General features: G+C 46.1%; 98 protein-coding genes and 4 tRNA genes (2 of these 102 only partly in view). 41 read left to right on the top strand and 61 right to left on the bottom strand.

Annotated elements, in window-relative coordinates; translation table 11 throughout:
• Nucleotides 1–481, top strand: partial view of a copper homeostasis protein CutC gene (locus F3I09_RS00765; protein WP_149693134.1) — the 3' portion only. It extends 281 nt beyond the left edge of the window; 481 of the gene's 762 nt are visible here — the last part of the coding sequence; the start codon falls outside the window, past its left edge; the stop codon is at nt 479–481.
• Between the two features lie 83 nt (nt 482–564).
• On the opposite strand, the gene F3I09_RS00770 is transcribed toward F3I09_RS00765, so the two are convergent.
• The 5 genes from F3I09_RS00770 to F3I09_RS00790 all read right to left on the bottom strand — a co-directional run bounded on the left by F3I09_RS00770 (nt 565) and on the right by F3I09_RS00790 (nt 8,045).
• On the bottom strand, nt 565–2,031 hold the full coding sequence (locus F3I09_RS00770; RefSeq protein WP_149693135.1) for a RagB/SusD family nutrient uptake outer membrane protein: 1,467 nt from the start codon (nt 2,029–2,031) through the stop codon (nt 565–567).
• An 11-nt stretch (nt 2,032–2,042) separates the two neighbouring features.
• Nucleotides 2,043–5,453 carry a SusC/RagA family TonB-linked outer membrane protein gene (locus F3I09_RS00775; protein WP_223233094.1) on the bottom strand — a complete coding sequence of 1,137 codons (3,411 nt, stop codon included), beginning with the start codon at nt 5,451–5,453 and terminating at the stop codon, nt 2,043–2,045.
• Nucleotides 5,454–5,718: 265 nt separating this feature from the next.
• Nucleotides 5,719–6,810: a FecR family protein gene (locus tag F3I09_RS00780; RefSeq protein ID WP_149693137.1), complete on the bottom strand. Its 1,092-nt coding sequence runs from the start codon at nt 6,808–6,810 to the stop codon at nt 5,719–5,721.
• An 89-nt stretch (nt 6,811–6,899) separates the two neighbouring features.
• On the bottom strand, nt 6,900–7,460 hold the full coding sequence (locus tag F3I09_RS00785) for an RNA polymerase sigma-70 factor (protein WP_223233095.1): 561 nt from the start codon (nt 7,458–7,460) through the stop codon (nt 6,900–6,902).
• Between the two features lie 168 nt (nt 7,461–7,628).
• Nucleotides 7,629–8,045 (bottom strand): hypothetical protein, encoded by a 417-nt coding sequence (locus F3I09_RS00790; RefSeq protein ID WP_149693139.1) that lies wholly within the window; start codon nt 8,043–8,045, stop codon nt 7,629–7,631.
• A gap of 330 nt (nt 8,046–8,375) precedes the next feature.
• Between F3I09_RS00790 and nagB the strand changes: the two genes are divergently transcribed.
• The 5 genes from nagB to F3I09_RS00815 all read left to right on the top strand — a co-directional run bounded on the left by nagB (nt 8,376) and on the right by F3I09_RS00815 (nt 13,935).
• Nucleotides 8,376–10,301, top strand: coding sequence for a glucosamine-6-phosphate deaminase (gene nagB / locus F3I09_RS00795; RefSeq protein ID WP_149693140.1), 1,926 nt, complete (start codon nt 8,376–8,378; stop codon nt 10,299–10,301).
• A gap of 161 nt (nt 10,302–10,462) precedes the next feature.
• Entirely contained in the window at nt 10,463–10,897 is a 435-nt protein-coding gene (locus tag F3I09_RS00800; RefSeq protein WP_149693141.1) for a phosphohydrolase, read from the top strand.
• Between the two features lie 116 nt (nt 10,898–11,013).
• Nucleotides 11,014–11,907, top strand: coding sequence for an SAM-dependent methyltransferase (locus F3I09_RS00805; protein ID WP_149693142.1), 894 nt, complete (start codon nt 11,014–11,016; stop codon nt 11,905–11,907).
• Nucleotides 11,908–12,243: 336 nt separating this feature from the next.
• Complete coding sequence (locus F3I09_RS00810) at nt 12,244–12,942, top strand: type 1 glutamine amidotransferase (RefSeq protein ID WP_149693143.1); 699 nt, start codon at nt 12,244–12,246, stop codon at nt 12,940–12,942.
• A gap of 21 nt (nt 12,943–12,963) precedes the next feature.
• Nucleotides 12,964–13,935: a YpdA family putative bacillithiol disulfide reductase gene (locus tag F3I09_RS00815; protein WP_149693144.1), complete on the top strand. Its 972-nt coding sequence runs from the start codon at nt 12,964–12,966 to the stop codon at nt 13,933–13,935.
• A gap of 207 nt (nt 13,936–14,142) precedes the next feature.
• Here F3I09_RS00815 and murB read toward each other — a convergent pair whose 3' ends face one another.
• The gene (gene murB, locus F3I09_RS00820) at nt 14,143–15,162 is read right to left on the bottom strand and encodes a UDP-N-acetylmuramate dehydrogenase (RefSeq protein ID WP_149693145.1); all 1,020 of its coding nucleotides are present in this window, start codon (nt 15,160–15,162) and stop codon (nt 14,143–14,145) included.
• A gap of 64 nt (nt 15,163–15,226) precedes the next feature.
• Between murB and F3I09_RS00825 the strand changes: the two genes are divergently transcribed.
• Nucleotides 15,227–15,895, top strand: a complete 669-nt coding sequence (locus F3I09_RS00825) for an NAD(P)H-binding protein (RefSeq protein ID WP_149693146.1) — start codon at nt 15,227–15,229, stop codon at nt 15,893–15,895.
• Nucleotides 15,896–15,914: 19 nt separating this feature from the next.
• Here the strand turns inward: F3I09_RS00825 and priA are convergent, their stop codons facing one another.
• The 3 genes from priA to F3I09_RS00840 all read right to left on the bottom strand — a co-directional run bounded on the left by priA (nt 15,915) and on the right by F3I09_RS00840 (nt 19,632).
• Nucleotides 15,915–18,362 carry a primosomal protein N' gene (gene priA / locus F3I09_RS00830; RefSeq protein WP_149693147.1) on the bottom strand — a complete coding sequence of 816 codons (2,448 nt, stop codon included), beginning with the start codon at nt 18,360–18,362 and terminating at the stop codon, nt 15,915–15,917.
• Between the two features lie 9 nt (nt 18,363–18,371).
• The gene (locus tag F3I09_RS00835; RefSeq protein ID WP_149693148.1) at nt 18,372–19,112 is read right to left on the bottom strand and encodes a 1-acyl-sn-glycerol-3-phosphate acyltransferase; all 741 of its coding nucleotides are present in this window, start codon (nt 19,110–19,112) and stop codon (nt 18,372–18,374) included.
• A gap of 64 nt (nt 19,113–19,176) precedes the next feature.
• The gene (locus F3I09_RS00840) at nt 19,177–19,632 is read right to left on the bottom strand and encodes a DUF4258 domain-containing protein (protein WP_149693149.1); all 456 of its coding nucleotides are present in this window, start codon (nt 19,630–19,632) and stop codon (nt 19,177–19,179) included.
• A 109-nt stretch (nt 19,633–19,741) separates the two neighbouring features.
• Between F3I09_RS00840 and mtaB the strand changes: the two genes are divergently transcribed.
• The 3 genes from mtaB to F3I09_RS00855 all read left to right on the top strand — a co-directional run bounded on the left by mtaB (nt 19,742) and on the right by F3I09_RS00855 (nt 21,382).
• Nucleotides 19,742–21,019 (top strand): tRNA (N(6)-L-threonylcarbamoyladenosine(37)-C(2))-methylthiotransferase MtaB, encoded by a 1,278-nt coding sequence (gene mtaB / locus F3I09_RS00845; RefSeq protein ID WP_149693150.1) that lies wholly within the window; start codon nt 19,742–19,744, stop codon nt 21,017–21,019.
• Between the two features lie 180 nt (nt 21,020–21,199).
• Nucleotides 21,200–21,274, top strand: a tRNA-Val gene (locus F3I09_RS00850).
• A gap of 33 nt (nt 21,275–21,307) precedes the next feature.
• Nucleotides 21,308–21,382: transfer RNA gene (locus F3I09_RS00855), tRNA-Val, on the top strand.
• 221 nt (nt 21,383–21,603) lie between these two features.
• Here the strand turns inward: F3I09_RS00855 and F3I09_RS00860 are convergent.
• From F3I09_RS00860 to F3I09_RS00880, 5 genes are all read right to left on the bottom strand, one after another.
• Nucleotides 21,604–22,620: an alpha/beta fold hydrolase gene (locus F3I09_RS00860; protein ID WP_223233096.1), complete on the bottom strand. Its 1,017-nt coding sequence runs from the start codon at nt 22,618–22,620 to the stop codon at nt 21,604–21,606.
• A gap of 92 nt (nt 22,621–22,712) precedes the next feature.
• Nucleotides 22,713–24,983, bottom strand: coding sequence for a histidine kinase dimerization/phosphoacceptor domain -containing protein (locus F3I09_RS00865; RefSeq protein ID WP_149693152.1), 2,271 nt, complete (start codon nt 24,981–24,983; stop codon nt 22,713–22,715).
• Between the two features lie 145 nt (nt 24,984–25,128).
• Nucleotides 25,129–26,112, bottom strand: a complete 984-nt coding sequence (locus F3I09_RS00870) for a VOC family protein (RefSeq protein WP_149693153.1) — start codon at nt 26,110–26,112, stop codon at nt 25,129–25,131.
• A gap of 39 nt (nt 26,113–26,151) precedes the next feature.
• A complete protein-coding gene (locus F3I09_RS00875; RefSeq protein ID WP_149693154.1) occupies nt 26,152–27,009 on the bottom strand; it encodes an SDR family oxidoreductase in 858 nt (285 codons plus the stop codon).
• 196 nt (nt 27,010–27,205) lie between these two features.
• Entirely contained in the window at nt 27,206–28,159 is a 954-nt protein-coding gene (locus F3I09_RS00880; protein WP_149693155.1) for a transporter, read from the bottom strand.
• 157 nt (nt 28,160–28,316) lie between these two features.
• Between F3I09_RS00880 and F3I09_RS00885 the strand changes: the two genes are divergently transcribed.
• The 4 genes from F3I09_RS00885 to F3I09_RS00900 all read left to right on the top strand — a co-directional run bounded on the left by F3I09_RS00885 (nt 28,317) and on the right by F3I09_RS00900 (nt 31,737).
• Nucleotides 28,317–28,673: a nuclear transport factor 2 family protein gene (locus F3I09_RS00885; protein ID WP_149693156.1), complete on the top strand. Its 357-nt coding sequence runs from the start codon at nt 28,317–28,319 to the stop codon at nt 28,671–28,673.
• A 32-nt stretch (nt 28,674–28,705) separates the two neighbouring features.
• A complete protein-coding gene (locus tag F3I09_RS34670; RefSeq protein ID WP_149693157.1) occupies nt 28,706–30,622 on the top strand; it encodes a sigma 54-interacting transcriptional regulator in 1,917 nt (638 codons plus the stop codon).
• Nucleotides 30,623–30,695: 73 nt separating this feature from the next.
• Complete coding sequence (locus F3I09_RS00895; protein ID WP_149693158.1) at nt 30,696–31,286, top strand: Crp/Fnr family transcriptional regulator; 591 nt, start codon at nt 30,696–30,698, stop codon at nt 31,284–31,286.
• 76 nt (nt 31,287–31,362) lie between these two features.
• Entirely contained in the window at nt 31,363–31,737 is a 375-nt protein-coding gene (locus F3I09_RS00900; protein ID WP_149693159.1) for a hypothetical protein, read from the top strand.
• Between the two features lie 9 nt (nt 31,738–31,746).
• Here F3I09_RS00900 and F3I09_RS00905 read toward each other — a convergent pair whose 3' ends face one another.
• On the bottom strand, nt 31,747–32,439 hold the full coding sequence (locus F3I09_RS00905) for a Crp/Fnr family transcriptional regulator (RefSeq protein ID WP_188133632.1): 693 nt from the start codon (nt 32,437–32,439) through the stop codon (nt 31,747–31,749).
• 314 nt (nt 32,440–32,753) lie between these two features.
• Here F3I09_RS00905 and F3I09_RS00910 point away from each other — a divergent pair, with 314 nt between their 5' ends.
• On the top strand, nt 32,754–33,794 hold the full coding sequence (locus F3I09_RS00910; protein WP_149693161.1) for a cellulase family glycosylhydrolase: 1,041 nt from the start codon (nt 32,754–32,756) through the stop codon (nt 33,792–33,794).
• Nucleotides 33,795–34,114: 320 nt separating this feature from the next.
• Here the strand turns inward: F3I09_RS00910 and F3I09_RS00915 are convergent, their stop codons facing one another.
• Both F3I09_RS00915 and F3I09_RS00920 read right to left on the bottom strand, forming a co-directional pair.
• A complete protein-coding gene (locus tag F3I09_RS00915) occupies nt 34,115–35,449 on the bottom strand; it encodes a glycosyltransferase (protein ID WP_149693162.1) in 1,335 nt (444 codons plus the stop codon).
• 297 nt (nt 35,450–35,746) lie between these two features.
• Entirely contained in the window at nt 35,747–37,903 is a 2,157-nt protein-coding gene (locus F3I09_RS00920; RefSeq protein ID WP_149693163.1) for a cation:proton antiporter, read from the bottom strand.
• Nucleotides 37,904–38,067: 164 nt separating this feature from the next.
• On the opposite strand from F3I09_RS00920, the gene F3I09_RS00925 reads away from it, so the two are divergent.
• Nucleotides 38,068–38,376, top strand: coding sequence for an ATP-dependent Clp protease adaptor ClpS (locus tag F3I09_RS00925; protein WP_106602012.1), 309 nt, complete (start codon nt 38,068–38,070; stop codon nt 38,374–38,376).
• Nucleotides 38,377–38,402: 26 nt separating this feature from the next.
• Nucleotides 38,403–39,020 (top strand): leucyl/phenylalanyl-tRNA--protein transferase, encoded by a 618-nt coding sequence (gene aat / locus F3I09_RS00930; RefSeq protein WP_223233097.1) that lies wholly within the window; start codon nt 38,403–38,405, stop codon nt 39,018–39,020.
• Nucleotides 39,021–39,075: 55 nt separating this feature from the next.
• On the opposite strand, the gene F3I09_RS00935 is transcribed toward aat, so the two are convergent.
• Nucleotides 39,076–39,996 carry a hypothetical protein gene (locus tag F3I09_RS00935; RefSeq protein ID WP_149693165.1) on the bottom strand — a complete coding sequence of 307 codons (921 nt, stop codon included), beginning with the start codon at nt 39,994–39,996 and terminating at the stop codon, nt 39,076–39,078.
• Between the two features lie 138 nt (nt 39,997–40,134).
• Here F3I09_RS00935 and F3I09_RS00940 point away from each other — a divergent pair, with 138 nt between their 5' ends.
• Nucleotides 40,135–40,797, top strand: coding sequence for a metal-dependent transcriptional regulator (locus F3I09_RS00940; RefSeq protein ID WP_223233098.1), 663 nt, complete (start codon nt 40,135–40,137; stop codon nt 40,795–40,797).
• 108 nt (nt 40,798–40,905) lie between these two features.
• Complete coding sequence (locus F3I09_RS00945; protein WP_149693167.1) at nt 40,906–42,783, top strand: Nramp family divalent metal transporter; 1,878 nt, start codon at nt 40,906–40,908, stop codon at nt 42,781–42,783.
• A gap of 59 nt (nt 42,784–42,842) precedes the next feature.
• On the opposite strand, the gene F3I09_RS00950 is transcribed toward F3I09_RS00945, so the two are convergent.
• The 5 genes from F3I09_RS00950 to F3I09_RS00970 form a co-directional block, all read right to left on the bottom strand.
• A complete protein-coding gene (locus F3I09_RS00950; protein WP_149693168.1) occupies nt 42,843–43,583 on the bottom strand; it encodes a LytTR family DNA-binding domain-containing protein in 741 nt (246 codons plus the stop codon).
• Nucleotides 43,561–44,619: a sensor histidine kinase gene (locus tag F3I09_RS00955; RefSeq protein ID WP_149693169.1), complete on the bottom strand. Its 1,059-nt coding sequence runs from the start codon at nt 44,617–44,619 to the stop codon at nt 43,561–43,563. The genes F3I09_RS00950 and F3I09_RS00955 overlap by 23 nt, the downstream gene beginning before the upstream one ends.
• A gap of 24 nt (nt 44,620–44,643) precedes the next feature.
• The gene (locus F3I09_RS00960; protein ID WP_149693170.1) at nt 44,644–44,997 is read right to left on the bottom strand and encodes a DUF4288 domain-containing protein; all 354 of its coding nucleotides are present in this window, start codon (nt 44,995–44,997) and stop codon (nt 44,644–44,646) included.
• 34 nt (nt 44,998–45,031) lie between these two features.
• The gene (locus F3I09_RS00965; protein ID WP_149693171.1) at nt 45,032–45,802 is read right to left on the bottom strand and encodes a LiaI-LiaF-like domain-containing protein; all 771 of its coding nucleotides are present in this window, start codon (nt 45,800–45,802) and stop codon (nt 45,032–45,034) included.
• Between the two features lie 116 nt (nt 45,803–45,918).
• A complete protein-coding gene (locus tag F3I09_RS00970) occupies nt 45,919–46,605 on the bottom strand; it encodes an SGNH/GDSL hydrolase family protein (protein ID WP_223233099.1) in 687 nt (228 codons plus the stop codon).
• A gap of 88 nt (nt 46,606–46,693) precedes the next feature.
• Between F3I09_RS00970 and icd the strand changes: the two genes are divergently transcribed.
• On the top strand, nt 46,694–47,959 hold the full coding sequence (gene icd, locus F3I09_RS00975) for an NADP-dependent isocitrate dehydrogenase (RefSeq protein ID WP_149693173.1): 1,266 nt from the start codon (nt 46,694–46,696) through the stop codon (nt 47,957–47,959).
• A gap of 193 nt (nt 47,960–48,152) precedes the next feature.
• Nucleotides 48,153–49,385, top strand: a complete 1,233-nt coding sequence (locus tag F3I09_RS00980; protein WP_089834935.1) for an NADP-dependent isocitrate dehydrogenase — start codon at nt 48,153–48,155, stop codon at nt 49,383–49,385.
• Nucleotides 49,386–49,581: 196 nt separating this feature from the next.
• Here F3I09_RS00980 and F3I09_RS00985 read toward each other — a convergent pair whose 3' ends face one another.
• The 9 genes from F3I09_RS00985 to F3I09_RS01025 form a co-directional block, all read right to left on the bottom strand.
• Entirely contained in the window at nt 49,582–50,589 is a 1,008-nt protein-coding gene (locus tag F3I09_RS00985) for an aldo/keto reductase (protein WP_149693174.1), read from the bottom strand.
• A gap of 138 nt (nt 50,590–50,727) precedes the next feature.
• The gene (locus F3I09_RS00990) at nt 50,728–51,621 is read right to left on the bottom strand and encodes an AraC family transcriptional regulator (protein WP_223233100.1); all 894 of its coding nucleotides are present in this window, start codon (nt 51,619–51,621) and stop codon (nt 50,728–50,730) included.
• A gap of 30 nt (nt 51,622–51,651) precedes the next feature.
• Entirely contained in the window at nt 51,652–53,313 is a 1,662-nt protein-coding gene (locus tag F3I09_RS00995; RefSeq protein ID WP_188133633.1) for a murein L,D-transpeptidase, read from the bottom strand.
• Nucleotides 53,314–53,560: 247 nt separating this feature from the next.
• Complete coding sequence (locus F3I09_RS01000) at nt 53,561–54,421, bottom strand: transporter (protein WP_149693176.1); 861 nt, start codon at nt 54,419–54,421, stop codon at nt 53,561–53,563.
• A gap of 33 nt (nt 54,422–54,454) precedes the next feature.
• The gene (locus F3I09_RS01005; protein ID WP_149693177.1) at nt 54,455–55,003 is read right to left on the bottom strand and encodes a heavy-metal-associated domain-containing protein; all 549 of its coding nucleotides are present in this window, start codon (nt 55,001–55,003) and stop codon (nt 54,455–54,457) included.
• 81 nt (nt 55,004–55,084) lie between these two features.
• Entirely contained in the window at nt 55,085–55,474 is a 390-nt protein-coding gene (locus F3I09_RS01010) for a hypothetical protein (protein ID WP_149693178.1), read from the bottom strand.
• Between the two features lie 39 nt (nt 55,475–55,513).
• A complete protein-coding gene (locus F3I09_RS01015; RefSeq protein WP_149693179.1) occupies nt 55,514–55,726 on the bottom strand; it encodes a hypothetical protein in 213 nt (70 codons plus the stop codon).
• 175 nt (nt 55,727–55,901) lie between these two features.
• Nucleotides 55,902–57,869 carry a putative porin gene (locus F3I09_RS01020; protein ID WP_149693180.1) on the bottom strand — a complete coding sequence of 656 codons (1,968 nt, stop codon included), beginning with the start codon at nt 57,867–57,869 and terminating at the stop codon, nt 55,902–55,904.
• Nucleotides 57,870–57,905: 36 nt separating this feature from the next.
• Entirely contained in the window at nt 57,906–58,727 is an 822-nt protein-coding gene (locus tag F3I09_RS01025) for a purine-nucleoside phosphorylase (protein WP_149693181.1), read from the bottom strand.
• Between the two features lie 109 nt (nt 58,728–58,836).
• Here F3I09_RS01025 and sucC point away from each other — a divergent pair, with 109 nt between their 5' ends.
• Nucleotides 58,837–60,051, top strand: a complete 1,215-nt coding sequence (sucC, locus tag F3I09_RS01030; protein ID WP_106601993.1) for an ADP-forming succinate--CoA ligase subunit beta — start codon at nt 58,837–58,839, stop codon at nt 60,049–60,051.
• Nucleotides 60,052–60,301: 250 nt separating this feature from the next.
• Nucleotides 60,302–61,315, top strand: a complete 1,014-nt coding sequence (locus F3I09_RS01035) for a DUF4407 domain-containing protein (RefSeq protein ID WP_149693182.1) — start codon at nt 60,302–60,304, stop codon at nt 61,313–61,315.
• A gap of 530 nt (nt 61,316–61,845) precedes the next feature.
• Here F3I09_RS01035 and F3I09_RS01040 read toward each other — a convergent pair.
• From F3I09_RS01040 to F3I09_RS01060, 5 genes are all read right to left on the bottom strand, one after another.
• A complete protein-coding gene (locus tag F3I09_RS01040; RefSeq protein ID WP_149693183.1) occupies nt 61,846–62,466 on the bottom strand; it encodes a SprT-like domain-containing protein in 621 nt (206 codons plus the stop codon).
• Between the two features lie 6 nt (nt 62,467–62,472).
• Complete coding sequence (locus tag F3I09_RS01045) at nt 62,473–62,859, bottom strand: hypothetical protein (protein ID WP_149693184.1); 387 nt, start codon at nt 62,857–62,859, stop codon at nt 62,473–62,475.
• Nucleotides 62,852–63,088, bottom strand: a complete 237-nt coding sequence (locus F3I09_RS34705) for an AtpZ/AtpI family protein (protein ID WP_149693185.1) — start codon at nt 63,086–63,088, stop codon at nt 62,852–62,854. Before F3I09_RS34705 ends, F3I09_RS01045 begins: the two co-directional genes overlap by 8 nt.
• On the bottom strand, nt 63,045–63,497 hold the full coding sequence (locus F3I09_RS01055; RefSeq protein WP_149693186.1) for a polymer-forming cytoskeletal protein: 453 nt from the start codon (nt 63,495–63,497) through the stop codon (nt 63,045–63,047). Before F3I09_RS01055 ends, F3I09_RS34705 begins: the two co-directional genes overlap by 44 nt.
• Before the next feature lie 193 nt (nt 63,498–63,690).
• Nucleotides 63,691–64,095 carry a hypothetical protein gene (locus F3I09_RS01060; RefSeq protein WP_149693187.1) on the bottom strand — a complete coding sequence of 135 codons (405 nt, stop codon included), beginning with the start codon at nt 64,093–64,095 and terminating at the stop codon, nt 63,691–63,693.
• Nucleotides 64,096–64,458: 363 nt separating this feature from the next.
• Here F3I09_RS01060 and F3I09_RS01065 point away from each other — a divergent pair, with 363 nt between their 5' ends.
• Together F3I09_RS01065 and F3I09_RS01070 are read left to right on the top strand one after the other, a co-directional pair.
• Nucleotides 64,459–67,389, top strand: coding sequence for a tetratricopeptide repeat protein (locus F3I09_RS01065; protein WP_188133634.1), 2,931 nt, complete (start codon nt 64,459–64,461; stop codon nt 67,387–67,389).
• 205 nt (nt 67,390–67,594) lie between these two features.
• Nucleotides 67,595–69,982 (top strand): penicillin-binding protein 1A, encoded by a 2,388-nt coding sequence (locus F3I09_RS01070; protein WP_149693189.1) that lies wholly within the window; start codon nt 67,595–67,597, stop codon nt 69,980–69,982.
• 78 nt (nt 69,983–70,060) lie between these two features.
• On the opposite strand, the gene F3I09_RS01075 is transcribed toward F3I09_RS01070, so the two are convergent.
• The 3 genes from F3I09_RS01075 to F3I09_RS01085 form a co-directional block, all read right to left on the bottom strand.
• Nucleotides 70,061–71,008: a M20/M25/M40 family metallo-hydrolase gene (locus F3I09_RS01075; protein WP_149693190.1), complete on the bottom strand. Its 948-nt coding sequence runs from the start codon at nt 71,006–71,008 to the stop codon at nt 70,061–70,063.
• Between the two features lie 92 nt (nt 71,009–71,100).
• Nucleotides 71,101–72,951, bottom strand: a complete 1,851-nt coding sequence (yidC, locus tag F3I09_RS01080) for a membrane protein insertase YidC (RefSeq protein ID WP_149693191.1) — start codon at nt 72,949–72,951, stop codon at nt 71,101–71,103.
• A gap of 117 nt (nt 72,952–73,068) precedes the next feature.
• Nucleotides 73,069–74,721 carry a CTP synthase gene (locus F3I09_RS01085; protein ID WP_149693192.1) on the bottom strand — a complete coding sequence of 551 codons (1,653 nt, stop codon included), beginning with the start codon at nt 74,719–74,721 and terminating at the stop codon, nt 73,069–73,071.
• Nucleotides 74,722–75,021: 300 nt separating this feature from the next.
• On the opposite strand from F3I09_RS01085, the gene F3I09_RS01090 reads away from it, so the two are divergent.
• Entirely contained in the window at nt 75,022–75,537 is a 516-nt protein-coding gene (locus F3I09_RS01090; RefSeq protein ID WP_149693193.1) for an acyl-CoA thioesterase, read from the top strand.
• A gap of 54 nt (nt 75,538–75,591) precedes the next feature.
• Here the strand turns inward: F3I09_RS01090 and F3I09_RS01095 are convergent, their stop codons facing one another.
• Nucleotides 75,592–76,260 carry an HD domain-containing protein gene (locus tag F3I09_RS01095; RefSeq protein WP_149693194.1) on the bottom strand — a complete coding sequence of 223 codons (669 nt, stop codon included), beginning with the start codon at nt 76,258–76,260 and terminating at the stop codon, nt 75,592–75,594.
• Here F3I09_RS01095 and F3I09_RS01100 point away from each other — a divergent pair.
• Nucleotides 76,252–76,638: a hypothetical protein gene (locus tag F3I09_RS01100; protein WP_149693195.1), complete on the top strand. Its 387-nt coding sequence runs from the start codon at nt 76,252–76,254 to the stop codon at nt 76,636–76,638. The genes F3I09_RS01095 and F3I09_RS01100 overlap by 9 nt on opposite strands.
• A 782-nt stretch (nt 76,639–77,420) precedes the next feature.
• On the opposite strand, the gene F3I09_RS01105 is transcribed toward F3I09_RS01100, so the two are convergent.
• From F3I09_RS01105 to F3I09_RS01115, 3 genes are all read right to left on the bottom strand, one after another.
• Complete coding sequence (locus F3I09_RS01105) at nt 77,421–78,002, bottom strand: bifunctional precorrin-2 dehydrogenase/sirohydrochlorin ferrochelatase (protein WP_149693196.1); 582 nt, start codon at nt 78,000–78,002, stop codon at nt 77,421–77,423.
• An 87-nt stretch (nt 78,003–78,089) separates the two neighbouring features.
• Nucleotides 78,090–78,866 carry a uroporphyrinogen-III C-methyltransferase gene (cobA, locus tag F3I09_RS01110; protein ID WP_149693197.1) on the bottom strand — a complete coding sequence of 259 codons (777 nt, stop codon included), beginning with the start codon at nt 78,864–78,866 and terminating at the stop codon, nt 78,090–78,092.
• A 36-nt stretch (nt 78,867–78,902) separates the two neighbouring features.
• Nucleotides 78,903–81,017, bottom strand: coding sequence for a nitrite reductase (locus F3I09_RS01115; protein ID WP_149693198.1), 2,115 nt, complete (start codon nt 81,015–81,017; stop codon nt 78,903–78,905).
• 511 nt (nt 81,018–81,528) lie between these two features.
• Between F3I09_RS01115 and hxpB the strand changes: the two genes are divergently transcribed.
• Nucleotides 81,529–82,188, top strand: a complete 660-nt coding sequence (gene hxpB / locus F3I09_RS01120; protein ID WP_149693199.1) for a hexitol phosphatase HxpB — start codon at nt 81,529–81,531, stop codon at nt 82,186–82,188.
• Nucleotides 82,189–82,569: 381 nt separating this feature from the next.
• Here the strand turns inward: hxpB and rpsA are convergent, their stop codons facing one another.
• Nucleotides 82,570–84,465, bottom strand: coding sequence for a 30S ribosomal protein S1 (gene rpsA, locus F3I09_RS01125; RefSeq protein WP_149693200.1), 1,896 nt, complete (start codon nt 84,463–84,465; stop codon nt 82,570–82,572).
• A 320-nt stretch (nt 84,466–84,785) separates the two neighbouring features.
• Between rpsA and F3I09_RS01130 the strand changes: the two genes are divergently transcribed.
• Both F3I09_RS01130 and F3I09_RS01135 read left to right on the top strand, forming a co-directional pair.
• Nucleotides 84,786–85,562 (top strand): rhomboid family intramembrane serine protease, encoded by a 777-nt coding sequence (locus F3I09_RS01130; protein ID WP_188133635.1) that lies wholly within the window; start codon nt 84,786–84,788, stop codon nt 85,560–85,562.
• A 47-nt stretch (nt 85,563–85,609) separates the two neighbouring features.
• A complete protein-coding gene (locus F3I09_RS01135) occupies nt 85,610–86,836 on the top strand; it encodes a 4-hydroxy-3-methylbut-2-enyl diphosphate reductase (RefSeq protein ID WP_149693202.1) in 1,227 nt (408 codons plus the stop codon).
• A gap of 224 nt (nt 86,837–87,060) precedes the next feature.
• On the opposite strand, the gene F3I09_RS01140 is transcribed toward F3I09_RS01135, so the two are convergent.
• The 6 genes from F3I09_RS01140 to F3I09_RS01165 form a co-directional block, all read right to left on the bottom strand.
• Nucleotides 87,061–87,822: a LytTR family DNA-binding domain-containing protein gene (locus F3I09_RS01140; RefSeq protein ID WP_089834908.1), complete on the bottom strand. Its 762-nt coding sequence runs from the start codon at nt 87,820–87,822 to the stop codon at nt 87,061–87,063.
• A gap of 18 nt (nt 87,823–87,840) precedes the next feature.
• Entirely contained in the window at nt 87,841–89,763 is a 1,923-nt protein-coding gene (locus tag F3I09_RS01145; protein ID WP_188133636.1) for a tetratricopeptide repeat protein, read from the bottom strand.
• Nucleotides 89,764–90,236: 473 nt separating this feature from the next.
• The gene (gene cmk / locus F3I09_RS01150; RefSeq protein WP_149693204.1) at nt 90,237–90,926 is read right to left on the bottom strand and encodes a (d)CMP kinase; all 690 of its coding nucleotides are present in this window, start codon (nt 90,924–90,926) and stop codon (nt 90,237–90,239) included.
• A gap of 81 nt (nt 90,927–91,007) precedes the next feature.
• The gene (locus tag F3I09_RS01155) at nt 91,008–92,690 is read right to left on the bottom strand and encodes a hypothetical protein (RefSeq protein ID WP_149693205.1); all 1,683 of its coding nucleotides are present in this window, start codon (nt 92,688–92,690) and stop codon (nt 91,008–91,010) included.
• 103 nt (nt 92,691–92,793) lie between these two features.
• A complete protein-coding gene (locus F3I09_RS01160) occupies nt 92,794–94,362 on the bottom strand; it encodes a T9SS type A sorting domain-containing protein (RefSeq protein WP_188133637.1) in 1,569 nt (522 codons plus the stop codon).
• A gap of 229 nt (nt 94,363–94,591) precedes the next feature.
• Nucleotides 94,592–96,412 (bottom strand): hypothetical protein, encoded by a 1,821-nt coding sequence (locus F3I09_RS01165; RefSeq protein ID WP_149693207.1) that lies wholly within the window; start codon nt 96,410–96,412, stop codon nt 94,592–94,594.
• Between the two features lie 446 nt (nt 96,413–96,858).
• Here F3I09_RS01165 and F3I09_RS01170 point away from each other — a divergent pair, with 446 nt between their 5' ends.
• Nucleotides 96,859–97,224: an FkbM family methyltransferase gene (locus F3I09_RS01170; protein WP_149693208.1), complete on the top strand. Its 366-nt coding sequence runs from the start codon at nt 96,859–96,861 to the stop codon at nt 97,222–97,224.
• Here F3I09_RS01170 and F3I09_RS01175 read toward each other — a convergent pair.
• Nucleotides 97,172–99,706 (bottom strand): ATP-dependent Clp protease ATP-binding subunit, encoded by a 2,535-nt coding sequence (locus F3I09_RS01175; protein ID WP_149693209.1) that lies wholly within the window; start codon nt 99,704–99,706, stop codon nt 97,172–97,174. The two genes, F3I09_RS01170 and F3I09_RS01175, sit on opposite strands and share 53 nt — an antisense overlap.
• A gap of 195 nt (nt 99,707–99,901) precedes the next feature.
• On the opposite strand from F3I09_RS01175, the gene F3I09_RS01180 reads away from it, so the two are divergent.
• On the top strand, nt 99,902–100,276 hold the full coding sequence (locus F3I09_RS01180) for an STAS domain-containing protein (protein WP_149693210.1): 375 nt from the start codon (nt 99,902–99,904) through the stop codon (nt 100,274–100,276).
• Between the two features lie 103 nt (nt 100,277–100,379).
• On the top strand, nt 100,380–101,288 hold the full coding sequence (locus tag F3I09_RS01185; protein WP_149693211.1) for a ribonuclease Z: 909 nt from the start codon (nt 100,380–100,382) through the stop codon (nt 101,286–101,288).
• 70 nt (nt 101,289–101,358) lie between these two features.
• On the opposite strand, the gene dapA is transcribed toward F3I09_RS01185, so the two are convergent.
• Complete coding sequence (gene dapA, locus F3I09_RS01190; protein WP_149693212.1) at nt 101,359–102,237, bottom strand: 4-hydroxy-tetrahydrodipicolinate synthase; 879 nt, start codon at nt 102,235–102,237, stop codon at nt 101,359–101,361.
• Nucleotides 102,238–102,337: 100 nt separating this feature from the next.
• A complete protein-coding gene (locus F3I09_RS01195; protein ID WP_149693213.1) occupies nt 102,338–103,291 on the bottom strand; it encodes an acetyl-CoA carboxylase carboxyltransferase subunit alpha in 954 nt (317 codons plus the stop codon).
• 118 nt (nt 103,292–103,409) lie between these two features.
• Here F3I09_RS01195 and F3I09_RS01200 point away from each other — a divergent pair.
• Nucleotides 103,410–103,483: transfer RNA gene (locus F3I09_RS01200), tRNA-Asp, on the top strand.
• A 130-nt stretch (nt 103,484–103,613) separates the two neighbouring features.
• On the opposite strand, the gene F3I09_RS01205 is transcribed toward F3I09_RS01200, so the two are convergent.
• Nucleotides 103,614–104,462: a HipA domain-containing protein gene (locus F3I09_RS01205; protein ID WP_149693214.1), complete on the bottom strand. Its 849-nt coding sequence runs from the start codon at nt 104,460–104,462 to the stop codon at nt 103,614–103,616.
• Between the two features lie 447 nt (nt 104,463–104,909).
• A complete protein-coding gene (locus tag F3I09_RS01210) occupies nt 104,910–105,185 on the bottom strand; it encodes a hypothetical protein (RefSeq protein WP_149693215.1) in 276 nt (91 codons plus the stop codon).
• Between the two features lie 315 nt (nt 105,186–105,500).
• On the opposite strand from F3I09_RS01210, the gene F3I09_RS01215 reads away from it, so the two are divergent.
• From F3I09_RS01215 to F3I09_RS01225, 3 genes are all read left to right on the top strand, one after another.
• Nucleotides 105,501–105,965, top strand: coding sequence for a response regulator (locus tag F3I09_RS01215; protein ID WP_149693216.1), 465 nt, complete (start codon nt 105,501–105,503; stop codon nt 105,963–105,965).
• 105 nt (nt 105,966–106,070) lie between these two features.
• Nucleotides 106,071–106,376 carry a hypothetical protein gene (locus tag F3I09_RS01220; protein WP_149693217.1) on the top strand — a complete coding sequence of 102 codons (306 nt, stop codon included), beginning with the start codon at nt 106,071–106,073 and terminating at the stop codon, nt 106,374–106,376.
• Nucleotides 106,377–106,387: 11 nt separating this feature from the next.
• On the top strand, nt 106,388–107,146 hold the full coding sequence (locus F3I09_RS01225) for a hypothetical protein (protein ID WP_149693218.1): 759 nt from the start codon (nt 106,388–106,390) through the stop codon (nt 107,144–107,146).
• Nucleotides 107,147–107,270: 124 nt separating this feature from the next.
• Here F3I09_RS01225 and F3I09_RS01230 read toward each other — a convergent pair whose 3' ends face one another.
• Complete coding sequence (locus F3I09_RS01230; protein WP_149693219.1) at nt 107,271–107,840, bottom strand: TIGR00730 family Rossman fold protein; 570 nt, start codon at nt 107,838–107,840, stop codon at nt 107,271–107,273.
• Between the two features lie 559 nt (nt 107,841–108,399).
• Between F3I09_RS01230 and F3I09_RS01235 the strand changes: the two genes are divergently transcribed.
• The 3 genes from F3I09_RS01235 (at nt 108,400) to F3I09_RS01240 (ending at nt 111,020) form a co-directional block, all read left to right on the top strand.
• Nucleotides 108,400–108,473 (top strand) — tRNA-Asp (locus F3I09_RS01235).
• A 432-nt stretch (nt 108,474–108,905) separates the two neighbouring features.
• A complete protein-coding gene (locus F3I09_RS33940; protein WP_188133638.1) occupies nt 108,906–109,064 on the top strand; it encodes a hypothetical protein in 159 nt (52 codons plus the stop codon).
• A 231-nt stretch (nt 109,065–109,295) separates the two neighbouring features.
• Nucleotides 109,296–111,020, top strand: coding sequence for a serine hydrolase (locus F3I09_RS01240; RefSeq protein ID WP_149693220.1), 1,725 nt, complete (start codon nt 109,296–109,298; stop codon nt 111,018–111,020).
• 273 nt (nt 111,021–111,293) lie between these two features.
• On the opposite strand, the gene F3I09_RS01245 is transcribed toward F3I09_RS01240, so the two are convergent.
• The 4 genes from F3I09_RS01245 to F3I09_RS01260 form a co-directional block, all read right to left on the bottom strand.
• Nucleotides 111,294–112,205 (bottom strand): hypothetical protein, encoded by a 912-nt coding sequence (locus F3I09_RS01245; protein ID WP_149693221.1) that lies wholly within the window; start codon nt 112,203–112,205, stop codon nt 111,294–111,296.
• A 250-nt stretch (nt 112,206–112,455) separates the two neighbouring features.
• Nucleotides 112,456–113,022: an alpha/beta fold hydrolase gene (locus F3I09_RS01250; protein WP_149693222.1), complete on the bottom strand. Its 567-nt coding sequence runs from the start codon at nt 113,020–113,022 to the stop codon at nt 112,456–112,458.
• 44 nt (nt 113,023–113,066) lie between these two features.
• Nucleotides 113,067–113,846 (bottom strand): alpha/beta hydrolase, encoded by a 780-nt coding sequence (locus tag F3I09_RS01255; protein WP_149693223.1) that lies wholly within the window; start codon nt 113,844–113,846, stop codon nt 113,067–113,069.
• Between the two features lie 53 nt (nt 113,847–113,899).
• Entirely contained in the window at nt 113,900–114,910 is a 1,011-nt protein-coding gene (locus F3I09_RS01260) for an alpha/beta fold hydrolase (RefSeq protein ID WP_149693224.1), read from the bottom strand.
• 222 nt (nt 114,911–115,132) lie between these two features.
• On the opposite strand from F3I09_RS01260, the gene F3I09_RS01265 reads away from it, so the two are divergent.
• Nucleotides 115,133–115,343, top strand: partial view of a phosphohydrolase gene (locus tag F3I09_RS01265; protein WP_149693225.1) — the beginning only. Its footprint extends 317 nt past the window's final position; the window shows 211 of its 528 coding nt (coding positions 1–211); its start codon is at nt 115,133–115,135; the stop codon falls past the right edge of the window.

A 115,343-nucleotide genomic window follows, 5' to 3' on the forward strand; every position in this document is an offset into this window, starting at 1 on the left:
GATCGGCCTGTTAACAGCAGATGGTAAAGTGGACATAGCCCGTACAAAAGAGCTGGTGAAACTGGCCTGGCCCATGGGTGTTACCTTCCACCGTGCCTTTGATATGACGGACGACCCACTGCAGGCACTGGAAGATATCATTGAAACCGGCTGTGAACGCATCCTGACCTCCGGCCAGCGGAATACCGCCACGGAAGGTATCCCTTTACTGAAAACACTGGTGGAAAAAGCTGCAGGACGTATTGCTATTATGGTAGGTTCCGGTGTACGCGCGCATAACATTGCGGAACTGGTAAAAGAGACCGGCGCTGCCGAATTTCATACTACCGCCAAAGCGTATGAGGAAAGCGGTATGCAATACCGCAACCCCAATGTGAGCATGGGTGGCATTCCGGGCGTACCTGAATATGGCATTTCCAAAACACAGGTAAGTGAAGTAAAGAAGATACTGGCACAAGCAAAAGAGGCGGCAGGTATTTAAACCGTAACAAAGCTTATTCATAGTAAAAAGGGCGTCCGCTAAAGCGAACGCCCTTTTTTTATCGGTTTAGATTTGCTGATTCATCATATCGGGTTCTGCTGAATGGCCTTGTTAGCATTGATCTCATCCTGCGGGAACAGGAACTCCCAACGGATATCATCAATAGGAACTTCCATCACGCCAGCGGTCAGCGCTGTAGTATGGTTGGCACCAGTTCTGTTCAGTGGCAGGTGCAGGCGTTTCAGATCATAAAAACGGAAGCCTTCCCCCCACAGTTCTACGCGGCGCTGTGTCAGAATTTCCTGCAATAACGCATCACCGGTAGCAGTGCTTTTGGTATACTGCGGATCGCGGTTCACCGCCAGTGTATACAGTGCATCCGCTGCCGCAGCATCCTGGTGCAGATGCGCATTTGCTTCAGCTTCTATCAGGTACATTTCAGCTGCACGCATCAAAGGAACGTCGCCGATGCTGGCTGCAGTAGCAACGAGGAATTTCTTACTGATGTAAGGATACTTCGCGCCATTTGGAGGTACGGGAACATTTTTCCCGTCAACGCTCCATATTTGCTTGCGTACGTCCGTATCGGTGATCTTCCCATACAGTACGGAATTGATCGCTTTAGGATTGGTCCTGATGTTGGTAGAGTTGTAATTTGCAGACATGAAGGCAAAGAAGGAGTAAAAATAAGTGGTCTGCTCAGAGATCTGGTGACTGCCCCATATCCACTCTTTATTACTGAAATCGTTGAACCCAGTCAGGTAGTCAGCATTGCTCATCAGCACCACACCTGCTCTTGCCTCTGCCGCATATTTCGCTGCATCTGCCCAGTTCTGCATAGTCAGTGCAATACGCGCTTTAATGCCTTTTGCTACATTGATGCTGATATGCGATTTCGGTTTGGATGTAAATCCTTCCAGGTTTACAATGGCATCATCTATATCCTTTACAATCTGTGCATATACCTGCGCCACAGTCGCTCTTGGCAAACCTGCGGTTGTGCTGGTCAGCACTAAAGGCACCCCGTTCTGTGAGTTGTCAGCTGTTGCATCATAACGTTTACCATACATCTGCACGAGGTTCCAGTAAGCCCAGGCACGGTATGCCTGCGCCTGTCCTTTGATCACTTTCCTATCTCCGTCATCACCTGTCGCCTTATCAATGTTATCAATGATCATATTTGCATTAGCAATGATCTTGTAATAAAACAGGTAAGTGAATTTCAAAAAAGTAGCTGAAACGTTACGGTGTGTCAGCCATTGATAATTTGCATTAAACCAGGTATTACCAGCTGCCGTCATGACCAGATCATCCCCCAGCATATCAGTATTGATCATAATGCTACCCTGACCACCCTGGTCCTGATAATCATATTGGATGTACAGTGAACGGTGAATACCATTGATGGCAGACCATGCATTGTCTACAGTTGTAAATACAGACTCTGATGGATAGGCATCTGTCGGGTTAGTATCCAGGTAATCCTTCTTACAGGAGCTGAAAATTAAAACAGGTATTGCTATGAGTATATATAATGATTTCTTCGTCATTTCTTTTGTTTTTAGAGTGTAACATTGATGCCGAGGGTTACTACACGGGCTGGCACATATACGTTTGAAGTAACGCCAGTGAAAGCCTGTGTCACGTTCATACCTTTACGTGCGGTTTTCATGAAAAGGTTCTCCCCACTAGCAAAAATGCTGGCACTTGACAGGTGTAATAAAGAAGTATATGCTTTAGGCAGACTATATCCCAGGCTCACTCTTCTCAGGTTCACAAAAGACGCATCTGTTAGCCAGCGGTCAGATGTACCGGAAGCAAGGTTGGTTGGATTAGCGAAGTTCATTTTAGGAACGTTTGTCACATCTCCGGCCTTCTGCCAGCGTTGCAGCGCATCTTTATGTAATGCAGTTCCATATACGCCGCCAAGCATCAGGTTCTGATATGTCTGATCATATACTTTACCACCTATCTGGTAACTTACCAGGATAGACAATTCGAAGTTCTTGTAGTTAAATGTATTGGTGATACCACCATATACATCAGGTATTGCACTGCCTGAATAATGGTAACGGGCATTGGATAATAATGTAGTTACAGTATCGCCGCTCTTCGTGATACGGGTAGTATTGTTAGCAGTCGGAGCAGTGTTCTGTGCCCTGTATAGTGGAGAACCATCTGTTTCATCTGCACCCATAAACTCTCTTACCCAGAAATCATACTGTGAATGACCTACCATCAGTTTCTTGGTACCATTGATGATCTCTTCCTTAGGCAGTTTGGTCACCTTGTTCTTGTAAGTAGTAGCATTCAGGTTTACATTCCACTTGAATTCCTTATTACGGATCACATCAACACTTACCTGGAATTCGAAACCTTTATTCCACATAGACCCCACATTCGCGTTCTGCTCTTTCAGACCGCTGGAAAGTGGCAATGGCACGCGGAAAAGGAGGTTGTCTGACTGACGGTGGAAGTATTCGATGCTACCGCTTACGCGTTCATGCAAAAAGCTGAAGTCAACACCGATATCAAAAGCCTTGTTCTGCTCCCACACCAGGTTACTGGCAAGTGAGTTTTGCAACATACCCGGTTCGTCAGCATTTGCATAAGGCTCATACAGCGCCTGCCATGCATAATAAATGGGATCTCCATTTGCGTTCAGTAATGCGTCATTACCCACGGAGCCATAGGAGGAACGTACTTTCAGCAGGTCTATCCAGCTGACATCTTTCATGAAATCCTCACTGTTGATCTTCCATGCACCACCTATAGACCAGAAATTACCCCAGCGCAGATCCGGGGAGAAACGGCTTGTACCGTCACGGCGATAGGAAGCTGAAGCGAAATACTTCTCATTGTAGCTATAATTTGCACGGGAGAAGAAACCTTCAGTGCGGTATTTATCAGTACGTGATGTCAGGCTGTTCGTAGTAGTAAAATTACCCAGTTCGGAGTTGCTATTGTCCAGGATAATCTGCTGTCTGGAACCGTAGAAATAGTTGTAGGTCATGTCATAGTTCTCATGACCTGCCAGTACCTCTACATGATGTAAGCCAAACGCATGACTGTAGTTGAGCAACTGGTTGAAGGTAAAGCCTGTCCTCACGCGGTTAGTGCGGCTCGCACGGCCTGCAGGAGCACCATCACCGATGCTGGTATTATCAAAAGTAGCTACCAGGTCATTGGTAACATCTGCACTGATGTTCGTAGTGAATTTGAAATCACGCAGGAAAGATACCTCCCCGAATGTCCGTGCAGACAAGGTATTACGCTTGAAGCTGTTATCATTCAGTTCTGTCTCCATGATCACGTGACGGCCCGTATTGGCGCCTGCAGGTCTTGCGGCCTGCCCGCCCTGGGAGCCATCGCCGCGGTCATAGAGCTGGTTACCATACTGGTCTAACACGTAAGCTCCGGTAGTAGCATCATGTACATGAATGGGATAAATAGGACCCATACCTCTTGTGAAGTTGAACGGGTTTATATAGGCTGAGCTGTTATCAATAGTATTACCCTGGTTCGATTTCACATAAGATCCGTTCACATTAATACCGGTCTTAAACCATTTCAGCGGAGCAGTATTCACATTTACACGACCAGTGATCCTTTCAAAATCAGATTTCATCACAAACCCTTTTTCCTTCACATATCCCAGGGAGATGAAGTAATCACTCTTATCTGATCCACCGTTGAAGCTAATACCATAATCACCACGGCTGCCTGTACGCTGAATGGCTTTTGTCCAGTCCAGGTCATCTTCATACAACAGTTTGGCGTTAGGATTTATAGTACCATCGGTACGTACGATCTCATTGTTGGCAACATTAAATGGATTGTAACCCAAGCGGGATTTGATGTTATCGGTAGCAGTCTGGCTGGCCTGCTCCAGCGTCACGGTAGGGGATATTAAACTATTCCTGTAAGATTCCCACATCAGCGGATAATACTCGTAAGCATTGACACGGTCATATTCGGGAATAGCACGGGAAGTAACACCCTGCATGGCTTTGAACTGAATGTGGTTACCGTTGCGTTGACCTTTTTTGGTAGTGATGATCACTACCCCATTGGCAGCGCGGGCACCGTATAGGGCGGAAGAAGAAGCGTCTTTTAACAGGGACATGCTCTCGATGTCGTCTGTATTGATACTGGAAATATTACCGGTGAAAGGCACACCATCTACTACATACAGCGGTTCACTGGATGCGTTGATGGACCCTACACCACGGATGCGGATAGAAGGACCATCACCCGGCTGACCACTACCGGAGTTTACCTGTATACCGGCAGCAGCACCTTCCAGTGCATTGAACACGTTTGTTACAGGACGTGTCTGCAGTGATTTTGAATCGATCTGTGTCAGAGAGCCGGTAAAGGTTTTACGGTTGGCAGTACCATAAGCAATTACCACCACTTCATTCAGCCCCTTTGTATCCACCTGCAATACCACATTCAGGGCAGAACGGCCGTTAATGGCTACTTCCTGGTCAATATGACCGATATAACTGAATACGAGTGAAGCAGTAGATGGCGCTTCGATCTCGAACTCACCTTTCATATTGGTAACAGTACCTTTATTACCTTTTGCCACGCGTACGCTTACGCCCACCAGCGGAGTGCCGGCAGCATCTGTTACGCGGCCTTTGATACTGATATCTGCTATTACTTCACTCCTGGGAGCAATGCCTACCAGCTTGTCGGACATTACGCGAAACGTAAGCCCGGTGCTGCTTAAAGCCTTGTCTAATACCTGCTCTACAGTCTTATCTGTTACAGATACCGTCACCTTCGTATCAGCAGCAATGGCATCATTGCTGTACACAAAACGGTAATCGCTTTGCTTTTCAATGATTTTAAGCAATTTAGCCAGCTTCACATCTTCCAGGTTAAGGGTGAACCTTTTCTGTGAGTATACACTGGCAGACACCTGCATACAGGTCACGAGCGTCAGCAAAAAGGCCAGTTTCATCAATAGAATTGCTTTTAGGAAAGACTTCGGTTTAGGTAAAAGAAACAGATTAAGTCTGGTTTTTTCCATACTTTTAGATTGTTTAAGGTCAATAAAATGTCGGACAGGTCTCATCTCCAAATGAAACACCTGTCCCTCGCTGATCTTGGTTGAGGGGGAATGTTGCCGCATTTCCCCTTACTTTTTGTAGCTGTTAAAATTTAATAGTTCAATAGTTAAAGTTCAAATGGTCCCATAGTTTACTTCATAAGTTCAGTTGGACTGTTTATCGTTTAATGATGATTCTCTTCTTGTCAATGCGGTAGTGAAATGGAGATGTAAACCGGAGAGCCTCTAAAGTCTGGTCAACGGTTTCATTAATAAAAGTCCCTGTAAAGCGGTAATCTTCCACCTGCTTGTCTTCAAAAATAATCTGAACATCGTACCATCTTTCCATCTTGAGCGCTATATCTGCAAAGCGTTCATTGTTAAACACAAGACAATTCTCCTTCCATGCTGTTTCTGCTACCAGGCTGTCAAGTGGGTTTACGGTCACTTCTTCCAGCCGGTATGATTCCTTATCCGGGTTGCCGGGAGTGGGTACTGACACCACCCGCGGTTGTTGTTCTTCGTTAAATAACACTATCTTTTGGTTGGGAGATAAAATGACCTTCTTTGGCACTTCCCCTTTTATTGTTACCTCTACTTTCCCCTGTATTAATGAGGTTTCTACTGTTTTGTCCTCTTCATAAGCCCTGACGTTAAAAGTTGTCCCCAATACTGTAATGTCCATTTTTTTCGTATGGATAATAAAAGGTCTTTGTTCGTCTTTAAATACATCAAAAAATGCCTCCCCTTCCAGCACTACCTGTCTGCTGTCGTCATTTCCGTAATCATAGGTCAGCTTACTGCTTACATTAAGGAAAACAACGGACCCGTCGGGCAATGTTACCATTGTACGGGACCCATGGCGGGTAGATATTTCGCTTACCAGTTCTTTATTGTCAGGTTCCTTACGGTCACGCAGGCTCCACCATCCACCCAATATCACCACCATCAGTGAAGCTGCCACCGCCAGCACCCGGATACCGTTCTTTCTCAGCCAGGACCTGCTTTCCGGCAGTGTGGCCTGAGGCGCTGCAGTGACCTTGAAATCTTCCGGGTACAGTTCCTGCATACGCTGCATATGCTTTTCCAGCGCGGTTTCCGTTTCCCCCGTTATGTCAGGTGTACTCAGCTCCAGCTCCTTGATCAGGGATGCCTGATAACTCAGTTGTGCATCCTCTTTCAGCAATGTCTCCAGCTCCCTTAGTTCATCTAATGTAGCCTCACCTGATATCTTTCTTCCCAGCAATATCCAGGTTCTGTCTTGACTCATAAACTTTTTATGGGCTTTACACTTAATAAGACAAAGGATTTAAAGACATCTACTAAGTCTTTTGAAAAAAAATTTAAAAAAAGAAAACATTAACGTTTGGGCAGATATAAACGGAGGGATTCACTGATCTTTTTACAGGCAATGGCCATCTGTACATCGATCGTGTTCACAGAGATTTCCAGGATGCTGGCAACTTCCTTATACTTCAACCCATCTTCGCGGATCAGCTTATAGATGATCTTACAACGGGGAGGCAGGTTATTGACCGCTTCCGCCATTTTACGGGCCATTTCCCCCGATATCATCAGTTGTTCCGGTGTACTGTCAGCAACAGTCAGTTCCACAGACAGTTCGTCTATGCTGAAATGCTGTAACTGTTGTTTATTCAGATAGTTCAGAGCAGTATTACGGGTGGATACATAGAGGTACACTTTCAGGTTGCCGACCTGTAAAAGCCGTTCCCTGTTCTTCCAGATGTTTACGAATACGTCTGAAGCTATTTCCTCTGCCTGTTCATTGGATCTTACGATGGAAGTGGCAAACTGGCATAATGGCTTATAAAAAAGCCTGAATAACTGCCTGTATGCATTTTCGTCCCCTGTTGCAATCCTCCCGGCGAGCATTTGTATAGTGGCATGATCTGGCTGCACTTTACGAACTTGGTTGATATTAGTTGATATGCTCTCTGATATCTTTAATAATACTAGCGGTTCTCTGCTGGTGGCAGATAAAGTTAAAATAAAAAATGCTTAATACTGAACACATGTTCAATATTAAGCATTCGAAACAATTTGAAATAAATTGATACTCTCAGATTATTACATTTCCATACCCGTTACCCAAACAGTCCAGTCTTTGTCGAATTTATACCATTCACCCTTAGGACCTTCCCATTTCCATTCCGGCACTTCTGACCAGGTGGCGCCCTTATCAGCGCTCCACATCAGTTTATTATCGCTTATTTTCAACCAGTGGCCATCTTTATCGGCCCACATACCATCTTCCACAGCAGCCCATTTCTTACCGTTAGTACTCCACCAGAGCTTTGCTTCTTTATCCAACTTATACCAGTAGTTTTTTCTGTCTTTTATGCCATTCCAGATGCCATCTTTGGCTTTGGACCACTCTTCCCGGACATATTTGTGACATACAGGGCCAGGAGTTGCTGCATTTACACTCACATTAACAGCAAGGATGAAACAGATGCAAAGCATCGATAGAAAGGATTTTTTCATAAACATGTAGATTTTAAAAATTGATGGACCGGTACGTAACAACAGGGCTGCTTGTAGCGCTCCGGCGGAAAATTTGAGGTTTTTCTGCGGTCATGCCCCTTATAACCGCCTTATTTTTGCAAGGTTCCGATGTTTCTCTTTAATAATTAACGCGTTTGGATCACTGATGGTTTTATCTCATTTATGTATATTATGTTAAGGGTATTCTGTACATTTATCGAATTCTTATGAATATAACTTAAACAAAACCCTAAACTTCTATGTGAATAGAGAGATTTTTTTTAATTTTCCGTCTCGTTTTTAAACCGCATCTAATCCAAAACATAGATCATGACGCTTAATCATCAGGAAATTGAACTGATCGACAGTTTCGAACAAATAGCCGTGGATATACATCCTACGGCTAAGGACGGTTCCAAAGCAGTTGCGCAGGAAATAGCAGCACTGATTAAACAAAGGCAGGGTTCTAATAAACCAGTTGTACTGGGCCTTGCAACCGGTTCAACTCCCAAATACCTTTATGCAGAACTGGTAAGACTGCATAAAGAAGAAGGGCTTAGCTTTAAAAATGTGATCACATTCAACCTGGATGAATATTATCCGATTGAAGCTGATGCACTTCAGAGCTACAACAGGTTCATGAAAGAGCAGCTTTTCAATCACATTGATATTCCTGCAGAGAATTGTCATGTTCCGGACGGCACTTTACCTAAAGAAAAGGTAAAAGAGTATGCCGCTGAATACGAGCGCCGCATAGAAGCAGCCGGTGGTATTGATCTCCAGATCCTGGGTATTGGTACAAACGGACATATCGGTTTCAACGAGCCCGGTTCAACCCTGACCTCTCACACTCGCCTCGTTACCCTGGATAACGCTACCAGACAGGCTAACGCATTCGAGTTTGCCAATATGAGCCAGGTGCCTCGTCTGGCCATCACTATGGGTCTCAGCACTATCTTCAAAGCCAAACGCATTATACTGCTGGCATGGGGTACGCACAAAGCCAAAATCGTACGCAGGGCTGTAGAAGGCCATAGCTCCGATCAGGTACCCGCATCCTTACTGCAACAGCATCCTGACTGTAAATTTGTGATCGACGAACAGGCGGCTGAAGAGCTGACCCGTTTCAAAGAACCATGGCTGACCGGCGATTGCGAATGGACGCCAAAACTCCGTCGTAAAGCTGTAACCAACCTGGCAGTAAAACTGAACAAGCCGATCCTGATGCTCACAGACAGGGACTACAACGAAAACGGTCTCAATGACCTGATCGTACAGTATGGTTCTGCCTATGAACTGAACATCGAAGAGTTCAACGGTATCCGCGACACCATCACTGGCTGGCCAGGTGGTAAACCAGGTGCACAACTGCCAAGCCATCCTGAACGTTCAGAGCCTCAGCATAAACGTGTACTGATCTTCTCCCCTCACCCTGACGATGATATCATCTCCATGGGAGGTACCTTCATCCGTCTGCATGAGCAGGGACACGATGTACATGTTGCTTACCAGACTTCCGGCAACATTGCTGTAACAGATGAATTCGTACTGCGTTTCATCGACTTTGCTGTAGGTTTCGAAGGCATGTTTGACATCGACCGTAGCAAGAGCTCCCAGATCCTGGAAGATGCGAAAGCATTCCTCCGCGTGAAGAAGCCAAGCCAGAAAGACACTCCTGAGATCCGCGCTATCAAAGGCCTGATCCGTCGTGGTGAAGCAAAGGCTACCTGCCGTTACGTAGGCATTCCTGAAACCAATATTCACTATCAGAACCTGCCTTTCTATGAAACAGGTACGATAGAGAAGAAACCAATGGGCGAAGAAGATATTCAGCTGACCGTTGACCTGCTCCGCGAGCTGAAACCTCAGCAGATCTATTGCGCAGGCGACCTCGCTGACCCGCATGGTACGCACAAGGTATGTCTGGACATCATCTTCGCAGCACTGGAAAGACTGAAACACGAAGACTTCATGAAAGACTGCTGGGTATGGTTGTATAAAGGTGCATGGCAGGAATGGAACATCCATGAAATCGAAATGGCTGTACCAATGAGCCCTGACCAGGTATTACAGAAACGCCTCGGTATCTTCATCCACCAGAGCCAGAAAGATGTGGTGCCTTTCCAGGGTACTGACCTCCGTGAGTTCTGGGAAAGAGCGGAAGACCGTAACGCCAACACCGCTAACCTGTACGACCAGTTAGGTCTTCAGAAATATGCGGCTATGGAAGCCTTCGTAAGATATCACTTCATGTAAGCGCCAGCTTTAAAAATACATTCAGCCCCCGTTCAGTAAATGAACGGGGGCTTTTTAATTCTCCCGGGGGTCGCACCCCGGGCCACAAACACGCAGCTCCTGCTGATCTGGCGATCTTCTCTCCAGGTTTTCAACTTGATTCTTTTTTGTAGCTTTAGTGTATGACACTTGCTACAGCTATATCGATTGCAGTTGAAGCCCATGCCGGCCAGCTTGACAAGTACGGAGCACCATATCTCAAACATGTGATGAGGGTAATGGAGCTGGGTAAAACAGAAGATGAAAAAATCGTCGGTGTACTGCATGATGTAGTGGAAGATACTTCCTGGACCTTCGAACAGCTGGTTGACAAAGGACTGGCGCCCCATCAGCTGGAAGCACTGCGTTGTGTAACCAAGCTGTCTGAAGATGAAGACTATGACCATTTTATTGAACGTACCATCACCAACCGGCTTGCCTGCGCGGTGAAGATCAATGACCTCACAGACAATATGGATATCAGGCGTATTCCCGAAATATCAGAAAAGGATGTTCCCCGCTTAAATAAATACATCAGGGCTTACAATAAAATTGCTGCTGTCATTTCCAGTAAGTAAATATTCGCTACATTTAGGCAGTATAAAATTTCGACCAATATCTGTTAAAGTTAGTAATGCTAAACCTATCATGTTTGTAATCTACATGTCGTCCATTTCTAAAACTAGTAAACGTTATGAACCTGGTTCCCGCCGGTAAGGCTGCGACCTATTTAGCTTTATTACGTGCCATTGAATCGAACCGTCCAGAAAATAAGCGCTTATTTTACGATCCTTTTGCAAGGCTTTTCCTTCCATCTTCCTTTAGACTGGTTGAAAAACTATCCCGTATCCCATTCCTCAACAACTTCATTGCCTGGTTTATAGACAGGAACTGGACAGGAGCGCTCACCTGCTGTTCTGCCAGAACAAGACTGGTAGACGTGATGCTGGAGAACACGATCCACGATGAAGGTATCAACCAGGTCATTGTATTCGGCGCCGGCTATGACTCAAGGGCCCTGCGGCTGAAAATGAAGAAACGTATACAGTTTGTCGAGATAGACCATCCCGACTTCCAGGCGCAGAAGAGGGATATACTGGACCAGCACCGGCGCAGGAATGGCCAGGAGGCGATGGTCAACTATGTGCCGGTAGACTTCAATACCCAGGAGCTGGACCATGTGATTCCCCAGATCTTTCAGCAGGGGCATTACAAAACCATGTTTATCTGGGAGGGTGTAACCAACAACCTGACAGCGCCGGTCGCACCGAGGATATTTGACTACTTTAAGCACTTCCGCCCCGGCACAATCATTATTTTTACCTATGTAGACAAAGAGATGCTTGACAAGCCGGAAAAATTTACCGGCGCAACGAGCGTTACAAGGCTTTTACGCCGCAATAACGAATTCTGGAACTTCGGTATCCATCCCGCCAACATAAAGGAATTTCTGGCCTCCTACAACATGGAACTGATGTATAACCTGGACACCTCCTCCTTCCGTCACATGTATTACGGCGATAAAGCCGTTGACATGAAAGGTTATGAATTTTACCGTGTAGCCATGGCACGGGTCACTGAGCCATAGGCCCATTATCATCTTATCCACCCAATACTGAACCCACTACCTGCGCTGTGAAGGCTGTTGTCTTCTTTCAAACGGTCTTTTGTACCGTAGCGATCCCGTACCTTTCTTTACTGTTACCCATATATAACCCGTAGATGACCTACATATAACCCATATATAACCCATACCTTTATAGATATGGGTTATATATGGGTCATATATGGCTTATATATGGGTTATATATGGGTTATCTCCGGTAACGCACTATAGTAGCGACCTTACAAAGATTATATCAAAAGCTATAGATGTACTTTATTTCTTATCAGATGATTTTACAGTAACAGAATATTATATATCATGCATATACACATTTTCCAGCATGTCTCTTTTGAGGGTCCGGGGTGTATTTCGGACTGGGCCCTTACCCATCACCACAGGGTTACTTTTACCCATTGGTATGAACATCCAGGCCAGCCGGATCTGACCGAGGTTGATCTTTTGATCATTATGGGAGGACCGATGAGTGTACATGATGAGGCAGTACTCCCCTGGTTAAAGACGGAAAAGCAATGTATCCTGCAGGCCATCCAGGCGGGTAAAAAAGTGCTTGGCATCTGCCTTGGCGCACAACTCATTGCCACCACACTGGGGGCTAATGTATATCCCAACACACAGCAGGAGATCGGCTGGTTCCCGGTGATGTACTCCACCGCCCTGCTGCCTCCTGCCCTGGCGGTAGAACTGCCTGAAGCCCAGACGGTTTTTCACTGGCATGGCGATACTTTTGACCTGCCGGCAGGTGCAGTATGTTTCGCCTCCACACCGGTTACACCCAACCAGGCCTTCCTGATCGGGCACAATGTAATGGGCCTGCAATATCATTTTGAGGTGACCCCGAAATTGCTCGGAGAGATGGTGTTACACGGTATGGAAGAACTCATTCCGGCAGCCTATGTACAGGATGCAGATACGATTAAACGCGAACAGCGATATATAGAGGGCAGTAATATAACAATGTACCGTTTATTGGACTTCCTGACTAGCAATTACGGGTGATCATTCGTAATTTTAGCTCTTATGGAAACATACGATATACTCATAGTAGGGGCTGGTCCTATTGGCATTGCATGTGGACTGGCGGCACAAAAGGCTGGATTAAGTTATGTTATCGCGGAAAAAGGATGTCTTACCAACTCCCTCTACAATTATCCACTATACATGACCTTCTTTTCCACTTCGGAAAGGCTGGAAATTGGCGGTATTCCCTTCGTTTCGATCAGCGCCAAACCAATGCGTCCTGAGGCACTGGAATATTACCGCAGGGTCACCATCTCCAATCACCTGAATGTGCGCTTATTTGAGCCCGTAGAGGACATTAAATGCACCGGGGAGGTATATACGGTCACGACCGATAAAGCGACCTATCATGCCCGGCATGTCATCATTGCCACCGGCTTTTATGATATACCCAACATGCTGCATATACCGGGAGAACATCTCGCGAAAGTAAATCACTACTACAAAGACCCTCATTTCTATGCGGCACAAAAGGTGATAGTGATCGGGGCTAATAACTCTTCTGTGGATGCAGCGCTGGAGACCTACCGGAAAGGCGCCGATGTTACAATGGTGATAAGGGAAGAAGGGATCGGGAAACGGGTTAAATACTGGGTAAAACCGGATATAGAGAACCGCATCAAAGAAGGCAGTATCAAGGCTTATTTCCACTCCCATGTAAAAGCCATCAGGGAGAACGAAGTGGATATATCAACACCGGAAGGTATGATCACTATACAGAATGATTTTGTGCTGGCGCTGACAGGCTATCAGCCTAATTTCAATTTCCTGGAGAAAGCAGGCGTCACCCTGAGCCGTGATGCAAAGAAGTATCCCACTTATAATCCTGATACCATGGAGACCAACATGCCCAACTTATACCTGGCAGGCGTGGTATGCGGCGGTATGGATACACATGTCTGGTTCATTGAGAACTCCAGGGATCATGCAGATAAGATCATTGCACACATATCAGGCAAGATGCGTGAATAATGCAGGAGCTGTATCAAAAGTATGATGCCGCTTCTTTTATTCGGCAGATAGTCGTTTAAGCGGCTTTCAGCGCCTTCGCTCATTTTTGATACATCCCTGCAAACACGTAGCTCGCCTGAGGCGGAGCGGGCTATGCTCCACCTCAGGCGAGCTGACCAAAGCGATTGAGCGTTTTCGGGCCGGCTGTAATATGGTCCTGCCGGATAATCAGACAATATTCACTTCTCTTTCCAGTTCCACACCGAACTTCTCCTGCACACTGTCCAGCACCCGCTGCGACAAACGATAGATCTCATCGCCGGTGGCATTGCCATAGTTAACCAGCACCAGGGCCTGACGGACGTGTACGCCTGCATCTCCTTCTCTGAAACCTTTCCACCCACACTGTTCTATCATCCACCCTGCAGCCAGTTTATAGGCACCGTCGGCGGTTGGATAGGCCACCATATGCGGAAATGCTTCCTTCAGTGCTGCATACTTTTCTGCAGGTACTGTCGGGTTCTTGAAAAAACTACCGGCATTGCCTATTTCCGCCGGATTAGGCAACTTGGAACTGCGTATATTAATCACCGCCTGGCTAATAGCCTTTATGCTCAATTCCTGTACGTCCATGTGTTTCAGCTCTTCCTCTATTGCGCCATAGCTGGTATTGAACTTCGGATGTTTGGATAAGCGGTAGGTCACAGAGAGAATGGCAAACTGCCCTTTGTACTGACGTTTAAAAACGCTTTCACGATATCCGAACTGACAATCTGCGTTATTGAAGATAACAGTGGCATGGTCCTGCATGTGATAAGCTTCCAGCTCATGAAAACAGTCCTTTATTTCCACACCATATGCGCCGATATTCTGCATGGGACTGGCGCCTACGTTACCTGGTATCAGCGACAGGTTTTCCAGTCCTGCGCGGTTATTTTTGATACAGTCCATCACAAAGCTATGCCAGGCCTCTCCTGCCCCTGCTTTCACATATACGTACTCGTCATCTTCGCCTACTACTTCGATGCCTTTTATTTCATTTTTTAAGAGGAGACCTTCATAAAAATTGTGGACGAAGAGGATATTACTACCACCTCCAAGTATCATATGGGGCAGCTCCGGTAAGGGCGGATTTTCCAGCAGTTGCTTCAACTCATCTGTCGATCTGAAAGAGGCGAAGAAACGTGCCTGGCTGGCAATGCCAAACGAATTATAAGACCTGAGCGAAACATTTTCGGATATGCGCATATGATCGTAAATTTAGTATAAAGCTGCTGTGCAGCATTCAACAACTGACAAATATAGTAAAACCATGCCTCAAACTGCTGTTGTAATAGGCGCTACCGGGCTCACAGGTACTACTCTGGTCACTTTGCTGTTGCATGACCCGCACTTCAGTAAGGTGAAGGTACTGTTGCGCAGTCCCTCCTTCAAACAGCGTCCCGGGCTGGAGGTGGTCCTGGTAGACTTTAATGATGAGGAAGGCCTTTCTGAGGCCTTACAGGGCGATGTGCTCTTCTGCTGCATAGGCACTACTATCCGCCAGGCAGGCTCTAAAGAACGGTTCCGTGAAGTGGATTTCGAAATACCGCTGCGCTGCGCCACACTGGCCCGCAGGCATGGTATGCAGCAGTTCCAGCTGATCTCAGCCATCGGCGCTAATCCCCATTCCCGCAACTTCTATCTGCGTACAAAAGGAGAAGTGGAACAGGCAGTGGAAAGACTGGGATTCCCTTCCCTGCATATTTTCCGTCCCTCGATTTTGCTGGGTGTGCGCAAGATATTCAGGTTGAAGGAATGGCTAGGAATAGTACTCGCGATGGTATTTTATTTCCTGTGGCAGGGAAGATGGCGGAAATACCGTCCTGTGAAAGCTGCAAATGTTGCCTGTGCTATGCTCAACGTAGCTAAGAAAGCGCCTGACGGGACACACGTTTATGAATATGACGCTATTAAGGAACTGGCGGGACGAGGAAGATAAAGATCATGTACCATTCACATCATGTACAATCTACATCCGGCACGATGATCACTGAACGGAACTGCTTTTCTGCCAGCAGTTTGATAAAATGCTCCTGCAGCAACCGTTTGGTATTAGCGATGACTTTCGTATCGCGGGGTAACTTGATCAGCATTTCCTGCAGGTAGTTATTGCGTACACGGCCTACCAGTGGTACCGCCGGCCCTACCAGCCTTGGCCCGATATGAGGCCGCAGCCAGTTGCCCAATACCTGTGCTGCCTGTTCTACCGTTTGCTGATTTTTATGTTTGAGCGTAATCTTCAACAGCCTGTAAAAAGGCGGATAACCAAAACGTTCCCGTTCGGCTATTTCCGCTGCATACATCGCCTTATAGTCATGGGTGGTGACATAATGCAATATAGGATGTCGTGTATTGCTGGCCTGTATGATCACTTTTCCCTTGCCATGTTTTCTACCGGCACGGCCACTCACCTGTTCCATCAGCTGAAAAGCCCTTTCATTCACGCGGAAGTCGGGGAAGCTCAGTAAACTATCTGCACTTAATATCCCTACCAGGTTCACGTTTTCAAAGTCCAGTCCTTTCACCACCATCTGCGTCCCCACCAGGATGTCTATACCTCGTTGTTCCAGCAGCTGGATCATCTTGTTGTGACTATCCTTGTTACGCACGGCATCCATATCCATACGGGCTATGCGCGCCTTCGGGAAAAGCTGTTGCAGATCATCCTCTATCTTTTCTGTACCAAAGCTCTTGGGAATGAGCGTCTGGCTGCCGCAGGCCGCACAGGTCTGCGGATAAGGATAGCGGGTACCGCAATAGTGACAATGCAGTTTATCCTGGTTACGGTGATAGGTCAGGGAAACATCACAGTTTTTGCAATTGGGTATCCAGCCACAGGTAGTACACATCAGGAAGGGCGCATACCCACGCCTGTTCTGGAAAAGGATTACCTGCTTCTCGGCCGCCATACTGTTATTGATAGCGGCATTCAACTGTGGCGTGAAGTTTTCCTGCATATTCTTTTCCGCGCGTTCCTTCTTTACATCCACAATTTCTATTTCCGGCATTTCCAGTCCGCCGAAACGCTCCATCAGTTCCACCAGTCCATATTTCCCCTGCTGTGCATTGAAATAGGATTCCAGGGAGGGCGTAGCGGAACCCAGCAATACCTTTGCACCAAACAATCCGGCGTAATAGATAGCTGCATCCCTGGCATGATAACGGGGGGCAGGGTCCTGTTGTTTGTAGGAGGTATCATGTTCTTCATCCAGGATGATCATGCCCAGATCACGGAAAGGCAGTAACAGACTGGAACGTGCGCCCAGCAGTATCTGCAGTTCGCCGGTCTTTACCTTGTTCCAGATCTCTACCCTTTCGTTATTATTAAAGCGGGAATGATAGATCCCGATCTTCTTTCCAAAGTGTTTCTGCAGGCGGCGGACGATCTGTGCGGTCAGGGCTATTTCCGGCAGAAGATATAGTACCTGTTTACCGCTGGCTACATACTCTTCGATCAGTTTTATATACAACTGTGTTTTACCACTGGAGGTAACACCGTGCAGTAATGTTACCGGTCTGGCAGCAAAGCTGTTGCGTACTTCCGCCAGGGCTTTCTCCTGTGCGGGGCTAAGCTCAAAGTCAATCTGTGTCTCTGCTTTACCATTGCCTGGCACACGGTCTACCACCCGCTGTTCTATCCACACCACGTTTTTGTCCACCAGTCCTTTTAGCTGTGCTGTGGTAGCGCCTGATTTTTTCAGCAGTTCACTCTGCAGCACGCTGCCCTGTGTTTTTATCAGGTGCAGGTAAGCCAGCAGCAGTTCCATCTGCTTGGGCGCGCGGGATAGTTCATTGAAGAGCGGCGCCAGTAGTTCCTCATCTTCGTATTGTGCATGCAGCTGCACATAATTCTCTTTCTTCTCCTTGTATACCTCTTTCAGCTCTTCATATACCAGCAGTACTTTCTTCTCTATCAGCTTCTTGATGGTAGAGTATACGTCTGACTTATCGAGTATCAGCTGTACTTCGTCAATTCTCAGTTCTTTTCGTATATGCAGGGCTTCTGCTACCAGGTATTCATCATCATCCAGGCCGGTGAAATCATCGCCGTAGGCGTCGTTGAAAAGCAGTAACGTCTCGCTGGAGAGCTTCAGGTGGGCAGGTAAGGCGGCATTCAGCACTTCCCCTTCGCTGCACATGTAATAGGATGACAGCCATTGCCAGAATGACAGCTGTGTAGGATATACTACCGGATCTTTATCCAGCATATCCAGCAGCGGTTTGGTTTTATAGTCAGCGGGAGCCTGTTCGTGAATGGCCTTTACAATACCTGCATATTTCTTCTGTTTGCCCAGTTGTACGGCCACACGGCTGCCTACCTTCAGGGATTCCTCCATGTGGGGAGGCACCGAGTAGGTGTAATTCTTCGGCAGAGCCAATGGCAGTATGACGTCAGCAAACTTCATTTGTAAATGTTATACACTAGCTTTCAATTCCCGTTCCATAATGTCAAACACCCGTTGTTTCAGGGTTGGCAGGTCTTCCATTGTCAGTCCGGTGACAGGTACAGGAGGCAGGTATACCACCCTGCAGCGACCGGGATTCAGGTTGAACCCATTAGCGTGGAGGCGGTCTCCGTTATCGAGATACAGGACAGGCTGAATAGGCGTCTGCGTTTCAATGGCTATACGGAAAGCGCCATTATGGAATGGCTGCAGCGGCTTATCGGTTCCGTTGGTAGTTCCTTCAGGAAAGATGAGGATAGAGATACCTTCCCTAATGGCGGCGATCATCTCCCTTACACTGCGGGAACGGGCTTTGGCGTCCGAGCGGTCTACCAGTACAACAGATTGTTTATAAATAAACCCGAAAAACGGGATCTTTTTCATTTCTATCTTTCCCAGGGGGCGGAAAGGCAGGCGCATCACCTGTACGGCGAGTGCGGCGTCGAGGTAGGAGCGGTGGTTCACTACATACAGGTAAGGGGTTTTATCTTTCCTGTTATGCTTATAAATCCTTTTCACCCTTATACCGACTGCAGGAAACCATGTGTGAGACCAGAAGCGCAGGAAATAGAAGACAACGTTCCCTCCTTTTACCCTTCCAAAGAAAGAAGCCACAAAAATGGGCGGAAGGATGAGGAACATAATACCAAGAAAAACAATTGCAGCATATATGATATACACTACATGTAACGGCTTGAGCAATAACTTCATAATAATGCCAGTCTCTTTAATAGTCGGATCAAGCCGGAAAATTACTGCTTACTGATGGAAATACCTAATTACAGCTGCAAGACCAGTCCTTGTCCAGATCAATGCAGGTCACTACGCTGGTAGTATCTTCACAGGGTGCGAAGACCACCCGGAGGTGTTGTCCTTCTTCAGAATAACCTTCCAGTGCATAGGTCGGGCAAGGTTCGTCGTGGGGATTGGATTTCTCGGTATTTACACGCCCTGTTTCCAGGATCTCAACTACTTCTTCTTCGGTTACATGGCGGCAGGCCATCCGGCATCTGGCGTGACGGGTATACTTCAGATGGGCATGCCGGTTGAGAATTGCAGGGTCGCTGCCATTGGTATTGGAATTTTTTTGATTTGCCCTGGTGATGCTTGTGTTACCCGGAGCAGACACACGCGGTTGACGCTGTGGTCCTTTCCACCATTGTTGCTGCCAGGCCAGCCACAACAATAGTCCCAATAACAACATAGGTACATACTTGCCCTTAGATTTCATGGTTACGCTCTGTTACAAAATATTTCAGCATTTGCTCTGCCGGGCGGCAATCTATACAATTTTGGCAACATATTCAGTATAAAAAAAAGGTGCTACCTTTGCCCTCCTTATGACAACAGGTAAAAAAGTAGCATTTCATACCCTCGGCTGTAAGCTGAATTTTTCAGAAACCTCCTCCCTGAGCAGGCTGCTGGAACAGGATGGATTTGTGAAGACGGATTTTGAGGAACAGGCCGATGTATATGTGATCAATACCTGCTCTGTTACCGACAATGCGGATAAAGAGTGCCGGCACCTGGTGCGCCGTATCCAGCGCAGGGCTCCTGAAAGCATGATCGTGATCACCGGCTGCTATGCGCAGTTAAAACCCAAGGAAATCGCTGAAATTGAAGGAGTTGACCTGGTATTGGGGGCGGCAGAGAAGTTCAATATCGTAGATCATCTGAAAACACTCACCAAAGGCGATAGCGCAAAGATCTGCTCCTGCGATATCGAAGACGTGAACACCTTCCATGCCTCTTATTCACTGAACGACCGTACCCGTACCTTTCTGAAGGTGCAGGACGGCTGTGACTATACCTGCTCTTTCTGTACCATTCCCATGGCGCGTGGCAAAAGCCGTAGCGACAGTGTAGCCAGTGTGGTGGAGCATGCCCATTCCCTGGCAGCCAGCGGTGTGAAAGAGATCGTGCTGACAGGCATTAACCTGGGAGACTTTGGCAAGGGCCTGGAAGGTGGTAAGAAAAGAGAAGAAACCTTCTTTGAGCTGATACAGGAACTGGATAAAGTGGAAGGCATAGCGCGTTACCGCATCTCTTCCATAGAACCCAACCTGCTGAGCAATGAGATCATCGAATTTGTAGCCAACAGCAAAAAGTTCATGCCTCATTTCCATATTCCCCTGCAGAGTGGTAGTAATGATATACTGGGCCTGATGCGCCGCCGTTACCGCCGTGAACTGTATGCGGAAAAAGTTGCCCTGATCAAACAGTTTATGCCACATTGCGCCATTGGTGTAGATGTGATAGTAGGCTTCCCGGCAGAATCTGATGCACATTTCCAGGAAACGTATGATTTCCTGCATTCCCTGGACGTTAGTTATCTGCATGTATTCACTTATTCTGAACGCGCCAACACCGCTGCGCTTGATATCAGCCCGGTGGTACCTGTGAACGTAAGGAATGAGCGCAATAAGTTGCTGCGTAACCTGAGCCATAAGAAACAACAATATTTCAATGAACAGCATGTTGGTGAAACAAGGAAAGTGTTGTTTGAAAAACATGGCAAGGATGGTATGATGGAAGGATACACTGATAACTATATTAAAGTGACCACACCTTACCGTCTTGAATGGACAAATCAGCTGATAGATTGGGAGTTGAAATAGTGATCTGTTTATAAATACAATCGCCTAAAACCCTTTACAGCAAAGCATTTTAGAGTAGTATAAGTTTAGAGGACACTTACTTTTTTTAAAATCTTCTCAAAAAAATTTGGTAGAATAAAAATAGTTTATACCTTTGCAATCCCATCAGACGAAAGGCCTGACGGTAACGAAGAAAAAAGAGGGAGTTTAGCTCAGCTGGTTCAGAGCATCTGCCTTACAAGCAGAGGGTCGACGGTTCGAATCCGCCAACTCCCACTCTTTAAGTTTTTCACTGATTTTTTTCTTCAAGGGAGTTTAGCTCAGCTGGTTCAGAGCATCTGCCTTACAAGCAGAGGGTCGATGGTTCGAATCCGTCAACTCCCACTGAATACAAGAGGCTGCATCATTAATCATGATGCAGCCTCTTTTTTTTATGTGAAGTGAAAGGAATAGTTTGTATATCGTTAATTATCCCCTTTATTCCAATCCGACAGATACCACTACTTTATCGGCACATTTAGCACAACACGAAGCAGCTACAGAACGGTTCTTAAAAGCCTCACAGCTGATGCTGAATATGGCTCAGAGGAAATTACACCTTATTACTACTTCTCCTCCCCTAAAAACCGCACGATCGCATCCACTGCTATGACGGGCTGCTCCTCCGGTACAAAGTGCCCGGAGTTCTCCACTTTTACAAACGTCACGTCCACCGCTTTTTTCGGGAGTGTATACCGGAGCCACTCATACCCCGGGCCTCCAAGGGCCAATACCGGCATCGTCAGCTTGTCATAATGTTTATAATCTTCTATGTCGGTTGTAAATGCCTGGTACCAGGCATTGCCGGCGCGGATGGCGTCCGGGGTGTTATAAGCAGCCGCATATACAGCGTGGTCAAAGGCAGACATGGCGCTATCGTTCTTCAACAGGTAATGAAAGACCGCCTGCTGGAAAACAGCTGCATGTCCTGCCAACAAAGCTTCCGGGAGACCATGGAGCTGGTTGAATGCAAACCACCACACATAAGGACGGGCGGGATCCAGTTTGTCAGTAGGTGTTCCGGCTGCAGGCAGCATGGGAATGGCGGCAAACGTTTCATCAGGATGGGGCACATCGATCATGATGAGCTTTTCTACCAGGCCGGAATGATTGGCCGCAAGACTAAACGCCACCTGTGCTCCGATGTCATGACCGGCCACAAAGGCTTGTTGGTAACCAAGGGATTGCAGCAGCGCCGCGATATCGCCCGCCACCGTCTTTTTATCATAACCATCCGCCGGACGGCCGGAGGCGCCCATGCCGCGATAATCTACGGCGATCACCGTATAATGTTGTTGCAGCGCCGGCATCATTTTATGGAATGACCACCACGTTTGCGGCCAGCCGGAAAGCAGCAGCAGTGGCTTTCCGGCGCCACCTATAACATAGTGGATCCTGATACCGTTTACGGTAGCATAACCATTGCGAAACCCGGGAAGTTGCTTCACCAAGGCCTCATCGGAGATCTTGTTGTGGATGATGGATGCCTTGTGTTGTTGTCCCATCACGTCCGTGATCATCATTGTACATAAAAGCAGTAATGCCATTGCAATACCACTTGCTTGTCTTTTAATGTGCTTCATACCAATAGCTGTTTTTGTGATGTGCAAAATTCCGCTACCAGCAATGGAGATGCATTGACAAAAGCTATAAACCAGCATTGACTAATATCAACCTACACCAGGATACGGCTTGGCGGGAACGTCATGTCAATCTGTAACCCGGCATCGCTATTGAATGTCACATTACCCCGTAGTTGCCGCACCAGGCCAATGATAAGACTAAGTCCGAAAGAGTCCGATGCCTGTGGGTCAAAACCGGGCGGAAACCCAGCACCGTTGTCACTAATCGATAAGGCCACCTGCTCATCGTCGGAATGCAATTGAATGCGGATGCGTGGCTGCACGGTGTGGGGCACTGCGTATTTGATGGCGTTTGTCACCGCCTCGTTGATGATAAGCCCGATGGGCACCGCCTGCGACACATCGAGGTCCGCATAGTCAAGCTCCATCTCCACGGTGACCAGATCGCGGATAGAAAAACTATCCTGCAGGAAATCCATTAGTTCACTGACATAGTAATTCATATTTACGCCGGAAAAGCTATCCGACTTATACAGTTTCTGGTGGATGAGGGAAATGGCCTGCATGCGGTTCTTGCTTTCGCGCAGCGCCTGCCGGGCCGTTTCGTTATGCAGATGGAGTGCCTGTGAATTAAGCAGGCTGATAACGATCTGCAGGTTGTTCTTTACCCGGTGATGTACTTCCTTCAGCAGCCAGTCACGCTCATCGAGCAGCTGTTTCAGGGTAATGTTCCGTTGATTGATCTCAAACTGCTGTTGTTTTAACTGCAGGTTTGCGCGGCGTTTGATGTTGTACGCCCAGGCGCTGATCAGGAGCAGCGACAGTAGCAGGGCGCCTATGACATAGGATAAATTCCGTTTGGTGGCTTCATGTTGTATCAGTTCTTTCTGCTCATCGGTTTCCATCGTGAGCAACGAGATATGCTTTTCCTTCAGCTCCAGGTCACGGTCCTTTTGCTCCGTTTCATATTCCACTTTCAGATGCGCCAATTGCCGGTCGTGCTTTACCATAGCCATGGAGTCTGAATACAACATATACCGCTGGTAGTGCCGCATAGCGGCGATATAATTCCCCTGCATGGAGTCCAATGTGAACCGGTGTTTCTCGATTGTTTTCCGGACCAGCATGGCAAGATTCGTAGTGGTGTAGGCTTCCATTTTGCGGATATATTTTTCTGCCTGCGTGTAATTCCTGGTGGCCAGGAACATCTGGACAGTTTTACTGGTAATCCTGTGCTGCAAAGACGTCCACACCTGTTGATTTTCCATCATCGGTTTTACTATCGGGAAATATCTCAGGGCAGCCGTGTAGTCCTTGCGTTCAATGTAAAGGGAGAACTGGCGGCGCTGCAGCATGTTTAAGATCCCGGGCCTGTTCGAAGGGGTGAGCGCAATGCCTTTGGTGATCACCTGCTGCGCCTTGTCGTATTGATGCAATTCTGTGTAGGTGTCAGCCAGGTTGGCTGCAAAGAATGACATAGCCTCCCTATCGTGCAAACGTTCCGCCACCTGGTAAGCTTTTTCTTCATAAGTGCCGGCTTCCGGGAACCGCTCTACTGCTTCATAAGTAATGCCCAACCGGTTGTAGATATTATACATAACGGCGGATGTATCATGGGCCTCTTCCGCCAGTTTTTTCGCCAATAGCAGGTATTTGATTGCTTCCTGTAGATCGTCGAGGTTATACAGCACACCGCCTAACAGGCAGTAAACATCCTGTAATTGGGTGTAATGAAGGTCCTGGTATAATGCAAGGGATTGTTTGAGGCAGTGTAAAGATTTAGCAAATTCCTCATTGGCCCGCAGTACATCCCCGTAATATTTGAGAGCGTCTGCCAGCTTGAGGTCACGTTGCCCATGTAATCTTAATTGTTCAACATACAAGCCATAATAATGCGCTTTGGGTTTTACCTGTTGCTGGTCAACAACGTCAAACTGGAAGGCCTTTTCTTCATATACTTTTGCCATGGCGGGCCAGGGTGATGCGCTGGATGCAAAGACCAGCGCCTTGTCAACGTATTGTCTTGCTTTCGCAGTATCCCCGTTCTCCCGGGAGATCTGCGCCAGCAGGGCCAGGCTACCCGCCTGTCCATCTGCATAAGCAATTTGTTTACCAAGCACCAGCGCCTGGGTGGCATACCCGGTAGCATAGCGGACATCTTCCTGCTCCGCACCTGGCTTATTAATGTAATAAGCTGCCAGTTGTTGTAACACATTGCATTTCGCCGTATCCGTGTGGCTTTTAACCAGGAGCGCCCTAAGGCTGTCGGCTGTGCGGGCCTGTTGTGCCCCGGCATGCAGGCATTGCAATAATAAACACATCAGTAGCACCCGCATGGTGCTGCCGGCAATAGGTATACGCATAAAGGCTGGATTGCATTTCAACAGGGGACAGCGACCATGGATGTTTCAACGCACAAAACAGTCAACCTAACACTTATTCCACAGACAAAATCAAAAGGCGTGGTATTGCCACGCCTTTTGTGTTAAGTGCAATACAGTATATTCTTTATTTGCTTACTGCATCCAGGAACGCGTACAGCGAAGTAATCCTGCCATTTTTCACCGTAATGAGGTCCATGCCTTTTACGCGCGCAGGATGGGCCTTATCGCCATAGTTCCAGTACAAGCGTACGGTGTTATGATTAGCATCGATCCTGGCCAGCGAAAAGCGGAAACCCGGGTGCTGTTGTTGCAGGTTGCTGATAAAAGTATTCAGTCCCTGCAGTCCTTCAGACACATAACCCGCATCTACAAATGCCACATCATTGGCGTAGAGCGCGCTTAGGGTAGCCAGTCTTCCCGCGACGTCAGGGTTATTCCAACGCTGCAGGTGGGCGGCCGCCAGCTCTTGCAACTGCCGATGGCTGAGCGTATCACCAACCAGCGGAATGGATGTCACATCTCTGGGCGACCAAAGTCGCACGGCAGGGTGATGCTTTTCGTATTCTTTTCCATCCTGGTACGATACCAGTTCCAGTTTGGCGCCCCACGGTGTAAGAAAATAAACCCAGGTCTCCCCTTTCGTATCGCCGGAGGGCATAGTGAATGGTTCCCCCAAAAAAGTAACACCTTTTGCCTTGAGACACGCCATGCTGGCCTTAATATCTGTGGTGTAAAAGGCGATGTGCGAAGCGCCAAGGTCGTCTGCGCCGGGCTGCTGCTTACTGCCCTGGCCCTGGTCATAATAGAACAATTCGATGTTGGCGCCATCGCCTGCGCGCGTCATCCGGATTGTTACCGGGCCTGTACCGGGTTGTATGTGATTGATCTTTTTCCAGTTACTATCCAGTGGCACAGGACCAATCTGAGTCACCGGGGTGAAGTCCAGCACCTCCGTAAAGAACCGGATAGCTTCTGGAAGATCAGGCACATTCATGCCTACGTGGTCCACTCCTTGTAGGCCGGCTTTGTTCTGCGCATGCAGGTCGCCGGCATGCAATGTGATAAACAATACGGCTACCATTGCCGTCATTTTACTAATGCGTTGCATATATTTCGTTTGCTGTTGCTGTTGATTCGTTAAACCTGTTTATTCGCTGTATGCCGCCAGCCATTTTGCCTTAATGTCTGCGCGGGCGTTGATAAATTCTTTATCGGTGCCTTGCGCGATAGCGTCCAGCGGGAAGCGCAGCGGCCGGGTGCCGGCTTTCATTTGCACGAGCTCCAGAATGCCATCTGCAATGGTTTGCGGGTTCATTTCGAACTTCGCCATCTTTCCAAACAAGGCGGCGCCCAATGCATTGAATTGCTCCTGCGCGCCGGGTCCATAAGCATCAATGATATCGGAACGATCCGCATCAATGCCTGTCTTGGCGCCATTGGTCATCTCCGTAGGATACACACCCGGCTGGATGCTTACGTTCTCAATGTTAAAACCGGCCAGTTCCGCCTGGGCACCTTCCGTAATACTTTCCACTACGAACTTGGAAGCCAGGTAAGGTACCATGAAAGGCAATGTATGCCCGCTCGCGCCGGACGTAATGTTGATGATCAGGCCACTTTTTTGCGCCCGCATAACAGGCAACACCGCCTGGTAAGTGCGTAGGGTACCGTATACATTCACTTCAAACATGCGACGCACCTGGTCTATTGAATAGGCTTCCATCAACCCGAACCCGCTTACTGCAGCGTTGTTCACCAATACGTCGATGCGGCCTGCTGTTTTTAACGCCTGCTCAAACGCCTGTTGTACGGAAGCGTCGTCTGTGATATCAATTTCAATAACGGAGATGTTGGGTAGCTGGGCCAATTCTGCAGCTGCTGCGGCATTCTTACCCTTTACACCGCGCATACCTGCCAATACATTATAGCCTGCTTGTGCCAGCGTTTTTGCAGTGAGTTTACCAAAGCCGGTGCTGGTGCCAGTGATGAAGATCGTTTGTGACATAGTAAATAAGTTTTTTTGTTATTGTTTGATGACACAAAGTTGGAACACTGGCAGCCGCTGCACATTGATATTTAATAGAAAACGACATTGATAAATATCAACAACAACAACACGCATGAATGCAAAAAGCCCCGCCATTCCCGGCGGGGCTTTTTAAAACGGCGCCTACGGAAAAGCGCAGGATAAAATGATGTAGCTATTTACTGAGGGGAATGGCCACGCGCAAGGTGGGCCGGAAACCGGCGGACCGGTTCTGTACAGCGGTTTCAAAAAATGACTTGACCTCCATTAAGCCACCACGGGGAAAGAAATACGCCAACCCGAGGCCATAACCTAATACCCGCTCACGGGTGTTGCTGATACCATACTGAGTGGCATAGTAGCTGGCCTGCCCATCGTAACGGTCCTGGTTGAATTGCCCCAGGAAATACACCGCAGCTGCTACTTTCAGCGCAGGCAGGATGGAATAGTCCACGGAGTAGTTGCCATTGTAAAATGCCCCGGGTTGCTCCCTGGTGTCCATTATGCGGGCATTGTAATTAAGCTGGTTACGGGAGCTGATACTGAACTTTGAATTCAGCAGTAATGTAAACGCATGGTATACACCAAAGGAATAAAGGTGTGCAGAAGGATTGATGGCATACCTGGTATTGTAGGCGCCAAGCGGCAAACTGATATCCATTTCCGTACGATGGGAAAAAGCCTTCCCGAAAAGCTTGCGGTCAGACCACTGTATCGCAGTCCCCAAAATAGGGTCTCCCCACACCGCTGGATTCGTGGAAGGAGTCGCAGCACCAGCATTCGAGGCACTTACCTGTGCCAGCGGAAAGATGGCAGTAAACCCCAGGTTGCCACCCAGCGCCTTTACGTTTGAAAGATAGATCAGTTGATGCAGGGTGACCAGCGAGTTTACTTTCAATGCAACGGGCGCCTTCTTTCCATGCTGATCATAAATGCCGCGGGTCTGGAATACCTGTACATAGCCCTGGTATACAAAACCAGGTTTTCCGGCAATGCCATCAAAAACATTTGCAAGACCAAGATTGGTAGGTGGCAGCGCTGGGTCTTGCGCAAAAGCACGCCCGCCCACGGCCAGCAATGCAGCCAGCAGCGAAATACGGTAGTATGCGGAGATCTGTATTGTTTTCATAGCGCAAACCTACCATGCCATGCCAGCTGGCGGAATGATAAAAGCCAGGAAATAGTATTGACATTTGTCATCGGAAATTTATATCAATAATCAACAACATTGCATCCGGCAATAGCAATCTTTGCAGTGTAAAACAACTCACTAAAAACACCGCTATATGGAATTCCGGGAACAACAGCTCATTAAAAAACACTTTGCCATCTGGAGCGAAAGAGACGCCGCCAAACGGGCAACCCTCATCACTGAAGTGTATACGGACGACGTGGAAATAACAGACCCACACTTCGTGGTGCATGGCCATGGCGACTTGCAACAACTGATCACCAACCTGCAGGCAAAATTTCCTGAACGTGCATTCCGTTTGCGCCGGCCCATTGAAGGCCACCACAACGTAGCGCGCTTGTTCTGGCAGTTTGGAACAGCCGACATGCCCGCGCAGGAAACAGGCCAGGACGTGTTCGTACTTGAAAACGGAAAAATCCGGCAGTTGCTCATCTTCATCGATGCGAGATAGTCTTTAAGTTTGTTATTTTGTACAACGGGGATATGAAAGAGCATGTATTAATTGTAGAGGATGAATATGTACTGGCCAATGACCTGCGCCTCTTGCTGGAGCAGGCCGGCTACCGGGTATGCGCAATCGAAGACACCATAGCAGGCGCCCGGAAAGCAGTACTGCAGCATCGTCCATCCTGGGTGCTGTTAGACATCCTGTTGCAGGACGATGCCATGGGTACAGACCTCGCGGCATTTCTCACGGAACAGAACGTGGGCTTCATCTACATCTCTGCCAGTACCGACCAGCGTATACTGGAAATAGCCAAACAAACCCAGCCCGATGGGTTCCTGGTAAAACCCGTACGTGAACGCGACCTGCTCATGATGCTGGACATCGCACGCAACAAACATAAGCAACATCTGGAAGTGGCCTCTCAGCGGGAACTGTCGGTACAGCACCAGTTACAACAGCTGGTAGAAAACAACTTCAGGCTGGAGCAGGCCCTTACCCTCATGCCCAGCATTTTCCAGGCGCTGGTACCCTTTGATTTCATGGGCTACGAATTGCTGTTCCCGGGCACACACCTTACCAAAGGCAACAACTTTGTAAGAGTGGGTTTCAACGAATACCAGCTGGCGGGCAAACAGGAACTGGTCACCATGCTGGGCAAAGGCCGCACGTTACAGCGACAATCCCTGCAACCGTCGGTGGCCAGCCATATTTACAACCACACCGCCTTCAGCCGCCTGGCGAAGAAGGATGGACTGGAACTTGCCCTTCACGAGCGTTTTGATATTAACGCCTGCCTGCAGTACGTGATATCCCTGGGTAAAATAGACGTGGTACTGACCTTCTACAGCAAGCGGCCGGACGCTTACATGGCACGGCATTTATCCCTGCTGGACAGCGTCCGGAAAGGACTCACCGCATTGTTCAATAAAATACAGGCTGCCAATGGGAGTTTTGCAACCGGCAGCAAAAAGGCCCCGGAGCTTACCGCAGCAAGCAGCCGTTTTGAAGGCTTATTGGGTAAAAGTCCCCGCCTGCTGCATGTGCTGGATGAAATAGAAACCGTGGCCAATACGCCAGTGTCTGTACTGGTGCTGGGAGAAAGCGGTACCGGCAAAGAATTGGTGGCAAGGAACATTCACCAGCTTTCGTCCCGGCAGGGCCGCCCTTTTGTGGTTGTAAACTGTGCCAACCTCCCAGCGGAGCTGATCGAATCGGAATTATTTGGTCATGAAAAAGGTGCCTTCACCGGCGCATATGATAAGCGCACTGGCAAGTTTGAACAGGCCGATAGCGGCACTTTATTTCTTGATGAAATAGGCGAAATGCCCCTGGCCCTGCAAGGAAAACTGCTACGCGTGCTACAGGAAAAAGAACTGGAGCATGTGGGCGGCAACAACGTGGTGAAAGTGGATGTAAGGATCATTGCTGCCACCAACAAGCACCTGGAAAAAGAAGTCGCGGAAGGCCGCTTCCGGCTGGACCTGTTCTTCCGGCTCAATGTATTTCCCTTGACGCTTCCTGCATTGCGCGAGCGGAAAGAGGATATCCCCTTGCTCAGCACTGCTTTTCTGGAGCAGGCTGCCAGCCGCATGGGCCGCTTACCCGCACCCACTCTAAGTACGGACGCCATCCGCAAACTGAAGGCATACCAATGGCCAGGCAATATCCGCGAGCTGGAAAACCTCATGGAGCGCCTCGTGATAAAATGCCGTAACCCGCTGATCACCGAAACAGATCTTCCCGAACTGAAAAATAAACCGTTGCCAGGCGATGGGCCGGACCAAACCCTTTCCGGTAAAGAAGCAGAATACATCATTTCCGTGTTGAAAAAATGCAATGGTAAAATATTCGGCAATGGCGGCGCCGCCGAAATACTTGGTCTTCCTCCCAGCACCCTTACTTCCCGCATCAAAAAACTGGGGATCAAAAAAGACCTCTACTTCAAAGGCTGACCGGTGGATGTATAAAGCTGGATTGTTTTCCCTAATTTTACATGCAATCGCCAGCCCATCTAAATCCAACAACGTGTTTGAAGCATTCAGGAAATACATCCGGGAGAAAAGTAATGTCACTGAAGAAGACCTGGTACAGATCGAGGCCGTATGCCAGTACAAGAAACTGCGCAAACGGCAGTACCTGCTGCAGGAAGGGGATGTATGGAAATACAACGCCTTCATCGTAAAAGGATGCCTGCGCACTTATACCGTAGATGATAAAGGCAACGAGCATATCCTCAACTTTGCCACTGAGAACTGGTGGACCGGCGACCGCGAAAGCCTGCAAACCGGCAATCCATCCGCATACAACATTGACGCCCTGGAAGACGCGGAGATCATCCTGATCACCAAAACAAACTTTGACCAGCTTTGCAACGACATCCCGGCCTTCAATGACATGGTCAATGCCATCCTGCAGAGAAGCTTCATAGCCTCCCAAAGCCGCATCCATACATTCCTCAGCCTGAGTGCTGAAGAAAAATACCAGGCGTTCCTCCAAAAATATCCCCAGCTTGTCATGCGGGTGCCACAGGGCATGATCGCTTCTTACCTGGGCGTCACCCCCGAAACACTCAGCCGGGTACGCAAGCAATCCAGCAAAGGCCACCGTCCCTCCTGACCATACTTGATCCAAATCAATTCCGATCTTACGATACATCAATGGCGGCCCATAAACATTGCCGGACCTTTGATACATGAAAAGTCATTTCGGTATCAAAACGATCCTGTTAAAAGTAAGCCGCACTACACAATCTGTCCTGCAAACATTGCTGGAAGGGTACCTCCAGGCCAGGCAGATCCTGGTAGACCCGGGGCTCACTGTGTATCAATTACCGGATGGTACCATTGTTGAATTATACGGCTCCGGCGCAAGTTATCCTCCTTTCTTATTCCAGCACAGCGATATCGTAATCGGCTACCGGGTGGGTAATCTTACCCAGGCCATGCAGATGCTCCTGAAGACCGGGGCCCGACAGTTAAGCGAGGTAGTAACCATCACCTCCCGGAATTGTTATTGCTTTATGTTGTTAAATGGTACGCAGGTCATTGGCCTCTACCAGTTAAGTTAAACGACAGCCTCACCGTCCCTGCCAGCTCTTCCGGATGCGGCTCAGTGTCTCTGGTTTAATACCCAGGTAACAGGCGATCATGTTCTGCGAAAACCGTTTCACATAAGCGGGCCAGTTAGTAAGCAGGTCCAGGTACCGTTCTTCTGCACTCATACCGAGCGCCGTGTGCAACCGCAGCTGGCTACGCGACAACTGGCAATGATGATCATGCTCCAAAAACGCGCGAAACGCGGGAATAGCAGCGCACAGCGCCCCGATCTGCTGCCGGCTGCCGCTGAGTATCTCCATCTGTTCCAGGGCCTCAATATGATACCCCGAAGGCCTGCCGGTATGGAAACTTTCCCTGTCACCCAGCCAGCTCTTTTCCGTATCAAAACAAAGGATAGTCTCCTGCCCTTTTGCATTGACGGCATACATCCGTGCCGCTCCCCGCAAAATAAACCCCAGGTGCCGGCATACATCTCCTTCCTGCAAAAAGTATTGCCGCCTACGCAAACGCCTGTACTGCAACCCATCCATCAGCTGCTGCTTTTCAATGTCCGTTAGCCGCAACCCGGTACAAGTTTTCAACGCCTGAAAGAATGTATGATAGCCATGACCGGGCAGGCAGGGAATTTCCAGGCGGGGATCCACGCTGTCCGGTGTAGCATCATAGGCAGTATAAAGCTGGTTGGATGCAATATATAAATTAGAGCCCTGCATAAAATGATTTACCCGGAACATAACGAATGAGGTACCGATTTGGGAAAGCATTGAGAAATAATGCATTGCGTTTTGCAAAGATGCCGTATTTGCGAAATATCGCGAATTTTTGATGGGAATGAGGTCCGGAATATTGGACGGACTGTCGGATCTCCCGGGTACAGAAGCACCAGACGCGCAAAACTAGTAAAGGCATCACGGAAGCGGAGGCTCGTAGTAGTTTGTTATTTTCCCCCTCTTTTTTTAAGAAAATCCCCCCCCTCCCGCTCCAGAATACCCGGTAACTTTAAGTACTCACAATAAAACCACTTGTTATGAAAAAATTAATGAACGCCCTGTACATTTCAGGTTGCATCCTGTTTTTGGGTAGCTGCACTAAAACCAATAATCAGATAGTTGAACCCTCCGACGACGCCAATCCTCCTGTAGTATCCACTGAATCTGTCGGCGCAGCAAGTATTTCCGGATTAAATTGGGCCGACGGAAGAGATAATTTTGTAGATGGCTGGGTGATCCCCTCTGGTTTAACGGCCAGTGACAGCTATAGTACCGTGGCCGCCAAAACAGATGCTATTCTTAACGGTTTTTCGAGCGCGGTAAATGGAGTAAACACTATACGCATTCCGGTTAATCCGCCTTCTGTAGCCGAAAGTTGGTGGGGAAGTTATACAGGGGCTATTGATAAAGCCACCAGTAAGGGTTGGAAAGTTATTATCGCCTGCTGGGAAAGCGCCTCCTCGAAGGATGGTGTAATTGATAACACTACCGACTTCTGGAATATGTGGACTACCATTGTAAATAAATACCAGGGTAACAGTAATGTATACTTTGAGCCGTTTAATGAACCGCATGGATATACGTTGAGTCAATTGACTGGTATATATGCACAGTTCCTTTCAAATTTCCCTAATGTTCCAAAAGGCAGAATCATACTGGATGGTCAGGGCTATTCTGAAAATGTTACCGGTGTTGGTGCTGATAGCCGGTTTAGCAGTTGTTTGCTGGGGCTTCATAACTATGCTTACTGGGCTACCCACAGTGCCGCTGATTGGAGGACCGACTGGAGAAACCGTATAGGTAGTTATGGAAACCGCACGGTTATAACTGAATTCGGCGCCACCATGAATTCAGGGAAAGATTACCAAAATGGTTCACAATCTGATAATGAAATTGCCTATATCGTTTCAACCAGCGACGTTTGCAGGAACGATAAAATTGCAAGCGTTTATTGGCCAGGCTTGCGCGACAACGATTCCTATAGCTTGTTAAAGCGCGGAGGCAGTGGTACCAGTATTACTATTTCTACAGTGAATTCCTCCGGCGTTTTCAGGTTACGTTATGGTTGGGGGTTATAAATGCATTCCGCCAAAGAATAGAGGTTGTATAATCTCTTTTTATTTACGCTAAGTAGCTTCGGTTTCAGTATGGGATGACAGTCGGCGCCTCTCTGGATGTCGATTTAGCGTTGTCAAGCGAATAGGGGCTGGATATAGATTGGACAGCATCGGTCGTATCGCCGGAGAGCCGAAGGCCCGCCATTCCGATCTGAAACCGGGTGCTATTTCCGCTGTCGCTCTTATTAGTTACGCGCCTGGCTTATCAGATGAAAGGAGGTTGCATCAAATTACTTCTGATACAACCTCCATTTATTTTCATTTATGGCTACAAGCTATATTTACTGCGCAACTTCGCTGGCAGCATGCGCCTTTATCAGCTGGGCAACATACCCAGCACTCGTTTCTATCGCATTGTATGTATTTATTTCATCCGCCAGCCGGGTGATATGTTCCTTGTAAGAGCTGTCAGTAAGCACCTTATTCACCGCATCTTTCACCTGCTCTGATGTAGGCGTATCCGTAGCCAGGTTGAGACCCAGTTTAAAGTAGCCTATACGCGCACACACTTCACTCTTTCCTTCATGAATACCGGCAGCTACCATTGGCAATTTATGTTTAATGCTCAACAGCGTACCGCCATATCCTCCATTTGTTATATAAACGCTGGCATAAGGCATGATCTCGTCAAATGGAATATAATCCTCCACAATGATATTATCGTGCGGATATTGCGCTCGTAATGCGGCTGTCTGATTATTGGCAGTTGCAGTCACCACCAGTACATCAGAACCCTTAAAGGCTTCCAGCGTCGGGATGATCAGTTTATTGATATCTTTCTCCACAGTGCCCTGTGTCAGCAGTACTACTTTCTTATATTTTTTCAGCCGCTCGTCAAACCACTGAGTTGTTTTTTGGTTGCCGGAATACGCCATTAGCGCCCCTACAAAACGGACGTTCTTTCCTATATCACTTCGTTCGTATTCGAAAGAAGGTGTTCCTATCTGGAGATATAAAGTCGCTTCACGTATCAGCAGATCAAAAAGGAAGCTCCTTTCGTGAGGGATATTATACCCGTCCAGGATGGCATCAAATGTATCGATCGACTTTTTGAACACCACATCTGACATTAGCTTCCTTAACTCTGCGTATTGTGCTTGCTCCGCTTCAGTAGTGGCCGGCGGCATGGCCATGCCATAAGGTGCAAGATCAACAGAGTTCTCTGCCAGAGGAACGATACCTATTGAAAGTACAGGAATGTTCATCCCGGATCTCACAAAAGGAATAGCAGTAAATACAGAGTCTGCGATCATAATATCAAAGGGGAAAGACTGATAGATGTCTTTGATATCTTCATAATACTCAGACGATCTTTTGGCGAAAACTTCCACCATATCAAAGTCCAGCTTTGCACCGGGATCGTTGATGGATGCCCTTTCAGGAAAGATGGTGCCGATATTGTCCTGGTTAACATCCATTGCTTTTACAAAGGGATAATGCTGAATACCCAGTTTCTCCAGTTTCTTTGTAAATAGAGGGGAAGCATACCACCGTACATCACAGCCAGATACCTGTAAATGTTTTGCCAGTCCGGTCAGTGGGTTAAAATGTCCGTCGGCAGGTACAGTGCCAAAAAGGATCTTTTTGCCTTTTAATTGTTGGTCGTGCTTTGTCATTACTGAAATGTTGTTTGCTGATTAATGAGGTCTGTTATTGTATATACTTGACAGTTATACCTTATTCCGTATCCTGTTTTTGGGGGAAATGGTACAGGGCAAAGTTATAGCTGGTGCAACGAAGCGCTTATCCCCGAATCCGGTCAAAAGGCATCCCCTAATTCAGGACAGACACTATACAATGGTGGCTCCCTAACAGGGATGAACAACGGGAGATGGAATGGTTATGAGATGCGAAGGACCTACCCCTTTCCATGAAGGGAATGCCACTTATTCACATTGAAAGGATGCGGTAAACTATTTCTTCCCGCTGAGGATGCGTTTTACTGCTTTACCCAGCTTATTCAGATTGGCCAGCTGCTCCTGGATAGGCGCCAGCGTAAGGTCTTCAGGTTGCACACCTGCTTCTATGTAATCCATCTCTGTTTGCTCAGGATAGATCAGCACAATATTATTGGCGGAGAAATGCTTGCTTAAACGTCCCGGCATACCATCCATGTAAGGATGATGAGAGAGTGTTCCTTTACGGGCAGCTACCACCATGAGGAGATCATTTTTGGTGATATCCTTTTCAAGCTTCAACAGCTCTTCGATGTTGCTGAATTGTTTGAAGGTAATTTCTATACTCAGTTTAAACTGTTGCAGATAGGCTTCTACAGCGGATTGTGTTTTGGCACAACAACACAACAGCAACCTCGCTCCTATCTGCTTACTGAGCAGGAAAACCTTTTGTATATAATGCAGAAAGCCTATTTCATATTCAGCATTCTTAGGCATGACCAGCACCAGTTTACGGGTGGCGTTCAGCGGATAGTGGAAATCGCACACATAGATGTTCTCCCACACACTCTGTAATACGTTGTCGAGCGTTGTACCGAAGATAGAGCCAAAGAGGCGCTCTGTTGTAGTGGTTTTATCTGTCCAGCCCAGCACTACATCCGTGATCATCAGTTCTTTTGCAGCGCGTGCAATACCATCAGAAACGTTCAGGTCAATTCGCGTTACGGCCTGCACTCTACTTTCTGTAGCCCCCGCGTACATAACAGCTGCCTCCATGATCTTGCCGGTAAGCGCCACCTTCTGTTTTGCCTCTTCACCATCCTGTACTACGGCCAGCGGATAAATGGGCGTATTGGCATCGGGATCTTTGATCATCAGGGCAAAATCCAGCAGCGATTCCATATGTCCCTGCCGGGAAATAGGCACCAGCAATCTTTCGGGCATCTCTTCCTCCACAGGTTTCCGCTCTGCTTCCACAATAGCCAGTTTACGGCCTGCACTTTCTGTTACGAAAGAACTTACCAGGCAGGTAACCAGGATCAGCACCACGGTACCGTTCAGCACATTCTCATTGATGATGCCCATGTTGAACCCTATCAGTATCACAGCGATCGTAGCGGCAGCATGTGAACCGCTCAATCCGAATATTACATTACGTTGTGTAGGCGTATAACCAAATGAAAGTTGTGTAAAGAATGCTGCGCACCATTTGCTGACCAGCGCCATCACTGTAAGCACACCTGCTATCATCAGGGCTTCGGGGCCTTTCAGCAATACCCGCAGGTCTACCAACATCCCTACGCTGATCAGAAAGAAGGGAATGAACAGGGCATTGCCTGTGAACTCTATCCTATTCATGAGCGGGGAAGTGTGCGGTATCAGCTGGTTCAGGGCAAGGCCTGCCAGGAAAGCGCCGATGATACCTTCCACACCTGCCAGTTCAGCCAGGAAGGCTGACAGAAATACCAGCGCCAGTACGAAGATGAAGTGGGATGTTTTATCGTCTTTGATCTTTTTGAAGAACCAACGCCCTATCAACGGGAATATCCAGAGTATAATAGCGCCAAACACAACGAGGGATACAGATAGGCGTACCCAGAAATGCGTATTCAGGTTGCCCGCCGCGGCACCGGTAATGACCGCAAGTATCACCAGTACAGCTGTATCGGTAATAATAGTGCCTCCTACAGCTACGGTGACAGCTTCATTTTTGGTGATGCCCAAACGGCTGGCCAATGGGTACGCCACCAGTGTATGCGTAGAAAACATACTGGATACCAGCAAGGAAGCCATGAAATTGAAGTGCAGCAGGTAAGTGCAGATAAGATATCCTAAAATAAGCGGAATGAAAAAGGTAAATGCGCCAAAGACGAGACTGCGGTTACGGTTCTTCCTGAACTCAGTCATATCCAGCTCCAGGCCGGCAAGGAACATGATGTAGAGTAAACCGGCCTTTCCAAACAGGTCAATACTCCCCTTCTCAATGATCTTGAACCCATGGTCGCCAATAGCCATCCCCGCCAGTATCAGACCTATAATACTCGGAATACGGAACTTACGGAGTATGATAGGGGCTAATAGGATGATAAACAATACCAAAGAGAAAATGGGAACTGGATCTTTTAACGGTAAACTAATATCCATCAACAATTTAGTGCCGTTCAATACATTCATAACCTACGCTTCTAGTGACCACAATAATAACAATTATCAGCCAATGCCTACCTATTATGTTAAACACATGATTTTCAAATTCCCTGCTGTAGCATCAGTTTAAAACTTTCCTATTTAATTTAACGATTATTAGCCGTAGTTTTGTGTAAAGTTTCTACCGGATTATGAGCCAGCGTAAGCAAACAGGCACGCAAACAAAAGAATGGGAAGATGTATTGGTGGCTGAAGATGAGCAGTTCCCTTTCAGCCTCATTGTATGGAATGATGAGGTCAACACCTTTGACTGGGTGATTCAATCTTTGATTGAAGTGTGTGACCATTCCCCTGAACAGGCTGAACAATGTGCTTTGATCATTCACCACAATGGCAAATATGCCGTGAAGCAAGGTGAATTCTCCCGTCTTCGCCCTATGTGTGAAGCGCTGCTCGACAGGGGCATCAGCGCTACTCTTGAAGAAGCGGTAGAAAGCTAATGCCGGTATTTCAACTTAGCAATGATTTGATTTTCCCACCTGTTGACCTGGCGGAACCGGATGGACTGCTGGCCTATGGTGGGGATCTGTCGCCCGACAGATTACTGCTGGCTTACAGTGAAGGTATTTTCCCCTGGTATAATGAGCCACCCATCCTCTGGTGGTGCCCCGATCCAAGATTCGTATTATTTCCTGATGAACTGAAGATCTCCGCCAGCATGAAACAGGTGCTGAAGAAGGGCGTATTCACATTTACCATCAATAAGGATTTCCGCGGAGTGATCAGGGGATGTAAAGAGTCGCCCCGGCCCGGTCAGGATGGCACCTGGATCACACCGGAAGTGGAAAAAGCCTATACTACATTACATGAAGCCGGTTATGCACATTCCATAGAATGCTGGCAGCAGGATAAGTTGGTAGGCGGTTTCTACGGCATACAGCTTGGAGACTGTTTCTTTGGTGAGTCTATGTTTGCCCGCGTCAGCAATGCTTCTAAGGCGGCCTTTATCACCTTTGTACAATATGCAAAGGAACAGGGACTGGAAATGATAGACTGCCAGGTTTATACTGGCCATCTGGCTTCACTGGGAGCAAGAATGATCGCCCGTGAGGACTTCCTCAGCATCATCAAAAAATCTCAATAAAAAAACTCCGCTCCATTATACACGAAGCGGAGTCCATTTTTATACCTGATCGTACTTACTTTTTCTTGCTATAACTTCCTTCAAAGAAACAACGCACGCCCCTGTAAGCACCGCATCCTCCTATTTCCTTGATGCTCACCTTACCGGAAGCAAATTGGAAAGCAATACCACAGGATGTTTCCTTGTCTTTGTATTCACCTTTATTAGCACCTGTGAAATGCCCTGTTCCGGACAATTCACCTTTACAACCTGTCTTATCTTTTGAGAAGGAGATAAAGAACAGGAATGATTTCGGATCTTCTCCGTCACGGATAGATACAATGCTGGTTTCGCCGGAAAGATAGTCGCCGGATAGTTTATGCTTTGCAGATAATGTATCAATCGGGTTAAAGATCTGACTCGCAGTAGCGTCTCCACTGGTGTTCGTCATGATCAGCGTTGTCTTTCCATCCTCTGCAACACCATAAAAGTCTTCCCTGATAGCCGTATGTCCCGGACTCAGTTCACTTTCATTAGTGATCTTGATGACCTGACGGGTATCTATGGAAAAATAATGCTGGTCTCTTTTGTCGTCCACCTTTGCAACAGTCAGCCGATCCAGGTAATGACCTTTTTTGTCAAGGAAGCATATGTAAGCCGTGTTTGTTGCTTTACCCGCTGCTTTTACCACAAAGTAATTCACGGCAGCACCATCTATAACAGCCAGCGGGTAGAACCTGATAACGGTTCCTTCAGGAAAGTCAGATTTACCCAATGTATCTACCAGGAACTGTTTCATTAATTCCGGCGGGATAGCAGCAGAATCGGATGATTTCTCCCGTAAAGTTTCCGGGGTTAGCTTGTAGGGCAGTTTTCCCTGTGTAAATAAATGACGGAAATCTTCAAACGTAAAGGCATCTTTTCCTGAATTCTTCTTTTTTGATCCACAACCGGCCAGTAAACCGATAGTCAACAGCGCTAACACGAGCTTATTCATGCGTATATGCTTGTTTATTATGGCCGAAAAGTTAGAGAAAAAAATGATATGATCAAAATAAGGGTACCGCCCGGACCGTTGCATTTGTAATTCTCACACCTTTTATTTAGATTTACCTAAACTTTATTTTAAGGAATTATGAATTTGTCGATTGCTGAGGAGAATTACATCAAGTCAATTTATAAACTGGAAGAAGAGGGACAGGAAGCGGTTTCGACCAACGCACTCGCCAGCGAACTGGACACCAAGCCTGCATCGGTTACCGATATGGCAAAAAAACTAAAGGAAAAGAAACTCATCGAATACGAAAAATACCAGGGGATCAACCTGACTGCGGACGGAAAAAAGGCGGCATTATCCATTATCCGCCGGCATCGCCTATGGGAATGCTTCCTGGTAGATAAATTAGCATTCAGCTGGGAGGAGGTACATGAGCTGGCGGAAGAGCTGGAGCATGTACGCAGTGAAAAGATGACCAACCGCCTCAGCGAGTTCCTGGGTAACCCACAGATAGATCCTCATGGCGATCCTATTCCTGACGCCCAGGGTAAAATGGGCAAGCCCCGCGCACATACACCTTTGCATAAAACCAAGGCTAAAAGACTGGAAGTAGTGGCCGTTTCTGACAAGTCGACCGCGCTACTGGAATTCCTGAATGCCAAAGGTATCCGTTTAGGGACACAACTGGATGTAATAGAACGGTATGAGTTTGACAACTCTATCGAACTGAAGATCCGTAATCAGCCTGCCTTTACCATCAGTGAGCAGGTGTCAAAAAATATAATGGTCAAACCGATATAAGCAGTCGGCAGACAATACATCCGGTTCATTAACACGCATACAGGTCACTCCTGACACATTGTACAAGGGACAACCGGCAGAGGTCTGCGACTGCATAACAGCTAACATATGAATCATCAGCACACATCGTTAGGCGAAGTTCATCAAAGTGTAGACACTACTGTGCCCAGCACGAGCCGCTGGCGCAAACTACTGGCATTTTTCGGTCCTGCATACCTCGTCAGCGTCGGATATATGGACCCCGGCAACTGGGCCACAGACCTGGCAGGCGGAAGCCAATATGGTTATAAATTGTTGTGGGTGCTCTTAATGAGTAACCTCATGGCGCTGCTGCTGCAATCGCTGAGCGCCCGTCTCGGTATCGTACGCGGAAGGGACCTGGCGCAGGCCAACCGCGAAACCTATCCCGCCGGCGTCAATTTCATTTTATACATACTGGCCGAAGTGGCCATTGCAGCCACAGACCTGGCAGAAGTGCTGGGTATGGCCATCGGTATACAACTGCTCACGGGCCTACCCCTGCAATGGGGTGTGAGCATCACCGTGCTGGACACCTTCCTGCTGCTGATCTTGCAACGTTATGGTATCCGGAAGATGGAAGCCTTTATTATTACCCTGGTAGCTATAGTAGGCGCCTCCTTCCTGGTGGAACTGGTGATGGCCAAACCAGTGATGGGTGAAGTAGTGACAGGTTTTGTACCTACCATCCCCGATAATGCTGCGTTATATATTGCAATCGGTATCATAGGGGCTACCGTTATGCCGCATAACCTTTACCTGCACTCAGCGCTGGTACAGACCCGTAAGATCAAGCGTGATGAAAAGGGCATCCGGCAGGCGCTGAAGCTTAACTTTATAGACAGTGCCGTGGCGCTGAACCTGGCCTTCTTTGTGAATGCGGCCATCCTGATACTGGCGGCGACTGTATTCTTCAAAACCGGCCGGACAGACGTTGCCGAGATCCAGGATGCACATCAGCTGCTGGAAGGCTTGTTAGGTAACAAATGGGCCCCTACCCTCTTTGCGATCGCGCTGATTGCCGCCGGGCAGAGCTCCACCGTAACGGGTACACTGGCAGGACAGATCGTGATGGAAGGTTATCTGCGGCTGCGTATCAATCCCTGGCTGCGCCGCCTTCTTACACGATTGCTGGCTATCATTCCGGCTTTGTTTGTGATCCTGATCGCCGGTCCGGAGAAAGTGGGTGAACTGCTGGTATTCAGCCAGGTGCTATTAAGTTTACAACTGGGCTTTGCCATTATCCCCCTTATACATTTTGTGAGCGATAAAAAGACCATGGGCAGTTATGCTGTTGGTCCGCTGGTAAAAGTGATCAGCTGGGTCATCACCGCTTTGCTGGTTTACCTCAACACCCGCATGGTGTATACAGAAGCGGCAAAGTATATCAGCAACAATGGCAACATCTGGATAGATATACTGATCATTGCTGCAGGCCTGGGTTTCCTGGCGCTTATTGCTATTACGATAGCTTATCCGCTTATCAGCCGTTATCAACAGAAAGCATCTGCACGCATTCATACCACGCCTGACTTCTCACTGGGAGATATTCAGCCGCCGGTATATAATCGTATCGCACTGGCGCTGGACTTCAGCAGGGACGATGAAAGGATCATCTCCAATGCATTGGCGCATGGAAATCCGATGACGGAATACCTGCTTATACATGTTGTTGAAAGCGCCTCTGCGAGATACCTTGGAAGAGAGTCTGACGACTTTGAAACGAGGAAAGACAAAGAGCAGATGCAGGCTTACATCTCCTTACTACATGCAAGGAATATCAGGGCTAAAGGCTTACTGGGCTACCGGCATCGTGCGGAAGAAATTGTGAGGATCGTGAAGGAAGAAGAAGCTGATTTCCTGGTGCTGGGCGGCCATGGACATACCGGTATTAAAGACTGGATCTATGGGGAAACGACCAACCAGGTGAGACATAAAGTACGCATACCAGTATTGGTTGTACAATAAAAAAGAAAGGGAAAGATGACAAGCATCTCTCCCTCTTCTCCTGAAAAAAGCAATATATCTTATAATCCCAGCGCTGCTTTCAGCCTTGGATATCCTGTCTTGCTTACCGGTACTTTAGCGCCGGTCTTTAAAATGGCCAGGTGGTTTTCCTTTTCATAAGGTTCAATACGCGTCACCTGGTTGATGTTCAGCATATAGGAACGGTGTACACGCGCAAACTGTTGCGGGTCCAGCGATTTCTCGAAGAACTGCATAGTTTTGTTCTTCAGGAAAGTTCCTTCCGGTGTCACTATTTTTACATAATCATCCGCAGCTTCCAGGTAGTGGATATCCTGCACCGGAATGATCTTGATCTTACCACTGATCTTCACCACTACCCTATTGCTCTGTAATGGTGATGTAGCCGCAGTTTCCAGCACAGCTGCCGTTTGCTGCAGTTCATCGGCTGCACGGCGGTCCAGCCATTTCTGTACTGCTTTATCAAAGCGTTCTTTTGAAAATGGTTTCAGCAGATAGTCTATGGCATTCACTTCGAAAGCGCGGATAGCGTGTTCCTCGAATGCGGTAGTGAATATAACAGCAGGCAGTTCTTCCACCAGTTCCAGCATTTCAAAGCCATTAATTTTAGGCATCTGTACATCAAGGAAGATAATATCCGGCTGTTGCTGCTGTATGGCCTTCAACCCTTCAAATCCATCTCCACATTCCTGCATCAGTTGTACCTGCGGAAAGGACTGCAGGTATTCCTTCACTATCTCACGCGCCAGGGGCTCATCATCAATTATTACTGCTTTTATCATATAGTTGTGGCACTTTAATCAGGGTAGTAAAAATGTTTCCGTTTGCTTTTACTTCCAGCAGGTCTTTTCTGCCAAATAACAGATAGAGCCGCCGTTCGATAGATGAGAGTCCGAATCCTGTACCGGCGTGTGTTTGCAGTTCAGGATCAAAAGGGTTCTTCACCTGTATATAGAGCATGTCATCTGTCTGCCATGCTGCAATTGAAATTGTAATAGATTCTGTTGTATCGTATAGTCCGTACTTGATGGCATTCTCCACGACGGGCTGCAGGAGCATCGGCGGGAGCATTAAACGTACCGTATTATCATCCGCAGTAATTTCTGTAGATAAACGGTGACCAAAACGCACTTTTTCAATATCAAGATATAACTGCAGATACTGTAATTCCTCCGGCAGAAAGATCCATTGCTGGTCTTCGCGTTTGAGCGTACCCCGCAGAAAATCGCTCAGCTTCAGCACCATTTCCCTTGCCTGCTGCGGACGTAAAGCGATCAACGCATTGATAGAGTTCAGGCTGTTAAACAGGAAGTGCGGTTGCAGCTGTTGTCTCAGTTTATACAATTCCGCTTCTCTTGCCATCCGCTCTGTAGCTTCTTTACGTGCCAGCTCTTCCCGCTGGTCTTCCATACCGTACCACATCACGTTTTTGAAACCCAGCGCGGTGATCACCAGCCAGCCTATGATAAAGCGTATGGGGATCGCGGTGATCATCCAGGTCTGATAATAAGTTGCTGAATCAAAAATATGATACAGGATACAGTAGCTGAATGTTTCCCATACGATGGTAAGTCCTGTGCAGTAGACCAGCAGGAAAAGGTACTTCGCTTTTGCAGGCCGGTAGTGCGACATACTGAAACAAACAGCTACGCCTGTCACCGCCAGCAACACATTGTGCACCACGCTGTCTGTCCATGCTATACTGTCGCTGATGTTAAACCAGCATATCAACAGGTAGGCATGCAGGATGGTAAACACATAGGTTGCTCCTATTAAAGCCCATCTGAAAGATTTGTTTGCCAGTAGTGGATTTGCCAAAGACTCGGAATAAAGTTTAAATAATTAAGCGTGAACGTCCAGCAGGTGCTGTCCTTTCAGGTGATTCGCTTTTACCTGCATCCAGGAAATATATGCCTTGGCATCTCCTGGTTCTTCAATACGGGAATAGAGTTCCATACCATCCCCCAGGTTGTCCAGTACATTCACTTCCGGTACGCTGATAAAGCGCCATTCTACCAGTTCCTGTCTTTGATTCCTGAAGGCATATTGTTCATGTACTCCTATTTCGCTTGCACGTTTCCAGGCTTCATCACGTGTATTTGCACTAATCAGTCGTAATTGTTCGTCAAACTGTGGATTATGGTCTCCTGTTCCGGTGATGATCTGGTAAACGATCTTGGCTACAAACCATTGCATAAAATATGATTATTAGAGGATGAAATAAAGTTAATCAGATATAGTTTTTAATCTCAATTCCGCCGAAGATGCAGATGCCTTTGATCACGAAGATCTTGTCGGAATTGTTGGCCAGCAGTTCTACAGGGCGTTTGTCTTCCACACCGCCCATGATAGTCTGCAATTCCAGGCGTACATCCCAATTGGCAGGAACGATCAGTTCAATACCGCCGAAAATGCAGGTGGCATCAAATTCAATACGGTCCTGGAAGTCGGCCTGTATCATGTTAAAGTCAGCGCCCCCGAAAATGGCTACGACCTTCCCACCCTTGAATTGTTTGGATACGACTACCCTGTTCTCGCCGCTGAAAATAACGGAGGAGTCAATATAATCTTCTCCACTGGTAGTGGGAGGCAGTACCCGCCGGTCCTTCATAGTAGATTCCTGTCTTTTCCCGAAGATCAGCGCGAGGCCGACCACCGTGAATACGGCTGGCCATATAAAACGGGTGATATCGTATGAGAGATACACATATTCTTTTATCATAAAAATGGTGCCTACGAGTATCATGATCAAACCGCCCCAGTTCTTGAAATTGCTCATTACCAGAGCAACGACGCCTATGGTAATCAGTAATGTCTGCCAGGAAAATACCCACTCAGGGACATTTGGATCAAGGGTTCTTACAAAGAGGAAAATACCGATCAGTAAAAAGATGATGCCTTTGCCGAATTTATAGCCTTCATTTCTCTCAGCTCTTCTCTGCTGTCTTCCGGCTCTCCTTTCCGCCCGTCTTTCGTCTTTCGTATATTCTTGGTTATCCATATGATATTTAACATTTACGGTACAAACTTAGGAAGAGCCTGCGGGTTATGAAAGCCTATTTAGGCTAACAGGTTCCTCATTCCCGGTAAAGGGCATGAAAAAGGCGGTAAAAATGATCATTGCAGGATGGCCTCCATTATACCGGCTAATTTACCGGCCCAGATGGCCATTTCCTTGCCGGAGTAATGCAGGCCGTCGCTGGCCACCAGGCTGGGATCTCCGGCGGCTTCCCGGCTGTCGGGGGTAATATCAAGGTAGTGCACCCGGAGTTTCTTTGCAATGGTCTTATTGGCGGCGTTAAAAGCATCTATTTCATCGCCGATCTGTTGCCTGTCGCGGCCTTCAGCAAAAGGAACGACTCCCCAGTCCGGAATGGACAGGACCACCACCCTGTCGGAGTGCCCACCGGCAAACTGGATGGCCTGTTTCAGCAGGCGGGTAAATTCGGTCTTGTATTCTGCTATACTGCGGCCACGGTATTGGTTGTTCACCCCAATGAGCAGGGTCACGACACTGAAGGTATCGGTAATAGCGGCCTCGTTGACAGCTGCTTCCAGTTCATCGGTTGTCCATCCCGTTTTGGCAATAATGCGGGGAGGGGCGATGGTAATACCTTTTGCAGCCAGCAGTCTGGCTGTCTGTACGGGGAAACGGTGCTCTTCCGGCACACTTTCTCCGATTGTATAACTATCTCCCAGGGCCAGATAGGTAAAATTGCTGACAGCAGTGTCCTGGGCGGTGTGAATAACCGGTATCATAGGGATCTCTTCTTTTTTTGCAGTTAAAAATAAGAAAAAGACCATAGAACATATATAGTGGCCCATAAGATGTGTGGATTCCGTACCTTTGCGCTCGTTAATTAAATTACGAAACTCGTAAAGAAACTGTTTTATGCCGGCAGAAAAAATATCAATGACCAATGGCCAGTTACAGGTGCCTAATCATCCCATTATTCCATTCATTGAAGGTGACGGAATAGGACCTGATATCTGGCGGGCGAGTGTGCGTGTATTTGACGCAGCTGTTGAAAAAGCCTATGGTGGAAAAAGAAAGATAGAATGGAAAGAGGTGCTGGCTGGGGAGAAAGCCTTTCAGCAGACAGGCGAATGGCTGCCAAAAGCAACACTGGATGCATTTAAAGAGTACCTGGTATCCATCAAGGGACCATTGTCCACACCGGTAGGTGGTGGTATCCGCTCCCTGAATGTGGCAATGCGCCAGGAACTGGACCTTTATGCATGTGTACGCCCTGTACGTTGGTTTGATAAAGTACCTTCTCCGGTTAAACATCCTGAAAGGGTAGACATGGTGATCTTCCGCGAGAACACCGAAGATATTTATGCTGGTATAGAATATATGTACGGAACACCAGAGGCTGAAAAGCTCCTGAACTTCCTGCAGAACGAAATGGGTGTGAAGAAGATCCGTTTCCCGGAAACCTCTTCCCTGGGTATCAAGCCTGTGTCCAAAGAAGGTACTGAAAGGCTGGTACGTGCGGCACTGAAATATGCGCTGGAACAGAAACTACCTTCCCTGACCCTGGTACACAAAGGGAATATCATGAAATTCACCGAAGGCGGCTTCAAAAACTGGGGTTATGAACTGGCGGTGCGTGAATTCGGCGACCAGGTATACACCTGGGAACAGTGGGAAGCTACCAAAAAAGCCAGCGGTGAAGAAGAGGCCAACAAAGAACTGAATGTAGCCATCGCACATAAAAAACTGATCGTGAAAGACGTTATCGCGGATAACTTCCTTCAGCAGATCCTCCTGGCGCCACAGGACTACTCTGTAGTAGCTACCCTGAACCTGAACGGCGACTATATCTCCGATGCGCTTGCTGCTGCAGTAGGCGGTATCGGTATCGCTCCGGGCGCCAATATCAACTATCTGACCGGCCATGCTGTATTTGAAGCCACCCACGGTACTGCACCACGCTTCGCCAATACAGATACTATGAACCCCAGCTCCGTTATCCTCAGCGGCGTAATGATGCTGGAATACATGGGCTGGAAAGAGGCTGCGGATATTATTACACACGGCCTCAGCACAGCGATCGCACGTAAACGTGTGACCATTGACTTCTACAAGCTGATGGACGATGCCACACTGGTAAAAACCAGTGAATTTGCAGATGAAGTGATCAAACACCTGTAACCCTACAGGATATACACAAAGACATATAGTTCCGCTTTTCAAGGCGTTGGTAGACAGTGATAATTCATTTTTTTGTCAAAGAATTGTTGCAATGCCAACCCATGAGAAGCGGAACTTGTAAATTATACCCGGTTATCGTATATTTCACGATTATCACATGAACACTCGTATCTAATTAAAAATCAAAGTCGAAATGGCAGAAAAAATCAAAGTCGCCAACCCGGTGGTTGAACTGGATGGAGATGAGATGACTCGAATCATCTGGAAATTCATTAAAGATAAACTGATCCTTCCTTACCTGGATGTTGATATCAAATACTTTGACCTTGGCATGGAACATCGTGATGCTACCAATGACCAGGTGACCATTGATGCTGCTAATGCTATCAAGGAAGTAGGTGTTGGTATTAAATGCGCTACCATCACTCCTGATGAAGAGCGTGTGAAGGAATTCAAGCTGAAACAGATGTGGAAGTCTCCAAACGGAACTATCCGTAACATCCTTGACGGTACTGTATTCCGTGAGCCAATCGTAACCCAGAACGTTCCACGCCTGGTGCCTAACTGGACTGCTCCTATCTGCATCGGCCGTCACGCTTTCGGCGACCAGTACCGCGCTACTGACTTCGTAACCAAAGGTAAAGGTAAACTGACCATCAAGTTCGAAGGCGAAAACGGTGAAGTGATCGAGCACGAAGTATTCAACTTCAAAGGCGACGGCGTTGCCCTGGCTATGTACAACACTGACGAGTCTATCAAAGGATTTGCACGTGCTTGTTTCAACCAGGCGCTGATCAAAAAATGGCCGCTGTACCTGAGTACTAAGAACACCATCCTGAAAAAATACGATGGCCGTTTCAAAGACATTTTCGAAGAGATCTACCAGAACGAATTCAAAGCTGAATTCCAGAAGAATGGCCTGACCTATGAGCACCGTCTGATCGATGACATGGTGGCCAGCGCACTGAAATGGAATGGTAACTTCGTATGGGCTTGTAAGAACTACGATGGTGACGTTCAGTCTGATACCGTTGCACAAGGCTTCGGTTCACTGGGTCTGATGACTTCCACCCTGGTAACTCCTGATGGTACTGTAATGGAAGCAGAAGCTGCACACGGCACTGTAACCCGTCACTACCGCGACCACCAGGCTGGTAAGCCAACTTCTACCAACCCTATCGCGTCTATCTTCGCATGGACCCGTGGTCTGGAATTCCGTGGCCGTCTGGACAAAAACCAGCAGCTGATCGACTTCTGTCATGCACTGGAAGCTGTTTGCGTTGAAACAGTAGAAAGCGGCAAAATGACAAAAGATCTGGCTGTTTGTATACACGGTAACAAAGTTGAGCACGGAAAGCATTATCTTTACACTGAAGAGTTCCTCCAGGAACTGGATAACGCGCTGAAAGCGAAACTGAAAAAGTAAGTTCACGTACGTAATACTGATATAAACACAAGGTCCCTGCACATGCGGGGACCTTGTTATTTTGGCTCCGGGGTTATCACCCCGCGTTACAAACACACGGCACCTACGGAGCCGATCGCGTTTTGTTGCCACGCATATTCCTTTCTTCCAAAGTTTTCGATTTGCTCCTGATTGACACCGTTGCCTATAGCCGTTTTTATCTGTTCCTCCAATCAAAAATCCAGTTAGGATATTCCACCGGCAGTTTGCTCACTTCATCAAGTCGCTGCAGTTCTTCGGATGTAAACTGAACATTTACAGACTGCAGATTATCATCCAGCTGGGATAACTTGTTTGCTCCTACTATCACACTTGTCACAGCAGGTTGATGCAGCAGCCATGCCAGCGAAAGCTGTGCAACAGTCGCTCCTTTCTCAACAGCCATTACCTCCAACACATCCAGGATGTTAAACGCACGTTCTGTATCCACAGGAATAAAGGAATATTGTTTATACCGGCCGGCCTCAGTCGATTCTCCATTTCTCTTATACTTACCACTCAGCAAGCCTGCGCATAAAGGGCTCCAGACCATCAAACCGACCTGCTGGTCTGTCAGTGCCGGGATCACTTCCCTTTCCAGTTCACGGGTAGCAATGGAATAGTGAGACTGCATGGAGATATATGGCTGCAGGTTATGCTTTTCAGCACAAGCAAGTGCCTTCATCAGATGCCAGGCGGCGTTGTTGCTTGCCCCAATATAGCGCACCTTCCCACTGGTGACCAGATCGTCCATAGCTCTTAATGTCTCTTCCAGTGGTACCACCGGGTCATAGGCATGCGCCTGGTAAAGATCGATATAGTCAGTATTCAGCCGCTTCAGGCTTGCTTCCACCTGCTGCATAATATGTTTGCGGGAGAGCCCTTTGTCATTCACACCAGGGCCCATGGCAGCACAAACCTTGGTGGCAATCACCAGGTCATCCCGCTTTAGACCCAGGTTCCGGATAGCCTGTCCTGTCAGCTCTTCCGACATTCCTTCTGAGTATACATTAGCGGTATCTATAAAGTTGATACCGGCGTCCACTGCACGTTTGAACAATTCATCCACGGCAGATTGGCCCAGTGTACCTACCACCTGATATATCCCCTTTCCTCCAAACGTCATGGTGCCAAGGCATAAGCTGGACACCGTCAGTCCTGTGTTTCCCAATACTTTATACTTCATGCGATTTATTTAAATGTTTACCGCGCAAAGGTATCCCACACCGGTACCGGAAAAGAGCCGTGATCAAAGAAAAAAATACAAAAATCAAATAGCAACAGGGTAGAATATCGTAATGGAAGGGCTACTATGAATGGCGCTTCATTTCCTAAATGTGAGCGGGGTGGTATTGGTATTCTTTTTGAAAAAGTTATTAAAGTGGTTCGGATATTCAAAGCCAAGACTGTAGGCGATATCCGCTATACTCCAATCGGTATGTTTCAGCAGGGCTTTGGCTTCATTAAGTAACCTGTCTGTGATATGTGTGGTAGTAGATTTGCCGGTGATCTCCTTTACCGCAAAGTTCAGATGATTCACATGTACGGAAAGCGCCGCGGCATAGTCGCCTGCTCTTCTGAGCACCAATGTACGCCGGGGAGATTCAATAGGGAACTGTCGTTCCAGTAGTTCTATGAACAGGTTAGTGATCCTTTCACTGGCATTTTTATGCCTGGCGGCGTTCATGGCTGGCTGCATTTTCATTGCCTCATGGATAATGAGGTTGATGTAACTTCTGATCATATCATATTTATGAACATAATCAGTGCTCATTTCAGCGATCATCCTGTCATATAAATGGCGGAACGTAGCCAGTTGTTCTTCGTCCGGATAGAACACGTTATCCCCTCCTATCCTGAACAATGGAGATTCCTGCAGGCTTTCATTTCTGTCTTTGGTCCGGAAGAATTCTTCCGTAAAAACACACCAGTACCCGCAACGTTCGTCGTCTTCCGTTTCAAAGGAATAAGGCACTAAAGGATTGGAGAATACGATGGCTGGTCGCTGTCTGTCAATATCAATAGTCTTGTCGGCAAAATGCAACCTGCTGTTACCAATAATGATCCAGATCTTGAAATAGTCGCGCCGGTGATAAGGCAGCGAGATGGAAACACTCCTCACTTCATAGTACGCCACATTGAAATCGGGCGGTGTATTATTATAAAAAACAGGCATTCCTGCTTTTACCTTTTCTGCCACAGATAGATTGTCAGACATGGAGGCAAAGGTACGGAAATCAAATAAACCCTACAGCCCCATTATCTTCCGCAGTACCTTATCTTCTCCGTAGATATCCTCATGGAATACAATACGTCCCTCCCTTCCTTCTGCTGAAAAGTATCGCAGGTAAATAGGCACTGAACGCTGTATATCGATCTGCTTCTTATTCCCGTTCGCCAGCCACATACGCATGCTGTCGCGCGGGTGGCGGGCATCATCTTTTGTGAGGTACATCGCCAGACTATCCCATTGCTGTACACGCACGCAGCCATGGCTAAGCGCTCTGTAGGCATTGGAGAAAAGGCCCCTGTTGTTCGTATCGTGGAGATATACCGAATACTTGTTCATAAAGTTGAACTTCATGATACCCAGTGAGTTTTCCAATCCATCCATCTGGCGGAGTACATATGGGAAGTAGTTTCTGCTCATGCGGTCCCAGTTCACGCTATCAGGATTGATGGCATTCCCGTCCCTGTCAATGATCTCCAGGCTCTTTTTAGCAAGGTAGGCTCTGTCCCTCTTGATAGCAGGCAGCATTTCTTTGATCGTGATGCTGAATGGTACCCGCCAGTAGGGATACATGATGAAATTGGTCATGCGGGAATTGAGCATAGGCGTACGTGTACGCGGCGCACCTACAATGATCTTTGATGTCAGCACTACTGTTCCGCTATCCCACAGTTCCATTCTGTAACCAGGCACATTCACCAGGATGAAGCGCTGGGGAAGGGTATCAGGCAGTTTACGCCAGCGGTCCATATTCACGGCCACCTGGGCACTCCAGTCGCGGAAGGTCTTATTCAGCGCCTGGACAGTTTTTTTGCCGGCCTGACCATCTTCATACATGTTAAATTCTTTCTGAAAGGCGCGGATACCTTTCTTCAGGAGCGCCGTATCGGTGCTATGTCCGCCGGAGGTATCCAGGTGAGCACTTTGTACCAGCCGGTTGATCAATAGTTGCCGGTAGGCCGGCGTATCGGTGTATGAAGTGGGCACAGAATCCCATTTCATGTCACTATATTTTCCCTTAAAGTTGATCCAGGCTGATTTCAGCAGCTGGTATCCCTGGTGCTGCGGCTCCTGCCATCGTAAGGTGGCCCCGACTATATGCTGGTGCAGAGCAGAGGTCAGGTAATTGGCCAGCAGGGTATCTGAATAAACGGAATCCCGGCGTAAAGTGATACTATCCCTCGGAGCGACCCCAAAGCGCAGATGAGTAACCATCTTCATAAAAGCGTCTGTCATCAGCACATCCACCTGAGCCCAGAGTGCAGCGTCTTTTTTAGCAGCATCGTCTTCCCTGAGGCGTTTCATGGCCTGTGTCAGCGCCACATTGTGATATACGGCCGGATTCAGTCCGGATTCATCAGCATGAGACACATAAAAAAACAGGGAATCTGCCTGGGGATCAAGCACACCTTCCGTGGACCATACGGGATTGTTGCTGGTCTGCTGATAGAAATAAGTCAGTGCCCCGCTACGCAGCGCTGGTACACTATCCTCCATGACATCTTCATTGTCCACAATGTATTCAAGACGTTCTGCTATATTTTCCGGAATCACCTCACTTAGCTGCCGTACATCCTTTACAATTTCTTTATCCCGGAGCACCCGCTTTCTGTGGCAGGCAAACAATGAAAACAATACAATTACAATAGTCAAATTGTCCCTTAGAAACCTATACTTCATTGGCGATAACAATGGGTTAAAGATAGGCATTTGCTATATACAAATTTTGGAAAATATATTGTTTGGCGTTAGAGGGGGAACGAAAAATAAAAAGGTGTATCGAAAATACGATACACCTTTTTCAGGTTTCCTTGCGGAAACCTCAGGAAGAGCAACAATTTACTAATAGATTGGAATAGTTATTTACAACAATTCTTCTTCACAAACAGTGACTGGATAAACCGAAGTACTGTTATCAATGCCTTCTTCATTTTCTTTTTGTTGAAATATTAAAAATATTGTGCTCGAACCGTAATGTAAAGGTATTAAATACATTGCGAGACATGTCACCAAATAATTGTGTACGGTAAGAAAAATCCAATCGCGTGGTGCTATTAAAAATAAACTGGATAGCTGGAGCTATATCCAAATACTGACTCCGGCTCAACGCGTCTGTATTGGCTTTACCCAAAAATTCAATGTAGAGGTTCAGGTTGGTCTGCTCATAGCTGCGATAACTCCGTGGCAGCAGCAAATAACCTGCTGATAAACTGTAGTTTACAGCGTTGGCAGGCATATCATCCGGCCGCTTGTCTTTGGTATTGTTCATAAACCTGTTATACCCCACTGTGGCAGAAAGCGCCAGCTTATGCAGCAACTGTGTGGCGATAATACCGCCGGCAACACCGGAGGCGCCGCCTTCCAGGTCGAGTTCCTGATTATTATAAGGTTTACGCATGTGCTCCCGCATTACGGGTGCGAAAGGATTATTGATAATGGCACCCTTCGCATAGGCCGCCATCCGGAAATGTGAATGCACATCGTCTTTGGAAAGGAAGCGGTATTTGGCATAAATACTTGCCCCTTCCCATTCAATGGAAGGCTGCATCTGGTTAGAAGCCAGTCCGGCCACATGTACCATCAGCTTTTTAGAGATTCCCCACATCAGTTCCGGCTCTATACGCATACCTGTCACTCCTTCAGCTTCCATTTTAAAGAACCGGTTGGTTACACGCAAGCCCAAAGAATTGGCCGGCATATTACTGGCAGGTTCAGTAGAGACATATAACTCCTGTGCACGCAACCATGCAGGTATAAGGAGAATGATAAAGAATAAGGCTCTTTTCATTTATAAATATTACTGGAGATTATTCCCGGTGAATCAGATGGTAACATGATAAATACGCGCCGGAACCGTCTGGCCGCCGGGTTTACAACAACCCGCCATCATACCTGTCTGATAACAGGGCATGGTGGTTTGCGCACTAAACTTTTTAAACTGTTTCGCAGATATGAAGTCCTTGTCTACTACAGTCAATTGCTGATCACCGGATAACACCTGCTGTTTAGCATTAATGAAGTGAAAAGTCACGCCAGCATACTGAATATGTGCATCCTTTTCAACCGCTACTTTATCAAATGATGCGATCAGTACCAGTTTGGCTACAGAAAAACCAGCATCTTCCACTTTAGCCCTGATCTGGTCTATGTTCACAGCTGCGCCGGGCTTGAATGACAAGAGGAAAGTGGTGTTGTTCAGGTCTGTATCTATTTTATCAATAAAGGGGAGTGTTTTCAGTGCTTCCAGGGTAGCTCTTGAACACATGGCACAGGTTAGGCCCGAGGCTTGTAAGGAAGCTTTTTTGATCTGTGCGGAAGAGGTGAAATGCAGGCCTATGGCCAGGAATATGATTGCAAAGAATGATTTCATGATCTGATGATTTGTACCTGATAATAAACATATGTATTGCGTACGCTTACTGCGTTCAGCAGATGGCTATTAAGTGTACGATCAGATCAGATAAGTGCAGTATTGTATGTACAGGGGAGTATGTTCACAGTCAGGCGGACCGTGATTATTAATTGTAGTAAGATGGGTAATGGTTAATGCGGGCACAGGTACAATGACCACCGGCAGGCTGAGTGCCTTTACGGATGGCTCACTGTTTTGCTGCACTTTGGCAACTTCATGAGAGGAAACGTCTGCTTTGCAATATTTGTATTCATCCTTGCAACAGTTACCCTTTTTCCCGGGTTTGCTGCACATATTACAAACATCGTCCGCATGAGATTTAAAATCCACGGAAGCCAGCTTACCCATACAGTAATGCGCGTTCACCGTGAACCCACTGGTGAGCGTGATATACAGGAAAGCTAGTAATATGGTTATAAATCTCTTCATGTTGAGGATGCAAATTTAGCAATTTACTGCCAGATTTGCTTACATCCCTGCGCTCTCTTCGATTTTGTCTGCCAAACCCAGTAATAATGACATGCTGGCTGCTTTAGTAGCTTCGGCTCTGACGTGGCCGTCCATATCATGTTCAAAAACTACATCCTGCCCATTTACTTTCACGAGAAAGCGGGGTGAATGACCGTTCAAAGGTTTCACGTAATACCTGTCTGTGTTGATAACTACTGTAAACGCCTTCATGTTAAAATGCTTTATACAAACTTAAACAAAGAGCACGCCAGAAGGTTGCAGTGTGCTGACGACTGCAGCCTTTTAACAGTAGTAAAACGGTTTACTCAACACAGACTTAATATCTTGATTTAAAGAAGTTTACGGTCTCAGCTACACGTATTTTCAGGTAGTTGTTAACGTTTTGTTAGTTAATGAACCACCAGCGGATACCCAGTCTGAATGTGAAGTTATTGTATGGGTAAGCTGGTGCAGCAAAGTTGTTCCTGGCAAAAAAAGTATTCAGGTTCTCTCCCCTGATAAATGCAGATAATGATTTGATCCTGAAGTGAACAAACGCTGCCAGATCAGGCGCATAATACTTCACGCGCTGTGTAGTCTGATACACAAATTGACCAGTTACAGGAGAGTAATCGTCTGCATAATAGGAGGTATTATATTTTGCTTCAATACCTGTCATCAGGTTCAGGTTATTAAACAACCTGTTTTCATAGGCCAGCCTGTGGCGTGTCCAGATGGTAGGCACATTTATCCTGCCATCTCCATGTACCTGCTGAAATGCGAAATCTATATACCAGTTGTAATGCTTATACCGGAAATGTTTGCTGAATATGACCTGTAACAGGTTGAACAGTGCAGGCGCCTGTGTACTGGTATAGTAATTTTCGAAGTAAGTATAGTTTTCGATCAGGAAATAATTCACTGCCAGGTTATACTTCAACTTCCTGTTATCGGCCGAGAACTGCAATTGTGTAATGTTCTCCTTTCCCAATGTGCTGTTATACCAGCTATCGTAAGTGCTGCTGAAATATTTGTAGACGTACGAGGGCTCGCGGTTGGTATTACTGAAGAAGAGATGCACATTTCCCAGTGTTTCATTGAGATAACGGCTCAGCATACCGGTGACGTTGTAGTCTCCTGAATTTTGTCCTGCCAGATAGAATTCACCTTTGGCAGAGAGATCCCATTTCTGGTTGCGCGTCTTATTCCGGTATTCGCCGTGTATCACAAAGTTGTTGAAGTTCACACCTGCATCCAGCAAGGTGCCCCTGATATTCTCATACCTGGCTCCTGCACTGATAAAATGCGCCTGGTTACCACGCACCGGGAATTGTATGAGGGAGAAATCATTGGAGATGGTACGCCATTCGTGCTGCGCCCGGACGGTATCGCCATTGAATCCCCAATTATAGCGTTTCGTATAGAAAAAAGTATCCGGCTGTCCATCCAGGTAGGATGCAGTGCTGTTGTCTACCTTGAAACTATATTGTACACGGAAGAAAGGGTCGAATTTATAGTAGTCCGTAGTATCGTTCACGTGAATCGTATCTCCTTTCCCCCAGTCGTACTGCTGTACAAACAGAAAACCAGACTGCCTTTGTGATGTTTTCACGGGCAGCGTGGTGCTGAACAGCCCTGTAGTGGTATTTGAATAGTTACCCAGGTTCACGTCAATGGTCTTACGGTTATTGTAACGGGAATTATCCAGTATGGTGTCACCCACCCGAAGCCCGCCATTCTCTCCATTGTTAAACTTGTTATAAAAATAGCTGAGGTATGCATTATACCGTTTATTCCTGCTGCTGTACCGGCCGGTAATTCGATATACGTCGTGGTTAGTGGATTGTGATCTGAAATAACCCGGAGCATAGGTCTTATTGTATTCAAAACCGAAGTTGAAATGGTCTGTACGGTTTTGTGTATGCAATACACCTATCTGCTGTTCCTGCTGACTACCAATCATATACAACAGTTCCGAATAAGGGCGGTTGGTAGTATAAATACGGGCATTCTCGTGGGTAAATGCGTAAGGATCAAAGATGTGGAAGCCTGCATCAAAGCCCGGTTTCATGAATGGTGTAAACATCACGTTACGGGCAGGGGCGCCGTTATTTCCCAGGAACACGTAATTGCCCGGGATTTTTAAAAAGCTGCTGTTAAAATCAGCAATAGAGGAATCCAGCCTGAAGTCGGTAGGTTCTCCCAGTCTGCGGTAAGTGATGGTAAGCGTATCCAGGTCATGCTTGTGGCTACCGGTGTCTTTTTGCATGGAGGAAGAGCCACCGCCGCCCATATTGCCGAAACGCTGGCCTATCTGTGCCTGCAGTTGCTGTACACATACCAGCAAACAACATATTAAAATAAATGACCTCATCCTTTGATATATTTCCTGCTTCGTTCTTCTTTTGACTTAGATTGCCTTGATCAGTTCCCTGAAAATAAGCGTTAATTTCGGTTCAGCCGCATTTGCTGCTTCCAGCACCTCTTCGTGTGTGATCACATTTTCCTCTTCCCGGATGCCGATATCAGTAATAACACTCATCGCGAATACTTTTAATCCGCTGTGAATGCCTACTATTACTTCGGGTACGGTACTCATACCAACGGCATCTCCACCTATGATATGCATGTACATATATTCCGCCCTGGTTTCGAAGGTAGGACCCTGTACACCCACATACACCCCTGTATGTACCGGGATGTTATTGGCCTGCGCAATTTCTTTTGCTTTGGTAATCAGCATTTTTGAATACGGTTCACTCATATCCGGGAAACGGGGGCCCAGGGCATTATTATTAGGACCGCGTAGCGGATGTTCCGGTTGCAGGTTGATATGGTCCCGGATGATCATCAGGTCGCCTACCTTAAATGCCTTATTCATACCACCGGCTGCGTTGGAAATCAACAGCGTATGTACGCCAAGGGCCTTCATCACTCTTACCGGAAAGGTCACCTGCTGCATGGATAGGCCTTCATAATAGTGAAATCTTCCTGCCATAGCTATTACCGGACGACCGTTCATCTTTCCCAGTATCAGACGGCCCTTATGACCTTCTACTGAAGAAGAGGGGAAATGGGGGATATTTTCGTAGGGGATTTCAGTACTGTCGGTAATATCGCTGGCCAGATTACCTAACCCGCTGCCCAATATGATACCCACTTCAGGGGTCCCGGACCATGATTTTGTGATGTAGTCCGCGGCAGCAGCTATTTGTTGCAAGAGATCACTCATTATATAATGTCTTTAAAACAGGTTGCCGCAAAGTTATTTTTAATTCACAAAACACTACGGTTTTATATTTAAATCATAATGACCTATTTTAGCGGCAAATTTTTCTCAGATGAACTTACATGAATACCAGGCTAAAGAACTGTTGAAGAAATATAATGTACCGGTACAGGAAGGGATTCCGGTAGATACCCCTGAAGCGGCGGCAGAAGCTTACAAGCAATTAAAAGTGCAATATGGTAATGAGTTTGCTGTGGTAAAGGCGCAGATCCATGCCGGTGGACGTGGTAAAGGTACCATTCGTGGTAAAGAGCAGAGAGGTGTGGCAGTTGGTAAAAATGCCGAAGATGTAAAAACCATTGCCGGCAATATCCTTGGCGGTGTACTGGTAACCATCCAGACCGGTGAGGCCGGAAAATTAGTGAATAAGGTGCTGGTAGCACAGGACGTGTACTACCCTGGCCCTAACCCCATAAAAGAATTATACCTGTCCATCCTGCTGGACCGTGCAAAAGGTCAGAACGTGATCATGTACTCTACAGAGGGTGGTATGGACATCGAAGAAGTAGCACACAACACTCCTGAGAAGATCTTCAAGGAGCTGGTACAGCCGAACACTACCCTGCAGCCCTTCCAGGCCAGGAAAATAGCGTTCAACTTCGGTCTGAGCGGCGAGGCTTTCAAAAACATGGTAAAATTCGTGACCAATCTGTATAATGCATACGTAGGTCTGGATGCAGCTATGCTGGAAATCAACCCACTGTTCAAAACCAGCGACGACAAGATCATCGCTGTTGACTGTAAACTGAACCTGGATGACAACGCGCTGATGCGTCATCCTGACCTTGAAGCTCTTCGTGACATCTCCGAAGAAGATCCAACTGAAGTAGAAGCAGGTAAATACAACCTGAACTACGTTAAACTGGATGGTAACGTAGGTTGTATGGTGAACGGCGCCGGCCTGGCAATGGCTACCATGGATATGATCAAACTGAGTGGTGGTGAGCCGGCTAACTTCCTGGACGTAGGTGGTACTGCCAACGCACAGACGGTAGAAGCAGGTTTCCGCATCATCCTGAAAGATCCTAAGGTGAAAGCCATCCTGATCAACATCTTCGGTGGTATCGTTCGTTGCGACCGTGTTGCACAGGGTGTAATCGACGCTTACAAATCCATCGGCAATATTACCGTTCCGATCATTGTACGTCTGCAGGGTACCAACGCTGAAGAAGCAAAGAAACTGATCGAAGAAAGCGGCCTGACCGTACAATCAGCTATCCTGCTCAGCGAAGCTGCTGCACTGGTGAACAAAGCGGTTACCGCTTAATAACATGAAGTAGTGATTGACTAAAAAATAGAAAATGAATCCCTGGACTGGTGTCCGGGGATTTATTTTTATGCCGGTACCTGTTTGTTTTCCTCCCCTCCTCTGCTATGTTTCTGTCACATTTTTCCTGTCTTTGATCACTTAATTGATTCACTGCCAGCGAAAAATCGTACCTTCATAATCCATCCTTACTATATGCCTGCGTCCTGCGGGTGTCTTTTTATTATATATACCAAATTGTACAATTATCATGAAGCGCTTCCGCGACTTTTTCCTGTTTTGCTCAGGGGTACATGTACCTATGCTGAAGCGGGCACCATCAGAAACCAATAAATATGGCGGCATTGGTGCTACTATCTTCTTTACCGGATTGCTGGCTGCATTTTCCGGTGGTTATGCCCTATGGACAGTTTTCAGTTCTCCCTGGGGGGCAGTCCTCTTCGGGCTTGTATGGGGATTGATGATCTTTAACCTGGACCGCTATATCGTGTCCGGCATGAAAAAACGTAAGAATTTCTGGAGTGAGTTCGGCATGGCGTTACCGAGACTTGTTTTAGCCATTCTGATTGCCATTGTCATCTCCAAACCACTGGAACTGAAGGTGTTCGAGAAGGAGATCAACCAGGAACTGATCGTCATGGAACAGCAGGTGTTCAAGACACAGGAGGACAGGGTGAAAGACCGCTTCCAGCAAAGGATCAATGTGCTAAACACAGAGATCGCCCAGCTGAATACGGCTGTCCAGCTCCAGGCTACCAAACTTGACACACTGCAGATCATCGCCCAGCAGGAAGCAGATGGAACAGGCGGCTCACGCAGGCAAAACCTGGGTCCCATCTACAAGGCGAAAAAAGCTGATGCTGATACTGCCGCAGCCATGTTAAAGAGGATCACAGACCAGAACGGAGCCCTCATTGCACAAAAGAGACAGGAACTGCAGTCAATTGATTCCACCCAGAAAGCGACCGTGGGTGGACTTAACCGTACCAGTATAGATGGACTGGCATCCCGGCTGGATGCGCTGGGACATCTGACAGACCGTAGTGTACCGGTACGTTGGGCGAACTGGTTCATTATCCTGCTGTTCATCACCATAGAAACAGCACCGGTATTTGTGAAACTCATTTCTCCCCGCGGGCCATATGATGATCTGCTGGAAGCCCACGAACATGCTTATATTATCTTCCGGAAGGAAACGATAGAAAAGAGGGAAAGGGAATATAATAAGCGGATGATGGTTGGGCAACCGGCTGTTAACTCGTAATAAGCTCCCCGGACTTGCAACCCGGGTCTACAAACACAATAGGCCGCCACGGGTGGCCTATTGTGTTTTGTTAAATACATTACTGAATTATACCATCAATCCCCCGGGGTGCATCCAAACTGCAAACATGGACTCCCAACGGAGCCACTGTGTTTTGTTGAATATGAATTGTGCCATAAATCTCCCGATTACTATTAAGGATAGAAGCATGAGAGAACAAGGAGAGAACTAGCAGAGAAGACGCAGAGAAGAAACGCCGGAAAGAAACCAAATGTCATCAACAAAACATAATAGGACTCCGTTAGGAGTCCAAGTGTTTGTAGCGCGGGGTGATAACCCCGGGACGGGTTTGTAACATGGGATAACCCGGGATGATGTTGTTTATAATTTCAGGTACCCCCCAGAGGATTGATGACACATTTCTACAACACGTTCAACCGTAAAAACGGTAGAAGCGTGGACGGCCAAGTGACGAAGAAGCGTCGAAGAAGAGGTGGACTTGATCTTATATTTCGGAAAATGGGTAAGTATTAAGCTGCAACCAGTTCTACCTCGTAAACGGGACTAAACAGGTACATCCGCTTTGTTGCCACTTCCTCACACCTGTAACGCTTACGTATACGTTCTCCCCGGCGGAAAACACGGCCGTCTTTTGTACGGAATAATTGATTAGGAGCCAGTTGTTCCACCAGGAAATGATTGTCCTTTTGCAAGTCATAGCGTTTCAGCACACGCATAAGATCATCATCTGCGCAGGAACTGGCTGCCGGATTCTGAATACTTTGCCGTAAAGCCGTTTCCACATCCGGTGGAAGGTAACCTTTGCCTACGAACTGTTTCAGAATGTTGGAAAAATGCTGTTTCCACTCCTTCCCATGTGAGGCTACCGTATTGGCATACTGCATGTAGGTGGTCAGGTGTGAGATTTCGTGCAGCAACGTAATCAGGAAAGCATACCTGTTAAGATTCCCATTGATACTGATCCGGTGTCCTCCCCTGCGGTCGGGATGCCGGTAGTCGCCCAGGATGCTTTGCCGTTCGCGGGTCACCGTTAGGTGTACCTTATATTCTGTGAGGTAGGCCATTACCTGCTCGAAGGTTCCTTCGGGCAGGTATGCAGCTAATGCATGTAGAGGAGCCTCCTGCTTCACTAATCTTTAATTTTTCTTTCTGGTAATTTTTTGCAGACTTATGTTCTCACATATAGCATATACGACGTAGAAGAACATCAATATAAAAATAGTGATTCTGCTGGTATTTGCCCTGTTTGCTACAGCATATATAGTGATGCCCGCGAGACATAACATCATTCTGCTGATCATGGAGCCATATACCCTTAGCATAAAGATGCTGTTATTTTCGGATTGTACCCCTTTACGGCTCATATTGTAGGTGATGCCGGAGATTGTAGCTAAAGCCAGGTTGCCGAAGAGCAGCACATTATGATGCGCTCCATTGTCCAACAACCAGGCTTTTAATAATAATAAAGCGCCGTTCAAAATAATGAATACGCCAATAACTCTAAAGTAAAACCTGTCACTCATTCCTGCTGGTATCTTTGATAATTTGGCGCAAAATTAAGACTAAAGCTAATAAAGACAAAATGATCAGAAAGAAGGGGAATGACCATCCTGTCCGCTGGTCTATTTTATAACCAGCAAATACCGCTACGCCTAATGTGGCCATCATCTGGAAAGCCAGCCCGGTGTACTTTAAAAGCAGCTTGTTATCAGGCTTCTTCCGTGGTTTCTTCTGTGAGAACGGGTCTTCCATTCTTTTCTTTCAGGTTTGTGTTTGCAGCTGCCACCTCTTCAGGCTCCATGTAGCAACGACCGTTGAATTTTGCGGTTGGCTCCATTTCGAAATGGGCTGTGTACAGATCTCCTTTTACCAGGGCATTGCCTTTCAGGAAAAGCAGATCTTCAACTTTGACAATACCAGTTACTTTACCCAGGATGTCAGCACTCTGACATACCAGGTCACCGATAATCTCCCCTTCAGGACCTACCACAATTTTAGCTTTTGTTGATACCAGGCCATTCACCTGTCCGTCAATGCGAATATCGCCTTCGCACACGATGTCTCCCTGGATGGATGTTCCACTGCCAATAATGTTCACGTTGGAAGTTGGCATTACTGATTTGCTCTCGCTTCTGGCATTACGATTGTTGTTGCTAAACATAGGATTCTAGGTTTTTCAGCTTTTAGTGTGATGTAAGATAGTATTATTTATTAACATATTACTACATATTGACAATCACTTCTTTTAAGAAGTTATCCACATGCTCCCCCTTAACGGTGATTCGGACCTTTTGCGTATCTGCTGACAGTATATTTTTTCAGTCTCAAATAATGTTGAGCCCCCTGATCAACCCTTAATAAGTGCTGTTATCTACTTTAGGAACTTTAATAGTGGTAGTGTCCAGTTTACTGGTAGAAAAATCCCCGTTAATGACCTGTTTAATGTTTTCCAGGTATTTGTCGCGTGCGTTGATGGCAGATTCCAGTGAATCTGTACGCATTTTCAGGCGAATGAACTCCCTCCGCTGTTTCAGGTCACCATAGCCCGGAATATAATACCGCAATGGCGTAAATACCACCGTAGCAACAGTGATCGTTACCAACAGCACAAATAAAGTGCTCAAAGCAATATATACACTCATACGGGATAATTTGAACGAGGTTACCTCTTCATAGGTATTGTCATTCATAATCACCAGGCGGTACCTGTTCCCTATCCGCCCCACATTTCTGCCTTTTCTATCGCGCTTATTAGCCATAGCCGCTATAAAACTTGAATAATTTTTCTGATTATCAACCGGCTAAAGTTAAACATTTATATTATTTCGTATTTAAAAAATTAGGCTGGCTGCATTTTTATTCCAGCCGCCCACTTTATCCCCCTCAAAAAAATTATCCTATCTTTAAAAATAATTTCCTGACATATAAGTTATATAGGTAAGCCTATACACACCCTGGCATCCATGAATTATTACAGATCATTTCGCATATATCTACCATATACCTGTTTAGTAAGTTTGTTTTTGTGCTGTGTGAATGTTAACAGGGTCTACGCCCAGCGAAGGGATACCACGGTTACTAATCAGTCCAAGAGCAGCAATAGCAGGATGCCCCAGCGCACCATGCAAAAACCGCTTGTACCAAGAGTAGCACAACCACGTGTGGAAGACCGGCGCCCGCCCTCAGAATTACTGGCAGAAAAAAAATGGACTATTAAACGGAAGCTAGTGCAGAACATGCTGGCCAGGTATAACTATTTGTACAATGCCCGGAAGAAACTCCATCTTATAACCCATAATGTAAGCCGCCAGGGACAGGACAATTACAACTACCTGCTGCCCTTCTATCCTTACAGTCTCCAGAACCTCGGTCTGAGCACCGGCGACCTGGATACCGTTATCGAAAAGGCTTCTATCAATATACAGATCCGCGATCCGCGCAGCAAATGGATTGATGACAGTTATCTTGTGATCGGTCAGGCCTACTTCTACCAGGGTGAATGGGACAAGGCCAGCCGCACATTCCAGTTCATCAATACCAAATTTGCTCCTAAAAAGAAAGATGAGTATAAGACAGTAATCGGTTCCAGCCAAAAAGACGAGCTCAGTATTGCTTCCCGCGAGAAAAGAAAGCCGCCGTTCGGTTATTTTAAACACACTTTTGCCCGTAACGACGCTTTTGTGTGGCAAGCCAAGACGCTGTTGGAAATGAAGGAGTTCGATCAGGCCCGTTCTCTGATGAACATTGTGGAACATGACCCTTATTTTCCGAAAAGGCTGGCCGGCGACCTGGCTGAGGTAAGGGCTTATGCCCTGTATAAACAGGAGCGCTTTGCCGAAGTCATCGTTCCACTGCAGATAGCCGTCAAAAGTAAGGGCAACCGCGACGAGCGGGCGCGTATGTACTATATTCTGGGACAGTTGTATACCAACTATAGCCACCCGGACTCCGCCGTAATGATGTTCCATAAAGTGATCAAGCAGAAGCCGGACCCGATGATGGACTTCCAGGCCCGTATGCAGATCGCCAAACTGGATGCTACCAGGGAAGGCGGCTCCTTTGACGAAAGCCTGGCGCGTCTGAAAAGAATGGCCCGCAGGGAGAAATACATTGAGTTCCGCGATGCTATCTACTATAATATGGCAAACATCGTTCTGCCCAAAGATCCCGACCTGGCCCTGGAATACCTGCGCCAGTCGCTGAAGGTGGAAAGCTCCAATACCATGCAAAGAGCCTTGTCTTTCAAGGCGATAGCCGACATCTATTACGGACAGCGCCAGTATCGCCTGGCCCGAAACTTCTATGACAGTACGGCTACTGTTATGCCTCCTGAATTTACAGACTCCGCTATTGTCAACAAGCGTAAACGCGTACTTAACGACGTGGTTATCCGTGTGGAAGCCATTCAGAAGGAAGACAGTTTACAGCGGATTGCTGCCATGCCGGAATCTGACAGGAAGATCTTCCTCGAGAAAATGGCCGCTACCATGCGTAAGGAAGCGGAAGAAAGAGCCAAAAAACAGAAAGAAGACGCTGACAACGGGATTGATCCACAGGCTATGGCCAATAACAATCCGCTGATCAACAACAATATGAATAACAGTCCTGCCACTCCTAAAAAGGAGGACCAGGGCGACTGGTATTTCTATAACAACGCCAGCAAATCTGCCGGATTCGCCGAGTTCAAGAAACGCTGGGGAAACAGGCCGCTTGCCGATAACTGGCGCAGAAGCCAGTCAGGTGCTGCCGCAGCCAATCAACCTTTACAAACGGAGGATGAGAATGGTAATACTACTGGTACTGCTGATGCCACCAAGGCGCCATCAGACAGCGCCACAGCCAACGCACTGGCTGCAGGACTGCCGCTTACCCCAGACGATCTCCTGAAATCCAATGTGATCATCGAGGACGCCTATTATGACCTGGGTAAACTCTACAATGATCAGCTGGACAATACCGAACTGGCCATCGAGACTTACGATACCCTGCTGAACAGATACCCACAGCATCCGCATAAAACAGAGGTAATCTACTCCCTGTATATCTGGCATACCAAACTGGGACATACTGCACAGGCAGCGAAGTACAAACAGAACGTAATGACCCAGTTCGGAGACTCTAAATTTGCCAGCATTATCAAATACGGCTCCCTGCAGGATATTAACCAGGAAAAGAAAAAGGAGATCTCCACCGCTTATGATTCTGTTTATGTAAGCTACAGCAGAGGGGACCTTGAGGGAGCGATGGCCTTGAAAAAAGCGGCAGACTCCACCTATGGCCTCAATTTCATGCAGCCTAAATTTGACCTCCTGGAGGCCATGATCATCATGAAAATGGATACCTGTGAGTTTGGACGTCAGGCAGTTTTGAATGTCATCAACAAATATAAACAGGATGATGGAGTTCAGGAAAAGGCGAAATCACTGCTGGAAGCGCTGGACAACCGTGCAGCACTGGTGGTATACCTCTCCAGGCTGGAAATTGAGAAAGACAAGGATAACAAGGTAGTAGATGAAAACATCTCCATCCGCTATCCATGGCAGAACCCGGAACCAAAATTTGAATCAAAACTTGATTCTGTAAAGATCCAAACCGCCATGGCCGACTCTATCAAACTGGCAGCCAATGCTGGCTTGAAAGTAGCGCCCCTGCCCGCACCATTGAAACCTATCACTATTTATAAGCTGAATGCCACAAACCCGCATTTCGTGGTACTCTCCTTCAAACGCGTCTCAAAAGCCATTATGGATGAGGCATTGACCCAATTTACCAAGTACAACGCGGCCAAACATGCCGGCGAGAGTATACAGGTAGCCAATTTTGTGCTGACACCGGAGGAAGTAATGCTCATTTTCAGACTTTTCCCGAACGAGGACAAGGCGCTGGACTATTTTGACGAGATCAGGATCGATGCCGAAAAGATCATTCCACGTATCCGTCCGTCAGACTATTCCATGTTCATTATTTCAAGGGATAACTTTATCCAGATGAACAGTACCAAGGACATAAGCGGGTATAAAAAATTCTTTGACGAGAACTACGTTACTCAGTAACAGACAGTAAGATAGAAAAACATACTAATTCATTGAAGTACATCAATCAGTCTTTTAACAATATTTGAGGGACATCAACCCGTTTTTTTTAATAGTTTTGCCCGCTGTTACACGCACGGCGTAATAAGGCCCGTAAATTGCTATATCTTGAGTATAAGCCAATGAAAGCGATGCTGGCCACGCAAATCAAACATTTAAAGCAAGTATGAAAAAATCGGTTAAAATATTGTGGATCACAGTTTTATCACTGACTGGGGTTTTCCTGTTATTGATCCTGCTGGTGAATTTCCGCATTATTGGCTCTATGCCATCCATGGAGACCCTGGAAAACCCAAGGGCTGCCCTTGCATCTGAAGTAATTGCCGAAGATGGTACCATCCTGGGTAAATATTATCAGGTGGACAGGTCAAGCTCTGACTACAACGAAATTTCCAAAAATGTGATCAATGCCCTGATTGCCACAGAGGACGTCAGGTTCTATGAGCACTCAGGTATAGATCCTTATGCAACGATCGCCATCCCTTTCTACCTGGCTGTCGGCAAGAAAAGAGGCTCCAGTACCATCACGCAGCAGCTGGCATTGAACCTGCAGGCCGATAATACAGGTGCGCAGCGTGCCTCCAACATTGTAAAGAGGAGCTTCCAGAAAATGCAGGAATGGCTGATAGCCGTAAGACTGGAGCGCAACTTCACCAAACAGGAGATCATTACCCTTTATCTCAATACAGTGCCTTTCGGCGATAACGTATACGGCATTGAAAATGGTGCCCGTACCTTCTTCAGTAAAGATGCAGGTCACCTGTCCATTGAAGAAGCAGCTACCCTGGTAGCCATGCTGAAGGGTACCAATCTGTATAATCCCCGCCGTAATCCAAAGGCCGCACTGGACCGCCGTAATACGGTGATAGAGCTGATGGAGAAAAACGACTTTATTACAGAACCAGAGGCAAATGCTGCTAAAAGCAAGCCTATCGTACTGCGTTACAATAAGATAGACCATAACAAAGGACTGGCGCCTTACTTCAGGGAAGTATTGCGGGACGAGCTGAAAGACTGGTGTAAAAACCATAAAAAAGCCGATGGCTCTGAATATAACCTGTACCGCGACGGTCTGAAGATCTATACTACCATCAACCCACGCATGCAATTGTATGCTGAAGAAGCGGTAGCTCATCACCTGAAAGATCTGCAGAAGGTATTCGCAGCACAGTCCAATATCAAATCCGGCAGCGTGTGGAAGAACTGGCAGTCATATATTGACCGCTATATGAAGGAATCTGACCGTTACAAGGCAATGAAAGACGATGAGGCCAGTGATGAACAGATCAAACAAGCCTTCAATACGCCGGTAAAAATGAAGGTGTTTGCCTGGAAAAGCTTTACAGAACCTGAGCTGAATGAACTGGATACCATCATGACCCCGATAGACTCTATCAAGTATATGAGAGCTATCCTACAGGCGGGCTTTATGGCACTGGACCCTGAAAGCGGTGAAGTGAAAGCATGGGTAGGTGGCCCTGATTTCCGTTATTTTAAGAACGACCACGTAGCCAAGACCCGCAGACAGGTAGGTTCTACATTTAAACCATTCCTGTATTGCTTTGCCATTATGAATGGTATGTCTCCCAGCACGATGCTGCCTAACGAGCCGGTATCATTCCCTAAATATAACTGGACACTGAGCCGCAACTCAGAAGGTAGTGTGGGCGGTAGCATCAGCATGGCAGGGGCACTGGCAAAATCATTGAACCTCGTATCTGCCTACCTGATCAAGCAGTTAGGCCCACAGGCTGTTGCCGATTTTGCGAAAAACAAAATTGGCTTCAACGCTGATATCCCGCCTTATCCATCTATTTCACTGGGTACGCCGGAAATCTCGCTGTATGAAATGCTGCAGGCCTATACCATGTTCCCGGCCCGTGGTATTATTACCAAACCGATCTACATCACCCGTATAGAAGACAGAAATGGCAACATCCTGCAGACCACCGCTCCTGAAAAACGTGAAGTGATCAGCGAGAATGAGTCTTATACCATGGTGAAAATGATGCAGGGTGTAACCGGTCCTGGTGGTACTTCTGCACGTCTGCGTTTCCGTTATGGTATCCAGAGTGAGGTGGCAGGTAAGACTGGTACTACCAACGATAATACCGATGGCTGGTTCCTGGGCTTTACCCCTCAGCTGCTGGCGGGTGCCTGGGTAGGTTGTGAAAACAACTTCCTCCATTTCAGCACTACCACCAATGGTCAGGGTGCCAATACCGGTCTCCCGATCTGGGCTTATTTCTTCCAGAAATTATATGCAGATAAAACACTGAAAATAGACGACAAGGCCACCTTCGCCATTCCTCAGTCTATCAACAGTGAATTCTACCAGAATTTTGAAGAAAACTACAAGCCACCGGCAGAAGCTGATGACCAGGGTAATGGAGATGCCAATGATTATATAATGGATGTAAATGAAGCAGAGGCAGAAGCAGATAAGGCAGCAAGAGAAAGAGAAAAGGAAAAGCAGAAGGAAAATAAGGATAAACCAGCTCCTTCTACCGCACCTAAAGCAGCTTATCCGGCACAACCCACTAAACCACAGTAAGTAAGTACAAACACAATAGTAAAAGGCGTCCGGTTTAAAACCGGACGCCTTTTCATTTTATATCAGGCTTCAAGCGATCTATTTCTTTTCTTCCTCCTTCTTCTCCTCTCCTACATAATGCAGTTCCGGATACTTCATTGCATTAGTGATCAGCTGAATGCCCAGTTTCAGAATCAACGCCTCCTCTTTGGCTTTCAGTTTCTCAACATCATCTGTGGGCTTGTGATAATCATCATGCGGACCGGTATGCAGGAAGATCACGGGTACCTGGTGCATAAAGAAGTTGTGGTGATCTGAAGCTCCCTTGCCGGATCCGTCGGTAAAATAGTGGATACCGGGCTCCTGTGCGTCTTTAAATACCACAGGCCATTCCTGTGCAGTAGCATAACCACCTATGCCAATACCCCGTTCTTCATTGTACCTACCTATCATATCCATATTGAGCATGAAATGTACGTTGGTCAGCGGGATAGTAGGATTAGCTGTAAAATACTTTGAGCCCTGCAAACCCATTTCTTCTCCTCCAAAGGAAATGAACAGGAAATTAAAAGGTTCTTTCTGTCCATTCTCTGTAAAGTACCGCACCAGTTCCAGCAGCCCTGCCACACCGGATGCATTATCGTCAGCGCCATTATGGATCTGCCCTACAGGATATTTCCCATCATACAGTGCAGCTGTGCCCAGGTGATCATAATGGGCGCCGATAATAATAGTTTTAGCAGCGCCATTGTCCAGGAAGCCGATCACGTTCCTGCTGCTGAGGTTTTTGTGTTCTTTTCTGTCGAAAGTGAAATCCTGGAAGTAGCTGTCCCCATTGCCCGGAGTCAGTCCGGCTTGCTTAAATTGTTTGGCTACGTAGTTACTGGCTTTAATGCCTCCCTTTTCATTAGTCCCCCGGCCTTTTAATTTGTTGGAGGCCAGATAGCCCACCGTTTTCTGTATACGGCTGGCAGATGGTTGGTAATCCTGTGCATAAGAAGTAGAATAAACAGTTGCGGCTGCAGCCAGAAACAATAGATATTTCATAAGGTCAGATTAAATGCATGAATCCTGAAAATACAGAAGGCTTCCATTGAGGGAAGCCTTCTGCTAATATAATATGTTAAAAAGATTGGATACTATTGTTTTTTGCGCGGAGTATCTTGCTGACGCTTCTGCATGTCTGCCTGGCGTTTCTGCATTTCTTCCAGCTTTTCCTGCCATTTTGATTTGCTTGCCGGTTTCTTTTTATTCTCCTGGATCTGTGCATGGATCTTGTCATGATTCACGAAGAACTTCTGGATCACCCACTGCAGACCAATACTGATCACGTTAGACAGGAAGTAATAGAAGGTCAGCGCTGATGCCAGGCGGTTGAAGATACCCAACAGCATGACCGGGAATACATACGGCATATATTTCATTACCGGATTGCTCTGATCGGCCATACCACGGTTATTGAACGCCAGCATTAAGCTGGTAGCGGTCATCAGCAATGTGAACAAGCTCACATGGTTACCGTAGAACGGAATAGTGAAAGGCAGATCAAGGATAGAATCGTAGGCAGAAAGGTCTTTCGCCCACAGGAAGCTTTCCTGTCTCAGCTCGATAGAAGAAGGGAAGAAGCTATACATCGCTACCAGGATAGGCAGCTGCATCAGGGCTGGCAAACATCCACCCAGTGGGTTTACACCTGCGCTCTTGAATAACTTCATCTGCTCCATACCAAATGTCTGCTGGTCGTCAGCATATTTTGCCTTCAGTGCATCGATCTCTGGCTTCAGTACTTTCATTTTAGCCTGAGATACATAGCTCTGGTAAGTGAAAGGCGCTATCAGCAAGCGGATGAACAGGGTGAGCAGAATGATGATGATACCGTAGTTACCAATAAATCCGCTCAGGAAGTTAAACACAGGGATGATCACCCATTTGTTCACATATTTTACGAAAGCGAAGATACCGGAGCCCAGTGGAATGATACTTTCCAGACCGATGTCGAAAGATTTCAGTGTCTTATAGTGGTTAGGACCATAATAGATCTCTATCGGGAAGGTAAAATCATGCGCACGGTTGTAAGGGAGCTCGATTGATGCAAATGTTTGTCCTACGATATTACCACTTTCAGGCACTTTAGTGCTCACTTCAGCACCGGCAAAACGGGCATCTTTTCTGGCGATAAAGGTGGTGTTAAAGAACTGCTGTTTTACACTCAGCCATTCCAGTTTAGTATCCCATTTCTGGTGGCTGGTACGCTCGAGGGTAAAATAGTCATGTTTTCCGTCTGTATCCCGGTAGTGTACCTGGTTGTTCAGACGTTCGTTCTGCATATCTTTTTCCTGCTTGTCGTTCTGGGAATCCCACTGCAGTGTCAGGGTTTTCTGACCGGCAGGCAGTACATTTTCCAGACCGATGGCACGGATATCGAAATCCATGGCATAACCATCCTGTTTTAAAGTATATACATACTCCAGGTACTGGCCGGGATTAGAGGTAGACAGGCGGTAGGTGATTGCCTGGCTGCCATCTGCCAGTTGCTGTACATTACCACCGGTAAAGTACAGGTCTGCCGTATTTAATAAAGTATTGTTATTGGCAGGAACCTGCAGGGAAATACGATTGAAAGAGCTGTTAGCCAACAACAAAGGTTTACCCTGGAAATCCTTGAATTGTTTCAGCTGTACCTGTGAAGGTTGTCCACCGTGGTTAGAGAAGGTGATTTTCAGCACTTTATTCTCCAGTACGGCAGTCTGCTGAGTTCCATTGGCTGCACCTGCGAAGGTACCGTATGTGCCGGCAAGTTTGCTGGAATCGGGTACGCCTGCAGTGGTGTACGTGGCGGTATCAACAGGTTTGGGCTTGTTAAGATTAGCTATGGAATCCTGGCGGTCCTTCTCTCTTTTTGCGGCAACCTGTTGTTTCTGGTTAAAGAAAATGTAACCTACAAACAACACTCCCAGTAGTACAAAGCCAATGACTGAGTTTCTGTCCATGAAATTCAATTAAAATTTAGGCAGCAAAGGTAAGTAAAAGCAACAAGCTTTCAGTTGCAATCAACAAAGTTAATACCCCGTTGTTACCACTGAAAGCCTGTTACTTATAAATATTCATTATTGGTGGGCAATCTTTTCTTCAGCAACTTTTGCCTTATTGGTCTTGTCTTCTGCATACTGTTTGGCGGCAGCAATGAAGTGCACGAACAGCGGCGCAGGAGCTTCCACAGTGCTTTTCAGCTCAGGATGGAACTGACAGCCTACGAAGAATGGATGGTCAGGTAATTCTACCATTTCTACCAGTCCGCTTTCCGGATTACGGCCGGAAGGGATCATACCCGCCTTTTCAAAATCGGCCAGGTACTGTCCATTAAATTCGTAACGGTGACGGTGGCGCTCGCTGATGGTAGTGCTACCATAAATACCGGCGGCTCTTGAACCTGGCGTCAATTCGCAGGTATAAGCGCCCAAACGCATGGTACCACCTTTTACAGTGATCTTTTTCTGCTCTTCCATAAGACCGATCACAGGATGAGACGTGTCCGGATTCATTTCGGTAGAGTGGGCATCTTTCCAGCCTATCACGTTACGGGCAAATTCCACAACGCTCATCTGCATACCCAGACAGATACCGAAGAATGGCAGGTTATTCTCGCGGGCATATTGTATAGCCACGATCTTTCCTTCAATACCACGATGACCAAAACCAGGAGCTACCAGCAGACCATCCAGGTTACGCAGCTTTTCTGCTACATTTTCCTGTGTAAGGAATTCAGAATGAATATTTTGTACTACTACTTTACATTCATTCATAGCGCCTGCGTGAATAAATGACTCCAGGATGGATTTATAAGCATCCTGCAGTTCCACATATTTCCCGATCAGACCGATGGTTACCTTGGATTTCGGATATTTCAGCTTGTCCAGGAAGGCGCGCCATTTGGTCATATCTGGCTCTTTTTCAATAGGGATGTGCAGTTTCTTCATACAAATCACATCCAGTTTCTCACGCAGCATTTCCAGGGGCACTTCATAGATGGTGCTCATGTCTGTAGCCTCGATCACAGCATCTACTGTTACATTACAGAACAGCGCTATTTTCTTTTTCAGGTCATTATACATTGGCTCTTCCGTACGGCATACGATCACGTCAGGATGTACTCCGTTCTCACTCATCATTTTCACAGAGTGTTGCGTAGGCTTGGTTTTCAATTCCTTAGCCGCACGCAGGTAAGGTATCAGGGTCAGGTGTACCACCAGGCAATCCTGCTCATCCAGTTCCCATTGTAACTGACGAACAGCCTCAATATAAGGCAGGGACTCGATGTCACCCACAGTACCACCCAGCTCGGTAATAACGATATCATATTTACCGTCTTTACCCAGCAGCAGAATCCTGCGCTTGATCTCGTCGGTGATGTGCGGTACTACCTGTACGGTTTTACCCAGGTAGGCGCCCTCACGCTCCTTATTGATAACAGTCTGGTAAATACGGCCGGTGGTCACGTTGTTCGCCTGGGAGGTAGGCGTGTTCAGAAAACGCTCATAGTGGCCAAGGTCCAGGTCAGTTTCAGCGCCATCTTCGGTTACATAGCACTCACCGTGTTCGTAAGGGTTTAATGTTCCCGGATCCACATTGATATACGGATCAAATTTCTGAATAGTCACTCTAAAGCCACGAGCCTGCAATAATTTCGCCAGCGAAGCAGCTATAATTCCTTTACCCAACGAGGAAGTCACACCTCCCGTAACGAAGATATATTTTGCCATAAAATCTAAAAATTCTGTAGAATATACTTGACCTAAAGAGAAGCGCCGGACGACTTTTGGTGTAACCAGTCAAGTAAAAATAACTTCCGAAGGTCATGCAAAGTTAAGACAAATTTAAAGTGCTCCAAAAGGGATTTTTATATTTCGTTATACTTGCACGTATAACAAATTCATAATAAGTTATTTCCATGCAAAATTGAGGCTAATAATTTAATATCTCATGAAATCGCACGATGGCATTGCATTTCTTGCGCCTGTCAGGAAACTTCTTGCTAATTTTGCGCCGTAACAAATCAGCATATGACATTAACGCCCAAGCGTGCGCAGGACTCCATGATCCAGATGACGGAACTGGTTTTGCCTAACGACACCAACACTTTCGGCAATCTTATGGGGGGCCGCCTTATGTACTGGATGGACATAGCAGCGGCTTTAGCTACTATGAAACATTGCAGTGCACCGGTGGTGACTGCTTCTGTAGACAACATTTCTTTTGAAACACCCATTAAACTGGGTAATGTAGTACATATTGAGGCAAAGGTGAGCAGAGCATTTTCCACCTCTATGGAAGTGCACCTGCGTGTATGGGGAGAAGACCCGGTGCAACAGTACCGTTATAAATCCAACGAGGCCTTTATGACTTTCGTAGCACTGGACCCCAATGGGAAGTCCAGGCTGGTTCCCCAGATCATTCCGGATACTGAAGAAGAAAAACAATTATATGAGGGCGCTATGCGCAGACGCCAGTTACGCCTGATCCTGAGCGGTAAAATGAAACCCCAGGATGCAGAGGAACTGAGAGCCTTGTTCATTTAAACATATCAGCTTCTCCCCGGATCGTCTGAGTTTCGGGGAGAACTCCTCTATTTGTCAGCTTTCCCCCTCCCACTCTTTGTAAAACTTCTCCAGGAAGGTCTCCATAAAAGCATGTCTGTCACTTGCCATCAGGCGACCTGTGGCGGTGTTCATCCTGTCCTTCAGCAATAACAGTTTCTCGTAAAAGTGATTGATGGTCGGGGCAGTACTATTCTTATACTGTTCCTTCGTCATATAAAGGTCCGGGACAATACCGGGATCGTACATGGCCCTGTTCTTAAATCCACCGTAACTAAATGCACGGGCAACACCGATGGCTCCGATAGCATCCAGCCTGTCGGCGTCCTGTACTACAGCCAGTTCCGGGGAATGAAAGGCGCCGGTATTATGGCCTCCTTTAAAGGAAATATGCAAAATGATATTCACTACATGCTGGATAACCGCCTCCGGTACACCTGCGGATTCAAGGTAGGAACGGGCTTTCTGCGGACCAACATTTTCGTCGCCATTATGGAATTTGGAATCGGCAATATCATGTAGCAAAGCACTGAGCTCCACTACTAACAGATCCACCTGCTCACCGACAGCAATCTTTCTGGCCAGCTTCCATACCCGGTAAATATGCCACCAGTCATGGCCGCCTTCAGCGCCCGACAGTTCCCTTTTTACAAATTGTTCCGTCTGATTGATCAGTTGTTGTGTATCTGCATTGTATTGGCTCATAACGCCAAATATATTATTTCTCCATGGCAGCAGCAAAATGAGGGGGCCTACAATAACAGAAAAAACGAAGAAAAGGAGAAACTGAAAAGGAGGCTCATAGCATATGTTGGTTTAGATACTTTCATTGTTGGTAACCCTCCTTCCTTCTTTCGGTTTCTCCCCCCTGGATTCCGGCATGCAATTTTAGAATTGATCAGGGATCTTGCTTCACTAAGATCTTCTTCGTTTTTCCTCTTGAATGGTTTAAAACATCCGCTGGATTCGTTTGGTGCATGCTGCCATTCAGTTGTTATTGAACTTTTAATGGCGGTTGGTAATTACGATTTAGATCAAAAAAAGTCCCCCTTAAAGAAGGGGGTAGTAGCATCATCGCTATAGCGATTTAAATTCTGGTTGATAAAATTATAAAGAGCTGTCATAGCTTCTGGAAGATACCTTACTGAGGCCCCTTTTGGGCCTCAGCGCGTAAGGTATATACTTCAGGGAAGCGGGAATACTTTTATATTGGCGCGGCGTAAGGCGGGGAAAATTCGTGAACCCTGACTGCGAGGTCAAAAAAATTTGTTGGCCTTGCTGACCCTAGTACGGGGCGACCCCGCCTTTTACCGCTGATTTGTTCAATTTCAGATACACCCTTTCAGTATATCGCTTTTAGAGCACTGAGCCAGCTATCTCCAAATAATCAGAGGATAGCCGTGCTATTCTGGTTGGTTTTAGAATTTTTAAGGATTGGCCTGATTTTGCGATGGAAATATCCTGTTTAATCGCAGTACCCATGTTATTATAACGAATCCTTTTATTTATTAATCTGCTAAATCTATTCTTTGAAGCTATGCGCATAGAGCGATAAATAACATATTATAAATATCGTAATCTCTCAAACAATCCTGACATAATATCAAAAACACCAATCATCATTCCGTCTTACATCATAAAAATAGCACTCATCATTCATATTTCACAATGATTTAAAGTAAAACATAAATATATTTTTATTTATAATGTAATTGGAAAGTACTGAAAAGTAGATGAAAGAGCTTGAAACAAGGATACCATTTCAACCGAAACAAATTGAATATTTAGCGGGGCGAACATAGGAATGTCGGTCAATACCGCTCAGTAATTTTATGATGGGGAAGTTAAAAAAGGAATAGAATGGGTTAATCTTTACGCACCAGCACGTCGGTGATCCTGTTCAATTGTTTTACTTTTTCTGTAAAATCGCCTTTTATCCGGTCCCTGATCACCTGTAGCTTATCTAATACATCATTAATAGAGCCGGGGATCACTTCCTGCAATACTTCTTTAAGACGTTTGGCAACTGTAGGGGATTTTCCGTTGGTAGAGATGGCTATCTTGAGGTGGCCTTTTTGTACAATAGAACCTAAATAAAAATCACACAGCTCAGGTGTATCAGCTACATTAATCAATACCCGGCTGCATTTTGCCTTTTCCCATATATACATGTTCAATTCCGCATCACTGGTGGCGGCAATGGCCAGGTCTTTTCCCAACATATCACCACAGGAGAATGGTTTCTGGATCAGTTCCACGTTAGGGGCATGCTTTACAAGCTCCATCAGTTCTGGCTGGAACCAGGTCGCTACTACAGTGATATTTGCCCCCGGACAGTTCTCCAGCATGGCATTTACTTTTTCATGACCTATATTCCCCCCTCCCACAACCAGTACATGCAGGCGGTTCAATTTAAAAAATACCGGGAAAAGATGATTTTCTTCCATAATGGTGCTATTACTGATTACACATGACAAATTACGTACCCATCCCTCACCGGGAACTCCTGTAATTTATCATGTGTAATTTATGAGTTATACAGCTATTTTCAGTTGTTCCGCTATCTTTTCCTGTACTGCCAGGAAAGCCTCATGAAAACGCACTACTTCTCCCACTACAATAATTGCCGGGTTACGCAGATTGTCGCGCAAAGCTATTTCCTTCAGATCGGCTACATTTCCTATGCCTATTTTCTGGTCAGGCAGTGTTCCATTCTGAATAATGGCGGCTGGCACGTTGCCTTTACCCTGTGCTACGTATGCTGCTGAGATCTCCTCCAATTTGCCCATCCCCATGAGTACTACAACCGTAGTATCTGCCTGGACAGCATAAGCCAGGTCACGGGATAAGCTCCCACTCTGTGTGGTACCGGTCAGGACCCAAAATCCTTCACTCACATTACGCGCCGTAACAGGTATCCTGTTGATACCAGGTACAGAGATAGCACTGGTTATGCCCGGCACGACTTCCGTATCAATATTGAATTGCTGGGCGAAGGTCAGTTCCTCCTGTCCACGGCCAAATACGAAAGAGTCCCCTCCTTTGAGGCGTACCACACTGCCATAAGTAAGTGCATATTTCACGATCATGCGGTTGATCTCATCCTGAGAGTACACATGCATACCTGCACGCTTACCAACGAAACGCTTCAGGCAATTGCTGGGCGCATGCTCAAGCAATTCATTATTGGAAAGCGCGTCATAAAGGATCACCCTTGCCTGCTGTATGGCTTTCAGGCCTTTTACAGTGATCAGCTCAGGATCTCCGGGCCCCGCGCCTACCAGTGTCAATTTCGGATGTATATTCTGCATAGTGTACATTTAATAAGATGTGATAACCGCAAGCGTTTATTGTGCTACAACTGCTGCTGACTGTTGTCTGTATGACTGCGCCTGCTGGTAGAAATCTGATGCCTGTTGATAGTATTGTTTTGCAAAGCTTTCAGAAGGTTCGTTCTGATTGATCTGCAATACCAGTGTTTTAAAGCTGCCATCCAGTGACCATTTGCCGGTTTCAACAAAATGTTTGTCGAAATCGTTGATGATGCCTGTCTGTGTATTACAGCTTACGCCTTCACCCAGTAACAGTGCTTTCGCAGTCTGTACGAAAGTGGAGTAAGAGTGGTAAATGCTGTCTGCATACTGTTTATCATCCAGTCCGGTCTTGCTCCATTGCAGCTTTTCCTCTCCTTCAAACAGGAGTGTAGCTACCAGGTCAATCACCACGCTGGCACATTCGCCCACGCCAATAGCTGTTGCGAATTTGTCGCCCTGACCCCAGTCAACGAAATCTTCATCAATCAGTGTATTCAGATCAGTTAGTGGTTTCAGGAGATCATAAAAATATTTTTCACCCTGACGATCGTAATAGTCATTGAACTTCTCATCTTTCTGACCATTTGCTTCAAAGTCGTTCAGCAGGGAACGCAGTACATCAGGACCTCTTTTACTTGGCACTTTGATCACTTTATCAGCAACACGGCCCACGCCATCTCCTACGATACCTCCACCCAGGAGCACCTGCAGGGCCGGTAATACCTTACCGCCGCTTTTCAGTGAGCTACCATGGAAACCAATAGCAGCAATACCATGCTGACCGCAGGAGTTCATACAACCACTTATCTTGATCTTAATATCCTTATTATATACCAGGTCAGGAAATTCTTCCTGGATCACCAGTTCCAGTGCTGTAGAAATACCGGTGCTGCTGGAAATAGCCAGGTTACAGGTATCAGTACCAGGACAGGCAGTGATATCTGCAATACTGTCAAAACCCGGTTCTGCAAAACCTCCTGCTTCCAGTACGCTGAATACGTAAGGCAGATGTGCAGGCTGGATATATTTCAGCAGTAAGCCCTGGTTGGCTGTCACGCGTACGTCATTGGCTACAGCGGGTCTGAGACCTTCTATCACCTGACGGGATATTACAGAACTGATATTACCCAATGGCACACGTACGTAGGCGGCATAGTAGCCAGCCTGACGCTGCTGGAAGACGTTAGTCTGTTTCCAGGCTTCATATTTCTTCGGATCCTTAATAGTATATGCCGGCAATACCGCATCTGCAGCCGGCAGTTCCGGAGCAGCCCAGGTATCAGCATCTACATGGAAGGATTTGGATTTAATAGCGATGCGCTCTTCTTCTACCAGACGCTGAAATTCTTCAAAACCAATTTTCTGGATGAGGAACTTCATACGTGCCTTATGACGGCTGGCCCTTTCACCATGGCGGTCAAACACACGCAAAACTGCTTCTATATATGGAATGAGCTGATCTTCTTCCAGGAATTCATGGCCAACATGTGCCAGGTAAGGTTGCGCCCCAAGGCCACCACCTACCAGTACCTTGAAACCACGTACGTCCCTGCCATTTTCCACACGAACCTTAGGTATTACACCTAAATCGTGCATAAATGCCCAGGCAGTATCGGCGTCGCTGCTGGAGAAAGCCATCTTAAATTTACGTCCCATATCCTGGCAGATAGGGTTACGCAGAAAATACCTGAAGGTTGCATCTGCATAAGGAGTAACATCAAACGGCTCCTCAGGATCAATACCTGCCTTGTCGGAAGCAGTAATGTTACGAACCGTGTTACCACATGCCTCACGGATGGTGATATCGTCCAGATCGAGTTTGCTCCACAGTTCGGGGGTCTTTTCCAGGCTTACGAAGTGGATCTGAATATCCTGACGGGTGGTCAGGTGCAGGTTGCCGGTAGAATATTCGTCGGATACGTCTGAGATACGTTTCCATTGTTCCAGCGTCATCTTACCATATGGCAGTTTGATGCGGATCATCTGTACACCTGCCTGACGCTGGCCATAGATACCTCTCGCCAGACGCAGGCTGCGAAATTTTTCTTCCGGGATCTGTCCTTCGCGGAATAAGCGGATCTTTTTCTCCAGTTCTATGATATCTTTCTCAACCACAGGATTTTCCAGTTCGGTTCTGAAGCTTTGCATAGTGAATATTTTCTTGGTGGTAAATTATCAGATATTAAAACGTTATACTTCCTTATCGTCTATAAAACACAGCGCCTCCGCATATTAAGGTCGGAGGCGCTGTATATCTTGGTTGATTCCTGGTCGATCAATTTTCCTTATACATCTACGCCTCCCCGGCTACCATTACAATGGAGCAATGGCATCCATAACACAAAAATCCGCTATTCATCCCTATATTTCCCATTAATTTAGTAGACTATTACAAAGTTATAAATATAGGCCAGAATTCCAAAAGTATTTTGCCCCTCTAAAGCCCGGAGGGACAGCCCTTTCCCGGACCGGCCGGAACAGTATGTTTCTTCGGAATCCGCTGGTATGCCTACCTGCATTGGAAAGAAGACTCCCTATACGATATACCTGTCATAACCATTGATTATACAGGATAACTATTATTTATGCTGAATAGGCCCCGTATTACTTTCTCCCGTCTCTGTCTTAACTTTGCGACGCAAGAACAAATGAAAAGCGCATGATAAATACGGTGATATTTGATATGGACGGGCTGTTGATAGATTCTGAACCACTTTGGGGGAGAGCCATGAGAGAAGTCTTTGCTACTGTCGGAGTAGATCTTACCATGGAACTGGCCAGCCATACTACCGGCCTTCGTACAGCAGAGGTCGTGGATTACTGGCACAATTACTTCAAGTGGCAGGGGAAGGACAACCTACAGGTTACCAATGAGATAATAGATGCTGTTATCAACAAGATAGTGGCAGAAGGCGAAGCAATGGAGGGCTTGGAATATATACTGGACTATTTCACCAAAAAGAACTTTAAAATAGGACTGGCATCCTCTTCTCCCCTGCGACTGATTGAATCTGCAGTTGACCACATGGGTATCAGGGATAGATTCCATGCCATCTCTTCAGCAGAATTCGAGTCACACGGCAAACCTCACCCGGCAGTATATCTGGCTTGTGCCAAAAAACTAGGTAGCGCTCCACTGGAATGCCTGGCTTTTGAAGATTCAGTAACAGGCATGACGGCCGCCAAAGCTGCCCGCATGAAAACAGTTGTAGTACCGGAAGCACACAACCGCCAGAACAAACGATATGCACTGGCAGATGTACAACTGGATTCCCTGCTGGAGTTCAATGACGATATATTAGCCCGTTTGCAGGCCTAAGGCAAATTTTCGGGTAAACAATACCTCAGGGGGTTAGGGGTTTGGTAAACAAATACCTTAATGGAAATGCTGCCGGTTACTAACGATATACCAGGCCCTCGCGGCCTTAACAGGCGAGGTGCAACATAAAATATTGCTTTTATCTTTTACGGGCAGACGTCAGCGTCTGCCTGTTTCATTTTAGCCGATTCTGTACTGTAACAGAAACAGCGCCGGCATGGCATCTGCCGCCTGGGAGCATACCTGAAACCGCAGCAACACGCAACCAACACAAAATCCAGGGATGTACAGGTAAAAACCAAAACGAGCAACTTTATATAAAAGAAGAAGGGTGTCCTGTTACCAGAACACCCTTCATGTATTTCAACAACCTAAAAAAGCTTATTCACCTTTCTTTTCGTCGCCTTCATCCTTCTTCAGCTTCTCTCTCAGTTCAGCCAGTGCACCCAGATCACCAAGCGTAGCTTTCTCTACTTTGCTCTGGATGGTTTTCACAGCCTTACGAGTTTTGTCAGCATCAGCTCTCTTTTCTTTGGCAACTGCTTCTTTCTCCTCGTTTTTAGCCTGTTCCCACACTCTTGTATGAGACACCAGTATACGTTTTTCGCTGCGGTCGAATTCAATGATCATGAATTCTTTCACATCTTCAACGCTGATTGGTTTCTCATCTTCAGTGCGCAGGTGACGTGCAGGAGCGTAAGCTTCCAGACCATATTGCAGTTGAACAGTAGCACCTTTTTCATCTTTCTTCACTACAGTACCTTCATGAACGGATCCAATCGGGAAGATAGTTTCGAAAGTGTTCCAAGGATCTTCTTCAATCTGTTTGTGGCCCAGGCTCAGTTTACGGTTATCCTTATCGATACCCAGGATCACTACTTCGATCTCGCTACCCACTTTGGTGTACTCACTTGGGTGGTTGAAGCGTTTGATCCAGCTCAGGTCAGAGATGTGGATCATACCACCGATACCTGTTTCCAGCTCAACGAATACGCCATAAGGAGTGATGTTCTTCACGATACCTTTGTGACGGCTGTCCAGCGGGAATTTAGTTTCGATAGTAGCCCAAGGATCTTCTGTCAGTTGCTTGATAGACAGGCTCATCTTACGCTCGTCCTTGCTCAGGGTCACTACCACTGCTTCGTATTCTTCACCTAATTTGAAGAATTCTTTAGCATTGATAGGAGTAGAAGCCCAGGAGATCTCAGATACGTGTACCAGACCTTCTACACCAGGCAGAATTTCCAGGAATGCACCGTAATCTTCGATGTTCACTACCTTACCTTTTACGCGCGCACCTTCAGTGATGTGTGCAGGCAGGGTATCCCATGGGTGAGGAGTAAGTTGTTTGTAACCGAGGCTGATACGTTTTTTCTCGTCGTCGAAGTCCAGCACCACCACATTGATCTTCTGATCCATCTGGAGCACTTCGCTTGGGTGAGAGATACGTCCCCAGCTGATGTCGGTGATGTACAGCAAACCATCCAGACCACCGAGGTCGATGAATGCGCCGAAATCTGTAATATTCTTGATAGTACCTTCCAATACCTGGCCTTTTTCCAGTTTGGAGATAATATCCACTCTCTGCTGTTCGATATCGCTTTCGATAAGCGCTTTGTGGGAAACAACTGCGTTCCTGATGGCCTCATTAACTTTAACCACCTTGAATTCCATTGTTTTGCCTACAAACTGGTCGTAGTCGGTTACAGGCTTAACATCGATCTGAGAACCTGGCAGGAATGTTTCCATACCATAAACGTCTACGATCAAGCCGCCTTTGGTTTTGCTGGTAACAGTACCAGTAACCACTTCGCCGGTTTTGTAAACTTCCACGATTTTTTCCCATGCACGCTGTTGGCGAGCCTGTTTACGGCTCAGGTGCAGGTTACCATCGCGGTCTTCTTTTTCAACAACCAGTACTTCTACTTCATCACCTACTTTCAGTCCCTGCAGATCACGGAATTCGTTCAGAGAGATCAGACCGTCAGATTTGAAGCCGATGTTGATCACAACGTCCGTTTTGGTCAGACCAACTACGGTACCTGTGAGCAGGCCGTTTTCTTCGATCACTTTAAAAGTGTTGTCGTACGTTTCATCGTACTTCGCTTTTTCTTCTTTGCTGTAAGAAGAAACATTGCGTTTGTCCACGCTCCAATCGAAATCATCGTGAGCGGTTTCTACAACAGGCGCATTTTTTGTCGCTGTTTCTACCTGAGCTGCTGCTGCAGGTACCTGTTGTTCAGCGTTTTGTTCGTTAGTAATGTTGTTTTCTGCCAAAATTTGGTTCCTCCTTTTGTGTTAAATTCTCCCGGATTTTAGGCCCGAAAGTTTTAATTGGAGGGCAAAGATACTTAATAATCATTAAAAAATAAGCAATTTTCACATGTTTAACACACTGGCCCCATCTTCCCCCCTCCCCTTTCTCCGGGGCCATTTGCTCTAAAAAAATGTGCGGCTAAATAGATTTGTGATTGCGGATTTTGTACTAATTTTCAAGTATGAACGGGACCTCATTCAGCTCTGATATTCGCTATTGGCTTAGACAGGGAAATACAATTAACCATCTGCTTTTCTGGAATATAATTGTTTTCCTCGTCATGGGAACTGTGTACCTGATCGGCAGAATTGCACCAACCACAGGCTTCCTTTCCACGCTTCTTTTTGACAATCTTTCCCTGCACGCCAATGTGTATGCTTTCATCCGGAAGCCATGGGGCCTATTGACCTACATGTTCACACATCTGGAATTTTTACATATACTCTTCAATATGCTGAACCTTTACTGGTTTGGTAATATATTCCGGTCTTTCCTCGGTAATCAGCGGGTACTGCCGCTTTACCTGCTGGGAGGCATCATGGGGGGTATTGCATACCTGCTCGTATACAACCTGGCCTTCGGCGGCGTAAATGCCCCCATGATCGGCGCATCTGCCTCTGTCATGGCCTTGCTAATAGCCTGCGCCACCAAACTGCCCAACTACGAGATCGGTCTGCTCTTTGTAGGCTCCATCCGCCTGAAATGGCTGGCGCTGGTAGTTATTATACTGGACCTGATCTCCCTCACCCAGGGAAATGTAGGCGGTATTGTAGCTCATATGGGCGGTGCAGTAACCGGTTTTATCTATATCAAATTCCTGAATAACGGCACTGATATCTGCCAGCCGCTCATCTGGCTGTTTAACCGCCGCCTGCGGGTTGAAACGCCCAAACGCTCCTTTAAACCTAAAAAGTCTCCCCTTAAGCTTGTAAAACCCAGCCAGGAAGAAAATAAGCAACTCCGGCTGGACCAGCTGCTCGATAAAATAAACGACAATGGTATGGACAGCCTTAGTCCCGAAGAAAAAGCATGGCTGAAGAAAATGAGCCAGGAATAAACGGCCATGTATACCAGCCATTCAAAATATGTAACTTTACCGGCAAGATGAAAACATTTAACGTTCCGATTATATATCGCAGCCCGCTGATCACGGCTATCAAAAACCGCCGTAAACAGCAGGACCGCATGAAGAAGGATTTTACGCCCACTGTACTGGATTTTGGTCCCCTGAAGATATTGCTGGCCCGTCACTTCGGCTTTTGCTACGGTGTGGAAAATGCTATCGAGATCGCATTTAAGACAGTGGAAGAGAATCCCGGCAAAAGGATCTTCCTGCTAAGCGAAATGATCCATAACCCGCATGTCAATAACGATCTGCTGGCTAAAGGCGTACAATTCATCATGGATACCGCCGGTAAACAGCTGGTGCCCTGGGAAGCACTGACACCGGAAGATATTGTGATCATCCCTGCTTTTGGCACCACCCTCGAAATAGAGGCAAAACTGACTTCCCTGGACATTGCCCCCCTGCAGTATAATACCACCTGCCCCTTCGTGGAAAGAGTCTGGAATAAGGCAGAACAGATCGGACAACAGTCTTATACCGTTATCGTACACGGTAAACCCGGACATGAAGAAACCCGCGCTACTTTCTCCCATAGCCGTAGCAATACTCCTACCGTAGTGGTAAAGGATATGGAAGAAGCCCGCTTGCTGGCCGCTTTCATTACCGGAGAAAGACACGCTGACGAGTTTTACCCCCAGTTCAAAGGACAATACTCTGATGGCTTTGATGTGACCCGCGACCTCCAACGTGTAGGTGTAGTAAACCAGACCACTATGCTGGCTACCGAAACACAGGCCATCGCTGATTATATCAAAAACGTGATCATGGACCGGTATGCCCTCAGTCCGGAGAACGTAGGTGAACGTTTTGCCGACACCCGCGACACGCTTTGCTATGCTACCAATGATAACCAAAGCGCAGTAACCGGCCTGTTACAGGAAGAAGCAGACCTTGCTATTGTTGTAGGCGGATATAACAGCTCCAATACATCCCACCTGGTAGAATTATGCGAGGTAAAACTGCCAACCTACTTCATCTCTTCAGATGAAAAACTGGTAGGGGCCAATGAAGTATCTCACTGGGATTTTCACCACAAACAGGAGCTGCACAGCCTTTCTTTCCTCCCCGCAAAGGAACCGGTAACCATCTTGCTGACAAGTGGTGCCTCCTGCCCGGATGCACTGGTAGAAGCAGTGATCAGAAAATTGCTGTCATTTTATGACCTTGAATATAAAATGGAAGAACTGGCCGCGACCTTTGCCTGAGATTGATCTTATTTCCCGTAGATATTACTAAAAGTAAAAAAGACACCTGGTGGTGTCTTTTTTCTTTGGGGCTAATCAATGCTAGTAATGCAGAGAAAAAAAATTTTATATAGTAATAAGTTTAAACCTGAACCAAAATTAGCTGTTAGGCAACAAGCGTGCAATAGAGACTTATTATCCGGTGGTCTATTTCCTGTAAGTGGCGTAAAACAGATTAAATCTGGTTAGAACTGCATCGCCTTTTTCAGGAAATCAGCTTTCCTTCTGCGGGATATTTCTACCTGCGTTCCATCACTCATCAATGCAAACCCTCCTTCACCCTGTATATAAGACTGCATCTGTTGCAAATTGATCAGGTGCGAATTATGCACCCGGAAAAAGTCAACATCTGTCAGTAACTCCTCAAATTCTTTTAATGGTCGTGATACCATCAGGTTCTTTTTATCCGTAAAAAAGATACGGGTATAGTTGCCGGTAGATTCACAACGTACAATATTCTGTACCGGCATAAATACCAACCCGTTAATGGTAGGCAGGGCTATTTTCTTGTGGGTCTGATGCAGCGTTTTCATATTCTGCAGAAATACTTCCAGCGGCGATGTGGATGTTTCCGTCTGTCCATTGCGGCGGCTGATGCATTTCTGCACAGCATCCTGCAACTCTTTTACACTGAAGGGCTTCAGCAGGTAATCCAGCGCATTGAACTTGATCGCTTTCAGGGCGTATTGCTCATAGGCCGTAGTAAATATTACATCAAAAGTAATCTTATCGAACAGTTTCAACAGTTCAAAACCATTTTGGTGAGGCATTTCAACATCAAGGAAAACTACATCGGGTTGCAGTTCGGTGATCAGGTCTTTCGCTTCTTTTACGCTGTTAACTCCTCCCAGCACAGTCACTTCCGGGCATTTTTTCTGAAGCATTGTCTGAAGAGCATCTATACAGTGTTGCTCATCATCAACGATGATTGCTTTAATTTCGCTCATGCTGTCTTTGTAGGTTTATTAAAATATGAATTCTACCGGTAAGATGAGTTTCACCTGTGTACCCATGGCTTTCCCAGTTTCATCTTCCAGGTCTGTTATATTTACATCTGCTTCTTTGGTATTATTGATCTTTCTGATAAGATCTATCCTTCCTTCTGTTACTTTCATGCCCATTGAGCGATGGGTTTGTCCTTTTTTCTCCTTTATTTCTACTGCTTTTTTACGTCCGATACCATTATCCGTTACCGTGCAGGTCAGGGTTTTCCCTTTTACGGAAACGGCTATTTCCAATAATCCTTTTCCGGACTTATGCACCAATCCGTGCCAGATGGCATTTTCTACATACGGTTGAATGATCATCGGAGGAATCATTACCTCCTCCTCGTTAATATCTTCTGCCACAGTGATCCGATACTCAAACACATCATTGCAACGCAGCTTTTCAAGATCAAGATACAGGCGTAAAGATTCCAGTTCCTTGTTCAAAGATATGAATGTGTACTGCGTATTATCAAGAATCATTCGCATCAACCGGGAAAATTTGGTCAGATAATCCGATGCCTCTTCCTGGTTATTGCTCCAGATAAACCGGTGAATGGAGCTTAACGAGTTGAAAATAAAATGCGGGTTCATCTGTGCACGCAGGGAACGCAGCTCCAGTTGCAAGGTCTGTTTATTGGTTTCCAGGTTCCTGTGCCGGATATAAAAGAACCCTCCTATAGCCACCATCAGCACAAATCCCGCCATAGACAAGGTGTACACTACATTACGTTTGGTGCGCAGCTCACTTATCTGCTTATCATGTTCCAGCAGTTTGATCTGGTTGTCCTTACGGTCTACCTCATAAACGGCCTGTGTCTGGGCCCATGCCAGGGATGATTGTTCTTCCAGCAGGGTGTCTTTATAGACCAGCGACTTCTCCATCGCCTCCATAGAACGTTTAAAGTCCCCTTTAGCCTTGTAATTGTCTGCAATGGCTTTATAGGCCTCCATCAACAGGTATTTGAAACGCCAGATCAGGCAGAGATCAATACATTGCATGAAGTATTTATGCGCCTCGTCATATTTTCCCTGCAGACTCCACAGCTTACCAATGTTCAGATAACTCTCAGCCACATGCACTTTATCATCCACATTACCATTCACCTCCAGGGCCTTATCCAGGTATTCATGAGCGCGTGCGTAGTCTTTTTTCTCCTTGTAGGCAGAGCCCAGGGCATTATAACAGATGGCCAGCCCGATGCTGTTATTCAATTGCTGGTTCACGGCTAATGACTTCTTGTAGTATTCAATAGCGAGATCAAGTTTTCCCAGGCCCTGGTATGCGTAACCGATATTACCAAGGTTGATGGCCACCCCCAGGGAATTTTTACTTTGTCTTTCAAGTTCCAGGGCCTTTTCGAAATGACTGATGGCCTCTGCATATCTATCAGTGGAGAGTTTGATATTGCCAATACTATTAATGGCAATGCAAATATTACGGACGTCATTGATCTTTTCCGCCAGTTGAAGCGCCCTAAAGTGGTAATCAAATGCTTTTTCCAGCTGATCGTCCATTCTGCGGTAATCCACGCCGGTATTATTCAGGGCATTACATAGCCAGAGATCATTTTTTGCCTCTTCGGCATATTTAACAGCTTTCTGGTGGTAATCGGCCGCGAGCAGGTATTCTGATTTGTTCCTTTTTGAGATGCCCGTCTCAATATATGCATTGAAAATCCCCTGCGTATATTTAATACGCTGAGAGAGGGTTATTGCTTCCTGGAAAAAGAGGTTTTCCATCCCACGTTTGTCAAAGTACCGTCCCAGTGATTTACCCTTATCTATGAGCCAGTTTACTTTACTGGTGTCGCCAGGAAGTTTTCTGGCAGAATCAAGCGTCCGGTATACGATGGCAGAATCCTGCGCCAGTGTAATGTTCCCCTTTACAAACAAAAGCAAGAAAAATAGATAGAAATAGCCTTTAAACATGCATCAGCCAGGTAATACTCACAAGTTAATTAAAAAAGCGAAAGGGCGAAAGAATTCGCCCCTTCTTCCTATTAACCGAATACACCTACTGAAAATATGGAACAAGGCAGGCATCCCCGCCCTGCACCACATTAAGTTTAATAAATATCAGCCCACACAGCCTGGATATATATGTAATTACTAGCTTCGAAACGGTTAATAGCAACAGGTCCGTTGGATATAGTTATAAAAAGACCATTGCTGATCCCTTACGACTTCTCTTGACCACGTTGGGAATAATATATATAGCATTTCACGGTGCACTGTATGAACCGGTCAACACAATACGATTAATAAATTGCAGGAAATTCTAGAGGATGTGGAAAATTACCAATGGGTTTCTTCCCGGCTTACACCAGGAACATAACAAATTTAAAAAGGATTTCTTAAAACTAAAAATAAATTCAGGAAGATTGCACCAATACAACATCATCCACCCATTGCAGTACAAGTTTCAGCTGTTCATCCGGAGTTAACTGACTGTTGTCCAGGATGATAGCATCTTCAGCCTTCCGTAAAGGACTGATCTCCCGGTTGGTGTCGATATAATCTCTCAGTTCCAGGTTTTCCTTCACTTCGTGGATGCTGATATTCTTGTTTTTGGCATATAACTCTTTGAACCTGCGTTCTACACGGATAGCGGTATCTGCAGTCATGAATATCTTCAGTTCGGCATGAGGGAATACAGTGGTACCGATATCACGGCCGTCCATCACAATTCCCTTTCTGGCGCCCATTTTCTGCTGCTGCGCTACAGCAAATTCACGTACTTCCTTCACAGCAGCCACTTCACTCACTTTCTCAGCCACCAGCATCTCCCGGATCATGTGTTCCACATTCTCCCCGTTCAGGGTGATTTCAGACGCCTGGCTGAGGGGGTTAAATTCGAATTCCAGGTGAATATCACGTAGGGCAGCCTTCACAGCCTCATGATCAGCCCAGTCCACCCGGTTCTGAATAAAATACAGGGTTATCGCACGATACATGGCCCCACTGTCAATATACACATAGTCCAGCTCCCCAGCCAGTTGTTTGGCCAGCGTGCTCTTTCCACATGAGGAATAACCATCTATCGTAATAATAATTTTTTTCAAAACCCTGTAATTAAATAACTATGTGAAGAATAGACGGTGTAAAGGTAAAAGAAATTTGGAAAAATGGAACAAGATTGCCTGTTATATACCCGCAATGATCCACCAGTTACCTCCATCTGACTGGATGGTGTAGGAAACCCTTTGACCACTGGTTAATGTCACACTGGTACCCGCTGCATCGATCTGGCCACCGCTTGAACTAATTATAAGTATACCAGCGTTAGCTTTTTTAATGACATATATCCTGCCTTTGCAGGTATTGGCATTCGGTAACGTTATTGTAATATCTGCACCCGTGTTTTTTACAACAGTATAATCGCTCTCGGTTAATGTTGTACTGGCGCCGGCGCCGCGGATCGGCAGACTAAAGCTCCCATTGTTATACAATGTAGAGGTGGGTGCATTTGTCTTAATCCCCAGACGCTTGTTTGTATTGTCCCAGAAAAAATTGGCATTGTCCTGCCCTACTTCTGTAGACGCATCACTGGTAATATTGCCGAATATGATAGAACCATTGGAAATATTGGTATTCCCGTTGGTCATGATCGCTTTGTACCAACCATTTATTGCCGTAGTACCCAGCGGAGCGGTAGTACCCGTCCACTCTCTGAGGGCCAGTGTATTTTTGTCAAAATATAACTGCGTGGTAAATCCGCCACCGCCATTTCCCTTAAAGGACATCACGTTCCAGGCGTGTGCAGTTGTACCTGCCACACCATTCGTAACTACCCCGGTTACGGGACTTCCCCATATTTTCAAGCGGGTAGTAGAACCTGCCACATCCGCATTGCTGATATCATTGTCTGCCAGGGTGCCATATGTAGCACCACCATCATTATCTGTATTTGATTCCCAGGCCGTACCATTCCATTTCAGCACCTCACCACTTGCAGGTGTTTTACTGGACACCCTCAGGCCTATCAGCTTGGAAGCATTCCAGATAGCCAACGCACTGTCTGCATACAGTGTACCTCCTGTGTTCAGTTTAAGACTGTTATCCAGGGATACTTCCTGTGGACTACCAGCGCCTGCTGTATACCTTCCCAGCAGTTTCTGGGTATTGATGTTCTGCATTTTAGCAAAGGTCACTGCCTGGTTACTGATAGTGCTCGCTACTGTACCTGTTCCGCTACCGGTAACATCTCCTGTCAACGTAACGGTTCCCCCATTATCTGTATTTGATTCCCATGCTGTACCATTCCATTTCAATACTTCCCCGTTTGCCGGTGCTTTACTGGACACCCTCAGGCCTATCAGTTTGGAAGCATTCCAGATAGCCAACGCACTGTCTGCATACAGTGTACCTCCCGTGTTCAGTTTAAGACTGTTATCCAGGGATACTTCCTGCGTACTACCCGCGCCTGCTGTATACCTTCCTAACAGTTTCTGGGTATTGATGTTCTGCAGTTTAGCAAAGGTCACAGCCTGATTACTGATAGTACTTGCTACTGTACCCGTACCTGTTCCGGTAACATCTCCCGTCAGGGTAAAGGTAGGACTAAGACCCAGACTTTGCCATGCCCCCAGTGAACGTATAGTTAAACTATTATTGAGCGTCAGATATATCAGCATTCCATCGGGTGAACTTTTAATTGTCGTCGATGTTGTGTCGCTGATACGCGGCAGTAACAATCCCTGTGAGCCAGTTTCCAGCTCCAGCAATGCCGATTTCTTTATCACACTCGGATTGCTTCCCAGCTTCAGCTGCTGTGCATAAGACAATGTAGTTACCGTAAGGAATAATAGCGTTAATAGCTTCTTCATATTTCTGAGCAATTTCCTGAAGAAAGCACACAGATTGCATTACCTGTGTGCTTCCTGCAATGTTTATATTACATCTTTATCTCTAACAGATAAATCATAAGTATCAATGATCTATTACAATTACTTTGCAGACAAATGCCTGTTTCTTCGACTCTTTATGTGTTAATGTGAGGAAGTAAGTACCTGTAGGCATATCCCTGATATATACTTCGCTCTGACCAACCATCTCCATTCTGCGGACCTGTTGGCCCCATGTGTCAAACACCTGTACGATCAACGGCGTCTTGATACCTCTGACAGTTACCTTAAAGTCGCCATAGTTCGGGTTCGGGAATACAGTAGCCTGAATCAGCGGCCCTACTTCTCTTACATCTGTGTATACATATTTTCCGGTAGCAGATACTGCTTTGATGCGGTAATAGCTCCATCCGTCATAATCGTTGGTATCCTGGTAATAATAGTCAAGACGGGTAGTACTGTAACCACCTGGGGCCTTTGTTGGGACAGTAGCAATTTTCTTAAACGCTGTTTCGTTATCCAGCATCCGCTCTATTTCAAATACAGCATTGTTGGTCTCACGACTGGTTGTCCATACCAGGTCGACCAATGAATAACTTACACGATATGCGTTAAAGTGAATAATATCTGCGGGCAGATAACTATACGCCAGTGAGGTCAGCTTTGCAAAGTAAATGTTATTGCCAATGCCGGCAATACCACGGGAATGCATAGTGGCCTGCTGCAACATAGGTTGTGTAGTCAGCGTACCTACCGCCATATTATCATTTACCGCTTTACGCATTTCCCATTCATTGTCTATGAGGCGGCTGATATAACTGCTGGTACGGTTTATATTATATTCCGGCGCTTCATCAGCATCCATGTGCTGGAGCGTTACGCTTGTCAACCCTGTACCGTTCCCTTCCTGTCCCAGGTTCCAGGTTTTATATACTACGCTGTCATAAAGCGTTCTGCCTGTAATGGCATGCAGGAACACACTGTCAAAAACCCTGGCTTTAAAATCTTCCGGAGAGCCTTCATACCGTACACCTGCAGGTGCATAGTTTGTGGCACTGGTACCAACGGGGAATACGACCTGTCCTGCGCTGCTACTCAGTTTTGCACGATAAAGGAAGCCACCTGCCGTTTCTGTTCCGGTAACAATGAAACGTTGATCACTATACCCCGTAATGGAGCCCGGATTATCAGTCCCAACCATCAGGTTCCATCCATTGAGGAATATATGACCGTTGGTTAACTGTAGTGTATTTCTTATTTGCAGGTCGTGCAGGTCTGCAAGCACAACACCATTGGCATTGTTGACCTCCAGGTTAGGGAAACTGGCCCCTGTCTTTGCAGCAACATTGTAGCCGCCGGCAATGATCTGCTGGCCGCTTTTACTCATAAAACGAAAAGTTCCCCCGGTGCCTTTAAGGCCGGAAGGACTTTCATCAGATAATAAGGCAGTATAACTATTCGTCCACTGTTTACCCAGAAAATAAAGCACGGAAGCCGGGCTGGATCCCAGCATACCGTCATTGGTAACATCTCCGAAAAAGGCGACATTACCAAAGCTCCACACCTTACCATCAGGAGGTATGTATGCTGCGTTCTGAGCTATAGTATTTATAGAAAGAACCAATAAACATAATATGAGTAAATATCTCTTCATGCAAGGTATTATGCTTTTAGTTTCAACCTCACTTGCCAGACATCCATAGCATCTGAAGCGTATCATGTTCAGCAGCTGCTACGGCACAAATATTACGGCTCCGGAGTTAAGCAGGATTCCGGATCGCTATAGTATTGAATGTAGAGATCTTGCGGGTTTCAGGAGAATCCGGGCAATAAAAAAATTTAACAGGAGCAGTCTCTCACTGCCCCTGTTATGTAATATTTTCTTATTTCCTGATGATGTACCAGTTCACGCCATCTGTCTGGATGGTGATGAAGGTCCAGTCGTTGTAGATCATATAATTGGCGCCGCCTTCAATAGTACCAGCGCTTGGCTGTACGGTAACTGCATTGTTGATATCGCCTGTACCGATCTTCTTGATGGTGTAGATACGGCCGGCAATAGCAGCAGAAGGAGTAGGCAGTGTGATGGTCAGTGCACCGCCGGTAGCATCTGCCAGTACTGTGTTGTCAGTATCGTTGATGGAGTATGAAGTAGTGGTCTTTGTGATTCTCATCTGCAGAGAACCATTCACCTCCAGGGTGGAGTTGGCTTGCGTTGCTTTACCTACAGCAACAGCAGCAGCGAAGCTCTTGTTACCAGCGAAGCTCTGGTTACCGGTAGATACCACACCTCGTTGAGCAGTAGTATGAGAAGCATCTACAGCGCTTGCATTGGGCAGGTTGAAAGACACGTCATTAGCAGTTGCCTGTATATCGAAGTTTGCACCAACGCTATCAGTTTTGAATGCAACGTTCACATTGCTGGTAGTACCTGTACCTGCCTGGATAGTACGGATCGCTTTTGCGATAGCATCCAGGTCGAATGGCCTTTTGGTAACTGTGCTTCCTTCACGTACCAACACATCATAAGAAGCAGCGGTAGCAGCATTAGCCACACTGTTCAGTGTCAGTGCACCATTGAGTGTAGTAGCGTTGGAAACTGCCAGTGTATTTAATGTAGTAGCACCGGATACGCTGAGATCATTGCCCAGTGTAGCAGCACCACTCACGCCGAGTGTATTGTTAACTGTGGTAGCACCGTTCAATACAGCAGCTCCTGTTACAGTCAGTGTATTGTTCAGGGTAGCTGCACCGGTAACACCTAATGTAGTACCAACATTTACCGCACCGTTGAAGGTCTTGTCGCCACCGAAGGTCTGTGCACCGGTGGTTACGATACCCGCCAATGTAGCGCTGGCAGCAGTCAGTTCCAGTTTATAGCTGGCAGTGAGCGGATCGTAAGTGATACGACCACCTCTGTTTTCCTGACCAGCAGCAATCGCAGTAATGAAGTCAGCGATAGACAGGTTAGTACCGCTTGACAGGGCCTGTAATTTATCCCAGTCAGATTTTTTCAGGAAACCATAAGGAGCAGTAGCAGTCGGAGCCATAATAGGCGCATTTACTGTAATTTCTCCTGTTGTAGTGTTTTCACCAATATTGAAAGACGCATGTGCGGAATCAGCATTAGCGAAGATATTAGCGGCCAGATTTTTGAAAGCGGTCTGCGGTAATGTTCTTTTTGAAACGATACCTGTAGCGCTCAACATCAGTACATCCAGCAGGGTATTATCCTGGTTTACAGTCGAAAATTTTAACTGTCTGTCGGTCTGTACACCAATCGCTTCTACACCGTTTGTACGGATGGAGAGCGGATTTGCGTCAGCAGTACCGAGATAATCAGTAGCCGTGGTGCCGGTGTTTCCTTTCAGACTCCAGTTGGCAAGAGCGTCAGCTGTGCTGGCAATTTTTACCCAGGCGCCGCCCTTTCTCATGTATACCCCCTCGGTGGTAGTACCGCTGGCCAGGTATACGATCATACCATCCACTGCATCAGTGCCGATAGCAGCATCGATAGCTGTGAAGTTTGGAACTCTTGGCAACAAGAGACCCTGCTTGTTGCTGCTCAACTCCAAAATAGCCGATTTAGTGATCTGGGAAGGATTGTCACCGATTTTCATCTGTGCCTGAACTGCTGTAGCTGCCAGGGTCATGCCTCCAGCTAAAAGGAGTGTGCGTGAAGTGTTACGTATAACTAATTTCATAGTATAGGGATAGATAGATTTTTATCCGTTAATAAATAATACCCATGATTGTTTGCAAACGAAAACACGCATCTCTTATGCGCATACAGCAGCCGCTAAAGTTTATCCGCTTTTGAGGTAAACCTGTTTGACTGTTACCCTGTTTGCACCGGGCTAAGGTTTAACAGTATGAAGATTGGTTAAAAAAAGGTTGGTTAAGAAAGATTGGATGTTGTCCACTTGTCCGTTTACGAGTCTATGCCACATGCTATGATTGTCCACATTGCATAGTGCAAATATCTAATATTATTGATATTATTCTTATGACATGAACGTATCATTTTGACAGACACAACTATTTTATATGTTATTGGTTATCATTTAATTCTTTTTCGAATGTATCACATGTAATATCTCGCTGTCAATCCCGTTTCAGAGAAGGGAACTTCACATAACACTATCATGTTATGTTTTTCCGTTATTATCGTTTTAAGGCTGATACCGATGCTCCATATATTATTGACTGTGGCGCCAATATTGGCTTAAGCATTTTATATTTCAAGTGGCTTTATCCCAAGGCGAAGGTATTGGCATTTGAACCCGACGGAGATAATCTAGTCATTCTCCAAAAGAATGTGGAAAGCTATGGCATGAATGATATAAACGTACAGCAGCAGGTTGTACTTCGTGCACCAGATCAAAATGATCAGATAAAAAAAATCCCGGACGAATGTCCGGGATCTCTATCAAAAACAATTTCTATCAACTATGGCTTATTGTTTATGCTTCTGATTTTTCGGATTTGTTGCTCTTTGGAGAGTTCTTTAAAGTGAAGATCAGTTTCTGATTTTCCTTGTCAAGATCTGCCAGCAATACATCTCCGTTATGAATGTTCATATTCAGTATTTCCTCGGCCAGAGGATCTTCCAGGTATTTCTGGATGGCTCTGTGCAGCGGACGGGCGCCGAACTGCTGATCGTAACCTTTCTCTGCCAGGAAGCCTTTGGCCTCGTCTGTCAGTTCCAGGCTGAAGCCCAGGTTGTTCAGGCGTTTCAGCACGCTCTGCATAGTGATATCTATGATAGTATAGATATGCTCTTTGCTCAGCGAGTTGAATATGATCACATCGTCGATACGGTTCAGGAACTCAGGAGAGAAGGTACGTTTCAGTGCTTTTTCAATCACTGATTTGGTATTGTCTTCTTCGCTGGTTGACTTTGCTGTGGTAGTGAAACCAACACCTGCACCGAAGTCTTTCAACTGACGAACACCGATGTTAGAGGTCATGATGATAAGTGTATTCTTGAAGTCTACCTTACGGCCCAGACCATCAGTCAGGATACCATCATCCAATACCTGTAACAGGATATTGTAAATATCAGGGTGTGCTTTTTCAATTTCATCCAGGAGGATTACAGAGTAAGGTTTACGGCGTACTTTTTCAGTCAGCTGACCACCTTCTTCATAACCTACATATCCCGGAGGCGCACCAATCAGACGGCTTACGGAGAATTTCTCCATATATTCACTCATGTCGATACGCACCAGGCTATCTTCAGAGTCGAACATATAACGTGCGAGGGATTTTGCCAGCTCGGTTTTACCAACCCCGGTAGGTCCGAGGAAAATGAAAGTACCGATTGGTTTCTTAGGATCTTTCAACCCTACCCTGTTACGCTGAATCGCTTTGGTCACTTTGGAGATTGCCTCATCCTGTCCTACTACAGCGCCTTTCAGGTCTTCACCCATGCGGCGGAGTTTTTCAGTTTCGGCCTGTACCATACGTTTTACAGGAATACCTGTCATCATGCTCACTACTTCTGCGATAGCTTCTTCATCGATCGGGTAGCGTTTGTGTTTCACTTCTTCTTCCCACACATTCTTGGCACGCTCCAGATCTTCTCCCAGTTTCTTTTCTGTATCACGCAGCGCAGCAGCTTCTTCAAAACGCTGGCTCTTTACTACTTTGTTTTTTTCCTGCTTGATATCTTCGATCTGTTTTTCCAGGTCGAGGATATTCTGAGGTACATTGATGTTCTTGAGGTGCACTCTTGCGCCCACTTCATCCAGTACGTCGATAGCCTTGTCGGGCAGCAGACGGTCTGTCATATAGCGGTCGCTCAGTTTAACGCATGCTTCAATTGCATCATCAGAATAGCTTACGTTGTGGTATTCTTCGTAGCGTGGTTTGATGTTATTCAGGATCTGAATAGTTTCATCCACGGTTGGAGGATCTACCATTACTTTCTGGAAACGGCGGTCTAAGGCGCCGTCTTTCTCAATGTACATCCTGTATTCATCCAGTGTGGATGCACCGATGCATTGGAGTTCACCACGCGCCAGGGCAGGCTTGAAAATATTGGAAGCATCCAGGGAACCTGAAGCGCCTCCGGCACCTACGATGGTGTGGATCTCATCTATGAAAAGTATAACGTCACGGTTCTTTTCCAGCTCATTCATGATGGCTTTCATCCTTTCCTCGAACTGTCCCCGGTACTTGGTACCCGCCACGAGGGCTGCCAGATCAAGGCTTACCACGCGTTTGTCGAACAGTACGCGGGATACCTTACGCTGCACGATACGCAGTGCAAGGCCTTCCACAATAGCTGTCTTACCTACGCCCGGTTCCCCGATGAGGATCGGATTATTCTTTTTACGGCGGGATAATATCTGCGATACACGCTCAATTTCCTGCTCGCGACCCACTATAGGGTCAAGGCTGCCACTCTCGGCCAGCTTGGTAATATCCCTGCCGAAATTATCCAGCACAGGAGTTTTAGACTTCGTATTAGTTTGTTTGGCCTTGGAGGCAAAGCTCTTGCGCTCATCTTCAAATTCCTCCTCTCCAGGATCATCAAACTCCGCTTTGGGATCAGCAGATTTTACGAAGCCCAGCTCGTTTTTAAAAGTGTCGTAATCCACGTCAAACTGTTGTAAGATTTGTGTACAAACGTTTTCTTTATTCTTGAGGATTGAAAGCATTAAGTGCTCTGTTTCAACAGTTGGGCTTTTCAGGGCCTTTGCCTCGAGCACGGTAACGCGTATTACCTTTTCTGCCTGCCTTGTAAGTGGTAGACTGTTGATATTGGCGATATTTTTTCCTGTTTTATCTTTTACGGCCAATTCAACCTCTTTACGCAGTTCATAAAGGTCTACATTTAAAGCCTGCAGAATTTTAACAGCTGTCCCTTCCCCTTCTCGAATTATGCCTAGCAGCAGGTGCTCTGTGCCGATAAAATCATTCCCCAAGCGTAAAGCTTCCTCTCTGCTAAACGAAATGATCTCCTTTACTTGCGGTGAAAAATTCTGGTCCATTGTGAGAATATTAAATTATTAAAACCCTTACGGGGACTTGCTTATACAATATTAGCAAATAATTTTGATTTACCTTTACCCTAACACTTTAATAGTATAAGTATATAATTAAGGCTGGCGAAGTAAGAAAGAAGGCTGTTATTTGGCAGGATTCCCGATTACTTATTTACTAACTTATAAAAGAAAATCTTGCTTATGGAATTCAAAATTGATACCAAAGAAAAAATACTGGTTGTACAGCCTCAAATTACCACTTTGGATGCTAATTTGTCAGCCAGGTTTACCAAAGAGGTATCAGAACTGCCAGATCTGGAAGGCCGCAACCTTATACTGGACATGGCATTAGTGGAAAATGCCGATGATACAGGACTTAAAGCCATTTTAACAGTATACCATCAACAATATGACACAGGAATGTCATGTGCACTTACCGGCCTTAACAGCACTTTAACAAATGCGATAAAAGCAGCGGACGAAACGGTCTATAACCTTGCCCCTACTATGTTAGAGGCTATTGACCTGGTGATGATGGAAGATCTTGAAAGAGAATTAATGCAGGACGAGGATTAATCTTCTGCTCCTCACATTTTGGTGCCATATTTTTCCGCAATGTGGAAATAGATTCCATTTTCCGGAATAAATAGGAGAATTTAGTAATTATTTATTTTCGTTCATGTTTGCAGTCACCATTTTAGGCAACAATTCGGCTCTCCCCACGTTAGAAAGGCATCCAACAGCTCAGATTATAACCTGTAATGATCAGCTGATACTGGTTGATTGCGGAGAAGGCACACAGCTTCAATTTGCGCGCTATAAAATCAAAAGCAGCCGCCTGAGATACATTTTCATCAGCCACCTTCATGGAGATCATTATTTCGGCCTTATAGGCCTTTTAAACAGCCTTAGTCTCCTTGGCAGAAAGGAACCGCTGACCATATTTGCTCCGCCGGAGCTGGAAGCTATTATCCAGCTGCAAATGCAATGCTCAGGCAGCATCTTCCAGTTTGAACTGCAGTTCGTACCTCTGCTGGAAGAGAACCAGGGACTCATCCTGAGCGATAAAGACCTGAATGTCAGCTTTTTCCCTACTATGCACCGTATTCCATGTTACGGTTTTGCATTCGAAATGCAAAAGCGGAAACGCAAGCTCCTTCCAGAACAGGCTAAAGTGTATGAGATACCTGCAGCCTACTATTCAAAACTCCAGGAAGGCGCTGATTATCAACGGAAAGATGGGTTTCTGGTAAAAAATGACTGGGTGACCCTCCCTCCTCCCAGAGAGAAAAAATATGTCTTCTTTGCTGATACGGCATACTCTGAGGACCTGATCCGGTATGCACACAATGCAGATCTTGTCTACCACGAAACGACATATTTACATGGCCTGGCCGAAAGGGCGGCAGAAAGGTTTCACAGTACGACCGTACAGGCGGCCACTCTGGCATTAAAGGCCAATGCCCACAGGCTGATAGTCGGACATTTCTCCTCGAAGTATACCGACCTGACCTGCTTTGAAGAGGAATGCAGGGAAGTGTTTCCCAATTCAGATGTAGCCATCGAAGGCGCTACCTATATCGTTTAACCACCGCTTAAAATACCGATCCCCGTCCTGCCAGGCAGAACGGGGATCATTATTTCGAACCAATACCTGGTTACTTGTAATTTCTCCTGAAAGCAGCTATACGGCTCTGCAGTCCGGCACTTACCGGCACAACAGGCAGACGGAAAACATTCTCGATCAGACCTTCTTCTGCCATAAATGCCTTTACGCCGGCAGGATTGTTTTCTTCAAACATCAGATCGAATGAGTCCTGCAGTTTGTAATGCAGTTCACGGGCTGTAGGAATATCATTCGCCAGCGCAGCCTTTACCATTCCTGCCATATCTTTCGCAAAATAGTTGGCAGCAACAGAGATCAGACCGTCCATACCGGTAGCGATCTGCGGGAATGCCAGTGCATCATCGCCACTCACCACCAGGAACCCTTTCGGCTTATCTTTGATGATCTGCATGCACTGTACCATATCCCCACTGGCTTCCTTCATCGCGATGATGTTAGGCACTTCATTCGCCAGTCTCAGGGTGGTCTGCGCCGTCATATTCCGGCCAGTTCTGCCTGGTACGTTGTAGAGAATGATCGGCTTGGGAGAGGCAGCCGCCACTGCTTTATAGTGTTGGAACAATCCTTCCTGGCTTGGCTTGCTGTAATAGGGAGCAACGCTTAATACCGCAAGCGCTTCGTCCAGCGGGCAGGTTTCCAGCCGCTTGACAACGTCACGGGTATTGTAGTCACCAATACCTACCACCACCGGTACGCGCTTATTCACCTTTTCGAAGGTGAACTTCATAATGTCCAGCTTCTCTTCAGAGCTTAGTGTGGGAGTTTCTCCGGTCGTCCCCAGGGATACTACATAGTCAACCCCGCCGGAAATCACATGATCAATCACTTTTTCCAAAGCATTCCAGTCAATGCTTTCGTCTTTTTTAAAGGGCGTAACCAGTGCCACACCGGTGCCTCTCAATTGTTCCATATTTTGTGAAAATTCCAGATAACAAATTCCAAATTGCCCTCTTTATCAATCTAAAATGGTGCAAAGATGACAATTTGGAATGGTATATGACAAAATAATTTTAGCGTTCGTCGAAAAATCCCATGTTGCTGAACTTATCGATACGTTGCTCGATACGGGTATCGGCGTCGATCTTTTTCAGCTCTGCCAGGGTGTTTTTAATGGTTTTCTTCAGTATTAACGCCATTTCGTCCGGATTTACGTGCGCACCGCCTAATGGCTCTTTAATAACGCCGTCTACCAGGCCGAAGCGGCTCATATGGTCGGATGTCAGTTTCAGTTCTTCCGCTGCCTTTTCCTTAAAGTTCCAGCTACGCCAAAGGATAGTGGAGCAGTTTTCAGGAGAGATCACCGTATACCAGCTGTTTTCCAGCATCAGTATCCTGTCTCCGATACCGATACCCAGCGCCCCGCCGGATGCACCTTCTCCGATAATGATGCAGATCACGGGCACCCGCAGCTTCACCATTTCGAATATGTTACGGGCAATGGCCTCACCCTGTCCGCGCTCTTCAGCTTCCAGACCAGGATAAGCACCAGGAGTATCTATCAGGGTAACGACAGGCTTATTGAACTTTTCAGCCAGTTTCATGAGGCGCAGGGCCTTTCTGTAACCTTCAGGGTTCGCCATACCGAAGTTGCGGATCTGGCGCATTTTGGTATTAATACCCTTCTGCTGACCAATGAACATGACGGTTTCTCCATCCAGTTCAGCAAAACCACCCACCATGGCCTTATCATCCTTCACATTTCTGTCGCCGTGCAGCTCCACGAAATTGTTGCACATCTTCTCAATGTAAGCCAGGGTATAGGGCCTATCAGGATGCCTGCTGAGCAGTACCTTCTGGTAACTGGTAAGGTGCTCGTATACTTCCAGGCGGGTGTCGGCGATCTTCTGCTCATACTCCCTTACCGTAGCGGTAACGTCTACACCTGACTTTGCTCCGTTTTCTTTCAGTTTTTCCAACTGATCATACAGGTCCTCAATAGGTTTCTCAAAATCCAGGAATTGCATATTTATGTATAAAATTGGTTAAAGTACGATGTAAAGATAAACGCTAAAATATTTTTTAAAAAAGATTTGCATAATTGATGGCTTTGTCCCTATCTTTGCTGCCCCGAAAACAAGGGAAGGATCAGTAGTTCAGTTGGTTAGAATGCCGCCCTGTCACGGCGGAGGTCGCGGGTTCGAGTCCCGTCTGGTCCGCAAGGAAAGCTAAAAAGCCTTTAAGTCGAAAGATTTGAAGGCTTTTTTGTTTGAAATATGGCGATTATGCTATGAATGTAATCCTCATTCCCACGCCGGACATCTACAATGCAGATTGACTGTCAGACAATTATTCACCCAACGGTTCGAATATTTTCTGCTTTTTATTCCATATATCCCAATAAGCTTTCTTTAATTTCTCATTCAAAAATGAAGCATTGATTATTTCAAGTACTTCTGTATTATGAGATTTAAACTTCTTGTAAATATTAGACCTTACTTTTTCCGGAATATTCAATACAATAGCAAGGGCTTCAAAATCTCTTAATTTAAGATTCTTCTTTTTCCCGTTGAGTAATAATGCCATTTCTTCCTGGTCTTTTGGAAATACAAGGTTTACATTCAAGAGGTCGTAAGCCGGACTAAATACAACACTGTTCTCAAGATGTAATAGAGAGAAATTTTTCAGGTGCATATCATTATTTCCTGTTAGATAACAGAAGACCAACAGTTCAAAATATCTGAGAACATCAAGTCCCGAGTTCGTACAATATTGCTGTATTAATTTGCCTGACCTTTCATAAGATCCTTTGTACTTGTTCTCCGTTAAAAACTCCGCCAGCTGACAAAAGTCCTCTACATGGATCTTCCTTCCCTTTATTCTATCAAAACGTCTGGCAATGTAAACAAGAGTACCATCAGTAGCCCTAAGCAAGGTATGGTTGCAAACGGAAATACCAAATATTTCCGCCAGGTGCATCGTTAGATCTTCCGTTTCAGGCATAGCAGAAAATTCTTTATGCTGTGGCTTTAATATATATTCCCCCCATAAGCCCACGATTGTGAGCCTGCCATCACCTTTGTTTTTCTCCAGCGTAACAGATAGCTTAGGCTGTACTCCTGTAACGGCTATATGTTTATTAATTGTCTCTGCTGCCAGATCTTTCAATAGTTGGCTATCCAGCTTTAGCTCAGGCATAACATCCGTATTAAAAAAACGTTTCGCACATCTGGTGTGGTATTCCTGATTTTTCAGTATCTCGCCGTTCTACACATGGCGCATTGCCCAAGCTGACGCATATTTGCATCTATAAGATGACTGGTTTACCATTTTTTGCATTTCAACTGACTATCAATCACTTAAAGAACACCTCTCCGCATCCCAACCTACTCCGGTTTCGCTTCGACTGCGCCTGGACGCCCTATCTAGAAGCGCTCTAGTCCGGCATTACAATAGCATTTCTATAGCGTTTGCTATAGAACAGTGCCTATAATGCTATAGTAAGGAGCCTATAGGCTATAGTAAGAAGCGAATCTCTAAGACAGCAGATCAAGCGAATAAGGACCTTTGGAAGATTAGCAGAGGGAAGCCAGTATTTCATTAAAACGGAGGACTGAATGGGGAACCGCAGAGGATCACCGGGGGCTAGGATTTACCTTTCTTTTTGGCATCCACTTGCTTAAGAACGAGCTCAATAATGACAAGGCGCTCAACACCGATAAGATTGGCTATGGCAATCAGCTGCTCCAATGTAAAGGCGACAGGACGCTTTAGCCTGTAGATAAATGTTTGATAATTCATACCCAGATCCTTGGCCATGTTGGTACGGGAAACAGTATCGAATATTTGATCAAACTGTTTGATGTGACCAGCTTCGATAAGTATCTTAATTGTTTCATATCCTGTTCTCTTAGCCGTCATTATAATAGATTCAGAAGTGTTTTACTTCCATAAAGTAAAAGCAAATGGCTATCCATTACATTTTAACAACATGTTTGTAAGTTTTTCATTTCTATTATCAATAATAGTATTTAAGTAATTTATATTTGCTTTAGATAAGGTTGCATGATAGATCGCGCTAAAACTTTGGCGAAGCAGGTATTTATCCTAAAGCAATACTTAATTTCATAACCCACAACAACTTAGAGCGTCGCTTTCTTTTTCTGTCGTGAGAACCTGAGCTTCCCCTGACAGCGGAAGAGTGATACCACAACCTCTCATTAAACAATTCTGCTTATGTTCCCAACACTTAAGGGGCGGATAATGTGGACTGGCCCTGTTAAGCTACTGCCTTCGATACCCCGGCCCCCTTTTTTAAAAGACCAGGAAGAACCCTTTGGTCCCCGCGTCCTGCTTGCCCTGGACAATCTGGCTATCTGCAAGATGCTCAAGCAATACCTCGAATGGTCCGGGGTATCTGTTACAATCGCGCTGAATGCTGAAGAAACATTAAAGATTGTGTTTTCCAGATCAATAGATCTCGTGATCTATTCTACAGCATTGTCCGGACGCTCCAATCCATTGGCGTTGTTAACAGGCATAAGAGAGCGAGGCGGAAAAATGCCACTTATCGCGATTGTAGAAAAGGATTTTAATTCCTATGAAGATTATATCCGGCAAGGCGTTAGTGATATTATTAAAAAGCCTCTTGAAATTGCGGAATTGCAAAGAAAGATCGAACAGCAGTTAAATAAATCCTGACCAAAAAATTGTAACCGTGATCTATCATTCCTTCCGGCTTATTTAAGCCGGGAGCATGTTATGTCTGCATGCCTTAAAACAATATTTATTACCTAAACCTATTTGATGATGAAGAAGGATGAAATGATCCGGATTACCAGGAAAAGAATATTTATCCGGTATTGTGAATGCCCTATACTTATAGACTGCAAAGATATTGAAGTGGACATTCCCGTATTGCCTGTACCTGGCAATCTCTTTGATGGTGAATTCTTTTTAAATAAAGACCAACGTGCCAGGCTCGATACACAACATGTCCGCCTTTTTGTCGAAGATGTGAAGCATGAATTTCACAATAGTGTACAACATTGCATTATTGTGTTACAGCTTATACCTGCTAAAACCACCCCATTAAACCAGTCCAAAAACTGAGCTCCAAACGCATGAAAACAGTATCTTTTATCATTATATTGCTTTGTATTCATACATACGCATTCGGTCAGTATATCTGGAATATGCAGGACAAAGCGGGATACATAGGATATTTAATTGAGCCAAGATTTATGATAGACCGTAATCCTGTCTTCCCCAAAAAGGAAGGTCTCTCAATCGTTCTTTACCCTAAAGATCATACCATGCACTTCCTGGTAGACACAAGTGAACGGCCGGATTTTTTAAAGTATTTTTCCACTGTCGCGGCAGACTATATTACCAACGACAGCTCGGCCGCAATTAACAATTTCTATTTAGCCGTCGAGCATCCGGATTACCAGGCAAAATATGAATTCACCGCAAAGCCCTTAAAAGAAAGAGACGCCATCGTCTCTACCGATGCAGAAATTATCAGAGAACGATTGAACCTGCTGGCCAGAATATTACCGTTCAATTGCTATATCGTTGCCCGCGGAGTGGATAAAGCCAATGTTGACATTGAGCTGGACATCACAGAATGGATAAAAACGCATCGGGGATTTGATTTCAGCGAGTATTCTCTGGTGCTGGCAAGTGTTCTGTATGACTATCCATTGGCAAGAGCGGAAAGATTTACCCAGCTTTTCCTACGTTATATTGACCACGATAATATTAATCCTAATAAAAGAGTGCGAAGTTATTCACTCAATTTTCAGGGACGGAGGGTCACCAACCAGTATAAAAAGCATGCCTCCTACCTTAGTTTAAAAACACGGCCTGAAGGCCGGTAATCAAAGGACCGCTTCTTAAGCCATGTTAAATGGCACCGATGCGTCCAGCTTTTCCCGGCAGACCGGCTGATATGCAGGATGCCCGATTTTTCAAACACCGTTAGCAAAATCCCCCCAACATATCCTACTTCACCCATTTAGGCTGATAAACCACCTTTTGCTGCAGCAGTGTGTTCAGTAACCTTTCCGGATCATCATCAAAAACCAGCGACTTCATATGATATTCCGATAAAAATCCCGCCTCGCACATTGTCATCAACAGCTCCTGCAACTTATCATAGTAACCGTTCACATTAAGGATGCCACAAGGTTTACTGTGGAATCCCAGCTGCGCCCAGGTGAACACTTCTATGATCTCTTCCAGGGTGCCTATACCGCCGGGTATTGCTATAAAACAATCCGCCAGATTCGCCATCATTGCCTTCCGCTCGTGCATGGTAGCTACAACATGCAACTCTGTAAGGTTTTTGTGCGCGATCTCTGTATTGGAGATCTTTTCCGGCAATACGCCAATCACCTCTCCTCCTAATGACAATACCTGGTCGGCAACTACCCCCATCAGGCCGACAGCTGCTCCACCGTAGATCAGCCTTAGCTTGTTCTTTACTATGCAATTTCCCAATTCCCTGGTCAAACTGGTGTAAATCGGATCATTTCCGAAGTTAGACCCGCAAAAAATAGCAATGTTGTTCATGGGGCAAAGGTTATAAAAAACAACTAAGCAAACGGGACAAATGTCCTGATCGGGCGGTTCATCAGACTTTTTTTACCGTCACTCACAATGCAATGTTAGGAAAGAATTCAAAGCAGTTTCAAACAATGTACACGAAGGCCCTTAATCCTGTCATTAAGAGCCTTTCATAGATGCTATGGCAGAGTCAGCATCTCCGTTTGACCTGCATGTGACTTGCATATGACCAGGATTTTCCTCCGTTTTTCTTCCGTTAAAAACGGAGGAAAAACGGAGGAAAGACGGAGGAATAACGGAGGAAGATGCTAGTTGTATGCAACTCAAATGAAAGCTATATACTATTCCAATGCTATATTGTTGAAGCGCTTCTTAGTCCTGATAGGGTGTAATATTGTTTCATATGGATCAGGATCAGAAAGTCAGGCAAGCCAGCTTGCCATCAGCAAAGTGCTTACTAATAAATGATTAAGGATTGGTACGGTTCATATAAAGGGGTAGTTGTAAACAATTTATTTGTCCATTTGGAATATTTATTCAATATTTGCACCCCGGCGAACAAAAAGGATCAGTAGTTCAGTTGGTTAGAATGCCGCCCTGTCACGGCGGAGGTCGCGGGTTCGAGTCCCGTCTGGTCCGCAACTGAGTAAAAGTGGGTATAATCGAGCAAAAACGCTTAATTATACCCACTTTTTTTTTTAATAATATTTTGCCAGTATTAGACTATCCAAATTTCCTGGGTCATGTTGAATTCCTGGGGATACAACTCTATTAAAAACGCTTAGCGAGTGGTAACCTATGGTACGGTAATGGCCTGAGTATTGTACCGGTATGCTCTAGGATCCCTACAGAGACCCAGCAGAAACCCTACAGGAACTCTAGTGCGCCAGACCATCCCCCGACAATATCCCTACCATTGCACTTCCATTTGTCTCGACGAGGCTTGCAGATAGCACACCCTGCGCGGAACCTGCCCGGCACTGACCTTGCACCAGGGCGGCCCTTCATTCATAAAAATGTTTTTTTGGCTATACTGGTCAGCCAATTATTCAATCCTCATAAGCTAAAACAATGGCAAAAACAGCATCATCTGGCGGAGCGTCAGCAGGCAGGATCAAGATTGATCCGGTGTTGAACGTACCCGGTAGAATATGGCAGAGTTTAAACGTGTCGCTAAAGCAGCTTGACGCGCACGATATTTCCAGGGGTATAACAATCAATGATGGCTGATCGGTACTTAATTAAAAGAATAGTGTATGGGTATTGTTTACAAAAGGGGCCCAGGGATCCAATGTTCTTGTCCGTTTTTGTTACCTGCAAAAAACAACTACTTTATCCTAAATCCCCCAACTTTCAACCTGATCCGTTAAGTGTTCGCCTGAATCGTCGTTATGAGATGTTACTAATATGATACACTACTTATACTGTTAGTTGTATATTTAACGTCTAATCTAACACCTGATGAATAGACTTTTAACTTTATCACTACTATTATTCTGGCAAATCACTTTAGCGCAAACTCATAAACAATATCAGGAACTTATATCAAAGTCTGACGAGTACTTTGCAGATAAACTGGCATCCGATCACATTGTAGGAGTGAGTGCAGCAATCGTTATCGACGGTCAGGTAATTTGGGCGAGGGGCTTTGGCTATTCGGATCGTGACCGTAAAGTGCCAATGCTTCCAGAAACCGTTGTTAATATAGGTTCAGTTACCAAAACTTTCACTTCACTTGCCGTGATGCAGTTACATGAGAAAGGTCTACTGAACATAAACAAACGGCTGAACACTTACCTGCCAGGCTTTCACCCGATGTCACGACCACAGTACAGTGCAAACACTGTTACCATCAGGTCTGTCATCACCCACACATCAGGCATTCAATCGGACATATGGAAGAACTCTGATCTTGAAAGCGGTAAGTACACTGATGTACTGAGGTATATCAATGATACTTATCTCTTGTATCCAGCAGGTGCAGTTGCCCTCTATTCCAATGCAGGGTACAACGTCTTAGGCCATCTTGTTAAAACCGTAAGTAAAGAAGATTATGCAGACTATGTTCACAAACACATCTTCTTGCCGCTAAAGATGACCAGTAGTGGCTTTGCGATGGATGCTTTAAAGAACCGTACCAAGATTTATGCATATGGGCAAGAGTTCAAAGAATATGAGCTTCGTGATATTGCTTCGGGTGGTATCTATTCAAACATCAACGACCTTGCTATATATGCGATAGGGATGCTGGATGCTTACAGAGGTAAAAGCAATGCGCTTATAAGTCAAAAGACAGCTCAACAGATGTTTGCATTGAGCAATGCAAGCGTTCGAATTGAAACTAACAAGAAAGGACTTGGATGGTTCGAGTTTAGGAACAATAGTACGTTTGCGCCATATCATGCAGGTAGCGCCGGTTTTGCACAGGCCAAACTTTTATTGTTTCCGGATAAGAATGCGGCTGTGATGGTACTTACCAACACCGCAGAAGGCGGCAAAGCTGCTGAGGAATTCTGTTTTAATATGCTGCCACGGTTCGGTTTAAGTGTTTCAGACCTGTTTCCTTCTCCAATAAACATTCCTGCCGCAACAACAACTACTGTAAGCCTTAACAAATTAATCCTTCAGGCGCACGTGGGCTCCTATGCCTCCTCGGTTCCATATACCACAATAAGGTTCGATAATGGACATCTTAATATGGAAAGTGCAGGCAACGTAACGCTGCTGAAGCCCGTTAGCTCTAATGAATACATTCCATACACAATAAAGGGTGCAGACACTGTAATTAAAAACATCAAACAACGTTATTTTTTCAACGACATCGGAGGTTACCACTACTTAATCCAAAGCGACAAGAATCGGGAGTACAATATTGGTTATCGCCTACGTCCTATAGATACTTTAGCATGGAAGCAAAGAAGTGGCCTGTATGAGCAATATGGTTATCAGATGTTAATTGGGGACAGTAAATTTAAAAGCATAGAGATATATATCACGCCTGACCAAGTGCTTATGTGCCGGTTAAAGACTATGGGAAGTTCGAATGAAATTCCCTTAGACGTCATTGACAGTAATCATGCGATGACGACCAACTTGTATTCTGGCTTTGGTGGGTTTACTGTTACGTTTCACAATGAAGGAGCGTATCAGATAGTTAACTTTGGTGGCATCACATTTCGAAAATGAACTGACTGCTTATGAAGAAGGAAGGTACTTATTGCATTTTTGCAGATGATAATTTTCGCTCATCGATTTTCGGATATTGATTGGCAGCAATTCCGTTTTACCCGGTGGGGTTATTGTTTTCTATTGATGCCTGCAGTCTGTTCTTTTTCCAGTGATGCGGCAGCAGATCTTTAATCTTATTCAAAGGTGCCGGACGACGAGGGTGCATGAGGATGGTACTTCTACTGTTTATATTGAAATTAACGTCAATACCTTCATTTTGAAGAGATCAATCTAATAGTAGCCGATCTGTCTCTCTATTGACGATTTTAATGTCCCATCTGCTTTATAAGTGATCCTCTTGATCCAATTACCGGTTTTGTCATACTTATATTCACACCGGTATGATCTCTTCATATCTACTCCTGCACTATCTTTTACTATACATTCAAGTTCATTTCCGAAAGTATCATATTTATAGTGGATCTCCCTCATGTTCTCGTAACCGGCAGTTATTTTAGATTCAATCAAGCGGCTGTTTTTGTCATATACACTCAGCCTCGTTCCTGAGAGTTCACCGAACCGGTTATATTCTGTTTCTCTTGTAGTATCTCCACTGTACAGCCACTCTGTCCTTCTTTTAAGTTTTGTTTCATCATCGTTGTAATAGTTCTCCGAGGTGCGCCGGCCCTGGGAATCGTATGTATACCTGTAGGTAGAGGTTGAGCCGGGAGGCGTCAAACCAACCCGACTTTTAACAAAACTAAGGTCTGGGCCATAGGTACGTTGGTCCCTGTATTTCAGGTACCCGGAGCTACCGTAATTAGAAAAGTCAATCATGTTGCCATGTTCGTCGAACACATAAGTAACTTTGTAATCCAGGGTGCTATCTTCATTATAGGCAATTATTTCAGTATTGTTACCAGCTTCATCATATTGGTATACATTCCTGCACTGAAAGCTTTCATGCTCGAGGAAAGTGGTTAACTCAGTACAGTTACCTGCGGCATTAAATTTATAATATCGCTTTGTAACATAATAAGTTAGTTCCGAATCAGGAACGTATTGCTTGTAGTTAAATTCTATAATAGATCTTACATTGCCCTTCAGGTTATACGTTTGCCGGTTATTCTGGTAAGCTTTATTAGGCTGTGCATTTACCATATTAGCGAAAACGATAAACAGGAACAGTAAAGGTCTTCTCATGGTGTGCAAAATAATAAAAGCCCTATGATTTTCATCATAAGGCTTTTAATTCAGGTATCCTTCTTACTTCGAAACAAGCGTTGTCACACTTGAAGGAGCGAGGTTAATCCCAAAACTTCCTCCGGAAACACTAAAGCTATTGGCTGCCAGGCTTGGGCTGCGGGTTGTTACATGGCGGTTAAAGCCTGTAACAGTAACATAGACTAGAAAAGTGTGCAGTCATCCTGCGATTCGCTATACTATCCCTTTGCTAACTGATATATCCGGTCCAAATCCCGGGCAAACTGGTTCGATAGTTGTCCCTCACAGCCCGCAGGAAATTAAAGCCTTCAGATGATGTCTGAAGGCTTTTTTTATGGTGAGTGATCGATGCATCGGGAGGAAGGATACCTGATTTTGGAGCCGGTGGTGATGCTTGAAGCAGGCTAAGTAAAGTTTCATTTGCATCCGGTACAAAAGCCGCGATATAAACCAATCCAGCAACTTTAGGGTGATTACCCGCCTCTGTGATTATAGCACCGCCATAAGAGTGCCCCACTAAAAGGGTCGTTCCGTCCTGACGGTCCAACACCCGTTGCGTTGCGGCCACATCGTCGGTCAGACCGGTATTGGGGTTTCCGACAACACTGACATTATAGCCATCCTTTTTTAAAATCTGATAGACTGCCTCCCACCCTGAACCATCGGCGAAGGCCCCATGGACAAGTACGATATTTTTTACTGCTGATTGAGCTCGGGCATCTATAGAAACCAATATAACTGATAGCAAGAGCGCTATCAAAATACCCACTTGTTTTATTTTTGAATAGATAGTCATGATGAAAATTTGTTAATATGAATAATTAAGTTTTTTTTTGTTTATTAATGTTGGTTCAGCCAATTCAGTATATAACCGGCGTCTTCTTTCCACGTAGGTTGCCCGAGTACGAAATGGTTTCTGTCCTTCAAAACAAAATCCGTAATAGAATTTTTGGATTTGTACCGCTCGTAAACGCGCTTGCACAAGTGTGCGGGAATACATTGATCCTGGGTCCCTGCCAGCAGAAGTAATGGTTCGTGTTCTTTTTTGAAATCCACATAAGCAGCTTTCGTGAGACCACCTCTGGCAGCTTTTTTGGATTCAGGAATCACCATTTCTTCGTAACTACTTTCCTGTATTTGTCGGGGCATCCCGTTTGTAAAGGCAAAGCGCCATTTACTGAATGACATTAGAAAAGTTTTATTTATCGAAGTAAAAAAACCAAGGGTAGCCGCATTCGACTTCAAAAAATTCAACTCATAGGGAATTACACCTTGCGGGGGAACAGCATGAATCGCTACTGCGGCTGCGGCAACTCCCCTGTTAAGCAACACCTGCGCAAAAAGTCCTCCGAAGGAATGTCCAATGAGAATCGGCCTTTCAGGCAGTTTGCGGATGATCGCGTTATAATGATCTATGATATCATACATGCTCACGGCTGCCAGCGCTTTGTATGGATGCCGTTTCCGTAGTGTTACGGCATCCGCGTCCTTGCAGGGCCACGGCGGGGCGATGGTATTATAACCATGGCCCTCGAAATAAAGCCTCCATTTATCCCAGCATGCGTGACTGACATAGGCTCCTGTTATAAAGAGGATCGTTTTCGATTTGATCTTACTCATATTATTTTTTTTATCGGTAAAACATGCTGTCTCGATTGCCACTGATAAACTGGTTACTGCAACTTTCGTTGACGATCACGTAAAAAGCTGGTTATATATTGGGATACAAGCTCCGGATACTCATGATGTACGCCATGCCCGGTGCGTGGGATCACAACTAACTGTGTTGTTGGAAGCTTGCGGTTAAGCTCAAACCAATTTTCTGGTGGAAAGCAAACTTCATGATCAGCGGAAATCACCATTATCGGAAGGCGGGTATTGCATAATTTCTCTCTTGATTTGTAAGGATCCGCCGTAAAGTCCGCAAAGCCCGCAATGTAATCAGGCCATACTTTCTCATCGATACGCGCATCCATTTCTTTCCGCTGTGCAATACGATCATGGCTTCGCCTGGCGGCCTCCACGCTTGGTTCCCATGCTGGTTCAAAGAAGAGGATAACCTCATCCTCCAGGGTATTGTGGGGGATACGTGACACCCGCAGAAAGGATTCCTCAAAGCTGTGGCTGATCTTACCTGGCGGTCTTGTCCCAATAAGGATTGCCTGAGACACTTTCTCCGGATGCTCAGTGATAATATTTTGCGCGACCGCACCTCCAAACGACCACCCCCCAATAATAAACTTGTCGTAACCCAGAGACGCGCTGAGATCAAGGACATCTTTTGCAAAGCCAGCCATCGTTGTTGGGGGAATTCCTGTTGATGATCCAAAGCCACTATAATTAAACGTAACCACAGTGTGTTCCTCAGCGAGTGCATCCAGAAAAGCCGGATCCCAGGAATCGAGGTTACCACGGAACCGCGAACAGAGAATGAGTGGTTCTCCTTGCCCAATGCGCCGGTAAGCGATTTTATGTCCATCGACTTCAGCAAACTTTGTGGGTGCATTCACAGCGGTGATCTTGCTGACAGTTGTATCAATGTCGGGGGAGTGCTTAACACTGTTGCTATCCGCAGTGTTGCATCCCCCCAAACAAAGATGGAGATAGACTAAGAGTGAACTGCCTAAAAGCCCATTACGGATAGACCAGCGCTGGTAGTCTGGTGCGGGCAGGGAAATTTTCATACTGTGTTATTTGATTTGAAAAAAGATCTTTACTAAATGATACATCACAAAGCTATTCATACCACAGGCCCAGGTCAATTGACAAATAATAAAATTGATTGTATAATTTGTTTAAAATTTTTACATCGAAACGTACAACAACAGTGTCGATACAGTCATTTCACGCCGGGAGCAATTAGCTATATTTACAACCTGGCTCATAAAAACAAATCGTGACTAGGAATGAGTACATTACCCATTATTGAAGAAGTCTTAGAGAAATTCGCGACGCACCTCGCCGTGGATCGGGAAAAATATCGTAACCATGTGTACAGGGTGTTCCTGAATTGTTGCCTTCTGGATACCGAAGAAAGGAATTGGGAGATATATGCGATTGCAGCTGTATTTCACGATATAGGTATCTGGACAGATAACACTATAGACTATTTGAAGC

Origin of the sequence: Chitinophaga sp. CF418, assembly GCF_900142925.1 — a bacterium.
GTDB lineage: Bacteria > Bacteroidota > Bacteroidia > Chitinophagales > Chitinophagaceae > Chitinophaga.

Coding starts and splice junctions, on each gene's coding strand:
- F3I09_RS01065 (WP_188133634.1), top strand. CDS start 64,459: ATGCAAAAACCGCTTGTACCAAGAGTAGCACAACCACGTGTGGAAGAC.
- dapA (WP_149693212.1), bottom strand. CDS start 102,237: ATGGAACAATTGAGAGGCACCGGTGTGGCACTGGTTACGCCCTTTAAA.
- F3I09_RS01260 (WP_149693224.1), bottom strand. CDS start 114,910: ATGAAAATTTCCCTGCCCGCACCAGACTACCAGCGCTGGTCTATCCGT.
- F3I09_RS00990 (WP_223233100.1), bottom strand. CDS start 51,621: ATGTCTGACAATCTATCTGTGGCAGAAAAGGTAAAAGCAGGAATGCCT.
- F3I09_RS00945 (WP_149693167.1), top strand. CDS start 40,906: ATGAATCATCAGCACACATCGTTAGGCGAAGTTCATCAAAGTGTAGAC.
- F3I09_RS01130 (WP_188133635.1), top strand. CDS start 84,786: ATGGGAACTGTGTACCTGATCGGCAGAATTGCACCAACCACAGGCTTC.
- F3I09_RS00985 (WP_149693174.1), bottom strand. CDS start 50,589: ATGAAGTATAAAGTATTGGGAAACACAGGACTGACGGTGTCCAGCTTA.
- F3I09_RS01175 (WP_149693209.1), bottom strand. CDS start 99,706: ATGGACCAGAATTTTTCACCGCAAGTAAAGGAGATCATTTCGTTTAGC.
- F3I09_RS01015 (WP_149693179.1), bottom strand. CDS start 55,726: ATGAAGGCGTTTACAGTAGTTATCAACACAGACAGGTATTACGTGAAA.
- F3I09_RS01055 (WP_149693186.1), bottom strand. CDS start 63,497: ATGTTTAGCAACAACAATCGTAATGCCAGAAGCGAGAGCAAATCAGTA.
- F3I09_RS01220 (WP_149693217.1), top strand. CDS start 106,071: ATGATGAAGAAGGATGAAATGATCCGGATTACCAGGAAAAGAATATTT.
- F3I09_RS00865 (WP_149693152.1), bottom strand. CDS start 24,983: ATGCGTATACCTATTGCCGGCAGCACCATGCGGGTGCTACTGATGTGT.
- F3I09_RS01165 (WP_149693207.1), bottom strand. CDS start 96,412: ATGAAATTAGTTATACGTAACACTTCACGCACACTCCTTTTAGCTGGA.
- F3I09_RS34705 (WP_149693185.1), bottom strand. CDS start 63,088: ATGGAAGACCCGTTCTCACAGAAGAAACCACGGAAGAAGCCTGATAAC.
- F3I09_RS00770 (WP_149693135.1), bottom strand. CDS start 2,031: ATGACGAAGAAATCATTATATATACTCATAGCAATACCTGTTTTAATT.
- F3I09_RS01000 (WP_149693176.1), bottom strand. CDS start 54,421: ATGAAAAGAGCCTTATTCTTTATCATTCTCCTTATACCTGCATGGTTG.
- F3I09_RS00780 (WP_149693137.1), bottom strand. CDS start 6,810: ATGAGTCAAGACAGAACCTGGATATTGCTGGGAAGAAAGATATCAGGT.
- F3I09_RS01105 (WP_149693196.1), bottom strand. CDS start 78,002: ATGGAAGAAAATCATCTTTTCCCGGTATTTTTTAAATTGAACCGCCTG.
- F3I09_RS00880 (WP_149693155.1), bottom strand. CDS start 28,159: ATGAAAACAATACAGATCTCCGCATACTACCGTATTTCGCTGCTGGCT.
- F3I09_RS00790 (WP_149693139.1), bottom strand. CDS start 8,045: ATGAAAAAATCCTTTCTATCGATGCTTTGCATCTGTTTCATCCTTGCT.
- F3I09_RS00815 (WP_149693144.1), top strand. CDS start 12,964: ATGGAAACATACGATATACTCATAGTAGGGGCTGGTCCTATTGGCATT.
- F3I09_RS01095 (WP_149693194.1), bottom strand. CDS start 76,260: ATGAGCCAATACAATGCAGATACACAACAACTGATCAATCAGACGGAA.
- F3I09_RS00940 (WP_223233098.1), top strand. CDS start 40,135: ATGAATTTGTCGATTGCTGAGGAGAATTACATCAAGTCAATTTATAAA.
- F3I09_RS00835 (WP_149693148.1), bottom strand. CDS start 19,112: ATGAAGTTATTGCTCAAGCCGTTACATGTAGTGTATATCATATATGCT.
- F3I09_RS00965 (WP_149693171.1), bottom strand. CDS start 45,802: ATGGATAACCAAGAATATACGAAAGACGAAAGACGGGCGGAAAGGAGA.
- F3I09_RS01085 (WP_149693192.1), bottom strand. CDS start 74,721: ATGGCAAAATATATCTTCGTTACGGGAGGTGTGACTTCCTCGTTGGGT.
- F3I09_RS01250 (WP_149693222.1), bottom strand. CDS start 113,022: ATGACTATCTATTCAAAAATAAAACAAGTGGGTATTTTGATAGCGCTC.
- F3I09_RS01225 (WP_149693218.1), top strand. CDS start 106,388: ATGAAAACAGTATCTTTTATCATTATATTGCTTTGTATTCATACATAC.
- F3I09_RS01035 (WP_149693182.1), top strand. CDS start 60,302: ATGAAGCGCTTCCGCGACTTTTTCCTGTTTTGCTCAGGGGTACATGTA.
- F3I09_RS01195 (WP_149693213.1), bottom strand. CDS start 103,291: ATGCAATTCCTGGATTTTGAGAAACCTATTGAGGACCTGTATGATCAG.
- F3I09_RS01185 (WP_149693211.1), top strand. CDS start 100,380: ATGTTTGCAGTCACCATTTTAGGCAACAATTCGGCTCTCCCCACGTTA.
- F3I09_RS00915 (WP_149693162.1), bottom strand. CDS start 35,449: ATGACAAAGCACGACCAACAATTAAAAGGCAAAAAGATCCTTTTTGGC.
- F3I09_RS00960 (WP_149693170.1), bottom strand. CDS start 44,997: ATGCAATGGTTTGTAGCCAAGATCGTTTACCAGATCATCACCGGAACA.
- F3I09_RS00995 (WP_188133633.1), bottom strand. CDS start 53,313: ATGAAGTATAGGTTTCTAAGGGACAATTTGACTATTGTAATTGTATTG.
- F3I09_RS01090 (WP_149693193.1), top strand. CDS start 75,022: ATGACATTAACGCCCAAGCGTGCGCAGGACTCCATGATCCAGATGACG.
- cobA (WP_149693197.1), bottom strand. CDS start 78,866: ATGCAGAATATACATCCGAAATTGACACTGGTAGGCGCGGGGCCCGGA.
- F3I09_RS01115 (WP_149693198.1), bottom strand. CDS start 81,017: ATGCAAAGCTTCAGAACCGAACTGGAAAATCCTGTGGTTGAGAAAGAT.
- F3I09_RS00910 (WP_149693161.1), top strand. CDS start 32,754: ATGAAAAAATTAATGAACGCCCTGTACATTTCAGGTTGCATCCTGTTT.
- F3I09_RS01155 (WP_149693205.1), bottom strand. CDS start 92,690: ATGAAGAAGCTATTAACGCTATTATTCCTTACGGTAACTACATTGTCT.
- F3I09_RS00775 (WP_223233094.1), bottom strand. CDS start 5,453: ATGAAACTGGCCTTTTTGCTGACGCTCGTGACCTGTATGCAGGTGTCT.
- F3I09_RS01025 (WP_149693181.1), bottom strand. CDS start 58,727: ATGAGTGATCTCTTGCAACAAATAGCTGCTGCCGCGGACTACATCACA.
- F3I09_RS01170 (WP_149693208.1), top strand. CDS start 96,859: ATGTTTTTCCGTTATTATCGTTTTAAGGCTGATACCGATGCTCCATAT.
- mtaB (WP_149693150.1), top strand. CDS start 19,742: ATGACAACAGGTAAAAAAGTAGCATTTCATACCCTCGGCTGTAAGCTG.
- F3I09_RS00805 (WP_149693142.1), top strand. CDS start 11,014: ATGAACCTGGTTCCCGCCGGTAAGGCTGCGACCTATTTAGCTTTATTA.
- F3I09_RS00800 (WP_149693141.1), top strand. CDS start 10,463: ATGACACTTGCTACAGCTATATCGATTGCAGTTGAAGCCCATGCCGGC.
- sucC (WP_106601993.1), top strand. CDS start 58,837: ATGAACTTACATGAATACCAGGCTAAAGAACTGTTGAAGAAATATAAT.
- F3I09_RS00950 (WP_149693168.1), bottom strand. CDS start 43,583: ATGATAAAAGCAGTAATAATTGATGATGAGCCCCTGGCGCGTGAGATA.
- F3I09_RS00860 (WP_223233096.1), bottom strand. CDS start 22,620: ATGAAGCACATTAAAAGACAAGCAAGTGGTATTGCAATGGCATTACTG.
- F3I09_RS00810 (WP_149693143.1), top strand. CDS start 12,244: ATGCATATACACATTTTCCAGCATGTCTCTTTTGAGGGTCCGGGGTGT.
- F3I09_RS33940 (WP_188133638.1), top strand. CDS start 108,906: ATGGCAAAAACAGCATCATCTGGCGGAGCGTCAGCAGGCAGGATCAAG.
- F3I09_RS01140 (WP_089834908.1), bottom strand. CDS start 87,822: ATGAGCGAAATTAAAGCAATCATCGTTGATGATGAGCAACACTGTATA.
- priA (WP_149693147.1), bottom strand. CDS start 18,362: ATGAAGTTTGCTGACGTCATACTGCCATTGGCTCTGCCGAAGAATTAC.
- F3I09_RS00875 (WP_149693154.1), bottom strand. CDS start 27,009: ATGTCACAAACGATCTTCATCACTGGCACCAGCACCGGCTTTGGTAAA.
- hxpB (WP_149693199.1), top strand. CDS start 81,529: ATGATAAATACGGTGATATTTGATATGGACGGGCTGTTGATAGATTCT.
- F3I09_RS00900 (WP_149693159.1), top strand. CDS start 31,363: ATGAAAAGTCATTTCGGTATCAAAACGATCCTGTTAAAAGTAAGCCGC.
- F3I09_RS01180 (WP_149693210.1), top strand. CDS start 99,902: ATGGAATTCAAAATTGATACCAAAGAAAAAATACTGGTTGTACAGCCT.
- F3I09_RS01010 (WP_149693178.1), bottom strand. CDS start 55,474: ATGAAGAGATTTATAACCATATTACTAGCTTTCCTGTATATCACGCTC.
- F3I09_RS01230 (WP_149693219.1), bottom strand. CDS start 107,840: ATGAACAACATTGCTATTTTTTGCGGGTCTAACTTCGGAAATGATCCG.
- F3I09_RS00920 (WP_149693163.1), bottom strand. CDS start 37,903: ATGAATGTATTGAACGGCACTAAATTGTTGATGGATATTAGTTTACCG.
- F3I09_RS01060 (WP_149693187.1), bottom strand. CDS start 64,095: ATGGCTAATAAGCGCGATAGAAAAGGCAGAAATGTGGGGCGGATAGGG.
- F3I09_RS01070 (WP_149693189.1), top strand. CDS start 67,595: ATGAAAAAATCGGTTAAAATATTGTGGATCACAGTTTTATCACTGACT.
- F3I09_RS00825 (WP_149693146.1), top strand. CDS start 15,227: ATGCCTCAAACTGCTGTTGTAATAGGCGCTACCGGGCTCACAGGTACT.
- F3I09_RS01020 (WP_149693180.1), bottom strand. CDS start 57,869: ATGAGGTCATTTATTTTAATATGTTGTTTGCTGGTATGTGTACAGCAA.
- F3I09_RS00870 (WP_149693153.1), bottom strand. CDS start 26,112: ATGCAACGCATTAGTAAAATGACGGCAATGGTAGCCGTATTGTTTATC.
- F3I09_RS00905 (WP_188133632.1), bottom strand. CDS start 32,439: ATGCAGGGCTCTAATTTATATATTGCATCCAACCAGCTTTATACTGCC.
- nagB (WP_149693140.1), top strand. CDS start 8,376: ATGACGCTTAATCATCAGGAAATTGAACTGATCGACAGTTTCGAACAA.
- F3I09_RS01255 (WP_149693223.1), bottom strand. CDS start 113,846: ATGAGTAAGATCAAATCGAAAACGATCCTCTTTATAACAGGAGCCTAT.
- F3I09_RS01245 (WP_149693221.1), bottom strand. CDS start 112,205: ATGAGAAGACCTTTACTGTTCCTGTTTATCGTTTTCGCTAATATGGTA.
- F3I09_RS34670 (WP_149693157.1), top strand. CDS start 28,706: ATGAAAGAGCATGTATTAATTGTAGAGGATGAATATGTACTGGCCAAT.
- F3I09_RS00840 (WP_149693149.1), bottom strand. CDS start 19,632: ATGAAATCTAAGGGCAAGTATGTACCTATGTTGTTATTGGGACTATTG.
- F3I09_RS01205 (WP_149693214.1), bottom strand. CDS start 104,462: ATGCCTGAGCTAAAGCTGGATAGCCAACTATTGAAAGATCTGGCAGCA.
- icd (WP_149693173.1), top strand. CDS start 46,694: ATGCCGGCAGAAAAAATATCAATGACCAATGGCCAGTTACAGGTGCCT.
- F3I09_RS01045 (WP_149693184.1), bottom strand. CDS start 62,859: ATGAGTGACAGGTTTTACTTTAGAGTTATTGGCGTATTCATTATTTTG.
- F3I09_RS01005 (WP_149693177.1), bottom strand. CDS start 55,003: ATGAAATCATTCTTTGCAATCATATTCCTGGCCATAGGCCTGCATTTC.
- F3I09_RS01160 (WP_188133637.1), bottom strand. CDS start 94,362: ATGAAGAGATATTTACTCATATTATGTTTATTGGTTCTTTCTATAAAT.
- F3I09_RS00935 (WP_149693165.1), bottom strand. CDS start 39,996: ATGAATAAGCTCGTGTTAGCGCTGTTGACTATCGGTTTACTGGCCGGT.
- F3I09_RS00970 (WP_223233099.1), bottom strand. CDS start 46,605: ATGGTCTTTTTCTTATTTTTAACTGCAAAAAAAGAAGAGATCCCTATG.
- F3I09_RS01215 (WP_149693216.1), top strand. CDS start 105,501: ATGTTCCCAACACTTAAGGGGCGGATAATGTGGACTGGCCCTGTTAAG.
- F3I09_RS00980 (WP_089834935.1), top strand. CDS start 48,153: ATGGCAGAAAAAATCAAAGTCGCCAACCCGGTGGTTGAACTGGATGGA.
- F3I09_RS01240 (WP_149693220.1), top strand. CDS start 109,296: ATGAATAGACTTTTAACTTTATCACTACTATTATTCTGGCAAATCACT.
- F3I09_RS00885 (WP_149693156.1), top strand. CDS start 28,317: ATGGAATTCCGGGAACAACAGCTCATTAAAAAACACTTTGCCATCTGG.
- F3I09_RS01075 (WP_149693190.1), bottom strand. CDS start 71,008: ATGAAATATCTATTGTTTCTGGCTGCAGCCGCAACTGTTTATTCTACT.
- murB (WP_149693145.1), bottom strand. CDS start 15,162: ATGCGCATATCCGAAAATGTTTCGCTCAGGTCTTATAATTCGTTTGGC.
- F3I09_RS01135 (WP_149693202.1), top strand. CDS start 85,610: ATGAAAACATTTAACGTTCCGATTATATATCGCAGCCCGCTGATCACG.
- F3I09_RS00925 (WP_106602012.1), top strand. CDS start 38,068: ATGAGCCAGCGTAAGCAAACAGGCACGCAAACAAAAGAATGGGAAGAT.
- yidC (WP_149693191.1), bottom strand. CDS start 72,951: ATGGACAGAAACTCAGTCATTGGCTTTGTACTACTGGGAGTGTTGTTT.
- F3I09_RS01210 (WP_149693215.1), bottom strand. CDS start 105,185: ATGACGGCTAAGAGAACAGGATATGAAACAATTAAGATACTTATCGAA.